Here is a 115,343-nt window from a genome sequence, read left to right on the forward strand (position 1 = left end):
TGCTTAGTAATTATTAAAATTACGAATTCAGCGAATAATAATATAAAATTAAAAGTGTCTTCAAAAACTATAAAACAGGAAGTAGTTTTTAAACTGAACTAACTTTTAAAGTTAAAATAAATATATAAAAAGGTAATAAAGAACTTGTTTTTAAGTTTTTTGTTACTTTTTTTTTGTTGAAATTTAAAATGGTTTATAGTTTTTAAGTTTGTTAATCACTGTGGGTTAGTTGATTATACTTATGAAGACATTTTATTTACTCTTTAATACAAGTTAATGCTGTTAAATTTCAAATTTTATACTATAAATTAAAAATAACATAAGCTTAACTGTAAAAAAATGATAAAGTATAAATCAATATCTAAACTTTTAATTATAACAATACTAATAGTAACCGGATTTTTATTTGCTAGTAATTCAAAAATATTAAAAGCAGAACCAGTTTATTTTAGTGTAACAATTTCTGATGATGCTACTCCAGCAGTGGTTGCTAGAATATTAGAGGCTAAAGAAAAGCCGATTTCTGAAATAAGTTTTGAAAAAGGAACTTATCATTTTTATCCAGATAAGGGTTATGAGAAATTCTGTTATATCTCTAATCATGGAGATTTAATGGTAAAAACACCATTTCCAATTTTTGATTTTAAAAACTTAACAATAAACGGTAATGGTTCTACCTTTATTTTTCATGGAGTTATAATTCCTTTTTTAATCGATAACAGTTCAAATATTACAGTTAAAAATGTTTCAATAGATTGGAATGAGGCATTTCATAGTGAAGGGCTTATTGTGGCAAATAATGAAAAAAATAAAACTTTTGATATGCAAATATCAGATGAGTATCCTTACGATATAAGAAATGGTGAAATATTTTTTATAAAAGAATACTACGAACATAGTTTAGGGCAATCTATTTTATATGATCCTGAAAGAAAAGCTATTGCTTTTGAAACAGAAAAGTATACCAATATATCAACAAAATCAAAAACTTCTATTACTAATAATATAGATAAAATTAAGTATAAATATGGAGTTGATACTAAAGATTTAGCAATAAGAAATGTTGGGTGGGAAAATAGAGCCAAAGTAGAGCAATTAAAACCAGGACTTGTCCGTGTGTATGGACATAAAAAAGAACTACCTCCAGTTGGAATGATTTTAACTATGAAGGGCAGTCAAGGTTATAATCGCGTTTCTCCTGCTTTTAGAATAACGCAAACTAGTGGATTTAATGCACTTAATGTAAATGTTCACCATGCTGGAGGTATGGGGATTATTGCAGAAAATTCTTCAGATTTAATATTAGATAATTTTAATGTAACCCCTTCTAAAGGGCGTATGGTTTCTACAACTGCTGATGCAACACACTTTGTAGGTTGTAGAGGAAAAGTAGTATTAAAAAACTGTACATTTCAAAATCAATTAGATGATGCTTCAAATGTACATGGTACTTATCAAATAGTTGTAGATATTATAGATGAATATAGTATTGGTGTTAGAATGGGACACCATCAACAACAAGGATTTGTAGTAGGGCAACCTAATGATAATTTAGGTTTTGTACGTTTAAGTGATTCTTTCGATCCTTATGATAAAGCAACAATTAAAAATATACAATACTTAAATGGAAGGTATCAAATAATTACATTTAATGAAAAAGTTCCTTCAAATTTAAAAACTGGAGATTTAGTAGAAAATTTAGATGCTTACCCAGAATTTACTGTAGATAATTGTAATATAAGTAATAATAGAGCCAGAGGCTTATTAATTTCTACACCAAAAAAAACGGTAATTAAGAATAATTATTTTAGTACTGAAATGGAAGCTATTTTAATTCCAGTTGAAAGTAGCAGTTGGTATGAATCTGGAAGTGTTAAAGATTTAGTGATTGAAAATAATACTTTTCAAGATTGTCAGCATAGTGGTTTTAATAGAGGTGTTATTCGATTTGATACCGATGATGATAATCAAAATATAGCATTTAAAAATATTGAAATTACCAATAATAAATTCAATCAATTCGATAATCTAGTTTTACAAATAATAAATACCGATGGTTTATTATTTAAAGGAAATACAATTACAAATTCAGGTAGTTTTTCAATGTTATACCCAGAAAATCCAGCAATTAAAATAGAACATTCAAAAAATATAAAATTTCAAAAGAATAAGTATAAAGGAAAAGCAAATATAATATTAGAAGCTGATGAAAACTTACAGAGCTTAAAATTTAGATAAAATACAGAATTATTATATAAAAATTTAATCAAATTAAACTCAATTTAATACAAACCAAACCAAAGTTAATCAAATGAAAAACAAAAGATTATTTATTTCAAACAAAGTAAGAGGTAGTATACTTTCTGCTGTATTTGTGTTTTTGTTTACCATAAGTTTACAAGCGCAAGAAATTACAGTTCAAGGGGTTGTTACTGCTGTTGAAGACGGATTTCCTATACCAGGTGTTACAGTACTTGTTAAAGATACAAATACAGGAACTACTACAAATTTTGATGGAGAATATTCCATTGTAGCAAAAAAAGGAGATATTTTAGTATTTAGTTTTGTTGGAATGACTCCTAAATCTATTAAAGTAGAAAAAAGTCAACTTAATATCTCAATGGCTACAGATACTCAAAGTTTAGAAGAGGTTGTTGTAATAGGATATGGTACTGTTTCTAAAAAGGAATTAACAGGAGCAGTTTCTCAAGTTAAAGCAGAAAATATTGAAGAATTTGTAGCTTCAGACGTTGCATCAATGTTACAAGGTCAAGTTGCTGGTGTTAATATTACTAGTGCCTCGGGTGAACCTGGATCAGAATCAAGCATTCAAATTAGAGGTATTACTTCTTTAGGAGGCTCAAACACTCCTTTGTTTGTTGTTGACGGTATTCCACAACAAGGAGATCCAGGCTTAAGTGCTAACGAAATTGAAACTATTGATGTGTTAAAAGACGCCGCTTCTGCAGCAGTTTATGGAACAAGAGGTGCAGCGGGGGTTATTTTAATAACAACTAAAAAAGGAAAAGTAGGAAAAACAAATGTTAGTATTGATGCAAATTATGGGGTGCAACATTTAGGAGAAGATGTTCCTTTAATGAATACTAATGATAGAGTATATTTTGAAAATATGAGATATGCCTATACAGATTGGAATTATGAACCAGGACCAAGTAAAAATCCAGAATGGTTAAATAATGATAATAAATTTAGCGATTATGTATTGGTAGATAATGCAAGTACACAGCAATACTCTTTAAATGTTTCAGGAGGTACAGGAGATTTTTCATACAATGCTGTAGGTGGATTTTTTAATCAAGAAGGTGTATTGTTAAATTCAGGATATAAAAGATATAATGGACGTGCGACAACTTCATACAATGTAGATAAATGGAAAATTACTTCAAGTATTGCGTTTACTATACAAGATACTGAAAGAGCCAGTAATGGTTTAATTGTAAATGCACAACGTTATCCATCATATTACCCAGAAGTTGACCCTGATGCAAGTGAAGTTTTTACTGATGGTACAGGAGGTGTTACTACACCGTTAAATATACTAGTAAATAGTTTAAAGAGAAAAGATAATAGTAAAAGTGATCGTTTAAATACAAGTTTAAGTGTTACAAGAAAGTTAATGGACCAATTAAAACTTACATCAAACGTAGGAGGATCCACTACTAATTATTTAAGAAATATTTTTGTACCTCCTTATACTGTTACTAATGTTTTAGAGGGAACAAGTGAAGTAGATCCAACAAAAAGTTATGTACAAGCAACTACATCTAGAGCAACAACTTTTTCTTTTGATGTAGGGTTAGATTATAAAGAATCTTTTGGAGATCATACTGTAGGTGCTGTATTAAATGGTTCTGTTTATGAGAACAGTTATGAAACTTTTACAGCTTATAAACAAGGTGTAACAAATGAAAATGTAGAAGTGTTAAATGGGGCTACAATTAATCCTGATGCTTACTCAGGATTTAATTATAATACTAAAATATTAAGTTTTTTAGGAAGAATTCAATATGATTATAAAGGGAAGTATTTATTTTCTGGTGTTATTCGTAAAGATGGTTCTTCTAAATTTGGTGAAGCAAATCGTTGGGGTACATTTCCTTCAGTTTCTTTAGGTTGGAATGTTTCTGATGAAAACTTTTGGGAATCAATTAAGCCAATTGTAAATAATTTTAAAATTAGAGCTAGTTATGGTACTGTAGGAAATGAAAGTTTCCCTGCTTACGAATATTCAAGTAGTATTGAACAAGGAAGTGATTATATTTTTGATGAGTCTGATAACTATGTAAATTATGGCTCTTCTATAAAATCCTATGCTAATAGAGATGTTAAATGGGAAACTTCTGTTCAACAAAACCTTGGTTTTGACTTTTCTTTTCTTAAAAATAGTATAACGTTAACAGCAGATTATTATATAACCAATAAAGATGATATGTTGTTTCAAGTTGAATTACCTGGTTCTGCAGGAGCTTATTATGATCCAAGTATTACATTAAATGTTGGTGATATGAAAAATACAGGTTTAGAAATAGCTGCAGGATATCAAAAATCTTTTGGTAAACATAAGTTACAAGCAAATGCTGTTTTTGCAATGAATGATAACGAAATTACAAGTATGGAAGGTGATAGAAATTTAATCTATAACTCAAATTCTACATTAATTTCCGGAGATACTAATTCAATGGTTACAGTTTTAGCTGAAGGATATGAAGCAGGTGCTTTTTGGTTATATGAAACAGATGGAGTAATTCAAACCCAAGAGCAATTAGATGCATATAGAAAATATCCTTCAAAAATAAATGCAGATTTTGGAGATTTAATATATGTAGATCATAATGATGATGGAGATATAACTGTAGAAGATAGACATTATATGGGAAGTGGACAATCTGATTTTGAAATTGGATTTAATTTTAAATGGATTTATAATAATTTCGACTTTACAATGAATTGGTATGGTTCAAGTGGAGCAGAAATTATGAATGGAACAAAAGCTGCAACCTATACATACGCAACCCACGGAGATTTAGTAAATATGTGGACTCCAGAAAATCCAACATCAAATATTCCATTATGGACAGGAGATTCTAAAAGTGGGCTACCTAATTTAGTTGCTACTACAGACTATTGGCTAGAAGATGGTGATTATATAAGATTGAAATTAGTTTCTATAGGGTATACAATTCCAAAAAAGAAATTAGAAAAATTAAATATTTCAAATTTTAGAATTTTTGTTTTGGCTCAAAATGCATTAACATTTACTAAATATGAGGGATATGATCCTGAAGTAGGAGGGGCTAACGTAGCTAGAAATGGAATGGATGTTTCAAGATATCCTTTAGCTTCATTATATAGTTTAGGTATTAAATTTAATTTTTAATAATAAAAATATTCACATGAAAAAACATATAATATATTTTATAAGTATAATTGCATTAACATTCTCAGTGCAATCTTGTTCAGATTATCTAGAAGAAGATAATCCAAATAATATATCAGCAGATATTTACTGGTCAAATTTAGAAGAAACAGATGCTAATTTAACCTCAGTATATGGAGCTATGTTAAATCACTTTATTTTATTCTATAATGTTGAATCTTGGAGAAGTGATATAGCATATCCAAAATTTAGAACAAGTCCTTTAGGTACAGGACAACCTTGGTATTATAAAACATTTAGTAATACAAATAAAGAAGTTAGTCAAAGATGGGATGCTATGTACCAAGTTATTTTTAGAGCAAATCAAGTAATTGAAGGGCTAAATAATATGGATGAAGAGTATAAGAGTGATGCTAGATGGACAGAACAAATGGGGCAAGCCCGATTTTTTAGAGGTTTAGTTCATTTTTACTTGCATTCAAGTTATAATGAAGGTAAAATTGTAATTAGAGAATCTGTACCTGGAAATGCTGAGGAATTTTCAAAGCCAGTATCTTCATCTGAAGAAGTAATTGCTTTTTTTAGAGAAGATTTACAATATGCATATGAAAATTTACCAGCTCAGTTTGAGCAAAAATCAAGAGTTACAGCGGGTACAGCAGCAACTATTTTAGGAAAAAGTTACCTATACACTGAAGAATATGAAAAAGCAAAAGAATATTTAAGTGATGTTATAAATAATGGAGCTTATGGTTATAGATTGTTAGAAGGAGATGAAGTTAACTTGTTATTTACGTCAGCTGGAGATTATAATGATGAATCTATTTTTGAATTAAATTATTCAGCTGTACAGCAAACAGAAGAAACACAATGGGACGAAGAAAGTTTCTTTACAAGATGGGCTAGATATACCGCACCAACTGGAATTATACAAGGTGCAAGTGAATTTGTTCCAGCAGCTTGGCTTACATATGAATATTCAACGGAACCTTTAGATTCTCAAGACAATCGTAATTATGTAGATGATGGGGCAGGGGGGCTTAAATTAAGAGATATTCCATTAAGAGGAGCGAAAATGATAGCTGTTGTAAACGATAATCAATCTGAATACTACAAATATGCTGCGGCTAATCAGGTGGTAGGGTTTACAAATACAATATTTTCGAATTTTAAAAAATTCACAAATCATGACATTGTAACAAAAGAACCTGAAGTAGGCGATTCACCATGGAAATCAGGAAAAAATGTTGTTGTTAATCGCTTAGCAGATGTTTATTTAATGTATGCAGAATGTTTAATTAAAACAGGAGATATTGACGGAGCTTTAAAATATATTAATAAAATTCGTCAACGTTGGGGGTTAGTATTACTAGGTGAAGATGATGGATCGGGACATGATTTTAATGGTGTAACTTATACAGAAGAAACTTTAATGGAACAACTAATGTTTGTTGAACGTCCATTAGAACTAGCTTGTGAAGGTTTTGATACTAGAACAATAGATTTAAGAAGATGGGGAGTTACAAAACAACGTTTTGAAGATTTAGCAGCTTTAGATTTTAATTTAATTGATTATTCTTATACAACTGAAGAAGGAACTACAGCTAAACGGGCTGCAAGTTTACTTCAATTAGGTTTAAGTGAAGATCCTTCTAATAATAAAATAACAATTAAAGAATATGTGCAGGCTGCGGCCAATTATAATGAAGGTTTACACGGATATTTACCTCTTCCTTTAACTGAAGTATTAAATAATTCAAACGTAAATTAACTAATTTAAAATCAATAAAATGAAAAAAATATTAATCATATCACTATTATTTTTAACCTTAGGCTTTACTATAGGTTGCGAAGATGATTATGAAGCACCTTTCGGAGATTATTCAAGTTTTTCTTGGTATACTGGTGATGGAGTAGCAGCAAATTTTGATCTTACAGAGAAACAAATAAACATAGATAATTATATTGCTTTTTATGATGTTTCACAAAATGCAATAAGTCATAAATGGACAATTCCTGCTTCTTGTAATTTTTTAAATAAAGAGATTACAGATAAAGATTCAATTTATACACCTTTTATAATTCCGGGAACTGAATCAGCTGAAGATTTAGCAAATGTGCTTTTTGTTGAGCCTGGTATTCAAGAAGTAGTTCTTACAAATGTTTTTAAAGATTCTGTAGCAAATTCTTCAAAACTTTCAGATGGTTCTTGGGAAGTTGAACAAAAATTTACCATAGATGTTTTTGATAATCCAAATCCTGCTTGTGAAGTTTTTAAATATGATTATACAGACCCATTAAATCCAACATTGGTAAAGGTGTTAACATTAACGCAAGATCAAAACCCTTCAGAAGAAGAAATTGATACTTGGCAAACTGTATCTATTGAAGCAGGTCAAGATTTGGTTTATGTAGATAAATCAACACAAGGAAGACCAACAGGAAGAAAATGGTATCTTGAAGGAGCAAAGCCAGAAACAAGTGGAGGAGATACTACAATTGTAAAATATAATAAGTTAGGAGAATTTACAAGTTATATGGAATCTATTAGAGCTGGTGAAGAAGTTCCTAAAAAGACAATATCAAAAATAATTCCTTTAAAAATTGAAGTATTACCATCTACAGCACCGTTTGTAAGAACAGGTAAAGTTAGTATTGCAGATAATGTAATTTCTTTTAGCGTTACTGGAGAAGTAGCTGCTTTGGTACAACAAGAAGATTTTTTTACAGTACATGTAACTAATGAAATAGCTGGTTTTGACCAAAATATAGCTGTAAGCTCAGCTAAAATAAATTCACAAGATGCTACTATTATAGAATTAACATTAGCAGAACCAGTTTATAATACAGATACTATAAGACTTGCTTATTCTGGAGGAAATATAGTTTCAGTAGATTCTAGAGTGTTAGATGACTTTGAACCAACTATAGTTACTATGGACTTAGGAAGTAATGTGTTAGTAGAATCGTGGGCTGGATTTGAAAATGCTTCTTCTTCAGGAAATACAACTAGAAAAGCCGATTGTGATGGTTATTGGGTTGGTGCTGCTAATGATAATTTAGGATTGCCATTTTATAGAACCACCGATAAATTTTATGCAGGTGAAGCATCTATGAAATATGAAAGCGCAGACGGAGTGGTAACTGTAGCGTTACAAGGATCAGATTTTTCTAAACCTAATGGAATAGAAGCAGGTACTTACAGAGTATCTTATATGGTTTACCTTGAGCCAGGTAATACTATGAAAACATTCACTAACATTATTCAAAAACCTAGTCAAGAAATAGTTTGGGATATTGAAAATTTACCTCGTGGTGAATGGGTTGAAATTAGTCAAGATATTACAACAACAGCTATTGCTTCAGGAGTAAGATTCGATTTAAAAATTGTAACATCTAATAATTCTGATGCTGTAGGATTACAAAAAATGTATTTTGATAATTTAAGTTGGATTAAATTAATTCCTAGGTCATAAAATACTATAAATGTCTGTTGAAAACATTTTTTTTCAACAGACATTTGTATATAATTTAATAATTTGAGAGATAAAAAAATGAAAATCAATTTTTTAAGAAAAATCAGTAGCTTATTAGTTCTTATTGTAACAATTTTAAGTTTGGTTTCTTGTAAAGAAAAGGCAAAAGAGATTGAAACTGCAACAACGCAGGCAAAACCTAATATTGTTATTATTTATTTAGATGATTTAGGTTATGGAGATTTAAGTTCTTTTGGGGCAACAGAAATTCAAACACCTAATATAGATGCTTTAGCTAATGAAGGTGTTAAATTTACAAATGGATATGCAACTTCAGCAACTTGTACACCAAGTAGGTATGGATTGCTAACAGGCGTGTATCCTTGGAGAAACAAAGATGCTAAAATATTACCAGGAACGGCGCCTTTATTAATTAGTACAGAACAACAAACATTACCAAAAATGTTAAAAAAACAAGGATATCAAACGGCAGTTGTTGGTAAATGGCATTTAGGATTGGGTACAGGTGTTGTAAATTGGAATAATAGAGTGTCTCCAGGACCAAATGAAGTTGGTTTTGACAGTGCTTATATTATGGCTGCAACACAAGATCGTGTTCCAACAGTATATATTGATAATGGAAATGTTGTTGGGTTAGATAAAGAAGATCCTATTCAAGTAGATTATAAAAATAATTTTGAAGGTGAACCTACAGCAATTACAAATCCAGAAATGCTTAAAATGAAGTGGCACCATGGTCATAATAATAGTATTGTAAATGGAATACCAAGAATAGGATTTATGAAAGGTGGAGAAGCAGCAAAATGGAGTGATATTGATATGGCCGATCATTTTTTAGAAAAAGCACAAGAATATGTAAAAACACATAAAGACAAACCTTTCTTTTTATATTATGCAATGCAGCAACCTCATGTGCCTAGAACGCCAAACCCAAGATTTGTTGGTAAATCTGGAATGGGACCACGTGGAGATGTTATTTTAGAAGCAGATTGGTGTATTGGAGAATTTATGAAAACCTTAGAAGATGAAGGCTTGTTAGAGAATACATTAGTTGTGTTTTCAAGTGATAATGGTCCTGTTTTAAATGATGGTTATTTTGATGATGCCGTTGAAAAATTAGGAAATCACGATCCTAAAGGTGGTTTTAGAGGTGGTAAATACAGTATTTTTGAAGCCGGAACAAGAGTCCCTTTAATAACATATTGGAAAGGAAAAATAGAACCAACAGTTTCTGATGCAATTGTCTGTCAGATGGATTTATTAGCTTCTTTAGCAACTTTAACAGGTACTACTGAAGCGTCTACAGATAGTAAAGATTTATTAAAAACCTTTTTAGGAAAAACAGATAAAGGAAGAGATAATTTAATAATTGAAGCAACAGGGAAAACAGCTTTAAGAAGTGGAGATTGGGTTTATATACCAGGTTATAAAGGTAAAAATTATAGAGAAAAAGTAGGTATAGAGGTAGGTAACTTTCCTTATGAACAATTATACAATGTAAAAGAAGATAAAGGTCAGCAAAATAATTTAGCGGAATCTAATCCTGAAAAACTTTCAGAACTAAAAAATATTTTTGAAAAGTTAAGAGGAAAAGATTATAAAATAGGAGTTAAAGAAGTTCAGTTTAGATAGTTTCAGAGCTATCTATAATTAATGTTTTATTAAGAGCAATTTTAAAGGCATTTAACAGCTCTAGTAGCCTTTAAATGCCTTTTTTAATAGATTAATTTAAAAGTACCAATTATATAAAATATGAAGAATAAAATAATATTACTTGCTGTACTTGTTTCTACAATAGGAGTTTCTTATTCGCAAGTAAAAGAAAAAATGAATGTTTTAGGTCAAAATAAATACCCAAATATTATTTATATTTTGGCTGATGATATGGGAATTGGAGATTTAGGAGTTTATGGACAAACAAAGATTCAGACTCCAAATATAGACCAAATGGCTTTTAAAGGAATGAAGTTTACGCAACATTACAGTGGCGCAGCTGTATGTGCTCCTTCTCGATCAACGTTAATGACAGGGCAACACACAGGTCATACACCAATTAGAGGGAATAAAGAGGCTTCCAATGGTCAAGAAGGACAAGTGCCATTGCCTAAAGATGCACTTACATTGGCAGAGATTTTAAAAGATAAAGGTTATACTACCGGAATGTTTGGAAAATGGGGGCTTGGTTTTGGAGAAGGTGATCCAAATAATCAAGGTTTTGATGAGTTCTACGGTTATAATTGTCAAAAATTAGCACATAGGTATTATCCACCATATTTAAACCATAATCAAAAAAGAGATTCATTAAAAGGCAATGACGGTATAAATACAATTGTTTATTCACAAGATAAAATACAAGAATATACGCTTAAGTTTTTAGATGAAAATAAAAATAAACCATTTTTTGCCTACGTTCCTTTAGCGTTACCACATACAGAATTAATTTCACCAAAAGACTCAATTTTTGCGATGTATGATGGTAAATTTGAAGAAATACCTTATACCGAAGACAATAAATATACTTCTGATTATGGCCCAAATATGGTATGGTACGAGTATAGTTCTGTTGAAAAGCCAAGAGCTACATATGCTACTATGGTTTCACGAATAGATGCTTATGTTGGTCAAATTATTAATAAAGTACATGAATTAGGTATTGCAGACAATACAATAATAATGTTTGCAAGTGATAATGGACCAACACAAGAAGGTGGCGTAAACCCTGATTTTTTTAATAGTACCTTTGGATTTAGAGGTTATAAGAGAGATTTGTATGAAGGTGGAATAAGAGCTCCTTTTATTGTTGTTTGGCCTAATAATATAAAAGAAGGAAGTGTTACAAATCATGTATCTGCATTTTGGGATATTGTTCCAACTATAACAGAAATTGTTGGTGCTGAAGTACCTGAAAATATTGATGGAATTTCATTAGTACCAACATTATTAAATAAAAATAATCAAAAAGAGCACGATTATTTATATTGGGAATTTAATATTAGACAAGGTAGAAAAGCTGTTAGAATGGGACCATGGAAAGGTGTGTGGTACAATATAAATAATAAAAATAAACAAGGAGAATTAGAGTTGTATAATTTATTAAATGATGAAGCTGAAACTACAAACGTAGCAGCAAAATATCCAGAAATTACAGCTAAAATAAAGCAGATAATGATTAAAGAGAGTGAAGCTTCAAAATTGTTTCCATTTGAATAATAATTTTTTTTAATTGAATTATTCCATAAATACATTTTAAATATAAATTAAAATAGCATAGAAATAATAGAATATTTATTTCATAAAAGTTGTTAAATATTAAAGAGCTGATTTATTTCAGCTCTTTTTGTGTTTATAAATTGATTTTTAGTTTGTTAAGGCTTCTGATTTTGTTTTAAACTCGCTTTCTAATTACTAGGTTTTTCTAACTAAAATAAGTTTTAAGCAAACTAATTTTAAGGTAATTATTCTTCATTTTTACACTTCTATAGCTCTCGTGTTTCATTTTTAATAGTGTAATAAGCTATGTCTTCGTAAGGATAAAATAAGGTGAATAAAGGGTAAATTTAAACAATACGAAACCATGAATTTAAGCGTATTTTGTATGTATAAATAAATTCAAAACTTTAATATTTAACTATTTAAACTCATAAAATGGAATATAAATTTAGTCATATAGGAATACCAACTACAGAAGATATGAAATGGGATGGTTTTTGTGAACCTGGAAAATTTCATTATACAGACTTTAATAAAGATGAGTTTAATGTTGAATTTGTAAAGTTTGATAAAGATAGCTTGGTGTCTGAAATGGTAAAAACAATGCCGCATGTTTCTTATCTAGTAGATAATATTGAAAATGCAATTTTGGGGAGAAAAGTTTTAGGGGAAATTTTTTCACCAGCCGAAGGAGTTCGGGTGGTCTATATTAATAATAATGGATCTCCTATAGAATTTTTGGAAATAAAAGAATAATTCAAATTAGAAAAAATAGATAATTATGTATCCAATAAATCAACAGGCTATGTCACCTGAAATTATTAAAAAAATTGATGAAGCTGGTATTATAGCGGTTCTTATCATTGATGATTTAAAACATGTAGTTCCAGTTTCTAGAGCACTTTTAGCAGGAGGAGTTGATACAATAGAATTAACACTTCGTACGCCTGTAGCATTAGATGCTGCACGATTAATAAAAAAAGAAGTGTCAGAAATTTGTTTGGGCTTTGGAACTGTTTTAACAAAAGACCAAGTTAGTGCAGTTGTAGATGCAGGAGCAGATTTTGCTGTTTCTCCAGGTTGTAATCCTAAAATTATTGCAGAAGCTAGAAAACAAGGATTGTCTTTTGCTCCAGGAATTATGACTCCAACAGATATTGAGATGGCATTAGAGGAAGGCTGTAGAGTTTTAAAATATTTTCCTGCAGAATCTTCAGGAGGTATGGAACACTTAAAAAATATGGTAGCTCCTTATCAATATTTGAATCCAACTTTTATACCATTAGGAGGGTGTAACTTAGAAAATGCAAGCAGTTATTTAGAATCACCTTTAATTACTGCAATTGGAGGGTCTTGGGTGGCAAAACGTCCGTTAATTCAATCTGAGAATTGGGCAGAAATAACAAAAAATGCCAAACAAATAAGAACCTTAATTAAAAGTATCAAATCACAAAAATAACGTTAATAAGCACTTTAAATTTTAGTTTTTAAACCTAACAAAAAAGTACTTATTACGAATCAATAAAAAAGAATTAACGATATGAATACAATTGTAACATTTGGAGAAATAATGGGGCGCATAGCTGCTCCTGATAATTTACGATTAAGACAAACACGTCAGTTTGATATGACTTATGCAGGTGCAGAAGCAAGTGTAGCTGCATCAATTTGTAATTTTGGAGGAAATGCACGTTATGTTACAGCTTTGCCAAAACATGCCTTAGCTGAAGCAACTATCGATGCTGTTCGTTCTGTGGGTGTAGATACACAATATGTTTTACGAACAGATAAAGGTCGTTTAGGATTATATTTTCTAGAAACAGGAGCTAATCAAAGACCAAGTAATGTAATTTATGACCGTGCAGATTCTGCAATTGCAATTACACCAGCTGAAGCATATGATTGGGAAAATATTTTTAAAGGAGCAAGTTGGTTGCATTTAAGTGGGATTACACCTGCATTATCTAAAAATGCAGCTGAAGCAACTTTATATGCGGCAAAAAAAGCAAAAGAAACAGGAGCCTCGGTTTCAATAGATTTAAATTTTAGAGGAAAATTATGGGATTGGGACAGCTCTAAATTTGCTCGTGAATTAGCTCAAGAAACAATGCGCAAAATCTTACCATTTATTGATGTTGTTATTGGAAATGAGGAAGATTGCTATGATGTTTTAGGAATTAGAGCTGGAAATACAGATGTACATGCTGGAAAATTAGATACTTCTCGTTATCCAGATGTAGCTCGTCAAGTTGTTGAACAATTTCCAAATGTAAAAAAAGTAGCGATTACATTACGTGAAAGTTATTCAGCTTCACATAATAATTGGGGAGCAATGTTATATGATGCAGCTACAGATAAACCTTTTTTTGCACCACTAGATTTAAATAATAACTATCAACCGTATGAAATTAAAAATATTGTTGACCGTGTGGGAGGTGGAGATTCATTTGCAGGTGGTTTGGTTTTTGCGTTAACAACAGCAGAATTGTCAGATCCTCAAGTTGCTGTAAAATATGCAGTAGCAGCCTCTTGTTTAAAACACTCTATAAAAGGAGATTTTAATTATTCTACACGTTCAGAAGTAGAATCTTTAATGCAAGGTTCTGGATCTGGTAGAGTTGTTAGGTAGTCATAAAAATATTAGGTTGTAATATTGTTTGAAATTGAAGTTTATAAGTATTTACTGATTATTCTAAATAGGATAACCAGTAATAGTTTAACTACCAAAATACATAAATTATGTTGAAAATATAATATGCCTATTATTTGATAAACAAAAGATGTTAAATTAATAACTATAAAAACTTTTAGGGTTAAGTGAAAGTAAGAAGTTGAAATATTTAAAAAGAAGAATGAAAAAAAATGAATTTGGTTTTGTTGTAATTGGAATCTTACTCTTAGTGTTTTTTTTAAGTTGTAAAAGCACTATTAATACAGCAATAGACGACAAAAATATTGAGCTATTACCTTTGTCAGATCAATCCAATAAAGGAAATTGGGTTTTAAACACAGATGTTAGTGATGAATTTGAAGATGCTGTTATAGACGAAGATAAATGGTATATCGTAGGAAAGTTTGAAAATGGGAAACCTGTTTATAAAGATCCAGATTATCCTAATAAAAAAGTTTGGAAAGGTCGTGCCCCTTCTCAATTTTCAGGTAGAAATTATAGATTAGAAGATGGGAAGTTAATTTTAGAAACACGTTGGGAACCCGATTTTCCTTTTAGTGATGATAACAAGCAAACCTGGGGACCTGATAATAAAATTGAAAAATATGAAAATATAACCACAGCTTGTTTTATTGGGAGAAGAAATTTTAAATACGGTTATATGGAGATTAAAAGTAAAGCTGCTGATGCAGAAATTACTAGTGCTTTTTGGGCAACAGGTAGCCAAACCGAACTAGATATTTTTGAACAGTTTGGAGATCACCGTCAAAAAGGAAAAGAATGGAAAGATCGTGAGCTTTGGTGGTCAATTCATGATTGGAGTAGAGAGGGAAAAGGTAAAACAGTTTATACAGAACGTTTAGATTATGGATTTAGAGTAGCAGATGATTTTCACGTATATGGAATTGAGTGGGATGAGGATGGATTAAAATTATATGTTGATGGTAAGTATAAAACAGGAGCTACAAAAGAACAAGTAAATGCTTATGCTAAAGATAAAGGATTGCCTAATGGCTGGGTTTTAGACGGGCCAATTCATATTTGGTTAGATCAGGAAACATTTCCATGGCATGGTGTTCCAGATTCTAAAGAAGATTTAGAATTAAATAGCCCTGAAGGAGAAAAAGACGATGGTGTTGTAGATTTTGAGATTGAATATGTTAGGGTATGGCAAAAAAAAAGTAATTTATAGATATAATAATAATAATAATAATTTAAAATTTAAGTGAGATGAAAAAAGTAATATTATTAATAATTTTATTAGTAACAGTTAGTACTACATTTGGTCAAAAAATAAAAACACAACAAAAAAAAATAAATCATTTTGTAGAAACAGCAACAAAAGAGTATGATTTAAATAAAGATCAAGTAAAAGAATTAGTAGAATTTAGAACTGAAATGGTTCAAAGTTATTTAGATCTTAATAAGGCTGTAAAAGAAGGATTGTCAAAAGAAAATAAAAAAATTAAAAGCCAAGAAATTAGTAAAACTTTTAATACAAAGTTTATTAAGTTAGTTGGAAAATCTTATAAAGAAATAGCACCTTTTTTAGCTAAAATGCGCGAAGAGTTAAAAAATATATAAGTCACATAGAAAGTCTTTAATTCTAAAATAGCACTAAAGACTTTCTTCTTCAAAAAGATAACCTATAATTATGTTTCGTATCAATACTTTTAAATTATTAATGTGTTGTATTGCTTTTGTATTAAGTGCTTGTAGAACAACAAAAAAGAAATCATCAGTTACAGTATCAGAAATAAAACCTAATATATTATTTATTTTATGCGATGATTTAGGCTATGCTGATGTTGGCTTTAATGGATCTCCAGATATTAAAACTCCAAATTTAGATGCGTTAGCTAATAAAGGAACTATTTTTAAATCTGCTTATGTAACACATCCTTTTTGTGGACCAAGTAGAGCAAGTATAATGACTGGTCGTTATCCGCATACAATAGGATCTCAGTTTAATTTACCTCCAAATAGTGAAATTATTGGAGAAGGAATAGATGTAAACGAAACATTTATAAGTTCTACTTTGCAAAATGCTGGATACTATACAGGAGCATTAGGAAAGTGGCATTTGGGGGCTGTTGAAAAATACCACCCAAACAATAGAGGATTCGATGATTTTTATGGATTTTTAGGAGGAGGTCATAATTATTTTCCTGAACAATTTATGAAAGCTTATGAAATTAGAAAAAAAGCAGGAAACAAACATATTTTCGAATATTTATTGCCATTAGAACATAACGGAGAAGAAGTTGTAGAAACAGAATACGTTACAGATGCTCTGTCTAGAGAGGCTGTTCGTTTTGTTAATGATGCAGCTAAAACCAAAAAACCATTCTTTTTATATTTATCATATAATGCACCTCATACACCTTTAGAAGCTAAAAAAGAAGATTTAAAGTTGTTTGAATCTATTAAAGATGAAAAAAGAAGAACTTATGCAGCAATGGTTTATGCAGTTGATAGAGGAGTTAAAAAAGTGGTTGAAGCATTAAAAGAAACGAAACAATTAGAGAATACCTTAATTATATTTTTAAGCGATAATGGAGGTAGATTAGATCAAGGAGCAAATAATTATCCTTTAAAAGAAGGAAAAGGAAGTACTTATGAAGGTGGGTATAGAGTACCTATGTTTTTCTATTGGCCAAAACATATTGCCGCCGGAAAATATTATAGCCACCCAGTTTCTTCATTAGATTTTTATCCTACATTATCTTATTTAGCAAACGCAACTATTTCAAAAGATAAAATATTAGATGGTAAAAATATTTGGAAAAACATTCAAGAAAATAGCAATGCTAGAGTAGGAGAACCAATTTTTGCAATGAGACATCAAAAAGGATTTACTGACGCCGCTATAAGAATTGGTGAGTGGAAAGCTCTAAAAATTCACAGACAACATTGGAAATTGTTCAATATTGAAAATGATATTTCTGAAACCATTGATCTAAGTTTGAAGCATCCAGAAATTTTAACAAAATTAGTAAAGCAAAGTAAAGATTGGAGTACAACTCATACAAAACCTTTATGGTTTCATAGTGAAAAAACAGGTAAAGATTGGGAATCATTGAATATGCCAGATTTTGATACTCTTTTTCAAATTGAAAAATAAAGAGATTGCTTAATTTGGTATTTTAGTAAGGTCTATAAATTATTTTTTATACAAAGTTTCAATGTGACATATGTTATTACAAATCAAAAATATATTTATTATATTTGTAATAGATGAAATTAGTAGTTAAAAATTCAGAAAAACCTATAAATAAGAAACTATTTATCGAAAACAGGGAAGTTCCTTGTTTAGATGCATCATGGCATTACCATCTAGAATATGAATTGTTGTATATTTCACAAAGTAGCGGAATTCGTTTTGTAGGTGATAGCGTTTCCCCTTTTTTACCTGGTGATTTAGTTTTAGTAGGTCCTTATTTACCACATTTATGGAGAAATGATATTTCATATTATAAAGATAATGAAGAGTATTTTGTAAAAACTATAGTTACTAAGTTTAGTAAAGATTTTATTGGAGAAAACACTTTTGAAAGCGTAGAGTTTAAGGAAATCAATAAAATGCTAGACGATTCTAAATATGGCGTTGCTTTTGGTGAAAAAACTAGTGAAAAAATGCATGAAGATATCATGAATATAGCTAATCTTAAACCAGTAGAGCAAAGTATAAAATTATTAGAAATTCTTCATAGACTCTCTATAGTTAAAGATAAGAAACTACTTTCTTCTTCAGATATGAGGCAATTTACTTCAGAAAATTCACAAAGAATAGACAATGTTTTAAAATTTATATCTGACAATTATGTTAGTTATATTAGTTTAAACGATGTGGCTGAAGTTGCTTGTATGACCACAAACTCTTTTTGTCGTTTTTTTAAAAGAATGACCAATAAATCCTTCACTCAATTTTTAAATGAAGTTAGAATAAGAAACGCTTCTAGATTACTTATTCAAGGAGATTTACCTGTTTCTGAAGTTTGTTATATTGTAGGATATAACTCTATTACAAACTTTAATAAACAATTTAAACAAATTATGGGGTGTACACCTAATAATTATAGAAAAACTATTTAATTATACCATTTTTTAATGAGGTAAAATAATGTAGTTAGAAGGTAAATTTAACCATTTCTTAACAAAAATATTCCACGTACTTTGTATAAGTAACCAAAGGAAATCATTAATTATATTTTGATTTTAATACTTTTATTGCTTTTTGTTTTTTTAAATGAATTGTGGTTAAAATATTATATATCAGTATGTAAGGTTGAATTTTGTTATTGATAATTTATTATATATAAATTAAATCAAACTTATAATAGTAAAATTAAACTTAACTTATTTTATGAAAAAACTAAAAAATTTTAAATCAAAAGCAAATTGCCAAAACTCGGGTAGTTTAGTTTTAAAATTGAATTTTAACAGGGTGCTTACTTTAGCATTTTTATTTTCAATGAGTTTTTTTCAAGGTATAGCTGCGAAATCGATTTCGTATAGTAGCTTTGAAAATAAAGAACCAATAATCTTAAATCAACAAATTGAGATTTCTGGTGTGGTTTCTGATAAAGACGGACCATTACCAGGTGTAAATGTTTTAGTTAAAGGTACTTCAAACGGAGCCTTAACAGATTTTGATGGGAATTATTCAATTTCAGTAGATAATAATGCTGTTCTTGTGTTTTCTTACATAGGGTATAAAACTAAAGAGGTTTTAGTTGATGGAGAAACAACAATAAATGTGATGCTAGAAGCTAATACAGAAAATCTTGATGAAGTTGTAGTATTAGGATATTCAACTAGAAAAAAAGGAGATGTTACAGGTTCTGTAAGTACTGTAAAAGCTGGAGATATTGAAAAATCGGGTAGTAAAGATTTAGTAAAATCATTGGCAGGTAAGGTTTCAGGTTTAATCATTTCAGATAGAGGAGGTACACCAGGTTCGGGTGAAACAACATTATTAATAAGAGGAAAATCTACTTTGGGTAATAACTCTCCATTAATATTAATTGATGGAATTGTAGCGTCTTCTTTTTCTCATTTGTCACCTCAAGATATTGAAAGTTTAACAGTTTTAAAAGATGGAGCTGCTGCAATTTATGGAGCAAGAGCTGCAAATGGTGTTATTTTAGTAACAACAAAAAGAGGTAAAAATGGGAAAACTAAAATAAATTTATCTACTTCTTATACTATTTCTTCATTTTCAGCCGAACCAAGTTTAATGTCTTCGGAACAATTTGCAATTTATAATAATGAAATAGAAGAAAGGTTTGGTAGAAATGCTACATATACTCAAGAAGATATTGTTAAATATGCTAATGGTTCAGATCCTATTAATTACCCTAATACAAATTGGGCAGACGAAACTTTTTCTAAAACATCACCAGAATCAAGAACATCATTATCACTTTCTGGAGGAAATGAAAATGTAAATTACTTTGTTAGTGGAGATATGATTCGTCAAAAAGGAATGTATAAATCAGGCGACTTAAAATTTGATCAAAATCAAATAAGATCGAACTTAGATATTAAAATTATAGATGATCTTAAATTAGGTGTTGATTTATCTGGAAGATTTGGTGAAACTGTAGAGCCAGGTATTGGTACAAGCTATATTTATAAAAATATTTATAATAATTTTCCTACTGAAGTTGCTGTATATCCAAATGGTTTAGTTGCTTGGGGAGGAGAAAACGGAGCAAACCCAGTTATTATGTCTAGTAATGAAACAGGTTTTGAAAAGCAAGTAGATAATGATTTACGTGGTAAAATATCAGTCGACTATGATTTAAATAAACTTGCTGAAGGTTTAAAATTTAAAGGGTTTGCAGGTATGAGAAGAATGAATTATGATCAAAAATATTGGTACAGTCCTTGGACGGTTTATTCTTATCTAGAAGGTGCCGATGAATATGTAGCTCAACCAGGATTTTCACAAGATGGGAATGAAAATATATTACGCGAAAGTTTTTGGAAATACAACGAATTAATGTTGAATGCAACTGTTTATTATTCTAAAACAATAAACGATAAACATAATTTTAGTGGGTTTGTTGGATATGAACAAACTACTTCAGATCAACGTAATTTTTGGGTAGAAAAGAAAGGTTTCCCAGATTCTGAACACTCTGAGTTATTTGCAGGAGATACAGATGGTCAAACTTCTGATGGAACATCTTATGAATGGGCTCGTGTTAATTATTTTGGGTCATTTTCTTACGATTATATGAAAAAATATTACGTAGACATTACATTACGTCACGATGGCTCTAGTAATTTTGGTCCAGGAAATAGATTTGGAACTTTCCCAGGAATTGCATTGTCTTGGTCAATAGATAAAGAATCTTTTATGGAAGATGTTTCTTGGGTAAATTCATTAAAACTAAGAACATCTTGGGCTAAAATGGGTAACGACCGTATTTCTGGATTTCAGTACTTAACCCAATATAATTATGCCGGTAATGTAGGCGCACTACCTAACTATTATAATTTTGGTGGAGAATATTATAATGGATATTCTAGTATTGGAGTTGCAGCTGCAAATCCAGATATTACTTGGGAGGCTGCAGATATGAAAAATATTGGTTTAAACTTCACATTATTAGATAGTAGATTGACAGGAGATTTCAATTATTTTTATCAAAAAAGAGAAGATATTTTAATAACAAGAAATGCATCAATACCAGATTATACAGGGTTAACATTACCTCAAGAAAATATAGGTAAAGTAGATAATTATGGTTGGGAATTTGAATTGGGATGGAATGATACTATTGAAGATTTAGGTTATAATATTGGTTTTAATTTTACTCAAGCCAAAAATGAAGTAGTTTATATGGATGAGGCTGAAAATGTAATAGATGCAATGAAGCAAGAAGGACATCCAATGGATTCTTATTTAATATATCCAACAAATGGACTTTTTCAAAACCAAGCACAAGTAGATGCTGAACCTGCAAAATTAGCAGGTACAGTTCCAGGAGAACCATATTATATTGATACAAATGAAAATGGTAGAATAGACGCAGGAGATAGAATACGTTCTTACTCTTCAAACGTACCTGAGGTACAATATGGTATACACGGAGGTTTAAATTATAAAAATTGGAATTTTAGTTTCTTATTTCAAGGGCAAGCAAAAGCTAAAATGCAAGTGTTTTTTGAAGGAAATGGAGCGTTGCCAGATTTCTTATATGATCAACGTTGGACTCCTGAAAATACTGAAGCAAGATATCCAAGAGCCTATGCAAATGGAGATTCATATAGTACTAGTTTAAATGGACCAGAAAATTTCCAAGGCGCAGATTTATGGTTACGCGATGCTTCATACCTTAGGTTAAAAGAGGTTGAATTAGGATATGCTTTACCTAAAGATATAACAAGGTTTGCTGATGTTAAAGTTTATGTAAGAGGTTACAATGTGTTAACTATGTTTTCAGATATATATGATTTAGGCTTAGATCCTGAAGCAGAGGGTTATAACAGCTTTAGACAAAGTAGATACCCTTCCTTAAAATCATTTACGTTTGGTTTAAATTTTAATTTTTAATTTAAAAATAGAAAATTTATTAAATGTTAATTAATAAGAAAATTATAAAGAGATAAAGAGATGAAATATATAAAAATAAAATTTGCGATTGCACTGCTAACTGTTTTTACAATAGTGAGTTGTAGTGATGATATTTTAAATACAGAAGCAAGTGATTCTTTTACAGAAGATGCAATTTATAGCGATGTAAACCAAGCAAAACTTGTGGTGGTTACTGCTTATAACACTACAGATAGTTGGTCTATAAATCGCTCTCAATGGTGGACACAAAGAATAGGGATAGAAGGAGCTTCTTGGGAAGCTAAATTTAACTTTAAAGACTTAGATAATCCATATAAAATGAGAGGTGGATGGTCTCCAAGTAATGCTGGATTGGCATTTAATAATAGATGGGCAACTTCTTGGGATTATGTGAAGCTAATAAATGAATTTTTAGAAAAAATAGAAGGTAGTGAAGCAATGGAGGAAGCTCCAGAAGAAGTAGCACAATTAAAAGCTGAAATGACATTCTTAAGAGCTTTTACCTATTTTAATTTAGTTAAATATTATGGAGGTGTTCCAATTATTAAAAAATCATTTGGATTGGATGATGAATTTAATTTATCTAGAGATAGTTTTGAAGATTGTGTAGATTTTATAGTGAATGATTTGGATGAAGCTGCTGCTATTTTACCAATGGAAGCTTCAGAGTTTGGTAGAGCAACTAAATTAGCGGCATTAGCGGTTAAATCTAGAGTTTTACTGTATGCTGCAAGTGATTTACATGACCCGAGTACTGTGCCAAACGGACCTCTTTATGATTATGCAAGATCAACAAAATGGCAAGATGCAGCTGATGCTGCAAAGGCAGTAATAGATTTAGTTGGAGATCGTGATTTAATTCCTGTTGCAAATGCGACAGAATATCAAAATTTATTTTTACACCAAAATCAAGATATTTTATTCGCACGTTCATATGGAAGCCTGTATGCTGAAATGGCAAACGATATTAATACATTACCAGATCAGGCACAATCACCTAATGGTTATACTGGCTGGGGCTTAAGTTCACCTTCACATAATTTTGCTTTAGAATTTAATATGAAAGACGGTACTAGAACCAATAATGAAGAATTTGATCCATTAAGCATAAATGAAGGAAGAGAAATGAGATACTATGCAAATCTATTATTTCAAGGAGCTTATTTTAGAGGACGTAACGTAGATTATGCTTTGGCAGATAACCCAAGTGATACAACTCCAGATGGATTAGATTCACCTAAAGGGTTAGGAAACCAATTACACTCTTCTAAAACAGGATATAATATAAGAAAGTTTCAAGATGAAAGCTTATCTACTTTAACAACTTTTTCTGTAGACCGTCCATATATAATGTACAGATTGGCTGAAATTTATTTAAATTATGCTGAAGCTATGTTTTATATAAATGAAAATATTGCTAGAGATTATGTTAATAAAGTGTCAAATAGAGCATTACAGCCAAATATAGATGCTAGTGGGGCAGATTTATTAGAAGCTATTAAAAGAGAAAGAAGAGTAGAACTTTGCTTTGAAGGACATAACTTTTTTGATGAAAGAAGATGGATGAATCAAGACCATATAGGTGGTTATGATATTAGAGGATTAAAATGGACAAAAGCTGTTGATGGTACCTTAAATTATGAAGAGTATACCGTTGTAAATAGACCTTGGTTTGATTATAGGTATTATTTACCTATTCCACAAACAGAGATAGATAAAGACGCTTCATTAGAGCAAAATTATGGATATTAATAGTATGTTTGGGGTGTATTAAATACCTAGTATTTATACTTAAAAGATACCGAGAGTTTTTTCGGTATCTTTTTTTATTATGTTATAAATTTCACATTATTATAAAAGGTAAAATTAGGTTAACAAAGGGTAAAATTTATCAATATAAAACGATGAATTTCTAATTACTTTGTATATATATGCTTTTTATATTCGTTTATTTTTGAATGAAAAATGATAGACAAAAGCATAAAAAACATGGAAGGAAGATTAGTAGTAATACTTAAATAAGGTAAAGAAACCTAACTAAAATAGTTTAAGGATGAGTTCATATAAGAAAAATGCATTTACTTACGCAACAATTGTAGCAGTTGGAGGTTTTATTTTTGGCCTAGATGCTGCTTTAATTTCAGGAACTGTAAATTTTATTACAGAAGAATTTTCACTAAATCCATTACAATTAGGTTTTGTAGTAGGGGCTCCAAGTATTGGTGTTTTATTAGCGTTGTTTTTTGCGGGGAGTGCTTGTAATTACCTAGGTAGAAAAAAAACATTGCAAATAATAGCTGCACTATATTTAGTTTCAGCGGTCTCTTCGGCATTAGCACCAAGCTATTGGGCACTTGTAGCAGCTAGATTTTTAGGAGGGTTAGCTTTTAGTTCTATATCTGTAGCTTCTATGTATATAGGTGAAATTGCACCACCAAAATGGAGGGGTAAGTTGGTTTCTATGACACAAATAAATATTGTATTAGGGTTGTCTGCAGCTTACTTTATCAACTATTTAATTATTCAATTTACCAATTCAGATGTATCTTGGGTAGATAATTTAGGTTTAAGAGAAAACACCTGGAGATGGATGTTAGGTTCTGAAATTTTGCCAGCTCTTATATGGCTTACTTTACTTTACTTTATACCTAGAAGCCCGTCATGGTTAATGTTTAATGGAAAAACAGAGGAAGCTAAAAATACACTTAGAAAAATTATTCCTGAAGATGAAGTGACTCTTAATATACAAGAAATGCAAAATAGTATGGATATTAGTGAGCAAGATCATTCAATAGTTTCACAATTAAAGCAGATATTTAGTAAACCAATGCGTGTTACTTTCATAATTGCAACTACAATTGCAATTGCCCAACAATCTACAGGGATAAATGCAATTCTATTTTATGCGCCAACTGTTTTTGAACAAATAGGAGGTGGGTCAGATGCAGCGTTTATGCAATCTATTTGGATAGGTTTAACAAGTGTTGTTTTTACAATTTTAGGATTGTTATTAGTAGATAAATTGGGGCGAAGACCTTTAATTATTTGGGGTATGGTTTGGATAATTTTAAGTTTAGGACTATGTTTTTATGGATTTAATTCAGCACGCTATACAATTAATAATAATGCTATTGTTGAATTAAATGAAATTAATAACCCAGAAAGACTTAATGCAATTGTAGGTGTAGAATATGATAGTGATATTTCATTTAAAAAAGCATTAGAAGAAACATTAGGTGAAGTAGATGCTCGTAATCACGAAAGTGTTTTAATACAAAAAGCAGCTAAAATTAATGCTATTTTAATATTAATAGGTATCCTAAGTTTTATTGCAGCATTTCATTTTTCAGTAGGGCCTGTTATGTGGGTATTGTTTTCAGAAATATTCCCTATATCTATTCGTGGTATTGCCATTCCATTTTTTACTTTATTAACAAGTATTGTAAGTTCAATGGTACAAGTCTTTTTTCCAAAACAACTAGCAACATTTGGAATAAGTAATACATTGCTTTTTTATGCAATAACCGTTGCCATAGGATTGGTAATTTTATATAAATATTTAATAGAAACCAAAGGATTAACCATTGAAGAAATTCAACTAAAACTACAAAATAAATAATTATGAATTATTACAAAATTTATAGTTTCACACTATTATTAGGAGTTTTCTTATTTATAAGTTGTGGACCAGAAAAACATGATAATAAAACTACTAAAGATACCATTACAGAATCTTTATATTACCCATTTTCAGATTCTGAAAATAAAGGAGGATGGGTATTAAATGAAGAAATTTCAGACGAATTTGAGGGAGCATCAATAGATACAACAAAATGGTTTGTTGAAGGTCTAAATGGTGATTATTACATTTGGAAAGGCCGTGCACCGTCTCAATTTGTTTCACATAATGTAAGAGTTGAAGATGGTAAATTAAAACTTAGAACAAACTGGGAACCAGATTATGATTTTTTTGAAGAAAGTTATACCGACGGAAATATGGGAACTTCTAAATATGGTGAATATAAAGGAGAACCAATGCCAATTACTACCGCTGCTGTAGTTTCTAAAAAACGCTTTTTAAATGGTTATATGGAAGTGAAATCTAAAGTTGGAAATGCAGCTATTACAGGTGCTTTTTGGGCTATAGGATACGAGCAAGAATTAGATGTATATGAGTTAATGGGAAATCCAAAAAATAAAAAAGGTAATATTAGAGAAGATTCTTATTTAGCAACTGCTCATGATTGGAGTCCACCTGCTGAAAGACCAACAAATGTGTTTCAACATACAGAGGATTTACCGTTTAGAACTGCAGATGAATTTCATGTATATGGTGCCGAATGGGGTGAAGATTTCTTAAAACTATTTATTGATGGAAAATTAGTACATCATTTTACTCAAGATGATGTTGGCCTAGATTGGGTGCTAAATAATCCAATGGAAATTTGGTTAGATTCTGAAATTTTCTTTTGGTTAGGTCTTCCTCATAAAGAAGAATTACCAGTAGATTTTGAAATAGAATATATGAGAGTTTGGCAAAAACCTTCAGATAATTTATTGGCAAAAGATCGTGCTTTTTATGGTTTTGAAGGCCCAATACTATTTGAAGAAAACCCAAGACCGTTAACTATGGTTCCAGAAGATTCTAAACCAAACGACTATCAGAAATTTTGGTTGATAGATGATGTTTCTAAAAAATATTTTTCTATTGTTGAAGGTCAATATGCAAGTGGTGTAGAAAGTCTTCAATTTGCAGGATATGGTAAAAATGAAAATTTTGAAGTTGAAAAAGCAGCTGTTTTAACTCCAGAAGGAGCAATTAATATTCCGGCAGGCGAATACACATTCTCTATGAAAGTATGGCTAGATCAAGGTAGAATTGCTGATAAAATTTATGTTTCTTTTGAAAATCCTAAGTTAGAAATTGAATTTAAAGATTTATCAAAATTAGAACGTCGTCAATGGATTACATTAGAATCAACTATTTCAAAAACTGAAGCTTCAGCTAAAAACGATCAACTTAAAATTGAAATTAGAAAAGAAGATTTACCTAAAGATAAAGCTCCTAAACTCTTTATTGATGACATTGCAATTAAAAAAACTATAAAATAAATGAAGTTGAATAAAATATTAAATATTTTTCAATTTAAACTTAATTTAGGTTTACAAACAAGTAGAGAATAAGCTATTTTAATATTTTTTAAACAACGTTTAGATTTTAAAAAAGAATATCAATGAGTATAAATATAAACAACCATAACAACGCAATAACTAACAATTCAGAAAGTCCTTTTGCAAAATTAAAAAGTATAAACTTTGGTGATTGTAAATGGAATTCAGGATTTTGGGCTGAAAAAGTGAAAAATGCAGAAGATAAAATGCTTCCTTATATGGGAGATTTATTATGTGGAGATATAGGTCACGCTTTAAATAATTTTAAAATTGCAGCAGGTGAAAAAGTAGGAGAACATAAAGGTTTTTATTGGCACGATGGAGACTTTTATAAGTTTATGGAAGCTAAAATGTACATTTATGGACTTACTAAAAATGAGTCTTTACTAAAAGAATTAGATGAATATATTGCTGTAATTGGACGCGCTCAAGAGGACGATGGCTACATTCATACACATATTCAAATTACTGAAGGTGCTGATAGATTTGAAAATAGAAAATATCACGAAATGTATAATTTTGGGCATTTATTTATTGCAGCTTCTATACATTATAGAATTACTAAGCAACGTAATTTTTTAGATATAGCAATAAAACAAGCAGATTTATTGTATACTTATTTTATGCCAGACACCAAACATTATCAACGTTTTGGTTTTAACCAAACTCAAATTATGGGATTGGTAGAGTTGTTTAGAACAACAAAAGATGAGAAATATTTAAAACTTGCCGAAAAATTTATCAATAGAAGAGGAACTTATGAAATTAAACATGACGATACAACTATTGGTTATCCTATTGGAGATATGGTTCAAGAAAGAACTCCTTTAAGAGAATCTAGAGAAGCTGTTGGTCATGCTGTTTTGGCCTTATATTACTATGCAGGAGCAGCTGACGTATATGCTGAAACCGGAGAAAAAGCATTAATTGAAGCGTTAGATGCTTTATGGGAAAATATTACAGGTAAAAAAATGTATGTAACTGGTGCTGTTGGCCAGGCACATTATGGAGCTTCTACTAGTTTAGATATGATTGAAGAAGGATTTATTGATGCGTATATGATGCCGAATATGACTGCCTATAACGAAACCTGTGCTAACTTATGTAATGCCATGTTTAGTAGTAGAATGATGGCTATTAAAGATGAGTCGAGATATGCAGATATTATTGAATTAGTATTGTATAATAGTGGTTTATCAGGTATTAGTATAGAAGGAAAAGACTATTTCTACTCCAATCCTTTAAGAATGGTAAATAATTCTAGAGATTATAATTCTCATGCAGATGTAACTGAAAGTCCAGTAAGACAACCTTATTTAGAGTGTTTTTGTTGTCCACCAAATTTAGTACGTACTATTTGTAAAACTTCAGGATGGGCGTATAACTTATCAGAAAACGGTGTAGCGGTAGTATTATTTGGAGGAAATAATTTAGATACAACTATGTTAGATGGTTCACCTTTAAAACTTTCTCAAGATACAGATTATCCTTGGAAAGGGATAGTGAAAATTACTGTTGATGAATGTAAGAATTCAGCTTTTGAAATTAAAATTCGTATCCCTAAATGGGCCGTTGGAAGTACCTTAAAAGTAAATGGTAAAGATGTAGGTATTGCAGTTAATCCAGGTAGTTTTGCAGTAATAAATAGAGTTTGGAAAGCTGGAGATGTTATTCTGTTAGATATGCCAATGGAAGTAACTTTAGTTGAAGGTCATAACCGAATAGAAGAAGTTAGAAATCAAATTGCTGTTAAAAGAGGTCCAATTGTATATTGTATCGAAACTCCTGACTTGCCTAAAGATACATCTATTTTAGATGTTTATTTTAATGGTTCTTCGCAATTAAAAGCAACTCATGAAAACAACTTTTTAGGAGGTGTAACAGTTGTAGAAACAGAACTTTTATTAAGGGCTAGTAAAACAGAAGATATGTACCAAACCGTTACAAAACCGAGCTTTACAGCGTTTAAAACACAGTTAATTCCTTATTTTGTATGGAGCAATAGAGGACAAGCTGAAATGACGGTATTTATGCCTGTTATTTGGCTATAAGTATTAATTAAAAATAAGCATAAAAAAAACTGAAGCATATACTTCGGTTTTTTTATGCTTAAAATTTTATGGTTTCAAGGTAAAATAATGTTAACTGTGGGTAAATATTATTAATAGAATTTAAATATAAAATTGTTTTTTTGTTTAAGCACTTTTGTGTAAATCTAAACTATTTATAAAAAACTTAATAATGAAAAAATTCTTTATACTCTTTTTTAATGTATTATTTATTATCACTTCATTTGGTCAAACTAATGGTATTATTAACAATGCTAATAGTTCTCATGTGAAATTTAAAAGTATTGATATGGGCGACTGCCAATGGACAGATGGTTTTTGGGCAGATAAATTTAAAGTAGCAGAAGAAGTAATGATTCCTTATATGGGAGAGTTACTAACCGGAGATATAGGCCATGCTTTAAACAATTTTAAAATTGCAGCTGGTCTTAAAGAAGGTGAACATAAAGGAATGAAATTGCACGATGGAGATTTCTATAAATGGATGGAGGCTTCAATGTATATTTATGCTCAAAATAAAGATAAAAAAATATTAGCTGATTTAGACCGATATATTGAAATAATTGGTAGAGCGCAAGCTCCTGATGGTTATTTACAAACACAGGTTCAAACCACTGATTTAAAGCGTTACGGAAATAGACAGTACCACGAAATGTATAATAGTGGACATTTATATACAAGTGCTTGTATTCATAATCGTATAACTGGAAAAACTAATTTCCTTGATATTGCAATTAAAAGTGCAGATAACTTATACGATACATTTATGCCTCAACCAGACCATTTAAAAAGATTTGGGTTTAATCAAACTCAAATTATGGGATTGGTAGAATTATACAGAACTACAAAAAATAAAAAATATTTAGAGTTGGCAGAATTATTTATCAATATGAGAGGTAAATCTAAAGTTATACCTGATGCTACTGCAAGTTTTAAGTTTATTGGAGATATGGTTCAAGAACGCACACCATTAAGAGAGGAACAAACAGCCGAAGGTCATGCCGTTTTAGCATTGTATTTTTATGCAGGAGCAGCAGATGTTTATGCTGAAACCGGAGAACAAGCATTAATTGATGCTTTAGACAGACTTTGGAGTAATGTTGTTGATAAAAAAATGTATGTAACTGGTGCGGTAGGACAAACTCATCATGGAGCATCTTCAAATGTAGATATGATTCATGAAGGTTTTATTAACGAATATATGATGCCAAATTTAACAGCATATAATGAAACGTGTGCAAATATTTGTAATTCTATGTTTAGTTATAGAATGTTAGGTGTTCATGGGGAAGCTAAATATGCAGATATAATGGAATTAGTACTTTTTAATAGTGCTTTATCTGGAATTAGTATTGAAGGTAAAGATTATTTTTATGCAAATCCTCTACGTGTACATCACGATGGATATGATCCAGGAAATGATACTGAATTTGATGTTCGTCAGCCTTACATTCCTTGTTTTTGTTGTCCTCCAAACTTAGTGCGTACCATTGCAAAAGTTTCTGGTTGGGCTTATAGTTTAACAAATAATGGTGTAGCAGTAAATTTATACGGTGGAAATAAATTAGAAACAAAACAACTAGATGGATCTAAGATTCAATTGAAACAAGAAACTCAATACCCATGGAATGGAAATGTAAATATTACAATTGAAAAATGTAAAAGAGAAGCTTTTGATATATTAATAAGAATACCTGAATGGGCAAAAGGTTCTACTTTATTAGTAAATGGAAAAGATATAGAATCTGAAGTAATAGCTGGTACTTATGTCACTATTAATAGAAAGTGGAAAAAAAATGACATAATTAATTTAAAAATGCCAATGGATGTTAAATTGTTAGAGGGAAATCCTTTAATAGAAGAGGTTAGAAATCAAGCTGCAGTAAAAAGAGGTCCAGTTGTATATTGTGTTGAATCTCCAGATTTACCAAAAAATACAGATATATTGGATGTATATTTACCTCTAAAATCAAATTTAACAGCAACGTATAGACCAAATTTTTTAGGAGGTGTTTCTACCATTACTGGAGATTTTAAATTACGTCACGTAAATGGTGAAGGGATGTACAGAGAAATAGCAAAACCAACTTGGGAAACTCAAAAAGTTCAGTTAGTGCCTTATTTTGCTTGGGCAAATAGGGGAGAAAGTGAAATGACTGTTTGGTTACCAATTCTTTGGGAAGAATAAACAAAATTTAAACTAATTGAATTTTTTTAAAATAAAATGAAAATACTATGTTAACAATAAGATGTTTGCATAGTGTTTTTATTTGTATAACATAAATTATATTAATTATGAATTTAACTCAAAAAATAAAAACTTTTTTTGCTGTAGTGTTATTAACTTCAGGCTTAATTACAGCTCAATCTGAACAACCAAACATTTTATTCATTTTATGTGACGATTTAGGGTATGCAGATGTTGGTTTTAATGGATCTAAAGATATTATTACTCCACATATGGATGAATTAGCGGCAAACGGAATGATTTTTACTTCAGCATATGCAGCACATTCTTTTTGCGGACCTAGCCGTGCTTCAATTTTAACTGGTCGTTATTCTCAAGAAATAGGAACACCTTTTAATCTTCACAGTAATTCTAGTATGAATGATGATGATAATATGGGGATTCCAACGGAAGAAACATTTATGTCAAATATATTACAAGATGCTGGTTATTATACCAGTGCTTTAGGGAAGTGGCATTTAGGAAGTGCGCCAAAATATCATCCTAATAATAGAGGTTTTGATAATTATTATGGATTTCTTGGTGGAGGTCATAATTATTTCCCTGAAAGATATCAGAAAGAATATCAAAAGCAGTTAAAAGCTGGAAACAAAGAAATTAGAGACTATATTCTTCCATTGGAACATAACCAAAAAGAAGTTAAAGAGACTGAATATATTACAGATGCCTTATCTAGAGAAGCAATAAAAGATATTAAAAAGGCGGCAGATAAAAAAGATCCTTTCTTTATTTATTTAGCCTATAATGCACCACATGTTCCTTTAGAGGCTAAAGATGAAGATCTTAAAGTCTTTGCTAATATTAAAAATAAAGATAGAAGAACTTATGCAGCTATGGTATACGCTGTTGATAGAGGTGTTGGAGAGATTGTAAAAACATTAAAAGAAACAAATCAATATAATAATACATTAATTGTTTTTATGAGTGATAATGGAGGGAATTTTGATCACGGAGCCAATAATTACCCTTTAAAAGGAACAAAAGGAGATGCCTGGGAAGGTGGTTATAGAGTTCCAATGTTTTTTCATTATCCAAATAAATTACCAAAAGGTAAAAAATTCGATTATCCAGTATCTGCTTTAGATTTATATCCTACGTTTGTAAATTTAGGAAAAGGTGAAATTCCTAAAAATAAATTATTATCAGGTAAAGACATAATGGAATCTTTAATTAATAATTCAGAACCACATAAAAACAATATGATTTATTGTTTAAGATATCGTCATGGCTTTAGCGATGTTGGTGCAAGGCTAGGTGATTGGAAAATTACAAGAGTTGGTAACGAGCCTTGGAGGTTAACAAATATAACACAAGATATTGGAGAGAAAAAAAATATGGGAGGTAGATACCCAGATCGACTTAAAAAAATGGTAGAAGAAACACAAAAATGGACAGAAGGCTTTGTACAACCTTTATGGTATTATTCAGCTAAAGATGAAGAATTATGGAAAGATGGAAGAATGCCACAGTATAATGAAACCTTCGAAGTTTCTAAATTAATAGATTTACCTACTAAGCATTAATATTTAGTTTTAAAAATAGATAACTAAGTCTTCAAGCGTATTTAGTTTTATAAGTTTTGCAGATGAGCAAGTAGGTAAGGTTATGACCGCTTTGAAAAATAGTAAATTTAATGATAATACTATTGTTATTTTAGTTAGTGATCACGGTTATAATCAAGGTGAAAAAGAATTTATTTACAAAAATAATTTATGGGAAGAAACTACACGAATTCCTATGCTGGTTCGCTCCCCAAAATTCAAAAAATATGCAGGGCAAAAAGTGGAGCATCCAGTTTCGTTAATAGATGTGTATCCAACAATTGCAGACCTGTGTAATATTGAAAAAAGTAATCTTAAAAATAACAACGGTGCATTGTTAAGTGGCTTTAGTATGAAACCTTTTCTAGAAAATCCTAAAAATGGAAATGGGATGGTCCAGATGTAGCTTTAACTGTTGTAAGAGGTAATTTTAATAGCAACAAAGCAAATGAACAAAGCTATGCTGTACGTTCAAAAAACTATAGATACAAACGCTATGTAAATGGAAAAGAAGAATTGTATAACCATACTAATGACCCTTACGAGTGGACAAATTTAGCCTACAAGCCTAAATTTAAAAAGGTGAAGAAAAAGCTTAAAAAGCAATTAGACAATCTATTAAAAGAAATCAACTAAATAGTATTAAAATAAAGCTTTGAGATTTTTTTGTAAGAGGGACTAATGGAACTATTGAGCAAGTTTGATTCCTATTACGGGATATGCATTTGATATAAATTCAGATTTAGAAAAAAACAACGGCTATTAAATTGAAGTTGAAAGAAACTTATGGAGCAAAATATTTCAGAATAACTTTTATACTTACACACTTTGTGAGATACTGCTAATTAAATCCTGAGTTTTATTTTATTAATTTAACCGTGTAACTAATGTTTATAAAGGTTATTTATAACTTTTATTAAACTTTTCTAATAATTCTTTTACAAGTGTTGGATTTTGATTTGCAATATTAATAGTTTCATTTGGATCATTTTTATGATCGTAAAGCTCTACATATAAAGGCGCGTTGTTTGGGCGTCTTCTATCTTTCCAAATAACAAAACGATAATCATCTGTTCTCATTGCATATCCCATTACAAATTGCTCAAAAGTTTTTCTATTCCATTTTTCGCCCATCTGTAACTTAATTTTAGTTTCAATTTTTTCAATTAAAGGCATAAAAAAAGTAGTTCTAAACGGAGCTGTAAAAGGTCTTGCAGCCCATTCTCGTAATGCAGGTGTTGGAAATACACTAAATGCTGGTTTTTTAGATTTTGATTTAGGCTTTTTTAGTATGGAAACTAAACTTTCACCTTCTAAATGATTAGGTTTATTTAATTCAGCTAAATCACATAAAGTTGGGTATAAATCTATTAATTCTACAGTTGCATTTGCTTTTTGCCCTTTAGTTTTATCTGTTATTCCAGGTGCTGAAATAATAAATGGAACACGAGTTGCAATTTCATAATTTGTAGCTTTTCCCCAATAACCCATTTCGCCAAGATTAAATCCGTGGTCTGACCATAAAACAATAATAGTATTTTCATAGGTTCCAGAGTCTTTTAAAGCTTGAATCATTTTTCCAACTTGCGCATCAATATAACTTATACAAGCATAATATCCGTGACGTAATTGACGTTGTAATTCTGGACTAAAATTACCTTTTTTAGGCATGTCTGCTGAAACACGTAATTCTAATGATTCTGATAATCCCATAGTAGCACCATCTTTAGGAGGGTTTACTTGTGTTGCAATTGGAATTTTTGCTTCATCATACATATCCCAATATTTTTTTGGAGCTATCCAATCTAAATGAGGTTTTTTAAAGCCTAAAGCTAGAAACCAAGGCTTGTCGTTATTTTTAACCATATCATTTAATGTTTCTATTGCAGAAAGTGTATTATAACCGTCGTCATAAGTTTCGTCTGGAACATCAGCAGATTCTAAAGCAGGCCCTTTGTTTAGCCAGTTTTCACGAATTAGTTTTTCACCATATTTAGCTTCTAAAGCTACTTTGTTTTTTAAATACATTAATTGACTTTCAGCAAGGGCATAACCACCTTCTATATTTGGTACATTTGAGTCTTTTTTTGCTTTAATTGGTTTTCTACTCCATGACATTTCATCATCAGTAAATACGCCGTGAAATACTTTTCCAAGATATACTGTTTCATATCCGTTTTCTTTAAAATGTTGAGGTAGGGTTACAATACTAGGACGATTGTCTCTAAAATCTTGAAATAAATCAATAACATTTATAGTCTCTGGGTAAGATCCTGTCATTATACTAGCACGTGATGGACCGCAAATAGCTTGTTGAACATAAGCATGATTAAATTGAACCCCAACGTTTGCTAAGGTATCTATATTAGGAGATTTTACGATTTCTGAACCATAAGTACCAAGTTCAGCACGTAAATCATCAATAGCAATAAACAATACATTTGGCTGTTTCTTTTTTTGGGCGAAGCCTGTAAAGGAAATAATTACAGAAAATAGAATAAGAAAAAATAGTTGTTTGGCTTTCATTGTAAAATTTTTTGTGTTTAAAACATGGTTTAATTTAATTATCAAATTAGCAAAAAAAATAGTTGAAATACTTCTTAAATATTACCTTGTACTATAGGTATTTTACCCAAAAATTTTTTTTTATAGCATGGTAATGGTTGTTGTAATATATAGTAATTTAATGTGAAATAGATTCTTAAGTAGAAAAGAGTAGAGGTGGATTTGTAAAAAACTCTTGTTCTAATTCTTTAATTAATAGAAGTTAAAAGAGAGGAGTTATCTTTTTTAGTTTGTTTTACAAGCCTTTTGATATTTTTATTGTACTTAATTTTAAGTGTATTGTTTTTTAGGGCGGAACAAATTATTGCAAAAAAAGGATAACCAAACTTGGTTATCCTTTTTTTAATGGACTGTTTATTGTTTTAAAATAGTAATATGTTAAAACATAACTGTTTAATTATAAACCTCTATTTCGGTAACATTAATAGCATATTTGGATGCGTTGTTTATAGTTAAAGTACCATTTCCAGTAGTTTTGTCTGCAATAACAGCATAGCTTATAGTATTATCTCCAGATATTTTATTTACTGAAAATTCAATATTACTATCTGTAGATGAATTTACAAAATTAGAAGAGCTATAATTATTTAATACAACATCGGTAGCATATTCAATAATTAAAGGTTTTTCTTTATATACGTTTATTTTTACTACATCTAATCCCGTAATGTTTGTAATAGAATAGACATTTGTAATTTCAATATCTGGTGCTAACCATTCTTCTTCTTCACAACTAGTTATTGCTAGAATAATGGTTAAAATTCCAAAATATTTTATTATTTTTTTCATAATTTATATTGTTTTTTATGTCTCCGTTGTTGTAAAACAACGGAGTTTGTTATTTTATATTTATGATCTAACTTCAACTTCAACAAATGAAAAATTATCAAAATACATTGTTTGTTGACCTGTTGAAGAATTTGGGTTTGAAGGTGGATTTATTACAAGTGTTACTTTCTTTTTTGAATTGATTTCAGATAAAGTGACAATATGCTCAATTTTAACCCATTGTCCTCTAGGTAAGCCATCTAGGTTCCATGCTTCAGGAGCTAATTCTGGAACTTCTCCACCCCAGGTCCAAAATTTTTCCATAGTATTTCCTGCTTCTAAATAAACCATAAAAGAAATTTTATATGTACCAGCTGGTATCATATCAATGGTACCCAATCCAAATGTATGTAATTGGTAGGTCTTAGTAATTCCATCAACATTAAATTTCATACTTGCATTTCCTTCATATGCTTTTTCTGTAGTTCTAGACCAAATAGGGGTATCTGCAGAGCCATTTAAAGGAGCTCCTACCCAGAAGGCACCATTAGGCCCTGAAAAAGCTCTTGCTAAATCTCCGTCAAGTCCAATTTCGTAACCAGACCAACTATTAGATTTTAAGATGTTGCCACCAATATACATTTGTACATTTGTAGCAGGGAAACTGGCTAACTGTCGGGTGTCTGTTGATTCAATTTCACCACCGTTATAGGCAACAGTAACTACATCAGAATTATAAATTTTTTCAGATAAAGTTAAATCTATATAGGTTGCATCTGTAGTATTAACACTAGCTTTTAAAACAGGTATTGTTTGGTCAAAACCAGCAGCAGTGTTTTTCACATGAACCACAAATTTATCTTCTTGATCTGTAAATGGAACAATTTCACCCGTAACTTGGAAAGAAATTTTTTCATTAGCATCTTCTTTAATCGCACCGTTTATTTTAAATGGTTGAGATGAAGGAATTACATTTATTTTTAATGGAATAGTTTTTTCTACAGAAGCAGTTGGGTAAGGTGTAGCTCTAAGCGCTTTAAAAACTCCTGCATTATATGTTCCAAGTTTAAAAAATTTAACAGTAACAGTGTCTAAATTAGAACTAGCAGGAATACCGCTAGGTATTGCCCAATTTCTACCATTAGCACGTCCTGTTGTTGTTTGGTCTATAAATGTTAATGTTGCACCCGCTTCTACTTCAACTGTTGGCCAAGATGCTTCATTTTTAATAGAAGTTAATTGGTCTTCAGTAATTGATAATACTTCAACATTATTTTGTAATATTTTAAAAGCAGGTTTTAAATTAGCAAATACATCAAATGTAAATGTAGTATCAATAACCCAAAAATTTCCTTCTTTTTTTGAATTTAAAGTTCCAGCACTAGATTTATAGCTTACTGGCTCTGGAAATTTATTTAACAAGCGGACTTTATTTACACCACTTTTTCTGAAAATTACATGTGCTTTTACGTCGGTTGTAGTTAAGCCAGCTTCTGAGTTTATAAATAAAGGTAAGGAATCACCTTTTTTAAAGCCTTCATTTAAAAATGCATTTCCATCTTCAATAATCCATTGGTGACTTGATGCGCCTACCGATAAATCGAAAAAAGACATAAAACTATCTTCTTCAATATTAAATGGGTTTTGGGTGAATTTTTGTAAACTAATAATCCAAGATACATCAGATAGTTCATCTACAGGTGTATAATCCACATACTCCTCTTCTTCACAACTTACTAAAATTAGTAAGCTAATAAAAAATGATATTATTCTTATATTTTTCATAAAATAAATATTAGTTATTAATATTAGGGTTTGAATTAATTTCAGTTTGAGGTATAGGGTATGTACTATGTTGACTTTCTATGTAGTTTAAAGCAGGAATATCGAACTCATAATCAACAACTTTAAATTCACCAGTACTAGGTGCTGTACGAACTAAAGATGGAAAATTATATTTCCATTTTGTTGCTCCTGTTTCATCGATATACTTATAGTTTTCAGCGTAATAAACCTCATTTGATAATTCAGTTAATCTTTGTTTGAAACCGTAGTTGTCAGATTTTTCCCAACGTTTAAAATCTAAAAATCGAGTCATATGACCTTCGATAGAAGTTTCTAGAGGTTTTTCAATTTTCATTAAACGCTGCATTAGTTCTTCTGCAGAATATGATTCTTCATCATAAGTATAAGATAAATTACCATTACTTTCTCCAAGTAAAACTAAGCCCCATCTTTTACGGATTTCATTTATTAATTTAATAGCTTCGTCTACATCTCCTGTTTTAATTTTACATTCGGCTTGCATTAACATAACTGTTGATAATCTTAACAATGTTACATTTTTACTAGACCAAGACGTTCCTAATGGTAATTCTGACTCTGATTCAACAATATCATGATTTGTAAAATGTTTCCAATATCCAAATCCCCATGCTGTTGCGTGAAATTTACCACCTTTAACATCAGTTACAGGAGCACCATAATATAAAGTTTGATAGTCCTCTACTATTGCTATCATTGCAGAAGCTCTTAAAGGAACATTGCGTTGTGTTAGGCCAGTTGTAGCATGTACAAAGTAATTTCTAGAATCTAAAGGGTCCATAGGTTCGTTTTTATAAGCTATTACGGCCCATGATGGAGCAAATACAGCACCTTTAACACTATTAGAGGTTAATTGGTTTAACCAGTTTGTACCAGAAGAACCATCCCAGGGAGATAATGATGTATCTATATTATCTGAAGTATAGTTTATTTCTAAAATAGATTCTTTATTAAATTCACCAGCCGTTGTAAATAACTTATCCATATCGTACTCAAGAGCATATCCATGATTGTTTATTACATCATCAAAATATTCCATTGCTTTTACGTAGTTTAATTCATTTAAATAGCTATCTCCTAAAATTGTTGCGGCAGCACCTGAGGTAACTCTACTTTTATCTCCACTCGGATATTCACCATTTTTGTATAAATTTTTATAAGCAAATTCTAAATCTTCTCTAATAAATTTAAGCACATCTTCTGCTGGAGATAAAGGTTTCGAAAAATCATCATTGGTTAATGGAACGGCTTCTCTAATTATGATATTACCATTGTTAAAAGAGGTATATAAATAATAATGAAATAAACCTCTTAAAAAACGAGCTTGCCCCATTTGTGAAGTCCATTCCTCAGTTTCAACTGTACCTTCTAAATCTTCAAGCGCTCCAATAACTTGGTTTGCTCTAAAAATTCCTTGATATAATGCTTGCCATTTATCAGATAATGATGTAGAGCTTACGTTATACGTTTGATTATAAAATTCTTCTGTTTTATTAGGTACTGGTCTTCCATAACCAGGGTATCCCATATCAGCTCTTAAGGCTTCTAAATTTATATTAAGAATAGAAAGATTATTAAGTACTTTATAGGTTGCATTTAAACCAGCACCAGTTTCATCTAAATTTCTCCAATAATTGTCTTTTGCAATTTCATTGGGATTGATTTCCTCTAAAAAATCATTCGTATCACAGGAAGTTAAAAGGCTTACTGAAATTATTAATAGTAAATATTTAAAATTTATATTTTTCATAATTATAATGTCTTAAAAATTAAAATTTAACCCAATCAAATATTGTGCAGATGTTGGTCCAGTACCTTTGTCTAGTCCTCTTGCAGCAATACCTCCTCCAACTTCTGGATTGTATCCAGAATATTTTGTAATTGTTAATGGGTTTTGAGCACTTAGGTATACTCTAATTCTGTTTACACCAAGTTTATTTATAGTTTTTTTAGGAAGACTGTATCCTAAAGAAATTTGTTTTAAACGTAAATATGATCCATCTTCTAACCATAAATCGCTATACCCAATAAAATTATTATGTGTTCTCATATCTTCTCGATATGCTGGGATAGAAGTTACAGGGTTGGCCTCTGACCATTGATAAATTTGATCTTTATGTCTGCCAAAACCAAAAGCCCAAGCGTTAAACCCATTCATTATTTCTTGGCCTAATGCAGCATACCAGTTCATAGAGAAATCAAAATTTTTGTAGTTTGCATTAAAAGTATAACCTATTTCATATTCAGGTAAACCACTTCCGCTATACACTCTATCATTATCATCTAAAATACCATCATTATTGTTATCATTAAACATAGTATCACCCATACGAGCTCCACTATCTATTTTTTGATATTCGGCTAGTTTTTCTTCTGTATCAACAATACCATTTGTTGTCCACAAGTAAAATGCTCCTGCTTCTCGTCCTACGGCTAAAGCCGTTACTCTTGATTGGGTTGGAGCTCTATTTACTAGCCCAAAATCATTAGTAAATAAAAATTCAGTATCTCCATTAATTTTAGTAATTTCATTAGTGTTTGTTGAGAAATTAGCACTCATGTTCCAATTTACTTTACCGGTATGGCCTTTATATTGAGCAGATATTTCAGCACCAGTATTGGTCATATTACCAACATTTAATGTTACAGAGGCATTGTTTCCTCCACCTGCTGATAGTGGTAAAAACACCGGGAATAACATATCTTTCTTTTTAGCATAATAGTATTCAGCAGTAATGGTTAATTTATTTTTTAAGAAACCTAAATCTATACCAATGTTTGAAGTAGTAGTAGTTTCCCATTTTAAAAGTTCATTTGCGTAAGAAGTTTGTGATGCTCCTAAATTTAAGGTTTCATTAGTTCCATCATAACCTACATAATTTAGGTTTTGTTCAATTCCAGGTGAAAATTCGTACGAACCAATTCTGTCATTACCTACTGAACCATGAGAAAGTCTTAGTTTAAAATTATTAGCAGTCCCTTTAAGTGATTCCCAAAAACCTTCATCAGATATATTCCAAGCTAGAGAAACAGAAGGGAAAACACCCCATTGATTGTCTGAAGGGAATTTAGAGGAACCATCTCTACGAACACTTGAGCTAAATAAATATTTCCCTTTATAGTCGTATTGAAGTCTTCCAATAGTACCAATTCTTGTGTCGGTATAGTCAAAACCAGAGCTTACAGTTTGTTCACCAGTTGCTCTATCTAGCACTCTTCCGTCAGGGTCAGTAGCACCGGTTCTTTCTGCGCTAAATTGTTCATTTTTATATTTTTCAATTGTAGCAAATGCTGTAAGTGTAAGTTTATGGTTATTTAATTGTTTTTGAAACGTAAGACCAGCATCTGAGCTTAATGATGTTCTATAGCCACTGCTTCTTCTAATATAGCTTGTGTTTGGATTAGTTTGAAGTTTACCTTCAGTACTGTAAATTGCTTGGTAGGGTCTATACTCACTTCCATAAGTGTTTTGAGTAGTAAGCCCTGTGTTTGAAGCAATGCTTAAGTTTTTAGAAATTTTATAGTTAATTCTAAAAGAAGCATTTGTTCTAACAGCTTTTACATTTTGTTCTGTTCTTAAACTCTCTAAAACCCATCCTAACCTATTTACATCATCACCAGAACCTCCGTCTAAAGTTGAAAAATTACTAGGGTCTAAACCATTTTGAGTTGGATTGTATACAATAGCTTGTGAAAGCAAAAAGTTTTGAGGAATTTCTCTGTTGTCAATAGATAAACCAACACTTGTTTGAATTCTTAATTTATTTTTAGTGTAAACTGTATTTGCACGTGTGTTAAAACGTTCATATGAAGAATTTAATTGTAAGCCATCTTGTTGAAAAAATCCAACAGAAACATTGTAAGTGATGTCTTTTGTACCTCCTGATATGTTTGTATTATAGTTTTGAACGGGTGCATTATTGCTTGGAAAAATTAAACTATTTAAATCTGTTTCATTTTGAAATGAATAAGGATTTTTTACAATTTCTAAACTTGAAGCTGATTCTTCATCAAAAAATCCACCAACATTACGTTTTACAACCAAATCAAAATAGGTTTGTTCTACAGAGTTCATTAATGGAATTGCTGCATTTCTATGCTGAATAGCATAACTTACATTTGTTCTAACCAGTAAAGATCCCTCTTTACCTTGCTTTGTTGTTATTAAAATAACTCCAGTTGCACCACGTGACCCATAAATAGCTGTTGAGGCAGCATCTTTTAAAATATCAATAGTTTCAATGTCTGAAGGAGGAATTCTTGGATCACTTTCTTGAATAATACCATCTACTACATATAGAGGGGTGTTATCTCCTAATGTAGTAATACCTCTAATTAAAATTTCTGCCGATCCACCAGGCGTAGACGAGCTAATGATGTTTACTCCAGCTGCTTGACCTTGTAATGCAGTTGCTAAATCTGATGTAGATATTTTTTCTAATGCTTCAGATTGTACTTGAGCTACAGCTCCAGTTAATTCTTTTTTAGAAACAGTACCATATCCTATTACAACAACTTCTGTTAAACTTTCAATATTTGAAGTTAATACAACATTTAGTTGTTTTCCGGTTACTTTAATAGTTCTGCTTTCCATTCCAAGAAAACTAAATATTAATTCAGCTCCTTTTTTTGCTTTTATTGAATATTCTCCATCAAAATTAGTTGAGGTTCCAATTGTAGTTCCTTTTACTAAAACTGTAGCTCCTGGTATTGGTAAACCATCATCCGAACTTGTTACAATTCCTTGCACAGTTATATTTTGTGCATGTGAATTAAAATTGCAGAAAAATACAAATAAGGATAATAGCATATATCTGGCTATTACTTTTTTGGATACTAATATTTTTGTTATTTTCATCTGATTAATTTTAATTTGTTTGATTAAGATTTTGTTTTTTTAAAATCATATAATTATATGTTTTTATGAGTTATAGATTGTTAACAAAGAAAACGATTTTGAGATCTATTAAATTTCTATAAATTATCTCTTACTTATTCTATTTTACCCTTAACATATTCTATTTTAATTAAGGGTAGTTGTTTGAAAAGGTGAATGATAAATTGTTAAATAAGGAAGTAACTTAATGGTAAGTTTTATAAGAATTAGATAAAAAAACCAGTTTAATATGAAATTTATTTGGGCTTTAGGCGTATGGTTTTAAAATTAAAACTGCCTTAAAAGTGATGAAATTTTTTATTTTAAACCAATTAACTTTTTTAGGTTATTTAAACGTATTCCGCAATTTTTTTTTAAAACTGGAATTTGTTAATCTTAGATTTAAGAAATGTATGAAGTCATTTCTAAGAGAATCTAATGTTAATTGTATTTGGTGTAAATTTTACTTTTAAGGCAGTTAATAAAGCGTTAATTCATTATGTGTTTTGGTCTAGCTTTGTATTTATCCATTCTATCAATATCAAAATTTTCGAACTCTCTTTTTAATAACCATCGTGGGCGTTCTAGAGTAGATTCCCATTCAAAAAGTTCTTTAAAAAGTTGTCTTACTATTTTTGGATAACTAGCAGCTAAATCTGTTTGTTCTTTTATATCATTAGGAATATAATAAAGTTCTGCTGGTCTATCTGGAAAACGTATTAATTTCCAATCTCCTTTTCTAATACAGGCCCTTGTGTCTTTTTTCCAAAATAACGCTTCATGAGGTTTAGAATTAATTTGATTGTTAATATATGGAAGTAAATTAACACCATCAATATCTTTTATAGATTTAGGATCTCCACCAGCAGCAGCATAAAATGTAGGTAGTAAGTCAAGTGTGCTAATTGGAGAATTATAAGTTGTACTTGGTTTTAATTTTCCAGGCCATTTCATTATAAAAGGTACTCGAATACCACCTTCTAAATGATTCGATTTTGTTCCGCTTAAAGGTAAATTACTTGATGCATTTTTGTCGGTTGGTCCACCATTATCGTTTGTATAGACCACAAGTGTGTTGTCATCAATACCTAGTTCTTTTAATTTGTCTAATATTTTTCCAGAAGCTCTATCAAGAGCTAAGGTCATAGCAGCTACAACTTTTCGTTTACCCTCTAAGTTAGGAAATTTAGCTAAATCTTCAGGAGTTGCATCCATTGGGGTATGTACAGCATTAAAAGATACAAAAGCAAAAAAAGGTTGTTCATTTTTGGCATTTTTTTCTATAAATTTTAAAGCTTCATCGGCTAAAACATCAGTCAAATATTTTTCAGGTTCCACAAAGTTTCGAAACCCTCTTTCCATTAAATCTAATTTACTTGCAGGTTCTTTTGAATAAGCAAAATAACTTCTGGCTCCGCCTCTAAAACCATAAAACTCATCAAAACCTCTTTTGGTAGGGTGGAAGCGATCTGCACCTCCTAAATGCCATTTACCATAAAAAGCAGTTGCGTAACCTTGCTCTTTTAAATATTCTGCTAATAATGTTTCTTCAATAGGGACCCCCATTTCATCACCATCAGCACCAGAAACAGCACTCATGTAGCCCGGAACATTATTTTCTTCAAACCCAAACCTTTGTTGATATTTTCCGGTCATTAATCCTGCTCTAGATGGTCCGCAAGTGGGATCTGTAACGTAAGCCTGATTAAATAAAACTCCTTCTTGAGCTAATTTGTTTAAATTTGGAGTGATCATTGTTTTACTTCCTTGAAATCCAAAATCTGCATAACCTGCATCATCTGAAAACAACATAACAATATTAGGTTTTTTTTGTGCATTTGTAAGTTGAATAGTTAATATAACAAGTGCAGATAATAAAATAGTTTTTAAATGTTTCATAATATTAAGATTATTGAAAAGACAAATTCTAGTTATAGTATTAAGTGTTATTATTCAATATTTTTATACTAAGAATACCCCATTACTACAACTGCAACAATAATTACAAATACACCAAATAACATTGTGTAAAAAGGTTTTTTAGCACCTTCCCATTCTTTATTTAAATAAGACCAAATGTTTCCAACAATTAGAGAAAGGCCTAGCATAATTGGCCAAGCAATTACATCTCCTAGGCTACCCATAAGTGTTGCTCCTTGTCCGTAAATACCTAAAGCGCCAAACCAAAGTATACCAGCAATAATAGACCACATATAGGCTTTACCTGAATTAGGAGTGGTAAATGAACTCCATGTGTTGTTTTTAAATAATAAGAATACAGCATAACCAGCATTAATAGCAAACCCTCCCCAAAGTACTACTACCCAAATAGCTAGACTACTATTACGGGAAATTGCTCCGGCATTTTGAGCTAAATCTCCTATAGCACTTCCTGCGGTGAACCCAATAGCTAAAAAAGCGGATAAGAAACCACTTATAATAGCTATAATTAATCCTAGTTTTAAATTTACTTTTTCACCAGTAGTTTTGGTAATACTTTTAATTTTATCTTTTTTAACACCTGCATAAGCTGTAATAGCAACACCAATTAACATAATAGTAACACCGCCTAAAATATAAGGTAGTGCAGGTGCCATTTTTTGATATTCAACATCGGTGGCAGTAAATAAAGGAATTAAACCTCCTGCAGCTGCACAAACACCCATTACAATTCCATACGTTAAAGAAATACCAATATAGGGAACACTTTTTCCAAACATAATTCCACCAATTCCCCATAATGCACCAAAAGCCATTGCTTTTAATATGTCTTCAGTAGGTGCGCTAGTAACAACATTATATAAATCTGGGGTTACAAAATAAGCCCATAAAGTAGGAATTAATATCATTGCAAAAATTGAATGCACTAACCACCAAGCTTCCCATTTTAAAGGATTCATAAATTTCATTCCAAGGCCAAATGATCCTTGAAAAATACTTGCAAAAATTACTAATAAAAAAGGGAGAAACATAGATTCCATAGTATATTATGTTTTAGTTGTATTTTTAAATTTTAAACTTAAAATATATTGAATACTTAGAGTGTTAAGTATTCAATATATATTTATAACTAGTTAGAGAGCAGTTGAAATTCGTTTTTTTACTAAATAATCATCTAAGGCTAAGTGCGAGCAATCATGACCAATTCCACTATTTTTAAAACCGCCATGCGGTAGATAAATAGCATATTTAACACCATTAATTTGAATTTCACCAAATTCTAATTCTTCAGTAAAACGCTCTATTCTTTTATGGTTATTTGTAAAAATGTAAGATGCTAATCCAAATTCGGTATCATTAGCTAATTCTAGTACTTCATCATCAGTTTCGAAACTCATAATTGCTGCAACTGGACCAAAAGTTTCTTTTCTGAAAAGATCCATATCTGGAGTTATATTTGAAACGATAGTAGGTTCAATCCAGTTTCCTTTTTCAGGAAATCCTTCAGGGATTTTTCCACCATATTCTAATTTAGCTCCTTTACTTACAGCATCTTCAACCAAATTAAACATTCTATCTCTGTCTGATCGAGTAACAACTGGCCCCATAAAGACCTCTGGATTTTCTTTAGTTCCGAAGCCTAATTTTAATTCAGAAGCTCTTTTTACATAAGCTTTCATAAATTTTTCATAGATATTTTTATGAACAAAAATTCTATTTGCAGCTACACAAACTTGGCCAGAATTACCAAATTTTAATCCAATAGCTAAATCTAACGCTGTATCAAAATCAGCATCTTCAAAGATTATAAATGGAGCATTTCCGCCCAATTCCATTCCTAATTTTTTTATAGAAGTAACACTGTCTGCTATAACTTTTTGACCAGTTGCAGTAGAACCAATCATTGTTAAAACAGCTGGAATTTTACTAGTTGTCATAGGTATAGCAACTTCTTTGCTAGAGCCTGCAACAATATTTACAACTCCTGCAGGGAAATTAATGCTGTTTAATATTTCTCCAATCATATAAGTTGATAAAGGAGATAGCATTGAAGGTTTTATAATTATTGAACATCCGGCAGCTAGGGCAGGGCCTAATTTAAAGCCTACATTTAGTAAAGGAAAATTCCAAGCTAAATATGCTACAGCAACACCAGCAGGTTTAGAAATCATTTTATGAGTATGTGTGTTCTCATAATCTGGTATTTGTTCTTCTCTCATATTTTTCATTGCTGCAGGGTACCATTCTAAAGCATTAACTACAGCTTCAATGTCTTCATAAGCACCAGCGTAGGTTTTACCCATTTCATGAACCATTGCAGTTCTTAATTCATGTTCTTTTTCTAAAATGGCAGAACGGAGTTTAGTCATCCATGCAGTTCTTTCTGTAAGTGAAAGTTTAGACCAATATTTAAAACCTTTTTGAGCAGAAATTAAAGCTTTTTCTGCATCAGCTTTACTTGCTTTAGCTACTTGTGCTATTACTTCACCAGTGGCTGGGCATATTACATCTGCTTTTTCTCCACTAACAGCATCAACTAATTGTCCGTCAATATATAATTTTTTATAACCAAAATTTTGAGTTTTCATATCTGTATGTTTTAAATAATTGAACTTTCTGCTAAATTTTTTGTAATTGAAAATTTATGTAAAATCTTTTCGTCAATATCAATTCCTAGACCAGGTCTATTAGGTACATCGATTAGGCCATTTTTCATTTCAATTTTAGGGAAGGTTAATTTATCTCTTAATCCATTTTCTGTTTGATCGTATTCCATTAAAAATTCTGGTTGATTCATTCTTCCTGGAATTGATTCTAAATTAGAAATAAAATGTAAAGCTACATGAATTCCTATTGAAGTTCCCCAAGTATGAGGAATTATATCAATTCCGTTTGCGCTAGCAATTGCAGAGATTCGTTTAGCTTCAGTTAAACCACCGCTAGCACAAATATCTGGTTGAATTATATCTACAGCCTTATTTTTAATTAATTGTTGAAAACCAAATCTCAAATATTCGCATTCTCCTCCTGAAATAGGGATGGTTGTTTTACTTCTTAATTCTTTAGATTGTTCATAAAATTCAGGAGAAATAGGCTCTTCAAACCAACCGATATCATATTTTTCAATTTTTCTAGATAGTTCTATTGCTTCTCTTAATGTATAAGCGTGGTTAGAATCTACCATTAGGCTAATATCTGGGCCTATTGCTTCACGAATACTTTTTACTATTTCTATATCTTGCTTTATTCCTAATCCAACTTTCATTTTCATAGCTTTAAAGCCTTGTTTTACGTATGATTTAGCTTCTTCAACTAGACCTTCTGCAGGATTTTCATAGTTTGTAAAGTAAAGTCCAGTAGCATAAGGTCTAATTTTAGATCTATGAGACCCTCCTAATAATGTTGAAATAGGTAAGCCTAAAATTTTACCTTTTAAATCCCAAATAGCAATATCGATAGCACTTAAAGAGGCAACTAAAATTCCACGTCTGGCATAATCTAAAGTTTTACGATACATATGATTCCAGATTACTTCATTTTCTAAAGGATTTTTTCCAATTACATGCGGTGCAATTATTTTAATACCTTCTTCTAAAATAGTTGCAGGCCCATATCCTTCTCCCCATCCATATGTTCCATCGGAAGCAGTAACCTTTACAACACAGATGCATCTTTCAGAATATTCCCATTGTGAAAAGAAAAAACTTTTAGATAGTTTATCTTTTAGAACAAAGGTTTCAATTTTAATGATTTTCATATTTTGATATTTTTTTGTTGACGCTAAAGCAGAAAACTGTATTTTATTTATTTGGATAAAATTATAGATTGTTGTAATTCCTATAATCCCCATAATTATCTTAAACAAATCAAATATTACCTTTATTATGTGCAGAAATATATAGTTGGTTTTATATATGTGTGTATTATTTTTGAATATTTAGTAAATTTTTATTCCTATTTTACATAAAATTTATAACAATAATAAACTTTAAAATTAAGTTTAATTCATTCTGTTAATATTTTAAAAGTAGTTTTTTTATTTAATTATTTTTGTTAATTTACTATTTTTAAAGGTATTTAAGGGTGTGATTTTTTATTATAGTAAAAGGTAGAATACTTAATAAGTTAGTTTTTAAAGTATATATATGTTAGGTTTGAAAATATACTTTAAGTATTATAGGAAGGATTGACTTAAAAAAAAAGCCCTATAATTAATAAATTATAAGGCTTTCGCGGAGAAAGAGGAACGGGAACTATGATTTTAATGTATTGATAATCAGGCTGTAATATCTTTATTTATATTGATTACGCACCGAATTACACACCGAATTGTTAATGTGTTGATTGATAGATTTTTAAGGCGTATTTTAGGTTGATTTTAATTTTTTTGAGTGAAAATTGGTTGATTTTAACTTTGTGTTAATAAAAAAATATTTGTTTTTAAAATTTAACATATAATTAATAATCTCCGGGGGTTCGAATCTTTTTTTTTAGGTTCGGGAGTAAACATTAAGAAGTTGTTCAACTTGAAAAAAGTTTAACTTATGGAAGATGTAATAACTCTTGATAGATGAATATTTATAGTTTACTAATGAAAATTAACTAAGGGAAAGCTAAAAAAGAAACTTGTAGTTCACCAATCTTTTTGTAACCCAATGGATTCATATGGATAGGGTCATAATAGTATAAACCATTATTGTATATATTAAAACCACCTAAAGTGAACTGATCAAGAAATTGTATCCCATGTAATTCACAAATCATTTTTTGCATTTCAACGTATTTAATCATTCCCTGTTTGTAAAATGGATCATAAGCACCTCTATCATTAAAAGCTTTGCTAGATGTAAAAAAGTATATCGTAGCTTTTGGGTTTATATCATATATTTTATTAATACAATAGTTAATTCCTCCAGCTTGAGTTATTCTTTTATTTTCATCATAGCCATCAAGATCTGTGTAATCAGTGTAGTTTCCGATGTCTCTTTTATTAGTATAATCATTTGTTGATGCCCAAAGAATATAAATATCAAATACACCTGCTTCATCAACTTGTTGCTGCATAGATTTTCCTTGTAAAGAAGAAAATCCTTCACCTGGTACTCCATAATTAGTAATAGTCATTCCTAAGTGTTTTTTCCATAGTATTTTTGCACTATCGCTCGCTGGTATAACTGAAACAGAACCTCCAAAAACGGCTACAGATTTACCGTAGTTTAAAGATTTTTTAAATGTTATTGAATCTACTTCAATTTGTGAAAAAGCATTTGAGGTTAAAAAAAACAAGAAAATGAAATAATTTAAACTTCTTTTCATAAAAATTGTATTTTAAATTAAAAAAAATAAAGATATTTATAACTGACCGATTAATTAGTTTTAATGATAACAGTTAAAGCAGAAAAAAAACAAGAAATTTTAAATTATATAATTCTCCCATCTAAAAGATTAATAATACGAGATCCATACGTAGCATTTTTTTCTGAATGGGTAACTTGAATAATAGTGACACCTTCATTATTTAATTGCTTAAAGAGTTCCATAATTTCTTCACCTTGTTTTGAATTTAGATTACCAGTAGGCTCATCAGCTAAAATAAGTTTAGGTTTTGTTATTAAAGCTCTTGCAATTCCGACCAATTGTTGTTGCCCACCACTAAGTTGCGTAGGGAAGAGATCTTTTTTACCTACAATATTAAAACGATCTAACATATCTGCTACTAGTGCTTTTCTTTCTGAAGCACTAATTTTTTTATATAAAAGTGGCATCTCTAAATTTTCATAAACCGTTAATTCGTCAATTAAATGATATGCTTGAAATACAAAACCAATGTATTGTTTATAAATATTAGCTCGGTGTTTTTCTTTTAATTTGTGAATAGGTTCATCTAAAAAATTATAAGCACCTTCATTAAAATTATCGAGCATTCCAATAATATTTAATAAAGTTGATTTTCCTGAACCTGACGGCCCCATTACAGAGATAAATTCTCCTTCTTTAACTTCTAGGTCAATGTCTTTTAACAAAAAGATACGTTGACCTCCAGAGTTTACCCATTTAAAAATGTTGTTAAGTTGTAATATCATTATAATTTATTTTTTTAGAAATTAAAATTATTCGTTTCTTAATGCTTTCACAGGATTATTATTTGCAGCTTTAAAACTCTGCAAGCTCACTGTTATTATGGCTATTTTAAAGGCAATAATTCCAGATAATGCAAAAATCCACCAATCGATAGAAGTTTTATAAGCGAAATTTTCCAGCCATTTATTCATAACAAACCAAGAAGTTGGAACTGCAATAATAAATGCCAATGCAACCCATTTTATAAAATCTTTGTTTAAGAGTATTAAAATATCTTTTATTGTTGCTCCATTTACTTTTCTAATACCTATTTCTTTTACTCGAGTGCGTGCAGTAAAAAAGGTTAATCCTAACAGTCCAATTACAGCTATTAATATTGCAATAAAACTGAAAAAACTAATAATTTTCTGTTGTGCAATAAACGATTTGTAGTTCGAAACCAATAAATCGTCTAGAAAAGAAACTTCAAATGGTGTTTCAGGAAATCTTTCCTTCCAAAGTTTGTCAATTTCAGTTATTAAATTTTGAATGTCAGATGATTGAAATCTAATATTAACCGTAGTATACCCCCATCCATCCCAATTAGGGTTTGACATAATAAGCATTGGTTGTACGGCATTTTCTAAAGATGCAAAATTGAAATCTTGCACAACACCTATTACTTCTAGATCTCCATCTCTATGTATAAATTTGTTTAATGGATTGTCCCAACCAGATTTTTTCGCTAATTGTTCATTTATTAAAATAGCATTTTTGTCGAAATTGCTATTCATTTTAAAATTTCTTCCTGAAAGTAATTCAATATTAAAACACTCCAAAAAGTCGGCATCGGTATATAAGGCATTTAACATAGAGATTTCTTCTTCGTCGCCAATTCTATAACCATTTCCGGTGATTCCATTACCAATTTTTTGGCTAGATAAACTTACTGATTGAATTTCTGCAAGTTGTTGTAAATCTTGTTTAAATGGTAACAATTCGTTGTTAAGAAATTCACCATCAGCTTGCAGTGTAATTATATTTTCAGAATCAAACCCGAGTTCAGAATTCAGTAAAAAGCTGTTTTGACGTGCAACAATTAAAACTGCAATTAATAACATAATAACAATTGTAAATTGAAATGAAATTAAAAAATTTCCTGTTGCTTTTTTAGGATTATTAACTATTAAAGAGTCTTTTAAAGGTTCAGTACCTTTCGTAAATTTAAATTGTTGTGTTGAAAAGTAAGTGACTAAAAATGATAACAAAAGAATTGTTAGAAATAGAAATATACCAATTGACAATGTATTATTCTTGACAAACTATACTATAGATATTATTCCATCAGATTTTAGAGATTTTTTTGTTAACAGTTCAGAATCAATTCAACAAGAAATTGTATCCTCATTATTGTCTTTATCTTTACAAGAGAGTAAAGTGAAAGATGTTGGACATATTAGAGCTTTAAGTGTCAACATTGTAAAGACAAACATGTTCGAGCCAATGACAAACTCAAAGGTGTTCAACGTTATTTTTGTAATGGTTGTAAGAAGAATTTTAACGAAACTACAGGGGGGGTATAATATAAAAAAGAAGGAGAGGTTAAATCGTTATCTATATTGCTTGTTATCAGGTTGTAGTATTAGAAAAAGTGCAAAAGAAACAGAAATATCTATTCAAATATCTTTTGATTGGCATTATAAACTTCTCACTTCATTTTCTAGTGAATCTGTAGACGAATTTCAAGGGATTGTAGAGAGTGATGATTTATTTTTTGTTTATTCATAAAAAGGAAATCTCCATTTGGATAGAAAACCAAAAAAGCGAGGTGAAAAGGCAAGTAAAGCAGGCATAAGTGAAGGGAAAGTTGTTGTAGTAGCAACTTGCGACAGAGTTGGAAACAAAGATTTTAAAGTAGTTACAATAGGTCTTATTAGTAAACAAGATTTAGACAATATACTTAAAGGTAAACTAGATAAGGCAGATGTAATTTGTAGTTACAGTCATAGAAGCTATGGTGCATTTGCAAAAGACAATACAATTATCCACAAAAAATTCAACACATCAAAAGGGTAACGAACTGTGGATAAAGTATATCACGTGCAAAATGTGAATAAATATGGATATGAGATTGAGAAGATTTATGGATTCTTTTAATGGTGTAGCTACAAAAAATTCAAAATTATTTGAATTGGTTCTTGGTACTTGAAAAGATAAAGAACTCAACCAGTAAGATGGCAGCAGTAACAGCCATCGCTTTTGCTTCAAATAACGTATGGCTTGAGTATAAACAACTATTGTTCAAAATGTTAATTTGAACTTAGCTTTTTTAATTGAGTTAAGTTTTTAAACTCCTTACCTTATAATGTAGATATGATATATGTTTTATTGTGTTAATAATTATACTATAATTTTAAGATTGGATAATAACAGCATAATATCAGGATTGTACAAGATAGTTTATTGAAATGTAATTACTTAATTTGTATTACTGTTGTTAATAAAATAGATAATTTAATTATAGCTTTTATAAGATGCAGTGACTATATAGTAAGATTATTAATGATTTGATTGAGTTTGGTTAATATTCTTTAACAAAATATATTTTGTTAAAGAATATTTTATTCTAAATTTAGTTTGCAGGATAGTGCAGGATGTAATGAACTTTAATTAATTTTAATTTTATAATCAATTATATTTAAACATAAATACACATACATAATCTATTATTTATATGCGAAAATTCAATTTTTTATTAGGAATTTTATTGTCTCTAACTTGTTATAAACAGGTGTTATCTCAAGAGAAAGGAGGAGATAAAAACAAACCAAATATTATTTTTATTTTAACTGATGATCAACGCTTTGATGCAATTGGTTATGCCGGAAATAAATATGTAGAAACTCCAGAGATGGATGCTTTGGCAAAGGGTGGATCTTATTTTCATAACGCTATAGTAACCACACCAATTTGTTCAGCAAGTAGATCATCTATTTGGACAGGTTTACATGAGCGTACGCATAACTATGATTTTCAAACAGGAAATTTAAGAACTGAGTATATGAACAATGCGTACCCGTTGTTACTTAGAAATAATGGATATTATACTGGGTTTTACGGGAAATTTGGAGCTAAATACGATGATTTAGATAAGCAATTTGACGATTATGAATCATATGATAGAAATAACAGGTACAAAGACAAAAGAGGGTATTATTATAAAACAATTGATAAAGATACGGTACATTTAACACGATATACTGGACAAAAAGCCTTAGATTTTATTGAGAATTCATCTAAAGAAAAACCATTCCTTTTATCATTAAGTTTTAGTGCACCACACGCACATGACGGAGCTGTTGAACAATATTTTTGGCAAGGTACCACAGATAAATTATTAACAGAAGCGACAATTCCGGGGCCGAAATTAGCCGAGGATAAGTATTTTGAAGCACAACCTCAAATAGTTAAAGACGGATTTAGTAGGTTGCGTTGGACTTGGCGTTATGATACTCCTGAAAAATACCAACATAGTATGAAAGGGTATTATAGAATGATTTCTGGAGTTGATTTAGAAATTGCTAAAATACGTGAGAAATTAAAAGAAAAAGGTTTGGATAAAAATACCGTAATCATTGTAATGGGTGATAACGGATATTTTCAAGGAGAACGTCAATTAGCTGGTAAATGGCTAATGTATGACAACTCTATTCGTGTACCGCTAATTATTTACGATCCAAGAGTAAACAATCATAAAGATGTAGATGAAATGGCGTTGAATATAGATGTTACTTCGACCATTGCTGATATTGCAGGGATAGACGTACCCGATGAATGGCAAGGTAAAAGTTTAATGCCAATAGTTAAGGGTGAGAAAAAATCAATAGAAAGAGATACCATTCTTATAGAACATCTTTGGGATTTTAGTGAAATTCCACCAAGTGAAGGTGTAAGAACTAAAGAATGGAAATATTTTAGATATGTAAACGATAAAACTATTGAAGAACTTTATAATTTAGAAAAAGATCCTAATGAAACAAAAAATTTAATAGGAAGTAAAAGGTATAAAAAAGTTGCGGATAATTTACGTTTAAAATTAGATGAACTTATTAAGAAAAATAGCGATAAATATAGAAATCCACCTACAAATTTAACAGTTGAATTAATTAGAGAACCAGAAACTGATGTTGAGATTTTTGATTTAAAACCTGAATTTGGTTGGAATGTGCCAATTGAATCTAATTTTCAAGGAGCATACCAGATATTAGTAGCTTCAACAAAAGAAATTATTAACGCTAATAATGGAGACGTTTGGGATAGTAAACGTGTAAGTTCAAGTAAATCAACTGATGTTGAATACCAAGGGGAACCATTGGAAGTCGGAAAAACATACTATTGGAAAGTTAGAATTTGGGATGAAGCTAATAGATTAGTTGACTATTCTGAACCTCAAAAATTCACTACAGGGAAAAGTGATAGCTATATTATTTCTACAGAAAATAAATTTATAGAAAATAAAATTAAACCTGTAAATTTTGAAAAAAGAGGTGATTTCTATTTCATCGATTTTGGAAAAGCCGCTTTTGCAACTTTAAATTTTACTTACAATGCTAAAACACCACATACAATTACTGTTCGAGTTGGTGAAATGTTAGATGATAATGGCAATGTAAATAGAGTTGTACCAAAGAAAAGTAATATTCGTTACCAAGAGTTAAAGGTAGATGTAAAACCAGGTAAAACAGAATACCAAATAAAGGTGCAAACCGACGAGAGAAATACAAGACCAAATAAAGCAATTCCTTTACCAGATGGTTTTCCACCATTAGTTCCATACAGATATGCAGAAATTGAAGGCTTTCAAGGAGAGTTAAAAGCTGAAGATTTTACACAATTAGCTTTTAATACCTATTGGGATGAAGATGCAAGTAGTTTTACAAGTAATAATGATATTTTAAATCAGGTTTGGGATTTGTCAAAATACTCTATAAAAGCAACAACTTTTAATGGATTATATGTTGATGGAGATAGAGAGCGTATTCCTTATGAAGCAGATGCGTACTTAAATCAATTAAGTCATTATACTACTGATAGAGAATATGCAATGGCAAGACGTACCATTGAGTATTTTATGCAACACCCAACTTGGCCAACAGAATGGCAGCAACACGTACCTTTATTAATCTATGCAGATTATATGTATACAGGTAACACCGAATTAATTGAGCGTTATTATGAGGCATTAAAACATAAATCTTTATTTGAATTATCTAATGAAGATGGTTTAATTACGTCTACTAAGGTTGATAAGGAATTTATGAGGAAGTTAGGTTTCCCTGATGGATACAAAAAACCATTAACAGACATAGTAGATTGGCCTTCAAAGAATTTTGCAGGTAGTAAAACTAAAGGAGAGCGTGATGGATTTGTATTTAAGCCTTACAGTACAGTAATCAATGCCTTTTTTTATGAAAATATGAAAATTATGGCTGAGTTTGCTAAATTATTAGGGAAAACGCAAGAAGCATTAGATTTTGAATATAGAGCTGCAAAAGCTAAAAAAGCAGTGAATGAACAAATGTTTAATAAAGAAAAAGGTGTTTATGTAGATGGAATTGGTACAGACCACGCATCTTTACACGCAAATATGATGCCTTTAGCTTTTGGGTTGGTTCCTCAAGAACATTATCAATCTGTATTAGATTACGTAAAATCTAGAGGTATGGCTTGTAGTGTTTACGGAGCACAATTTTTAATGGATGGCTTATACAATGCAGGTGAAGAAGATTATGCCCTTGAATTATTAGCTAGTAAAGCAAAAAGAAGTTGGTACAATATGATTCGTGTAGGATCTACAATTACATTAGAAGCTTGGGATTATGAATATAAAGTAAACTTAGATTGGAATCACGCTTGGGGTGCGGCACCAGCAAATGTTATTCCTAGAGGGTTATGGGGAATTAAACCAAAAACACCTGGGTTTGGTATAGCAACTATTAAACCTCAAATGAGTAAATTAAGATCAAGTTCAATTAAAGTACCAACCGTAAGAGGTACTATTAAAGCAACTTATAAGTACAATGGCGCTAGACTTCAAACATATGAAATTGAGATACCTGCAAATATGGTAGCTGAATTTTCTTTAAATGATATAGAAGGAAAAGATTTTATTCACAATGGTGAAAAAGTACCATCAGCTTTTGATGTAGTACGTTTAGCACCAGGAAAACATACTATTCAGCTTAAAATTAACTCGTTTTAATTAACCGATCAAAACATGAATACACGTTTATTTGTATTAATATTAATAACAATTAGCTTTTATTCATGTTTTGATGATAAGAAGGCTGTAATTGACGGTGAATTAAAAAAGTGGCATAGAATTACATTAGAGTTTCAAGGACCAGAAACAAGTGAACTTGCCGAAGATAATCCATTTTTAAATTATCGCTTAGATGTAACTTTTAAAAATAATGGAAAGCAATATGTAATTCCTGGTTTTTATGCAGCTGACGGTAATGCAGCTGAAACTAGCAGCGTAGCCGGAAATAGTTGGAAAGTGCGTTTTACACCCGATGCTAATGGAGAATGGACTTACAATGTTTCTTTTAAAAAAGGAGCAAATATTGCAGTAGCTGACGATTCTAGTGATGGAGCGAGTGCAGGGTTTATGGACGGACAAACTGGGGAATTTACCATTGTAAATTCTAACAAAAAAGGAATTGATAATAGAGCAAAAGGCCGTTTGCAATATGTTGGAGAATCTTATTTAAAGTTTGCTGAAAGTCAAAAATACTTTATAAAACTTGGAGTTGATGCCCCAGAAAATTTATTAGCTTATAATGATTTTGATGTTTCAACAAACGCCTTAGGTTTTCAGAAGAAATGGGAACCTCATGCCAAAGATTTTGATGAAAATGCAAAACCATATTTATGGAAAGAAACCAAAGGAAAGAACCTGTTAGGTGCCATTAATTACTTAGCTAAAGAAGAACTAAATGTATTTTCATTTTTAACATTTAATGTGGATGGTGATGATAGAAATATATTTCCTCATCTATTAAAAGTTCCTATTCCGGAATACGAAGTATATTCTAGTAAAAAGAAGAACAAAGAAGCTTGGGAAACCATGTTTCATAAAACAAGGTTTGATGTTTCTAAATTGGCACAATGGGAGCGAATTTTTGAATATGCTGAAACCAAAGGTATGTTCCTTCATTTTAAAACTCATGAAACAGAAACCGATCACTTAATGGATAAAGGTGTTTTTGGTGTTGAAGGTAAATTATATTACAGAGAATTGATTGCTAGGTTTGGACATCACTTAGCTATGAACTGGAACCTAGGTGAAGAAAACAATCAACCTATTTCAGAAGTGATAAAAGTTGCGGAATATGTTTCTAACATAGATGCCTATAACAGCCACTTGGTAATTCATACGTTTCCAAACAAAGATCATAGATATGTTGAACTAATAGGTGATCAATCCTTATTAACCGGTGCTTCTTTGCAATTAAGTCATCCTGATTTTAACGATGTTCATCCGAGAGTATTAAAGTGGCGAAACAAATCTAATGCAACAGGAAAAAAGTGGGCATTAGCTGTTGATGAACCCGGAAAAGCCAACGTTGCTTTACTTCCTGATGACGAAGACCCTGAACATAATTATGCTCGCTCCAGAGCTTTGTGGGGTACCTTAATGGCCGGAGGTTTTGGAGTAGAATGGTATTTTGGGTATGCAAGTCCAAATTCAGATTTAACCTGTCAAGATTTTAGAAGTAGAGACCTGTTTTGGGATCAAAATAAACACGCATTAAATTTTTTCAATAACCATATTCCATTTTGGGAAATGGGACCAAGCGATAACCTAACTGTAGATGAAGTCTCTTATTGTATGGCTAAAAAAGATGAAGTTTATGTGGTTTATACTGAATCTAATGCCGATAAAATTAAACTAGATGTTGGAACTTCAGGAAATAGTTTTCAAGTGAAATGGTTCGACCCTAGAAACGGTGGAGATTTACAAAATGGTTCAGTAGCTATAGTGAAAGCGAATGGAATTGTTGAACTAGGAACACCACCTTCAGAGTACGAAAAAGACTGGGTTGTTTTAGTGACTAAAAAGTAATAATTATTTGGATGAAGAAGCTTCTTAAAATTATTGTTTGTAACCTAATTTTTGGAAATATAATTTTCGCATTCGCACAAAATAAAGAGCGGCCTTTTATTTGGGTACAAGAAAAAGACAGCAATGAAATTCTTCGTAAAATTGAGAATGAATTTTGGGCACAAGATTTTTATAAGGAGTTTAAGGAGCGCTTAGATAACAATATTGTTTTATATAAAAAATCACCAAATGAATTTCTAAAGAAAATTCCATTTGAGTGGTCGAAGCAAATTAAGGGGAAAACACCACCGCTAAAAACATTCAATAACTCTACCGATGCAAATAATTTGGATAGGTATAATCAGTATAAGTATTTACAAATAGGTGTAGATTGTGGAGTCTTATATTTTTTAACCAAAGATGAAACATATGCACAATGTGCTGTCGCTATTTTACACGCATTTATTGAAGGATTATTACAAATTGAACCATCTAAAAACAAAGGAAATGGTGGTTGGTTATATCCAACGGATCATTTAAGAGAAGCGCGTGTTATTGGGGCTCAAATCCCAATTATTTATGATTTTATAACGCCTTATATTAAAAAGAATAACAAAACCTACGATATTGGAAAAAATGGATTTACCAATTTTTCCATTGAAAATGCTCAAAAAGTTTTTTTAACCTATGCAGAATTAGCAGTGGAACATGGGCATACAGGTTCTAATTGGTCGGTGTTAGAATCTTTTAGTTTGGTTCAAAACGCATTGGCTTTAGAAGATTCAGCATTGAGAAAAAAATATTTAGATTATTATTTAGTAGCAGGAACGGATAAGCAAGATGCTTTGCCAGAAATTGCTGAAAATTATAAAAATGAAGGAGATGTATATCCAGAAACTTCGCAATATTCAAATGGAGTAGCTGCTTATACAACTCGAATGTTGATTATTCTCAATAAGTATGATTCCAATTTAAAATTAGGGCAAAAGTATTATAGAATCCCTTTTTCGTTAGATAGGTGGAATAGTGTTCGGTATCCAAATGGTGAAATAATTCGTTTTGGAGATGGGCACAGAGCGTTTAATGTGCCTTATAGTTCTTACGATATGGCTTACCAATTAGGAAAGCAAGATGATGTAATTAAATTGACGGATAAATTTGGCCCATTGGTTACTGAAAGTATTAAAGAAGGTTTGTATGATAGATCGAAAGTAGGCCAGCGGTCAGGCTCAATTAAAGTGTATGATACACCCACTAAATTATTGTGGCTCCAAAAAACAAAAGACTACTCTTTTGAGAATAATAGTTTGCCAAGAACCGATCAGTTTACTCACGCAGGTGTTTTTTTACAACGTAATTTAAGTTCAACTAAAAAGGAAGAAGACGGATTAATGTGTTTTGTAGGTGGTGCGCATATGGTACATGGTCATGCAGGAGGAATGGATATGGAGCTATATGGCTTAGGTGAAGTGTTAGGAGTAGATCACGGTCGCGGAAAGTATAGAACAGATTTACATGAAAATTATTCAAGATTGTTTGCCGCTCATAATTCTGTGATTGTAAATGGGGCAAGCCAAGGAGAAGGAGGTTGGGTGAGTTTAGGAATGAATTCAACAGAATTGATAATGATGGAGCCAAAGCCATTAGAAGAAGCTATTTCACCAAATTATTCTTTTACAAGAACTAGTTTTTTAGACGATAAAGGCGATAAAGCTGAAGCAACGCAAGAACGAACCATGGCCCTAATAAGAACTTCACCAACTACAGGGTATTATGTTGATGTTTTTCGTTCAAAATCTGAATTACCAAATGAATATCACGATTACCTGTATCATAATATTGGAGATGAATTGCAGTTTTTAAATGAAGATTTAAAACTGAAATCTGATGAAAATCGATTTATGGCGAATGCAAATGCTGAATACCGCTATAATAGGAAGTATAGAAATCCAGGTTGGCATTTTTTTACAGATGTACAATCTTCTAATACTTATGAATCGGATGTGAAGTTAACATTTAATATCAATGAGCTCAATAATAAAAAAGGATATATGAATCTTTTTGTTATGGGAAATAAAAACAGAGAATACACTAAAGTTTTAGCTCCCAAAACTTTTGAGGCACCTGAACCGTATAATGAATTGCCGACACCTACATTAGTTATCCGTCAAAAAGGAGAAGCTTGGACCAATCCATTCGCTGTAATTTACGAACCAACTTTTGATAAAGATGCTATAAATGGAATTCAATTTGTAGAAAAACTTGAAAATAATGGTGTTTTTAAAGGTTTTAAGGTGGTTAGTAAAATAAACAAAAATGAGATTATCCAATATATTATCAATCAATCACCAAATGATCTATATGAAAATAAGCAATTAGAGATTTATTTTAAAGGGTCTTTTGCCGTTTTAACTTTCGAAAATAATAAATTACAGAACCTATATATAGGAGAAGGGAGATCTTTAAAAAGTAATCAAGTAGAACTGCAATCAACAGATTCAAAGTCGATAGAAGTTTATATTGATTTTTCAATAGAAAATTCAAAAGTGAACGCTACTGAGAATACAAAAATAACGATCATAAAACACTAGTTAATCTATACTAGAAATAATAAAAATTCCACCTAAAAGTAATTTGTAAGCTTCATCATATTTTATTTTAAGTATACCATATAGTACAGGATAACCTTAATATGATCTTGTTTTATATTTATCAAATATTTTTCAAAATTCGTAATGAACAATAAAATAGATGTTTGAATGATAAAAAAAACAATAAATAAAATGATCAAATACATTACTACCTATTTGTTATTGGTATTAATACTGGTGTTTTCAAGTTGTGAAACTACAACTAAAATTTCCTACAAAGGAGAAGAGTTACCAACAGGAAACAGAACCAAGTATAATTTCAATCCAGATTGGAAATTTATAAAAGAAAACCCTGAAGCAGCCGAGGTTGTTAACTACAATGATGAATCTTGGGATACAGTAAGTTGTCCACATACATTTAATGATGTTGATACTTTTGATGATTTAAGTCTTGGGCATCATAATGGAGAAAAAAATCAATGGAGAGGAACTGTTTGGTATCGTAAACATTTTAAATTACCAGCTGAAGATGCAGGTAAAAAAATATTTATCGAATTTGAATCTGTACGTCAAATAGCTGATGTTTATATCAATGGAAAACATATTGGGCAAAATCAAACAGGGTTTATTCCATTTGGTTTTGATTTAACTTCTTATATTAAATTTGGAGAAGACAATGTAATAGCTGTAAAAGTTAATAACGATCGTAATAGTGATGACTTTAGAGATAACGATCCTCTTGTTTGGAATCACGAACATTGGCATCCAACACATGGTGGAATTTATAGAAATGTATATTTGCATACGATGGATCCTTTACATATTACGTTGCCATTATATGATAATTTAAAAACAGTTGGAACGTATGTGTATGCTGAAAATATCACTGCCGAAAATGCGGATGTTTTTGTAACTGCTGAAGTTAAAAATGAATATGATTCAGAAAAAACAATAAATTTTGAATCTCAAATAATTGATAATGAAGGACAAGTAGTAGGTGTTTCAAATAACAAAAAAACAATTGCTGCAGGTGAACAAATTACTTTTTCTACAACAATAAGTTTGGAAAACCCAAACCGTTGGTACACGCGTAAGCCATATATGTACAAGGTATTATCAATATTAAAGGAAGGAGATAAAATAATTGATTCGTATGAAACACCACTAGGTATTCGTAGTTTCGATTTTAATAAAGATACCGGATTTTGGAATAATGGTGAATATGCTAAATTACATGGTTGGGGACAAAAACCAACCAATGGTTGGGCTGGTCTTGGAGCTGCTTTGCCAAATTGGTTACACGAATTTACATTTAAATTAATGGATGAAGCAGGTGGGAATTTTATTCGCTGGGGACATTGTGCTGGTTCTCCTTCAGAAATTGCTATGGGAGATAAATACGGATTTGTAACCTTAATGCCTGGTGTAAGCGGTGAATCGCAAGATGAAGGTGAAACTTGGGATATTCGTATCGCAGCTTTCCGTGATATGATTGTTTATTATAGAAATCATCCATCTATCTTTATATGGGAAGGAGGAAACTGGGCCGAAACAGCCGCTCATTATGAAGAAATTCTAGATATTATTAATACCTATGATCCTAATGGAAAAAGATTGATGGGTAATAGAAGAGCTGACGTAAAAATGGATTCTGAAGCGTATGTTTCAATTGAAGTTGGTACTGAAGGTTGGGAGCGTGAATATGCGCATTTACCACTAATTGAAAGTGAGTACTGTAGAGATGAAGCACCGCGTCGTATTTGGGACAAGTTTTCTCCTGATGATAATTTTTATAACAATCCAAACCTTAGTAAAAATACGTATAAGTTTGGTTCTGAAAAGTATGCTGTAAGACAAGCAGATCATTGGTGGAATAAAATGGGAAAAAAAGCATACCATAGTGGAGGTGCTAATTGGATTTTTACTGACGGAACTCACGGAGGACGTGGACAAACAGAAGTAACTAGAGCTAGTGGAGAAGTAGATGCAGTTCGACTTCCAAAGGAAGCTTTCTATGCATTAAAAGCAATGTGGAGACCAGAGCCTCAAGTTCATGTAATTGGACATTGGAATTATGCTGAAGGAACAACAAAAGACATGTTTGTGATTTCGAACTGCTCCGAAGTTAAATTATATATAAATGACCAGTTAATAGGAACAAACAATACTCCTAAAGATGGATATGTATTCAAATTCTCTGATGTAGCATGGCAGGAAGGAGCTATAAAAGTAGAAGGATATATTGAAGATAAACTGCGTACTTCTCAAACTAAAACAACAGCAGGTAAACCAGCAGCTATAAAATTGACTTCAATTACAGGAGCAAATGGATGGCGTGCTGATGGATCAGATATCGCATTAATTGATGTTGAAGTTGTAGATGCAAAAGGACAAAGATGTCCGTTAGAAAAAGGGCGTGTTGATTTTACAATTTCAGGTCAAGGAACTTGGAGAGGTGGTTATAATAGCGGAAAAGTAAACAGCACCAATAATTTGTATTTAGACCTAGAAAGTGGTATTAATAGAGTAGCAGTGCGTTCACAACGAACACCAGGTAAAGTTACTGTTACTGCTTCAAAAGATGGTTTTGAAATAGCGAGTATTGATATTACATCACAATTAGTTAATATTAAAAATGGGTTAACAACAGAATTTCCACAGGTGTTTAATAATGGTGAAATAGCAGAAGAACCAATGCCTGCGTATACTCCAGCAATGGAGCCATATGTGCCTAGTGAACAATATAAGAGTAAGCTATTTACTAATTTTAGTTATACCGGAGATTCAAAAGCAATGTTAAGAACCACCTTAATGTGGGGTAAAAAAGCACACACAGATTTAGAATATAATTATACTCATATTCCAAGGTATTTGGTAGATGCAGAGTATATTAGAACTCCAAATTCAGATAAAGGATATTGGGCGCGTGATTTACTGCAATTTATTGCAGGTGAAGCTATGGTGATTTATGTAGGGCATGATGATGCTGTAAAAAGGCCAGAATTTTTATTAAGCGACTATGTGGACACAGGAGATGATTTTAAAATTGATGATCGTACAATTTCTTTATTTAAAAGAACAGCTAAAAAAGGTGAAAGTATTATTATGGCTGGTAATAGTGACGGAGATGTTCCAGAAGATTGTCATATGTATGTAGTAATGGGGAAAAAACTTTAGAGATTTATTTAAATGAGTAAGAATAGCATTAATTGGGGTATTATCGGCTGTGGCGATGTTGCAGAAGTTAAAAGTGGACCAGCATTTCAAAATGTTGAGAATTCCTTTCTAAATGCTGTAATGCGCAGAAATGAAGAGAAACTTAAAGATTTTGCGAAAAGACATCATGTAGAAAAATGGACAACAGATGCCTTAGAATTAATAAATGATAAAAGTACAAATGCTATTTATATTGCTACTCCACCATCTTCGCATTTGCCGTATGCACAGCAGGTTATTGAAGCAGAAAAAAACATCTATTTAGAAAAACCGATGGTGCTAAACAGTAATGAAGCCAAAATACTTTCAAATGCTGTTGTAAATGGAAAAAGTAAAGTAACTATAGCACATTATCGTAGATTTTTACCCGTGTTTATTAAGGTGAAAGAACTGTTAGAAGCAGATGTTATTGGGACTGTTTTAAATGCTGAAATTACAATTTGTCAATCAAAAAATGCAAACTTAATAGCTAAAACTGATGAAAATTGGAGATTAAATTCTGAAATTTCTGGTGGTGGATATTTTCATGATATAGCTCCTCATCAAATAGACTTAATGTGTTATTATTTTGGGGAAGTTGAAACAATTAAAGGAGTTGATGTAGAAAAAAATAAATCAATAGTAGATGTTGTAAAAGGCTCAGTTCTATTTAAAAATGGAGTTCAATTTAAAGGACGTTGGGATTTTAATGCTTTTGAAGATCGGGATAATTGCACTATTTATGGTGAAAAAGGAGATATTTCGTTTTCTTTTTACGGAGAAAAAATTATTGTAACAGTAGAAGGGAAACAAAAAGAATATCTGTTTGAAAACCCCAAACATGTGCAACAACCAATGATTGAACAAACCGTAGGCTACTTTTTGGGGAATAATGCAAATCCTTGTTCTGTTCAAGAAGCAGTAGTTGTTACTAAAATTATGGATGTTTTTTGTGGAGTAAAAAAAACGATAAACAAATTAGAAAGATAAAAGAAAACAAATGATAAAAGCTGATTTTTTAAATATTATATTTTTTTTATTTGTAGGTGTATTTTGTAGCGCTCAAAACCCAATTGTACCAAATAAGGGATTGAATGACCCTCATATTCATATTTTTAATGATACGGCTTATGTGTATGCATCTCATGATAGATCTGCTGAAGATAAAGCATTTATTATGGAAGATTGGTGGATTTGGTCTTCACCAGATTTGGTAAACTGGACTAAGCGTAGTGTTTTAAACCCAAAAGATACCTATATAGGAGAAGGTTTTCAAGGGTGTTGGGCAACGGATGTTGGGGAAAAGGATGGCAAATACTATTGGTATTTTTCAGAAAAAAATCAACAATCAGGAGTTGTAATGGGAGATTCTCCTGTAGGACCTTGGACAGATCCTTTAGGAAAACCATTGTTGGCTTCTGATTTAACACCAACTGATGAGTATGACATGTCTATTTTTGAAGATAATGGAGAACACTACATAATTTTTGGAGTATGGGATTACTATATTGCAAAGTTGAATGATGATATGATTAGTCTTGCTGAAAAACCAAAAAAGTTAATTATAAACAATCCAAGAGGACCTTATAATTCTGACGGTAAGAATTTAGAAAAACCAACTGATGACAAACCATTTGTACACAAATACAACGGTAACTATTATTTGTCTTGGGGGTGTTTTTACGCCATGTCTGAAAATTTATACGGACCTTACGATTATAAAGATACCGTAATAAAAAAAGAAAGTTTTGCTGAAGGATACGATGCGTCGACTTGGCCTAACGGATTTTTACAAGGGCGTCACGGCTCTTTTTTTCAATGGCATAACCAATGGTATTATGCCTATTGTGATATGAGTCAAACCGGTAATCGTTATTTTAGAGATGCTTTTATTAGTTACATACATTATAAAGAAAATGGAGAAATAGCAACTATTAGAGTCGATGGTGTAGGAGTTGGAAATTACAACGCAAATCAGCCTAAAATTGAGGCCGAAGATTATTTTAAAGCAGATGGATTTGTGAAAAAAGAAGTTTACGGAGGATTTGTTGTAGAAACCTCTTTAAACAAAAGTTATTTAAATTACCCAAACATAAATGGTATTAATAAATACACCAAAATTAAATTAAAAGTTTTAACACCAAAAGGAGGATTGTTTTCTTTTAAAATTCGTATTAAAAGTATACAGGGTAAAATAATTGGGAATAAAAAAATAAAATTTAAACCCAAAAATAGTATTGAAGATGTTCTTATTGATTTAAGTGGATTAAAACAGAAAGAAAACATATATATATCAATAGAACAACAAGAGCAGAATAACTTACAAATAGAATCATTTTCATTTGTAAAATAATAGATAATTAAAATAAATTAAATTAAATATAAAACAATAATGAAGAAAGTACTTTTAATAACCTTATTAGCATTTAGTATTCTTTTTCAGTCCTGCACTGAAAATTCATCAAAAAATAATGATTATAAAGATGCGTCTTTGTCAATAGATGAGCGTGTTGAAGCTTTATTACCTTTAATGTCATTAGAAGAAAAAGTGGCACAAATGCGAATTTTTCACGCAAATATTGGTGTTAAACCAGATGAAAATGGCAAATTACAATTATCAGACAAAGTTGTTGAAAAATTAAAAATTGGAATAGCGGGAATTAAAAATCCTGGAGAATATATTGATGCTGTAGCAGCAGCAAAGTTAAATAATGAACTTCAAAAATTTATTATTGAAAATAACAGATGGGGTATTCCAGCTTTATTTGTAACAGAATCATACAATGGTGTTGATGCTGAAGGATGTACCAAGTTTGGTCGCCCAATGACTTCAGCAGCATCATTTAACCCTGAATTGGTTAGAAGACAATGGGATGTTGTAGGTAGAGAAGCAAGATTACGAGGTATGCACATGTGTCATTCACCTGAAGCTGATTTGGTTAGAGACCCACGTTTTGGACGTATGAGTGAAGCTTTTGGAGAAGACACTTATTTAACAACACAAATGGTTAAAAATGCAATAATAGGAGTACAAGGAGACTATGAAGGATTAGGAAATGGAACTCATATTGGAGCAGTTGCAAAACATTTTGCAGGTTACGGTCAAGTATTAGGTGGTTCTAACTTTGCCGCTATAGAAATTTCAGAAAGAACTTTAATTGATGAAATTTACCCACCATTTGAAGCAGCTGTAAAAGAGGCTAAAACATTAGGAATTATGGCATCACATGGAGATTTGAACGGTGTTGCAAGTCATGGAAATCCAGAGCTACTTACAGGAGTACTTCGTGACGATTGGGGATTTGAAGGTTATGTGGTTTCAGATTCAAATGACATTGCCCGCTTGTATTATTTTATGAAAGTTGCTGAATCTCCTGAAGCTGCTGCACAAATGGGCTTAGAAGCAGGAATTGATATTGATTTATATGCCGAAGATTCGTATGCTTACTTACCAGAAATGGTAAAGAAAAATCCAGAATTAGAAAAATTAATCGATAGATCTGTTAGACGCGTATTACGCACAAAATTTATTTTAGGATTATTTGATAATCCTTATATTGATATTGAGGCAGTGAAGAAAGGAAATAGAGCCGCATCTTCTCTAGAATTAGCAAAAGAGTCTGATTTAGAGTCTGTGATTTTATTGAAAAATGAAAATGAAGCCTTGCCTTTAAATAAAAACAAATCACTTAAAGTAGCACTTTTAGGACCGTTGGTAAAAGAAAATACCAAAGAAATGTTTGAATCTGTTACGGGTAATAATATCCAATATATTGCAGAGAGAGGTTTTGCTTTAACCAATGAAAAGGGAGGGGCTCCAAAATTATTAGATAGAGACCCAAAGGCAATTGCAAAATTAGTGAATACTGCCAAAAAAGCTGATGTGGTTGTATTGTTTTTAGGAGGAGATAAATTTACTTCAAAAGAAGCGTATTTTAGTAATAGTACTTTAGGAGACAGAGCAACAATTGACCCAGTTGGACCACAAGATGAATTGGTTGAAAAAATTACAGCTTTAGGTAAAAAGGTAATTGTTGTTTTAAAACATAGAAGAACATTATCAATTAACACAATTGCCGAAAAAGCTGATGCTATTTTAGATACTTGGGACTTAAGTGAGTTTGGAGATGAATCTACTGCAAGAATTATATTTGGAGAGGTATCACCATCAGGAAAATCTCCTGTTACAATACCAAGATCAATAGGGCAAATTCCGTTTCACTATAGTATGAAAGAAATAAATTATAAGAAGGAATATTTGTTTTTAGAAAAAGGACCTTTGTATCCGTTCGGTCACGGGTTAAGTTATGCCTCTTTTGAGTATTCTGATGTAAAATTATCTAGTAACGAAATTACTCCTAATAGCGAAATTGAAGTAAGCGTTTCAGTAAAAAATACAGGAAAAGTAACAGCAAAAGAAGTTGTTCAAATGTATATTAAAGATGAAATAGGATCTGTTACACGACCAGATAAAGAATTAAAAGCATTTGACAAAATTGAATTAAATCCAGGTGAATCTAAAACAGTAACATTTAAAATTACACCAAAAATGTTAGAATTTACGGGACTAAAAATGGAAAAAGTTTTAGAAGCAGGTGATTACAAGGTAATGATAGGAACTTCTTCGGAAACCTATAAAGAAGCAAAGTTTAAATTAAAAAATTAAAAAATCAAAAAAATGAAAAAATCAATATTTACACTTTTAGTCGTTTTTACACTATTTAGCTGTTCCAGTTCTCAAAATGTATTAGCTCAGGTATCTTTAGATAAATCTGAAATTGAAGCATCTATGATTAAGGCTTTAGAATGGCAAGAGGCACATCCAATTTTTGCTATATCACCAACAGATTGGACAGCAGGTGCTTATTATATAGGAGTAGCAAGAGCTCATAAGGCGACGAAAGATATGATATACATGGCAGCCTTAAAAAACCAAGGTTATTGGAACAATTGGCAAACCTATAAGCGATTACATCATGCAGATGATGTAGCTATTTCATATAGTTATTTATATATCGATATGACTGGCGGAAGAAAGAATTTTGTGGACTTAGAACCTACTAAAAAGTTCTTGGATGCACATTTATATGAAGATGATGTATGGAAACAGGGAACCAGAAAAAATGAAATGGGCCAAACTATTTTATGGTGGTGGTGTGATGCTTTATTTATGGCGCCTCCAGTTCTTAACTTATACGCAAAGCAAACAAATCAGCCTAAATATTTAGATGAAATGCATAAGTTTTATATGCAAACTTACAATCAATTGTATGATAAAGAAGAGCGTTTGTTTGCACGTGATATGCGTTTTGTTTGGAAAGGTACAGACAAAGATAAAAAAGAGCCTAATGGGGAAAAAATATTTTGGTCTAGAGGAAATGGATGGGTGCTTGGTGGTTTAGCATTAATCTTAGACGATATGCCTAAAGATTATGAACACAGAGCTTTTTATGTAGATCTTTACAAAGAAATGTCTGCTAGAATATTAGAATTACAACCTGAAAGCGGTTTATGGCATACAAGTTTATTATGTCCAGAAACATATGAACACGGTGAAGTGAGTGGAAGTGGATTTTACACATTTGCACTTGCGTGGGGTATAAACAACGGATTGTTAGATAAAGCTACCTATTTACCTGCAGTGAAAAAAGCTTGGAAAGCTTTAGCTGAATGCCAACATGAAGACGGAAGAGTTGGTTGGGTTCAAAATATTGGTGCATCTCCTGAGCCTGCTTCAGCAAATAGCTGGCAAAACTTTGGAACCGGAGCATACTTAATGGCAGGTAGTGAAGTTTTAAAATTAAAATAAAACACAATTTTAAATACATCTAAATCTCTAGGAATGTATTTACTTCCTAGAGATTTTTGTTTTAACAAATTATTTTATAATTCAATACGCATATCAACAAAAGCTGTCGTAGGAGTTAAATATTTTCGATAGTATTTTTATGAAGTATGAATAGTAAATCAATATGAGAATTAAAAACTTTTTGTTAGTAATCACTTTTTTTAGTGTTGCCTTTTGTCCAGTAAAAAGTCAAGAAAAACCAAATGTTCTTTGGATTACTTGTGAGGACATTAGTCCTTATTTGGGATGTTACGGTTTTGAGCAAGCACAAACTCCAAATTTAGATAAATTGGCAGAGCAGGGTATTTGTTATACTCATGCCTTTGCAAATGCACCAGTTTGTGGTGTTGCACGTACAACGTTGCTTAATGGTATGTATGCACCAACTACAGGTACGCATAATTTTAGAACAAACACACAATTACCAGAAAGTGTACCTGCCTATCCTAAAATTTTAAAAGAAGCTGGTTATTACTGTACTAATAATTATAAAAAAGATTACAATTCTAGTTATCAAACTGATAAAAGCTTATGGAATGAGTCTAGTAAAAAAGCTCATTATAAAAACAGAAAAGAGGGAGAGCCTTTCTTTTCAGTTTTTAATATTACTACAACCCATGAAAGTCAATTAGCCGTAGATAAAATAAAAGACTATGTTGCAAATGGTGATATTCCTAAAACACCTAGAATTAACCCTTTGGATGTTAAATTACCTCCGTATCATCCTGATGTTCCTGAAATAAGAGAAGATTGGGCACGGTTTCATGACTTGATTACTTTAATGGATAAAAAAGTTGGACAGTTTTTACAGGAATTAAAGGATAATAATTTAGAAGATAATACTATTGTGTTTTTTTATTCCGATCATGGGGGAATGTTATCACGTTCTAAACGTTACCTATATAATGTAGGAACACAAGTGCCTTTTATAGTATATGTTCCAGAAAAATGGAGGCACTTAATAGCTTATGAACCTGGAAGTACCGAAGATGGTTTTGTTAGTTTTGTAGACTTTCCTAAAACGTTGCTATCTTTAGTTAATTGCAAAGTACCTGCTAAAATGCAAGGTAAAGTATTTTTAGGAAAAGATAAGGAGGCAAAACCTGAGTATGTACATTTTTATAGAGATCGAATGTCTGAACGTTACGATTTTAATAGAGCGGTAACTGATGGAGAATATTATTTTATTCAAAATTTTGTACCTCATAGACCAAGAGGACGTTCTACTCGCTATGGTTATAAAGTACAGCAGAATTGGAGAGCTAATGAAAGAAGCTTTGAAACAGGTAATTCAAATGCAGTACAATCTCAATTTTATCAACCAAAACAAACGGTAGAATTATTCAATACAAAAATAGATCCTTGGCATATTACAAATATTGCTGAAGAGAAAGAAAGTGCTAAAAATTTAGCTGAATTATCTCAAGAATTAGATAGATGGATGATAGAAATTAGAGATATTGGATTAATTCCAGAGCCTATGTTTCATGATTTAGTAGGTGAAGGTAAAAAGTATGCTACCATATATGAGTATGCGCAAAGTAATGATTATGAAATTGAAAGAATTTTACCAATTGCTAAATTTGCTGCTCAAGGAAAAATTGAACATAAAAAAGATTTTTTAACCTTCATTAAAGATTCAAATCCTATTGTTAGGTATTGGGGAGCTTACGGACTTTTTAGAATAGCTCAAGTTGATAAGGCTATTCAGAAAGAATTAATTCTATTGATAGAAAGTGATATAATTCCAGTAAATAGACTTATTGCTGCACAAGCGCTTGCAATGTCTGGAGCAAAGCAAAAGGCTTTTAACTATTTATACAAAGAAACTAAAAACGCACGAGATGGTTATGTGTTTTTATTTGGTTTAAACGCGTTACAATATTCACATACCGATGAATATTTAAAAAAACAAGATTGGTTAGATTTTCAAAAGCAAACTTTTGAAACGGATGATGCTATAGATAAATATGGAAAAGAGTATAGCAAACGTATTATTACAGATGCTTTAGCTTTATGGCCAAACAGGCGAACTGTTGATTAATTAGGTGAATATAAAAAGAGTTAGCGGGTATATAAATGAACATTTATAAGTATCCAGATATAACAAATAAAATTATGAAGAATCTAATAACTCTTATGTTGGTTTTAATTCTTTTTGGTTGCGCCCAAAAAGAAAAAATTCAATTGACAATCACTATTTTTTAATAGGAACGTTGAGAGATTATATGGGCTGAGAAAAATATGAAAGAGTAGAAGAAAGGGTTGATAAATACTTTCAATCAGAAAAAAAACTTTGTTTAGTAATTGATTCGATGTTTAAAAATTCCTATCCTGATTTGGAGTTTAGTTCATCCGAACATGAAATTTCAAAGAAAGATGAATTTGAATTACACTCTAAAAAATTAGCAAAAAAAAATAGCATCCTTTTACACATTCAAATATTCTGGGCGTGGAAGAGCTAAAGCATATATAGATTTTGATGCCTTAAATATGGACTCTTTAATTAAAGCAGGTAATTTTCATGAAAAATACTTTGATACAATTTTTGAAGGCAATCTAAAACTAAATGTATTTGAGACTGAAAAACAAAAGCTATCTTTTATAACTGGTGCGTATGTTAGATATGGCGGGCACATCGATTCATTATATCACTTAAGGGTTTTTAATTCTTCTAGTAAAGTTAGAGTTTTAGATGAGTTACTAAAAGACGTAGGTTGTACTAATGTAGTATATGATATTAAGAAAACTATTCCAATGGGGCATACTGTTAGCTTCATCTCAACAGTCCCATTAATTAACTATTTTGAAAAATATAAAAAATTGAAATGATTTATTCATAGAATTGTTTCTTAAGGGAAAAAGTTATTTTTTTATAAAAATGATTGCGTTTCAATGACAGTACAGGATAGCTATAACTACATGATTTTATAATATTGATTATTGTAAAAACTTAATAATATTTAAATGAAAAAAAGCATACTCCTTTTATTTTTATGTGTGGTTTACTTAGGTAATGCACAGAATGTGAGACATATTGAAACTATTAATGATAATTGGAACTTCTACAAAGGAAGTTTAGAACAACCTTTTTCAAATGAAACTACAATAGAATGGGAAAAAGTTACGATACCACATTCTTGGAATACAGAAGATATTTTAGATGATGAAGAAGGTTATTACCGTGGAGATGGTTGGTATACAAAAACGCTAGAAATTCCTGAAGTTTATGAAAATCAACAGGTATTTTTGTTATTTGAAGGGGCTAATCAAGTTACATCATTATTTGTAAACGAAAAAGCAGTCGGCGAAGACCATATTGGAGGCTATACTACTTTTGCACGTGATATTACACATGCTATTAAAGCAGGAAGTAATAAAATTTCAGTGAAAGTAAACAATGCACATAACGATGAAATTGTTCCGCAAGCTGCTGATTTCTCTTTTTACGGAGGTATTTATCGCGATATTCAATTAATTATAACAAAACCAGTTCATTTTGAAGTGGCAAATGTAGGTGCTAATGCTATTTTTATAAACACTCCTGAAGTTTCAGAAACAGAAGCAAGTGTATCGGTAAAATCGAAATTAGTTAGACCAATAAAAGGTGCATATTATGTAAAGCAATCTTTGTTTGATGCAAATAATAATTTGGTGAAAGAATTAAAAACAAAATCTAAATTTAATAAAGAAGTTGTTAGTAATTTTTCTATTGAAAATCCAAAATTATGGTCTCCCGAAAATCCTTATTTATACAAATTGGTTTCAGAAGTTGTAAATAGTGACAAAGAAGTTTTAGATCGTATTGAAACCCCTGTAGGACTTAGATGGTTTAGATTTGACGCCAAAGAAGGTTTTTTTATCAACGGAAAACAAACTAAATTAATAGGAACCTGTAGACACCAGGATTTTTATGGAAAAGCAAATGCAGTAAGTGATGAGGTTCATAGAAATGATATGAAATTGTTAAAAGAAATGGGTTCTAACTTTTTGCGTATTGCACATTACCCGCAAGATCCAGCCATTTTAGAAATGTGTAATAAATTAGGTTTTGTTGCAACCTTAGAAATTCCTTTTGTAGACAAGGCGGCAGCAAACGAAGCTGGTAAGCAAAATACAATTAAAATGTTAAAAGAAGCCATTCGTTATAATTACAATAATCCTGCAATTGTTGCTTGGAATTTGGGTAATGAAACCACAATGAAAGCACCTAAAGATCAAGGGGAAGGTTATATTGAGCATTTTGTGGCAACACATAAAGTATTGGCTGAAACCATAAAAGAAGAAGATGAAACTCGTTATTCATATTCAGTTTTCTTTAGAGAACCAAAATATCAAGATGATTTAGGGATTCGTTTTACAGAAATTGTAGGCTACAATAAATATTATGGTTGGTATGTTGAAGAATTAGAAGATATTGATAAAAATTTGAAAAGTTTAGTAAGTCGTTCATTGGAATTAGATCCAGACAAACCATTTATTTTAAGTGAATATGGTGGAGGAGCAGATCCAAGAATTAGATCTTACAATCCAACACGATTTGATTTTAGTGTAGAATATCAATTTTTACTACATAAAACATATATGAAAACCATTTTAGATATGCCTGAAATTGTTGGGGCAAATGTTTGGAACTATGCCGATTTTCAGGTAGAGCATCGTAAAGATGCTGTACCACATATTAATAATAAAGGGTTGGTTTCAACAACAAGAAAGAAAAAAGACGCTTATTATTTATACCAAGCTTTATTGAAAAAAAAACCTTTTTTAGCTATTGCTTCTAAGGGTTGGACTAAAAGAGCTGGTATTGCTGATAATGACGAAGCTTTGGTTGCTACTCAACCAATTACAGTCGTAGGTAACGCAAATGATGTAGAGTTATTTATTAATGGAAAGTCTTTAGGTAAAAAAGAATTCGATTTTTCTATAGCTACTTTTAATGTGCCTTTAAAACACGGAAATAATTTAATTGAAGTAATTTCTAAAAAAGATGGTAACACAATTAAAGATTTTGCGAATATAGAATTTGCTCTTCAGCCTAAAAATCTAAAAAGCGTAACAAATCCATTTAAAGAAATTGCTGTTAATGTTGGTTCAACATGTTATTTTATTGAATCTCATAACGTCGATTATTTATGGATGCCAGATCAAGCGTATAAAAAAGGTAGTTTTGGTTATGTTGGTGGAGATTTATTAAGACACCCAAGTAAAAGAAGAAATACAATTGGTACAGATGTTAGTGTAAAAGGAACCGAAAATGATCCTATTTATCAAACGCAAATGATAGGAATAGAACAATATAAATTTGACGTACCAAATGGAACTTACGAATTGTCGCTGCTTTTGGCTGAATTAAAAACAAAAGAAACCAACATAATGAATGTTTTTGTTAATGGAGAAAAAGTTTGGGAAAATTTAAATTTAAAAGAAATCTATGGAAATGATAGAGGTGTAGCAAAACGCTTTTTAATTACTGTTGAAAATGGTAAAGGAATTTCAGTAGATTTTAAATCTGTTGAAGGGCAAACTAGGTTAAGTGGTATAAAATTAAGAAAAGTGAATTAATTATAGAATTTACTTTTAAACTAAATAACTAAACAAAAAGGTGAATCTGCAGATTCACCTTTTTGTTTTTTAAAGAGATTCTCTGTCAATAAAATTAAAAGGTACTTGCACTTTTTTACAATCATTATTTACAATCATGTTAGCTGCTGTTTGTCCTATAATTTTAAAATCTGTAGAAATTACAGTAATACCTAAAAGTTCTTTTAACGGAGTATCATTGTATGAAATAATTCCAATGTCTTCACCAAGTTTAAATTCCTGTTCTCTTGTTTGTTTTACAAGATTTACTAGATCAGCTTCTTCAATTGTAATAAACAAATCTCCATTTTTTAAAACCATATCATCATAAATTTCATTTAGTATTTCGAAATCTAAATCATGTTCAATGCAAAATTTTTTAAAGCCATGTAAAATTCTTCTAGGGTAAGGATAAATAGCTTTATCATGGTAAACGAGCATAATTTTTTTATACTTCTTAATTTTTGATAAGGCTTGTTTTAGAGCGTTATAAATATCATTTTCAAAATCTTGAAAAATTTCAATAAAACTACCATCTATCTTTTTTGCAAACTTAGTATTATCTAAAATAATTAATTTATTTCTGGGTATTTTCTTAACTTTATTTATAATATTTAGTGTATAACTAATGTGTTTTTGGTTGTCATCTTTAAAATGAGGCATAATAATAAAATAATCAAATGCCGATTTATATTTCTCTAATAAATTTAAAAATAAGTTTTCATCACAATGGTAAATATGTAATTCAGTATGTGAGTTTGGCCCAATATTTTGTATAAAACTATTGTAGGTTTTTTGTTTGTAAGTGCTTAATTTATTAACCAAAAATAAGATATTAACTTTTGAAATTAATTTAGTTTTGGAAATATAAAAACCTTTACCACGAATAGAGGTAATAATGTTTCGTTCCTTAAGAATACTATAAGCTTTTTCAACAGTGTCTCTAGATAAATAAAATTCTTCACTAAACATGTTTATAGATGGAATCTTTTGATCCATAATAAAATTGCCTAAAGAAATATTATAAATAATAGAATCAATTATTTGCTGGTATTTAGGAACTCTAGAGTTCTCGTCAATTTTTATAAACTTTGTTAATTCCATAAATTATTTTTTCTACAGATTAATTAATTTCCTTTACAAATTTATAAAGATTTATATAGTATGCATAATATATAATAATTATTTTATTGGTTTTAAATTAGGGTATAAAACCCTGCAATTTTATTGCAGTACTTTAGTAATGTAAAAAAAAATATCTTTACAATATGACAAATTATGAACGAAAAGGCTCTCACACAGTTAGTAGGTTAAGTTGCCATATTGTTTGGTCTACAAAATACCGTTATAAGGTTTTGAAAGGTGACATAAAAGTAAGGTGTAGAGAGTTATTAATTCAGATTTGTGATGCAGAAGAAGTTGAGATATTAAAAGGAGTAGTTAGTTCAGAGCATATTCATATGCACATTGAATATGCTCCAAAACAAAGTATAAGTTTTTTAGTAAACAAATGAAAGGTAGAATATCCCGTAAATTACAATAAGAGTTTAAGTCTATAAGAAAATCTTATTGGGGTAAACATTTTTGGGCAACAGGCTATGGGGCTTGGAGTACAAGGAATATAATTAATGAAATGCTTAATGAGTATTTAGAGCATCATCGTAAACCAAATTCAGATAATTCTAATTTTATATTAGATTAGTTTAGGGACTTTAAGTCCCTAGTATAAAAAAAACTCTGCACTTGAGAGCAGAGAGATTTAGTTAGTGTGTAATATGTCTTATGAAAAACAAAATATTCAAGAATTAGTTATGTGCCTTTTTTACTTATAATGCCTAACAAGTATAGTCTATATTAAAATATTTAGAATTTATCATTTAAGTAAGTAATTTAAAATTAATTAAGATATATTTATTTTTTATATCTTAATAAAAAAGACTGCGAAGCAAGGTTTTAAGTATTTGTAAATAAAGGTGTTGAGTCTTGTTTGAATTTGTGTTTTTATTCGTTAACACTTAATAAGTGTTTTTACCACATAGTACAGGATACAAAAGTTTTAAAAGAGGTTTACTTTTGAGGTACTAATTAACTAACAAAAAACAAAATAATGAAGAGTTTTAAGTATGTGGATTATTTGTGGGAAGATAAAAAGGCATTTCAGTTTAAGGATAATCAAGTTGATTTATTTCTGTATAGATCAAATATTTTAGGGGCAGATTTAAGAATCACAAATTATGGAGGCGGAAATACCAGTTGTAAAACTATAGAAAAAGATCCACTTACAAATGAAGAAGTTGAAGTTATGTGGGTAAAAGGTTCAGGTGGAGATATTGGAACTTTAACTCGATCTGGAATTGCAGGTTTATATACAAAACGTTTAAGAAATTTAAAAAAAGTTTATGGTGGATTAGACGATGAAGATAGGATGGTTGGCCTTTTTAACCATTGTATTTATGATTTAGATAGTAAAGCGCCATCAATAGATACACCACTGCATGGGTTACTACCTTTTGCGCATATAGATCATTTACATCCAGATGCATTAATTGCGGTTGCTGCGGCTGAAGATAGTGAAAAAGTAACCAAAGAAATTTGGGGAGATACAATGGGGTGGCTACCTTGGCAACGACCAGGTTTTGATTTAGGTTTACAATTAGAAAAATGTTTGGCAAACAATCCCGGAATTCGAGGTATTGTATTAGGGAGCCACGGTTTATTTACCTGGGGAGATACTTCTTATGAATGTTATGTAAATAGTTTAGAGGTTGTTGAAAAGGCGTCTGAATATATAGAGCAAAAAATAAAAGAAAAAGGAAGTGTTTTTGGTGGTCAAAAAATTGAAAGTTTACCTAAAAAAGATCGTTTAGAAAAGGCGGCTCAAATTATGCCTTTATTAAGAGGTTTGTGTTCTTCTGAAAATAGAATGATTGGGCATTTTTCAGATACTGATGTTGTAATGGAGTTTATTAATAGTAATGATTTAGAAAGATTAGCTCCAATGGGAACTTCTTGTCCAGATCATTTCTTAAGAACTAAAATTCAGCCTTTAGTATTAAATTTAGATAAAAATGAAGACTTATTAGATGTTGATGCAATTTTAAAAAAGTTAGAACCAGTATTTAAATCTTACAGACAAGAATATGTAGATTATTATAATACTTGTAAAAAAGAAAATAGCCCTGCTGTTCGTGATGCAAACCCGGTAATAATTATTTATCCTGGAATAGGAATGTTTAGTTTTGCAAAAAACAAACAAACTGCACGTGTAGCTAGCGAATTTTATATTAATGCAATAAACGTAATGCGTGGAGCTGAAGCAATTACTTCATATACTTCCTTACCAAGACAAGAAGCATTTGATATTGAATATTGGTTGTTGGAGGAAGCAAAGTTACAACGTATGCCAAAAGAACAGCCATTATCGCGGAAAGTAGCCTTGGTAACAGGTGCAGGAGGTGGAATTGGAAAAGCAATTGCAGATAAATTAGTAGCAGAAGGCGCTAATGTTGTTTTAACCGATGTAAATGAGCAAAGCTTAATAGAAGCAAATGCAACTTATAAAAGAGATGTTGCTACCTATGCGGTTTGTGATGTTACAAATACAGATTCTATTGCTAGTGCTTATAAAAAAGCAATTTTGGAATTTGGAGGAGTAGATATTATTGTGCATAGTGCAGGATTGGCTATTTCAAAAGCCTTAGAAGATACAACTTATAAAGACTGGAATATCTTACAAAACATTTTGGTAAAAGGTCAATTTGATTTAGCAAAACAAGCTACCAAAATTATGCGTAAGCAAGGTCTGGGAGGAGATTATATTGCAATTGCAAGTAAAAACGGATTAGTAGCAGGACCAAATAACGTTGCTTACGGAACAGCAAAAGCAGCACAACAACATATGGTTCGTTTACTTGCTGCAGAATTAGGAAAAGATCAAATTAGAGTAAATACAGTTAATCCAGATGGAGTTATTGTAGGAAGTAAAATATGGGAAGGTGCTTGGGCAGAAGGTAGAGCTAAAGCCAACGGAATTACAGTTGAAGAACTCCCTGCTTTTTATGCAAAAAGAAATTTATTAAATGAAATTATTACCCCTGAAGATATTGCGAATGGCGTATTTTCTTTAGTTGGAATACTTGATAAATCTACAGGTAACATTATTAATGTGGATGGTGGTATGGCAAATGCCTTTGTGCGATAGCATTATATGTTATAAATAATTATATCAAACATACTTAAATTAGTAAACTAGTTTACTAATTTTTTTGAAACGGATAAATTTTATAAAAATGAAAATAAGAGAAGAACAAATTCAAATTGAAAACCAAAAAGAGTTAACAACTCATATTGAAAATTTAGATTTTTTAGCTAATAAATTATCAAGAAATAATTACAATGTAAATGATATTATATCAAAGCTAACAGAGTTTCAGGTGGCTATTCCAAGTTGGGCTTTAGGTGCTGGAGGTACACGTTTTGGTCGTTTTGGATTTTATGGAGAACCTTCAAATTTAGAACAAAAAATTGAAGATGTTGGTTTAATACATTCGTTAACACAAACTGCTGGAGCTGTTTCTTTACATATTCCTTGGGATGTGCCAGAAGATTATAAAGCAATTAAAGAAATTGCAACTTCATTAGAAATTAAATTTGATGCAGTAAACTCAAATACTTTTCAGGATCAAAAAAACGCTAGAGAAAGTTATAAATACGGTTCTTTAAGTAATGTTAGTCAGGCTGTACGTGAACAAGCTATTCAGCATAATAAAGATGTTATTAATATTGGAAATAAGTTAGGTTCTAAAGCTTTAACTGTGTGGTTGGCAGATGGTTCTTGTTTTCCAGGTCAAAATAATTTTCAAACAGCTTTTCAAAATACACAAAATAGTTTAATTGATATTTACAAAGATCTTCCTGAAGATTGGAAAATGTTAATTGAATACAAGCCTTACGAACCAAACTTTTACAGTACTGTAATTCAAGATTGGGGTACTTCTTTAATGTTAGCAAATGGTTGTGGAGATAAAGCTTATACACTTGTAGATTTAGGACACCATTTACCAAATAGTAATATTGAACAAATTGTTTCAATTTTAAGTTTAAAAGGTAAATTAGGTGGATTTCACTTTAATGATAGTAAGTATGGTGATGATGATTTAACAGCAGGAAGTATTAAACCTTATGCACTGTTCTTAATTTTTAATGAATTAGTATATGGAATGAAAAACAACCCACAAAATCCAGATTTAGCTTGGATGATAGATGCAAGTCATAATGTGAAAGATCCATTAGAAGATTTAATTCAATCTTTAGAAGCTATTCAAGAGTCATATGCAAAAGCATTGTTAGTTGATCAAGATGCTTTAAAATCTGCTCAATTAGATAATGATGTTGTTAAATGTCAAGAAATTTTGCAAGGTGCGTTTAGAACAGATGTTAGACCATTGTTAGAAAAAGCACGTTTAAATGCAGGTGGTGCTTTAAGTCCAATTAAAGCATATAGAAATATAGATGTAAGAAATCAATTAATAGGAGAAAGAGGGAAAAACACTGTAGCTACAGGACTATAAGCTATTTACAATGAAGAAAAAAGTAACCGCAGTTTTTGATATTGGTAAAACCAATAAAAAGTTCTTTTTATTCGACAAGAACTTTAAAGAAGTTCATAAAGAATATATTTCTTTTGATGAAATTAAAGATGAAGACGGGTATCCAACTGAAAATCTTCCAGTCTTAAAAAAATGGTTAAAAGAAGTATTTGACCGTGTTTTAGATACTAAAAAATTCAAAGTAAAAGCTATTAACTTTTCAACATATGGAGCTAGTTTAGTTCATATTGATAAATATGGTAAACCATTAACACCGTTATACAATTACCTTAAATCATTGAATCAAGAAATAATTGATGATTTTTTTAACAAGTATGGTCCTAAAGAAGAATTTTTAAAAACTACTGGATGTTCAGATTTAAGTATGTTAAACTCTGGATTGCAATTGTATTGGTTGAAATATACTAAACCTGAAGTTTATAAAAAAATTAAATATTCATTGCATCTTCCACAATACTTGAGTTATGTTTTTACAGGAATTCCTTTAAGTGAGTATACTAGTATAGGATGTCATACTGCTCTATGGGATTATGGAAAAAAAGATTATCACAGTTGGGTATATGAAGAAGGTATTGATAAAAAACTGGCACCTATAGTTTCTACAGAAACAAGTATTAATATGAATTACAATGGAAATCGTATTAAAATAGGTGTTGGTATTCACGATAGTTCAGCAGCATTACTTCCATATGTAAGAAGTATAAAGAAAAAGTTTGCGTTAATTTCAACAGGAACTTGGAGTATAGTTTTTAATCCATTTACTGAAAATCCTATTTCAACAGATTCAAATGATAAGGATGCTATTAATTATATGCGAATTAATGGGAAGCCTGTAAAAGCATCGCGTTTGTTTTTAGGAAATGAATATAAAATTCAAGTTGAAAAGCTTAGAAAGAAGTATAGTGTAAGTGAAGATTACCATCGTTCTATAAAATTTAACAGTGATATTTTTAAAGATCTTATTAAAGATTTTAAATATAGCTATAAATGGGAAAGTATTGAAAATGAAGATATGGCTGAAACAACTGCTATTTCTTTTGAAACTCATGAGCGTGCTTATCATCAATTAATGATTGAGTTGGTATTGTTGCAAATTAAAAGTGTCAAAAAAGCTATTGGAAATGATCTTATAACTAGACTTTATTTAGATGGTGGCTTTAGTGATAATGATGTTTATACAAAGTTATTATCTCATTATTTTAGAGATAAAAAATTGAGAACAACTAAAGCTTCTTTAGGTTCAGCATTGGGAGCAGCTATATCAATTTCTGATACCAAATTAAATTCAAAATTTTTAAGAGAGAATTATGCTTTAAAAAAGCATGTGCCATTTATTATTAGTGGATGAAATATTTTTAAAACAACACATAATTATTAACATTGAAATATTATTTTCAAACTATTTAACTATTTAAAATGTCTAAAAACATTAAATTAATTCACCCAAGAGATCAAATCACTGAAATTATTAGTCGAATTTATAAAAGAGGAATGACTACTACTTCAGGTGGTAATATATCTATTATTGATGATAAAGGTGATATTTGGGTAACGCCATCAGCTATTGATAAAGGATCTTTAAGAGCATCAGATATTGTTTGTGTAAAAAAAGATGGTAGCATTATTGGAAAGCATAAACCATCATCAGAATTTCCATTTCATAAAGCTATTTATGATGAAAGACCAGATATAAGATCCGTAATTCATGCACATCCACCGGCTTTAGTGTCATTTAGTATTGTGCGTCAAATACCTAATACAAATATTATATCTCAGGCAAAGCATATTTGTGGTCCAATTGGATATGCAAATTATGAACTTCCTGGAAGTGAAATGTTAGGTGAGGTTATTGCTGAAGAATTTAAAAAAGGATATAAAGCAATTATTATGGAAAATCATGGAACCGTATTAGGCGGTAGTGATTTAACAGATGCTTTTGAACGATTTGAGGCACTAGAGTTTTGTGCAAAGACAATTATATACGGTTCTCAAATAGGAACTCCAAATTATTTAACAGATGCTCAGATTGATGCTTTTGAGGCACAAGTACCAGCTAATATTCCTGTGATGGAGGAAACGGAAACGCCTTCAGATGAAGTTGAAAAAAGATTGGAGATTTGTAATATAGTGAATAGATCTTGTGAGCAAGGGTTAATGATTAGTACCTATGGAACTGTTTCTATGAGATGGAAAGACAATGATTTTTTAATTACACCAACTGATGTGAACCGTTGGGATTTAGACATAGATGATATTGTCCAAATTAAAAACGGAAAACGAGAAGCAGGTAAAACACCAAGTAGATCTACTTGGATTCATCAAGAAATATATAAGAATAATCCGGAGGTAAATTCTATTATAATGACTCAATCTCCTTATTTAATGGCTTTTGGGGTTACAGGAACGCATATAAATGTTCGAACTATTCCAGAAAGCTGGATATTTTTACAAGATATACCTGCAGTAAAATATGGAGAGCACTTTAAAGGTGAAGTAAATTCTAATATTGTTGAGAATTGTACCACAGCATTAATTGTTGAAAATGATTCAGTAATCGTTACTGGAGATAAACTATTGCAAACATTTGATTATTTAGAAGTTGCAGAATTTAGCGCAAAATCTATTGTAATGGGAACATCATTAGGTGAAATGGTTCCAATAAATGATGATCAAGTTGAAGATTTAAGAAAGAAATTTTTAACGTAAACGAATAATAAACCAATTACCATGAAAAATTATAAACAATACATTAATGGTGAGTTTGTAAACTCTAAAGCTACATCTGTTATAGAAATTGTAAACCCTTGTACAGAAGAAATTATAAGTACAATTTCATCAGGAACAATTGAAGATGCTAACAATGCCCTAGAAGCCGCTCAAGCTGCTCAACCAAAATGGGAGGCCTTGCCAGCTATTCAAAGGGCTTCATTTTTACATAAAATGGCTACAATTATTAGAGAGAATAGAGTCTTTTTAGCCGAAACATTGTCAAAAGAACAAGCTAAAGTTATTGGTTTAGCGCAAGTTGAAATTGATGTAACTGCTGATTATTTTGATTATAATGCTGGTTGGGCAAGAAGAATTGAAGGAGAAATTATTCAAAGTGATAGAGAACAGGAGCATATTTATTTACACAAAGTTCCAATTGGAGTAGCTGTAGGTATTTGCCCGTGGAACTTCCCATTTTTTGTAATGGCTCGTAAAGTTGCGGCATCATTAATTACCGGAAATACATGTGTTATTAAGCCAAGTTCTGAAGCACCAAATACAATAATGGAATTTGCTGAAATGATACAAAATATAGGCATGGCACCCGGAGTGTTAAATTTTGTATGTGGAGCAGGAAGAACTGTAGGTAATGCTCTTTCAAAAAGCCCTATTACAGGAATTATTAGTTTAACGGGTAGTGTTTCTGCTGGGCAAAAAATTATTGAGGCTGCTGCAGAAAATATTACAAAAGTATCACTTGAATTAGGAGGTAAAGCACCTGCAATTGTGTGTGCAGATGCTAATTTAGAGTTGGCAGTAAACTCAGTGGTTTCATCAAAAGTGATTTTTAGCGGTCAAGTTTGTAACTGTGCAGAAAGAGTATATGTAGAAGATAGCATTTACGACCAATTTGTTGATATGCTTACTAAAAAAATGAGTGAAGTTACTATTGAGGATGCCTTAACTGGAACAAATGCAGATATGAGTAGTTTGGTTTCAAAAGATCAAATAAATAAAATTACGGATATGGTTGAGTTTGCTAAAAAAGAAGGTGCCGAAGTTATTCTGGGAGGAAAACGTCCAGAAAAATTTGATCGTGGTTATTTTTACGAACCTACAATTTTAACTAATTGTAATCAACAAATGGAAATAATACAAGAAGAAGTATTTGGACCTGTATTACCTGTAATGAAATTTGGAACTTTGGAGGAAGCAATTGCACTATCTAACGACTGTCAATACGGATTAACATCCTCTATATTTTCTGAAAATTTTAATAAAATTATGCGTGCCACTAATGGTCTGAATTTTGGAGAAACTTATGTTAACAGAGAGCATTTTGAAGCAATTCAAGGCTTCCACGCAGGTTGGAAAAAATCTGGAGTTGGTGGTGCTGATGGTAAACACGGAATGGAAGAATACTTGCATACGAAAGTAGTGTATGCAAAATACTATTAGTAGTTAAAAAGTATATTGAAAAAGAAAGAAGTTTTAAGTTTAAATCTCAGAAGGTGTTCCTTCTGAGATTTTTTGATTTAATTGGGGTGTTTTAAAAAGATAAAAGGCAAAATTATTACCATATAGTGCAGGATAGAATCCATTAATTTCTGGTTTATTTTTGATTAAATATTCATTTGCACTTATTAAATAGTGTTAAGATGTCAATAATTAAGTGAAATTTTATATGAAAATCAAAACTTCAACTAGGCAAAAATATTTTTTGTTATCCTTTTTTTTAGGTTTATTAACTCTTGGCTTACATTCTCAAATTAAACCTTTTGAATTAAAATGTGAATATCTTACAAACCCAGAAGGTGTTGATATGCAATCACCTCGATTTTTTTGGAAAATAGCAAGTAAGGAGAGTGGTCAATATCAAATAGCATATCAATTGTTAGTAGCAACTTCTAAAGAAAATTTGGTGCAGAATATAGGTGATGCTTTCGATTCAAAAAAAGTAAAGGCTTCAACTACTACACAAATAGAATATAAAGGAATAAAATTACAATCAGCTTCACAGTATTATTGGAAGGTAAAGGTTTGGGGTAAAAATAAGCAAGTTTCAGAATGGAGTGAGACTGCAACATTTTCTACAGGTTTATTTCAGGTTGAAGATTGGAAAGGAGCAGAGTGGATTGCTTGGCGAAATCAAAGGGAATGGACAGAAGAATGGTGGCGAAAAAATGAAGTGGAATCTCAGGCACTACAATTTCAGTTACCTAGTTATTTTGGAGCGAGTATGAGTTTGTGGGAACGTTATCATTTTCATCATGACAGTCCTTATGATCCAGCGCCTTTATTACGTAAAGATTTCAAAGTAACAAAAAAAGTGAAAAGTGCCAAAGCATTTATTAGTGGTATTGGTTATTATGAATTGTATATAAATGGTAAAAAAATTGGCAATCAAGTTTTAGACCCAGGATGGACAGATTACAGAAAAACAATTTTATATACTACGCATGATATTACCAATGTAATTAAAGAAGGTGAAAATCTTGCAGGAGTAATGCTGGGGCGTGGTTTTTACGGACAATTAGCTTATGATCATTGGGGGTTTTATAAAAAAGGCGGTTATGTAGGTCAACCAAAATTAATGTGCCGTATTAAAATTGAATATGAAGACGGAACAACAAAAGATGTAATTAGCGATTTAAGTTGGAAAATAACTGGCGGACCAATTATTTATGATGGACCTCATATGGGAGAAATTTATGACGCTACAAAAGAAATTAAAGATTGGAATTTAGCAGAATTTGATGCTGCTTCTTGGGAAAATGTACAACCAGCACCACACCCTGGTGGCACGTTGATCTCTCAATTATGCCAACCAATACGAGTTACAAAAACATTTCACCCAGTAGCAACTGCAAATAAAGGTAATTACGGACAATGGTTTGATGCAGGGACTAATATGTCGGGTTGGGTAAGAGTACGCTTAAAAAACGCTAAAAGAGGACAGAAAATTAACATCTATTTTGGGGAGCATAAAGATCCAACTTCATCAGGGCAACCAGGGAGGTTGCAGCAAATGGCATACATTGCAAAAGGCGAAGGTGTAGAATATGCTGAGTGTCGTTTTTCATATAAAGGGTTCCGATATTTTCAAATAAAAGGATTGGAAAGAATAAAATTGTCATTGGAAGATGTTGAAGTAAAATATGTGCATTCTGATGTGCCTAGAGTAGGGCATTTTGAATCTTCAAATGAAACTATAAATGCTGTAGATAATATTTGCAGGAAGTCTTTCATATTTAATTTACACAGTATTTTAACTGATTGTCCGAATAGAGAAAAGAATGGATGGTTAGGCGATGTGGTTACGGGTTTAGAATATGGTATGGCTAATTACGATGTGGCAGCAGTTACTACCAAATTTACGCGTGATATTTGGGATACACAAAATACGCTTGGTGCTATGGCGGCAATTGCTCCTGCAAATGATTACCGTACAGGTAAATCAACCTTATGGTCATCGGCAGGGGTGCATGTTCCTTGGTATATGTATTCTTATTATGGAGATACAAGATTGTTTGAGCAATATTGGGATAAAATGATGTTATGGGTAAATTACTCTTGGAAAAATAACAATTTATCGGAAAAGGACGGCATGTTTAAAGAGGCTTATAATGATTGGGTACCGCCTTATGATGCTACTTACAATGAAAGAGGGAAGCCAGGAGGAAATGAAGTAATTGCATCTATGAATTTTTATTTGGTGTTAAAACGGTTGGCACATATAGCTGGCAAGTTAGATAAAAAAGAAGATCAAAAAAGATTAGAGCAACAAGTAAAACGTATTCATGCAGGTATTCAAAAATATGCTTTTGATGAGGATAAGGTTGAGTATGCTGGTTTAAAACCATTTAGTGAATTTTTACCTGTAGTCAATATTTTAGCATTGAATTATGGAATTGTTCCTGATAAATATCATGATCAACTTGAAAAAAAGGTGGTTGATAATATAATTAAAGATAAAAAATATCATTTATGGGGAGGTGTATTTACAGTGCACTCAGCCTATGAATATTTACCTAAAAATGGCTATGCAGAACTAATGCATAAAGTAGTTGTAAATGAAGAATGGCCATCTTTTGGTTGGATGATAAAAGAAGGTGCTACAACCTTACCTGAGGGCTATAAGTTTGAGGCTTCGGATATTCATCATTTTATGGGTGCTGTAGATAATTTCTTTTATCGCTATATGGCAGGAATTAATATAGATACTGAAAACCCAGGATTTCAAAAAATAGTATTGACACCTAATTTTATTGAAGAAATGGATTTTGCAAAGGCAAGTTACAATTCAATTCATGGAGAAATAAAAGCGGGATGGAAAAAAATAGCAACTGGTACTTATGAGTATTCAGGAACTATTCCTGCAAATTGTGAGGCCAAAATAGTGTTGCCAAATAAAATAATGCATATAAAATCTGGAGATTTTATATTTAAAGTGAATTTATAAAAAAGGTTTGATAAAAAAATAATCTAAATATAAGGGTTAGTTAAAAACAGGAATGATAAAAATGATAAAAAAGGTACTTCTTATTTCGTTATTGATAGGCTTTTCAACAAGTGTACATACTCAAATTTTTATGCAAGATTTTTGCGCTTCAAACACCGTTTCAGACTATGTGAGTGCTACTCCTAATGTAGGACAGTTTAACAAAATTTCTTCCAGCAGTGCTAACCTAGCAACTAGTATTAATAATGGCGCATTAAGTTTTAAAAGAACTGGAGCGGCTAGTATGTATGCCTACCGTAATTTTACATTTTCAACAAACCCTACATTTGTTCAATTAAAATTAGATTTTGAAGGAAGTAATTTTCAAACAGGTACGCAAAACCCAGTATTTAGTGTATATATTGGAAACGGGTTTTCAAGTGCGTCTTTTGGAAGCAATTCTACGTATGCGAGTAGATTTGGTATAATTGCTGGAGCCAATGCTAACGAATTTAAAGTTGGTACTGTTGATAATATTGGTGGAGCGCCTAGTTCAGCAGTATTTACAGGAAAACAAACAATTACCTTTGTGGTAAATAATTCAGGTGAAGATAAAAGTTATACAGCTCCTAATGGTAGTATTGAAACCGTTGCAAATGGTACAATGAATTTGTGGGTTGGTGGTTCTAGGGAAATCAATGATTTTTCATTAAAAAACACAGATGCTAAAGGTGATATTTCAGGATTTAAAATTCAAGCAACATCAGCTTCTGGATTGGGAACGTTTGATTTTGATAATATAGAAATGAAGGATTTGGAGAATGAAGTTGTAACTCCTCCAACAATTAATTTACCAGATACACCTGTAGATTATTTAACGTTAAAGCATCCATTTATTTGGGCTTCTTACCCAGAAAGACAACATATAATTGATAACATTCATCAATACGGTTGGGCTAGTTCGCTATACAATCAATTAAAGGCTCGTGTTGATTATAATAAAAATACACATAGTGTAAATCCTGAAGTTATATTAAATACAATTCCTGCAATTCCAGGTGTATTTGATGATAGAGCTAATCATACCGAAATAGTTGGCTCAATGACGGAAGCTGCAATTTTATACTATTTAACAAACGATGCTTCTTATGCACAATATGCTGCGGATATTTTAGGTCATTATATGAAATATTTAGCGGTGCAACCAGTGCAAAAATACCAAGAAGGGACAGATGGTTTAATGTTTGATGATGGATGGTTAGAGTCTAGAACGTTGTTTCCAAGAATAGCTTTAACCTATGATTTTTTATATAATTACATAAATAACAATGCGAATACTGTTTATGATTTAGCAACAAATGCTAGAAAACAATTTGATGACAACGAAGCACAAACTACGGTAACCAATTTAGCGGATATTGTATTTATGAGTATTCGAGCTAAAAAAAGTAACCACTCAGTTTTAGCAGGTAATGGTGCGTTATTTAATCTTTTAATGATTGCTGATGACACTAAAAGAGAACAATATTTTGAGCGTTTTTACAATAATACTTCTGAAAGTTTTGATGCCTATACTTGGTCGCTGAACAATTTTACAGAAAACGGAGTATGGCCAGAAACATTTAGTTATTCAAAAGGATCTCACGAATTAGTGATTCAGTCATTGAATGTAATTGACCGTTACAAGCCAAGTTTAGATATTGTAAATAACAATCTTTCAATTTTAGATGGTTTTATTGGCTATGCCAATTGGTTTTTTCCTTCAAATGAATTAATGCATTTTGGAGATTCAGGAATAGATGGTGATATGAATAAAGGATACCGTTGGATCTTAAAAATAGCATCAAGAAAAAATTTATCAAACTATGAGCAATTAGCCAAGCAAAACTTAAAATTCTATTACGATCAAAGTGGAGGCTATGTACCACAGATAGAAGATGAAAGATTGGAGTTTAATAGTCCGTTACAATTGTTATGGGGAGAAAATATAGCGTCTTCACAAGAAGCTGTTGCTCCTAAAATTGAAGACACCTACAACCTTAAACATGCAGGGATTGTTGTACAAAGAAATTTAAATACACCTGATATTGAAAATGATGGGTTGATGTATTATTCAGGTGGTGCTGCCTATGTACACACACATTCAACAGGGATTGATTTAAATTTGTATGGGAAAGGGCAAGTAACAGGGACAGAGAGTGGAAGTGGACAGTATGGAACAGATGAGCACGAAAATTATAGAGTACGTCATGCTTCACACAACACAGTTATAGCCAATGGATCAGGAAAACGAGGAGGTAGTAATTGGCTTACGAAAGTTGCGACTGTAGATCTTGTAGCAAGTGAACCAAAATCTTTAGGTACTGCAATTGCAAATGATTTTTCTTTTTCAACACAATTTATTGATGATTCTTTTAATGATTGTTTGCAACAACGTACCAATAGCATTATCCGTACAAGTGCTACAACCGGTTATTATTGTGACATTTTAAGATCAAAAGGGAAAACGAAAAACGATTACCATGATTATATATATCATAATATTGGTGATGCCGTATCTTTAAAATTTAATGATAATTCTAATGTTTCATTAAGTGCTTCAACCAAATATTCAGCAGAGATAGCAGATAATGTCACTGGATGGACATTTTTTGAAAATGTAAATTCTTCAAGTGAGACTAATAAAGGTATTAAAGCTTCTTTTGCGTTGAACGAAGTTAACAAATATATGAATGTTGTAATTCCAGGAGGTGTAAATAGAGAATATGCAACTGCACTTTCACCTTATACAAAAGGAGCAATTAAAGGGTACGATGAAAAGAAAACACCTGTTATTACGATGCGTAAATATGGTGAAGCTTGGGATGAACCTTTTATAGCAATTTATGAGCCTTCAAATAGTCAAGAAAGCACTATTAAATCAACTACAACTATTATTGAAAATGATAAGGTTGTTGGTGTAAAGGTTGTTTCAGAAGTAAATGGAGCAAAAATTACAGATTTTATACTTTCAAATGATGAAGACGAAACTATTTTAAATCTTGAAAATTTTAAAATAAACTTTACGGGTAGATTTGGAATTGTACGTTTAAAAGTAAAAGATGGTAAAACAGCTGTTTCTTTATACCTTGGAGAAGGACAAGAGCTTACTTTTGATGGTGAAACGTTGAATGCAGATAGTGAAGGAAAAGGTTTCATTGAATACACACTTGAATATGAATATGGATTTGAATTGAGTTCAAATAACTTTTTAATTGAAACGATTAGCGAAACGTGTGCAGGAAAAAATAATGGCAGTTTTACAATTGAAGCTGTAGAAAAAAGAAATTATATAGCTACTATAAATGGTAGCAATTATAATTTTACAGATATTGTTACAATTGATAATTTAAGCCCGGGAACATATGATTTATGTATTACAATTGAAGGTGAAACTTTTGAGCAATGCTACCAAGTTATTATTGCTGCTGGTTTTAGTTTAAGTGGTAAAATAAAAGTTGATAATAAAACAGCTTCAATTTCTATTTTAGAAGGTACAGCACCATATATCGTATTTAAAAATGGAAAAACTGTTTTAGAAACCTATCAACCAAATTTTTCTATTGAAATTAAACATGGTGACAAATTGCAAGTTATGAGTAAATTAGCTTGTCAAGAAACATTATCAAAACAAATAGACTTATTAGAAGGTTTATATCCCTATCCAAACCCTTCAAATGGTTTGTTTGAAATGTACATACCAACAAACTTAAAAACAATTAGTATTGAAATATATAATGTACAATCTCAATCAATTTCATCGAAATCGTACTTGGTAAATAATGGTAAGGTTCACTTAGATATCAGCAATAAACCAAAGGGAATGTATTTTGTAAAAGTAAATTTAGATAAGCCTTTATTTGTTAAGGTTGTAAAAAATTAATATAAATCTGAATAATAAAACCAATGCGAAATTATCTGCTTTTAATACTTTTAGTAACTATAATTCAATGTAAATCTCCTAATAAAGAAAATGTAATTCAAGAAAACAAATACAATCCTAGTTTTAAGGAGTTAAGTGAGAGTTTTAAATCACCAACTATGGATTACCACCCAGAAACTTGGTTTCACTTTAATGGAAACAATATTACTAAAGAAGGAATCACGCTAGATTTAGAAGCCATAAAATATGCTGGAATTCAAGGAATACACCTTTTCAGTAAAAATGGTCGCCCTTATCCGGGCATTGAACAAATAAAAGTGTTGTCATCCGAATGGGAAGATATGGTGCGCCATGCAGCTGATGAATGTAAACGTTTAGGTTTAAAATTTACTATGCAAAATTGCCCTGGTTGGTCTATGACTGGTGGACCTTGGGTACCTGTTGAAGAAGCACAAAGAGAAATTGTAGAAACAATCTATAGAATTGAAGGAGGTCGTAAAGTTGAAAAACAATTATCGCTCAACCCAGAGTGTCTTACAGAGGATTTTAATTATAAAGAAGTACAAGTTTTAGCTTTTCCAACACCAGAAGGTGACGATTTAGAATTTTTCAATCCTTTATACATTGAAACAAATAATAGTCTAGTTCCTTGGAAAGATATTTTCAATCCAAATTCAAAAATTATAGTTACTCGAAAAACTAGTCGATTAGATAAACCTTTAAAGGAATACAGAAAGCAAGGAATTTCAAAAGTAAAAAGCAAAAACACTTGGGTTAAAACAAGATTTAGCAACCCAGTAACATTGCGTACTATAACCTTTCCACAATCACGTCATATGATTTTGGATACACAGTACCCTAGAGTACGGGTATCTATTAAAGTTGAGGCGTTAGTTGGTAGTAAATTAGTTGAAATAACCACTATAAATTTACCTGATGCAAATTGGAATGATAGAAGAAAACTTTTAACGTTGGCTATTCCTGAAACTACTTCAAGTGAATTTATGTTTACATTTATGGGTAAACATGCAATTGCTCCTGAGTTTATTCGCTTAAGTTCTAAACCAAAGCTTCATAATCATGAAGCAAAAGCAGCAAAAGTACTAAGACGTCTCGAAAAAGATGTAGTATATAATTATGCTGAAAATACAATTATAAAATCAAGTAATATTATCAATCTTACCGATAAAATGACTTCTGACGGCAAACTAACCTGGGAAGCTCCAGAAGGTAATTGGACAGTAGTTCGTTTTGGTCATATAAACATGCGCCTTACTAATAAGCCAGCAATGCCTGAATCTACAGGGTGGGAATCAAGTAAATTGGATAAAGTAGCTATTGAAAACCATTTGCGAAACGGAATGATAGGACAAATGATTAAAGATGGAGGTCCTATAGGAGATGGTAAATTACAAGGTTTGTTAATAGATAGCTGGGAAAGTCACGTGCCAACTTGGACCATTAATTCTGAAGATATGTTTACGGAATTTGAAAGTAGAAGAGGTTACAGTATGAAAAACTATTTGCCTGCTACAATGGGTTATATTGTTGAAAGTCCGGAAGAAACTACCAAGTTTTTACGCGATTTACGCCAAACTATGGATGATGTTTATATTGAAAATTTCTTTAAGCATTTTGCAACAGTAGCTCATGAAATGGGAGCAGATGTTTATACAGAAGGTGCCGGAGGAGAAGTACTACCAATTGATCCAATGCGCTATTATGGGGTTAGTGATATTCCAATGACAGAGTTTTGGTATCCAAAAGCACCATCTAATCAAAATACATATGCCAAACCAATCTACAATGCAGCATCTGCTACACATTTGTATAACAAACCGAAGTTGGCAGCAGAAGCTTGTACACAATTAGGTGTGAAATGGAATGAGCATCCTTTTGATGTTAAATATCTAATTGATTATAATTTTACAAAAGGAGTAAATCATTTAGTGTTTCATACGTTTTCTCATACACCGCAAAAAGAAGTGTACCCAGGTTCAAGTTTTGGAGGAAGTATTGGGTTTCCATTTGTAAGACAGCAAACTTGGTGGAAACATATGCCTGATTGGATAGACTATTTAACGCGTAACCAGTTTATGTTACAGCAAGGAGAATATGTTGCAGATGTACTTTGGTATTATGGTGATCAGTTTGAACGTCCACCTTTTGATTTAGATTATTTTCCTAAAGGGTACCGTTTTGATTATTTAAATGCGGAAATATTACAAGAAAAATTATCCATAAAAAATGGAAAAATTAATGTGAAAGATGCAGGTAATTATCGAATCATTTTATTGCGAGATTCAAAAGAGATGGTACTTTCTACAGCTGAAAAAATAAAAGAATTAGTGCTGAAAGGTGCAGTAATTTTGGGCGATAAACCAATGGATTCTCCAAGTTTAATGGATGATGAAAATGATTTAAATAAACTTAAATCTATTTCTGATGAATTATGGGGAACTTCAAAAAGTGGTGTAAAACAAGTTGGAAAAGGAAAAGTATATTGGGGGCAAACAATTGATGAAGTATTGAAAGCTGAAAGCATAGAACCAGATGTTATTGTGCCAGATAAATTACCAATAACTTGGATTCACAGAAAAACAAGCGATGCTGATATTTATTTTGTGAGTTCAACTAGTGATACATTTTTAGATGTTTCATTAAGTTTTAGAGTTGAAAATGCGTATCCTCAATTGTGGGATGCTTTTACAGGAAAACAACAAAACGCACTAGTTTGGTCTAAGGAAAATGATAGAGTGAATGTTGCATTAGCTTTTGATCCAAGTGGAAGTGCAATTGTAGTTTTACCAAAGGGAGACAAAGAACCTTATTCTAGATCAGTAAATTTAGATGGAGAAACAATATTAAATAGTCAATTAGGTTGGTTTAAAATTTATCATTTTAATAGCGAAAAAACGACACTTTCTTTTGAAGATAAGACGTTGGAGGCATCTCAGTCTGGAGTTTATACATTTGCAAAAAGAGATGGAACTACCCAAGAGCAAAAGATTGAAGTAAAAGAAACTTCGCTTCAAAACAATTGGAAAGCTTCTTTTGAAAAAGGTTGGGATACACCTGAATCAGTTCCTATTCAGCAGCTAAAATCACTAAGCGATTTTGAAAATGAAGCTATAAAACATTATTCAGGAACTGTAACCTATACCAAAAGTATTGCTATTGAAAATGATGTGGAAAATGCAAGTCTTGATTTAGGAAAAGTAGCAAATATTGCAGAAGTATGGTGTAATGGTGAAAAAATTGGAATACGTTGGGCTCCACCATATACCTTTGATATAGGTCAAAATCTTTTAAAAGGTGAAAATAAACTAGAAATAAAAGTAACGAATACATGGAGAAATCAATTGATTTTTGACCATACACGCCCAAAAAATCAAAAAAAAACTTGGACTACAAGTGGACCTAAAAAAGAAGAAAAGGAATTAGAAAATTCAGGATTGATAGGGCCAGTAGTTTTAAAAACCATTTTATAATAGCATAAAAAATGAAAAGACGCAATTTTATACAACTATCAACTTTAACAGGGATTGGGTTAACATTACCATTAACAGGGCTCTTAAATACTTGTGGAAATCATCCAGAACATTCCCTAGAATTCAAAAATTTAACGTCGAACCTTTTGAAAGATTGGTGTGACGGAATGATAAATGTACAAATTAATAATCCAGCTAATTTAGAAGAGCATGGAGCATTGGATTGTCCATCTTGTTCACATATTCATGGGCGTTGTATGGACGCGGTTTATCCGTTTTTATATATGGCCGATAAAACTGGTGATAAGAAATATACAGAAGCTGCTATTTTAGTAATGAATTGGGCAGAAAACAATGTGTCACAAGAAAATGGAGCTTGGACTGTTATTCCAAATCCGAAATCTTGGAAAGGAATTACTGTTTTTGGAGCCATTGCTTTGGCAGAAGCTTTGCATTATCACGGGCATGTGTTGGATGAAGAAACTCGTACAGCTTGGACAATACGATTAGAAAAAGCAGGACAATATATTTACGATACATTTACAATAGACTTTACCAATATTAATTATCCAGGGACCGCTATCTATGGGTTAAATTTAATAGGGAATGTTGTAAATAATGATGCATTTATTGCAAAAAGTAAAACATTGGCAGAAGGCGTGAAAGTCTATTTCACAGAAAACGAAGGTTTGTTATTCGGAGAGTGTAAAAAGAGCTCATCTAAACTTAGTAAAAAAGGTTTGCATGGCGTTGATTTAGGTTACAATGTTGAAGAAACGTTGAACAGTTTAGTGATGTACTCCTTAAAGGAAAAAGACGAAGAGTTATTACAACTTGTAACAAAATCGTTAAATAGTCATTTAGAATTTATGTTGCCAGATGGAGCTTGGGACAATAGTTGGGGAACACGTCAATACAAATGGAGTTATTGGGGAAGTAGAACTTGTGACGGTAGCCAACCAGCATTTGGAATGATGGCGCATATAAATCCTGCATTTGGAACAGCAGCTGTAAAAAACACAGAATTATTGCAGCGTTGTACAGCAGACGGATTGTTGTATGGAGGACCAGGTTTTATTGCTCATGGTATTCCAGCCTGTGTACACCATACTTTTGCACATGCTAAACCATTGGCCGCTATGTTAGACCATTGGGAGCATTTGCCAGAAATTAATAAAAATACAGCATTGCCTAGAACTGTAGCCGATGGTGTTAAATATTTTAGGGATTTAGATGTTTCACTGTTTGCACGTGGGGATTGGAGAGGAACTGTAAGTGCTTATGATGCAGAGTATCATTATAAAGAAGATTTTAGACAAGCTACTGGTGGTGCTTTAGGTGTTTTGTATAACAATAAAGTAGGTTTGTTATGCGCTGCGAGTATGGCAGTTTATCAATTGGTAGAAAAGAACAATCAACAACCACAACCCGGAGAAGATATTGCTTTAACTCCAAGAATTGAAACCTATAAAAATGATGAGTGGTATACTAATTTATTCGATTTAACTTCAACGATTAATTCAAAAGATGCTAATGGTAAAATAGAATTAGTGTCAAATGTGAACCTTAAAAATGAAGCGCGTGAAATTGTTCTAGAAACAGCTTCAGCATTTTACATTAGTTATAAATGTACTGTTGAAGAAATGCAAATTTGTGTAATAACAGATCAACCAATTATTGAAAAAACAGCATTTGTATTGCCAATTGTTTCACCAAAAGGAGAAGTTGTAACGTTAGTTAGTGAAAATGAAATTACTATTCAGAAACCTAAAGGTCTTGTAACTGTAACAGCCAATGTACCATTAAAAATAAAAGAAATTTCAGGAACTAGAACTTTTAATATGGTGCCTGGAGCTGAAGCAATACCTATTGAAGCTTTTTTTAATGATAGTCAAGAAGTAATTATAAAAATAAGAGTTAGTTAGGTAAATAGTTTAAAAATAACTCTAATCAAACTATAAGCTATTATAGGGTATGTTAAAAACAAGATTATTTTTTTAAATTCTTATATTAATAACAATAAGTCTAAGTCAAAGTAAATCAAATATACTTTTACGGTAAACCTTTGATTCAGCTATTAGGAATATAGATGATTTTTTTATAGGTGGGGCAAAAATTATAGGAGAAAAAAATAATAAAGCTGCTTTTTTTGGTGGTGTTGATGACATTATTGCTATAAAAGCACCTTACCTTAATAGTGATAATGACTTTTCTATAAGTATTTGGGTAGCTCCTTCAAGATATAAAATAGCTTTATCTTGGGTGTCAAAATAGAATAATGGTAAATCCAAATCAATATTTAGGTTTGGATTTGGCTGCCAGCAAATAAAAAATTGGGTTTCACGTTTTATGACAATTTTTGGCAAGATGAGAATGTTGAAAGCCCGCTACCACTTTATCAATGGACTCACATGGTCATGCTTCCGCGCGATATGCTAAAGTTTGGAATTCTATATAAAGACAAAGGAATGTTTTCGGGTAAAAGAGTTTTAAGTGAAGAATGGGTAAGAAAAGCGACCCGTAAAGAAGTTACAGATTTTAAATACAATTATTATTGGTGGAGGTTTAATTTAAAAATTGAGGGACAAAATATATATAGTTATAGAGCTAGTGGTTTTGTAGGTCAAAATATTGTTATTGTACCTAAGCTTGATTTAGTGGTGGTTACAATTAACAGTCCATCAGGAGGTGGAATATTACCTAATACAATAATAGAAAAATTTATAACTCCTGCATTTTTAAATTAAAATGAATAAACTTAGTTTTTATATCAAAAAAGGATATTTTTATAGTGCTTGTTTTTTTGGTTAAGAATGAAAAACTATAGTTCATAGGCTATTTTCACTAAGTTTTCTATATTGCTTTGGAGTCATTCCTGTTTTTTGTTTAAACAGTCTATTAAAATAATAATTTGATTCAAAACCAAGTTCGTAGGCGATTTCTTTTTGAGATTTATTGGTGTTTAGTAGTAGTTCTTTAGATTTTTCAATCTTAAGTAAGAGATAGTATTGTAAAGGAGGTACGCCTGTTTGCTTTTTGAAATCAAATCTGAATTTTGAATAACTGACTCCTAATTCTGATGCAATCTTTATCAAATCAACTGATGAATTAATGTTTTCGTACATGTGATGTTTAGCGCGCGAAACCATTGAGTTTAGGTTTTCAATATTATACCCAGCATTTTTTAGATTATAAAGTTCAGCCATAAGTTGCAAACAGATACCCGAAGCCAAACGTTGAAACCCAAAAGATTCTTCATCGAATAATTTGAAGAGAGTATTAAAATAACTTATAATATCGATGTTATTGCATTTTGGAATTATTGGTGATGTAGGATTAAAAAAGCCATTTGTCAGAAATTGTATTGCAAATTCTCCTGAAAATCCTACCCATTGCTCTGTCCATCCTTTTTTTTTAAGTGGTTTATAGCGGTGCCATACATTTGGAAATAGTAGAAAAGCATCACCTTGCGAAATTTTTATTTCTCCTGTTTCTTTGCTTTCAAAAAGGCCCTCACCACTAGTAATTAAAACTATTTGAAATTCATCTAATACACGCCCTTTCTCCCAAGTAAAGACATAGTTATCTAAATGGTCTTTAGAAGGGTAATCTTTATTCTTTTCAATAGTATTTCTTCCTAGGTTATTTACATAGAATCCCCATTTTTTGTCTTGTTCAAAGACCATAAGATATTTTTGATACTTATTTCTCATGTCATTTTGTGTAACTAATATGTCAAATTGTGAATTGATTTAAGGAATTTTATAATCGAATTTTATGACTGTTTTAAATTTGTGTTTTTTATGTAAAACACTTAATAATAAGTATTTTGTTGCTGATAAAAATAATAAAATAAAAACAGGATAGGACAGAATAGTTTAATAAAATAATCAAATTAAATTTATAAAAATAATGTATCATTTTAGTAATAATATTTAAAATATGATAAACGTCTTTAGAATATTTAAAACCTTATCTATAGTTTTTATAGTGGTAATTTTAAGTTGCGATTCTAAATCTGAAGTAGAACTAATAGATTTGAAATGCGAATACCGTACAAATCCATTAGGAATAGATAATACTACTCCAAGATTTAGTTGGAAATTGATTGCCAAAAACCAAATACGAGGGCAAAAACAAACCGCTTTTCAAATTTTAGTAGCGAGTAGCTTAGAAAATTTAAATGATGATAATGGTGATGCTTGGGATTCTGGGAAAGTAGTAACCGATAAGTCTGTAAACAACAAATATCAAGGTAAAGCTTTAGAATCTTCAAAACAGTATTTCTGGAAAGTAAAAGTTTGGGATAAAGATGGTAAAGCTTCCAATTGGAGTGATTATGGAAAATATTCAATGGGATTACTAAAACAATCTGATTGGAAAGGTGATTGGATTCTTAAAAGTGATCAGAGAAAGACAGATCATAACTGGTACAGAAAAAACTTTACACTTTCTGATGAAGCATTTTCAGCATTTGTACATGTCGGTTCTTTTGGGTATCACGAGTTGTATGTGAATGGTGAAAAAGTAACGGAGAATGTGATGAATCCGGTGTCTTCTTATATGAAAAAAAGAATCCCTTATTTAACCTATGATATTACCGATAAATTAAAAGAAGGCGATAATGTCATTGCTATTTGGCACGCCGCAGGTTGGGCAAGATGGAAACGTATTAGAGAATACAGAAACGTGCCGTTTGTATTTAAAGCACAAGCCGAAATTATAGCTGGAGGAGAGCACATCACCTTAAAAACAGATTCCACTTGGAAAACCAAAAAAAGTCATTCTGAATATTATGGAGATTGGGACATCTTGCGTTTTGGTGGTGAAACAATTGATGATAGCAAACGAGAAGATGATTGGAATACTGCAAGATATGATGATAGTAATTGGATGAATGCGAGTGTTTACAATCACGAAGTTTTAAATGCTGAAATTCCCGAAGGAAACAACATTAGTTTTGCTTTAAATAGTAATAAAAATAGAAAAACACGTGCATTGTATAGTCCTATTAAAGCTGAACTAAGTGCTCAAATGGTAGAGCCTCAAGTGAAATTTAAGGAGATAAATGCCATTGCTATTGATAAAATGGATAATGGTACTTATCGTATTGATATGGGTGAAAACTACACAGGTTTTTTTGAAATGGATTTGTATAAAGGTGTTGAAGGTGATTCTATTTTGTTTGAAATTAGTGATCAAACTGGTGAAACTTCTACTTGGAAACAAAAAAGTAAATATATTTTTGGGAAATCTGGAAAAGGAAAATTTGCGAACCGATTTAATGTTGCAGGTGGGAGATGGATTACCGTTTATGGTTTAAAATATGAACCCAAAATAGCCGATGTAAAAGGATATGTGGTGACTAATAACCGTAAGCAAATTAGTAAATTTGAATCGTCTAATGAGCAACTCAATCAAATTTATCAAGTCAATTTAAATACCTACTTAGCCAATACTATGGATGGTATTTTGGTAGATTGTCCGCACCGAGAACGGCGTGGTTGGGGAGAAGTTACCGTAGCAGCTATGTATGGTGATGCCCTACCAAATTTTGAAAGTGGTGCCTATATGGACCAGTATCTTCAATATACGAGAGACGCACAATTTCCTGATGGAAGAACTCGTGCTGTATTGAATGAAGAAGATCGTCCGTTTTTAATGTGGAAAGCAAACAACCCATTAACAGTATGGGAAACTTACCGAATGTTAGGTGATAAAAAAGTGCTGGAAGACAATTACGAGTCAATGCAAAAATGGATGACTTGGATTTTTGAAAATTCAAATTATGAAATAGGAGGAGCTATAAAGGCTGGAACACAAGGCTTGAGAGAATTCCCAGGATTAGGAGATTGGTGTACACCACGTGGTAATTTTTGGACAAGTAGTAATTCTCCGGAAGCGGTTCATTTTAACAACTGTTTGTATGCGTTTATGTTAGATAATGCTATGCAAATAGCAGAAGCTTTAGGTAAAACAGAAGATGTAATAACCTATAAAGATCGATTAAAAGTACAACGAGAAGCAACCCATAAATTGTCTTACAATCCAGAAACGGGTAAATACGTAAATGGCTATCAAGTAGATCAAGCATTTGCATTAGTATCTGGAGTTACACCAGCATCAGAAAAAGAAAAAGTTGAAGCAAATTTAGCAGATAATGTATTGTATAAATTTCCGTATTACGATACGGGGAGTTCTGGGCAAGCTTTGTATACACGTTATTTTACAGAATCTGGTGAGCGTATGGATTTGGTTTACGAGTTGTTACAAGATAAACATCACCCAAGCTATGGATACTTTTTAGAGCAAGGTAAAACAGTATGGCCAGAACGTTGGTCCGCTATTGGTAATAGTCAAATACATACCTGCTACACAGGAATTGGAGGGTATTTTATCAAAGGTTTTGGAGGAATCCGTCCAAATCCAGAACAATTAGGGATGCAATATATAATTATTAAACCTGTACCTGTGGGTAATTTAACTTTTGCAAATACCGAATATGAATCTATGTACGGAAATGTTATTGTTAACTGGGAAAAAGAAGCAAAAGGTGCAACATTTCATATTAAAGTGCCCGTAAACACAACTGCAAAAGTGTATCTGCCAGCAACAAATAAAAATGGTATTCAAGAAAATGGGGTTTTAGCTGAAAATGCTGAGAACATTCAATTTATAGGAACAGAAAAAAATAAAGCTGTAGGAAATTATGTTATTTATAATGTGTCATCTGGTATTTACGATTTTAAAGTTAATGAATTGCCTGTGACTCAATTTCCAAAACCATTAGACAACTTTGAGAATTTAGCAAAATTAGGAAGAATGAATGCTTCCTCTATGTTTATTCAAAATGAAAAATTACCAGTTTTTGAAGCCTTTAGGGTAAATGACGGCAACGAAGAAACACGTTGGTTAGCTACAGAAACTAAAAATCAGTATTTGGAAGTAGAATGGGTAAAACCGCAAACGTTTAATCAAGTTATTGTTGATGAATATGAGAATAATATCACATCATATAAATTGCAATACTGGGATAATGGAACTTGGAATGATTTTGCAAAAGGAACAACTTGTGGTGCAAATAAGATGCATCAATTTGATGCTGTTCAATCTTCAAAATTTAGAGTTTTTATTTTGGATGCAAAACAAGCACCTTCAATAAAAGAATTTAAAATTTTTAATAATTAGTAATGAAAAACAAAGAAGAAATAAACAGGAGAATTAGAAAATGAGGCGTTTTATTATCCCTCTTTATCCTTTTAACAATTTCAGTTGATAAAATTATTTATATTTTAAACATCCTTAAATGATGATGTAAATGATTTTTATCAATTAAAAAATACGTTTTTAAATAAAATAAACATGTACATACTTACTCGTAATAAATTAGCAACCGTTGTATTGGCAATACTATTTTTGGTTTCGTGTTCTTCAATTCATAATAATAATAATAATAATAATAATAATAATAATAATAATAATGCACCCCAGGATTTGGCTGTGAGTGAGCAATTTAAAAATCCAATAGGGTTTTACGATGCTACTCCTTCTTTTTCTTGGAAACTACCACAAAATAAAAATATCAAAAAGCAAACAGCTTATTCCATTATAGTGGCTTCTAAACCTGAACTATTGCCAAATAATGCCGATTTATGGGAAAGTGGAAAAGTGGAAAGTGATCAAACTTTATTTGTAAAATACAAGGGAAAAAAACTGTTCTCGAGACAAAAAGTGTATTGGCAGCTAAAGTTTTGGGATCAAGATAAAAATGCTTCTGTTTGGAGTGAGGTAGCCAATTTTGAGTTAGGGTTGCTTAATAACTCCGATTGGCAAGCCAAATGGATTAGTTTGCCAAAAGTTGATAAAGAGAAGTCACCCAAAACGAACAAAACAACGTATAAAGTTCAATACTTGCGAAAGGATTTTACGATAGGTTCTAAAATAGAATCTGCTAGATTGTACATTACGGCTAAGGGACTTTTTGAAGCTGAAATAAATGGTGAAAAAGTTGGCGATGACGTAATGGCTCCAGGCTGGACTCCATACAATAAGCGCATTGAAACTTTAACATACGATGTAGCAGACCTTTTGAAAGAAGGAGCTAATGCCATTGGGATTGCTTTGGCAGAGGGCTGGTATGCTGGCCGACTCATGCTTAGAGGTTACCCAAAGGTTTTGCCCAAAGTAATGTGTCAGCTTGAGGTGAAATATTTAAATGGAGATGTTCAGACTTTTATTACTGATGAAAGTTGGACAGCCACCCAAGATGGGCCAATTGTTTCTGCTGGAATTTATGATGGTGAACAATATGATGCGCGAAAAGAACAAAAAGTTTGGTCATTAAAATCATTTGATGATACAAGATGGCAAAAGGTTTTCGCTGAAAATATAGACACAAATGTAAGATTGACACCTAAGAGACACAATACAGTTAAATCTGTTGAGGAATTAGCGCCGGTTAGTATTACTGAAATTGATAAAGGTGTCGTAATTTTTGATATGGGGCAAAATATGGTGGGAGTACCTCGCATTATGGTACCAATGCATAAAGATGGAACCTTAAAAATACGTTTTGCTGAAATGCTTCAACAAGATGGGCGTATCTATACTGAAAATTACAGAGGAGCAGTTTCAACCGATTATTATACAGCTAAAGAAGATGGACAAATTGCGTATCAACCAACATTTACGTTTCATGGTTTTAGATATGTGGAGTTGAGTGGTTTTGATACAACTGCTATTCCAGATAAATCTTGGGTGACAGGTATTGTTCAACATTCGGATTATGGTTTGAATGTGGAGTTTAGCTCGTCACACGAAAAACTCAATCAACTACAAAGTAATATTATTTGGGGGCTAAGAGGTAATACACTCGATATACCAACAGATTGTCCTCAACGCGATGAAAGAGCAGGCTGGACAGGCGATGCTCAAGTAATTGCACCCACCTCGTTTTTTTTAGGGGATGTTCATTCTTTTTGGACGAGTTGGTTGGAAAGTGTACGGGACGATCAAGATGAAGATGGTGCAGTTCCTGTAATGGTTCCTTCTTTAGGAGGTAAACTTAGAGCTGGTGCTGGTTGGAGTGATGTGATAACTATTGTTCCTTGGGAAACCTATCTGCGTACTGGTGATGTAGGTGTTTTAGAGGAAAACTATTCAAGTATGAAAAAATGGGTAGGATTTTATCAGTCAAATGCCAATAATCACATTGTCAACATGTTTACTCATGGTGATTGGTTGCAACCCTATTCAACGCATGAAAGGGATCAGCGGTTTGGTGTAACCTCAAATAAGTTAATTGTAACTGCCTATTATGCACGATCTGTTTACTTAACTTCTCTAGCAGCAAGCGTGTTGGGATTTGAATCTGAAGCCAAAGAATATGAGCTTTTATTTGATGCTATTTGTGATGTGTTTCAAGAACGTTTTTTTGATCCTCAAGGGAGAGTTATTGAAGGGCCTGAAACTCAAACAGCTTATTTATTGCCCTTAGCATTTGATTTGTTAGATCAGGAATTAGCGCAAAAAGCGATACCTCATTTATTGGAACAAATAAAATTAACGGATAATCATTTACGTACAGGTTTTTTAGGTACACCTTTATTGCCTCTAGTACTTGATAAAATTGGTGAGACCGACTTGATGTATGAAATCTTGTTTAAAGAAACCTATCCATCCTGGTTCTATTCCATTAATCAAGGAGCAACTACCATGTGGGAACGTTGGGATAGTTATACTATTAAAGATGGTTTTAATAAAGGGGGTATGAATTCTTTTAATCACTATGCATACGGTGCTATTGGGTGTTGGATGTACGAACGTATTGCAGGTGTTAAACCCATTATGGTAGGCTACAAAGAAATAGAAATTGCTCCTATTCCAGGTGGTCCCTTAACGTCTGCAGCAGCAACCTATAATTCACCTTATGGTAAAATAAGTTCAAGTTGGAAATTAGTAGACAAACAATTTCATTTAGATGTAACAGTACCTCCAAACACTACAGCTCAAGTTTTGGTGCCAGGGAATACTCAGGAAGGTGTCAAAGTAAATGGAGAAGAATATGTAGAGAGTTCTGATATAAAACTCATGAGCAAAACGAAAGAAGCTTTTGTTTTTAAGGTAAACCCTGGGGCATTTTCATTTAAAACTAATTATTAAACATAAATTATTTATTACTATAATATAGATTACAATTATGAAAAAAAATCTAATAATTTTATTATTGATTTTAAATTTTTCATTTGCATTTTCTAATGATTGGAACGATGCCCAATGGATATGGCAACAAGAAGATGGCCATCAAATACTTGGATGAGTTTTAGAAAAACAGTGACATTAGATGTATTGTTCTCATGGACGCAAGATTTATTGAAACAATCTAAAATAGCTTCTGACGTGGTAATAAGAAGTCCAAGTGAAAAAGTATATCAGATACATCAATATACTCAAGATAAAGATATTTACTTCTTTACAAATATACATAGGTTTGAAGCTACAAGTTTTGAAGCGAAATTCCCTGTTGAAAATAAATATCCTTGGGTTTGGAATCCTGAAACGGGAGTGAGAACACCTTTCCATTACACAACGAATGCTGGAGAGTTAAGTATCTCTTTAGACCCATTACAATCGCTTTTATTAATCTTTGAAGACGAAAAACCAAAAGAAAAAATTGCAGAGGTTAATACAAAAATTAAAGAATCAAAGCTATTAAACGGGACTTGGACAGTTATTGGAAGGCGAGTAGATAATACTACATTTACTTGGAAAATGGATAGCCTTACAGATTTTAGCAAATCGACCGATAGCACCCAAAGTACATTTGGGGGTGAAATTATTTACAAAATAACAATAAATAATGATGATGATTTTACACATATAGATTTAGGCGATGTTAATGAAGGAATAACCGAACTTTATGTCAACGGTAAAAATATAGGAAAACGTTGGTATGGGAAAGCAGTTTATCCAATATCAGGGTATCTTACGAAAGGAGAAAATAATCTAGAGATTCATTATACTTCTGTGTTGGCTAATTATTGTAAATCGTTAAAAAATAATCCAATGTCTCATCAGTGGACAAAAAGATATAATGATAAAGTTTCTACGGGACTTGAAGGCCCAGTAAGATTATTAAGGTATTAATAAAAACAAAAATAAAATGAAAGTAGGATTATTTGGTATCGGTTTAGATACCTATTGGCCTCAGTTTGAAGGCTTGTTAGAACGATTAGAAGGTTATCAAAACCAGATAGCAAATAAAATGAATGAATTTGGAGCTGAAGTTGTAAATGTAGGATTGGTAGATTCACCTGAAAAAGCTGCGAAAACAGCCGATAGGTTAAAAAAGGAGGATGTAGATTTGGTGTTTTTATACGTTTCAACGTATGCATTATCTTCTACCGTTTTACCTGTAGCACAAAAACTAAAATGCCCTGTTATTATTTTAAATATTCAACCTGTAGCAGCCATAGATTATGAGCGTTTCAATAAACTAGGCGATCGTGGTAAAATGACAGGAGAATGGTTGGCGCACTGTCAGGCTTGTTCTGTTCCCGAATTGGCAAATGTATTTAACCGTACAGGTATCGATTATGAGTTTGTTACAGGGTATTTAGGTGAGCAAGCTGTTTGGGATGAAATGCAAGATTGGATAGACGCTGCAAACGTAGCATCGGTAATGAATAACAATCGTTTGGGTGTTTTAGGTCATTATTATGGCGGTATGTTAGATGTATATTCAGATCTTACAAAACAATCTGGAGCCTTTGGAACCCATATTGAAATTGTTGAAATGTGCGAAGTTAAAAAATACAGAGATGAAGTTACAGAAGCCGAAGTAGCCGAAAAAATAAAAGAATTTCATGCTACATTTGAAGTTTTAGAGGTTTGTGAAGAAGAAGAAATTATTCGTGCAGCAAAAACATCTATTGCGTTAGATAAAATGGTGAAGAATCATAATTTAGGTTCTTTAGCATATTATTATGAAGGGGAAGCAGGTAATGAATATGAAAACATTGTAACTTCTGTAATTGCTGGAAATACGTTGCTAACAGGTAAAAACGTACCTGTATCAGGAGAATATGAAGTGAAAAATGCCCAGGCCATGAAAATTATGGATGCCTTTGGGGTTGGAGGTTCATTCTCTGAATTTTATGCAATGGACTTTAATGATGATATTGTAATGTTAGGACATGATGGTCCTGCTCATTTTGCCATTGCTCAAGGAAATGTACAACTAGTGCCGTTACCTGTTTATCATGGAAAACCAGGAAAAGGACTTTCAATACAAATGACCGTAAAGCACGGACCTGTAACCTTACTTTCAGTAGTTGAGGGTAAAGATGAAGTGTTTTTATTAGTTGCTGAAGGTGAATCTGTTGAAGGGCCTATTCTTCAAATAGGAAATACAAACAGCCGTTATCGTTTTTCAATTGGAGCAAGAGCATTTATGAATCAATGGTCTAAACAAGGACCTTCACATCATTGCGCTATTGGAGTTGGGCATATTGCCAATAAAATTGAAAAACTAGGTAACTTATTAAATTTAAAAGTGGTGAAGGTTTGCTAATTAATTTTTTTAACTCACAAGCTTATAACAGGATAGTACAGGGTAAACAAAATGTTATCTTCAAGTAAATTTGAAGATAACATTTTGTTTTAATTTTTAATCTAAAAATTACTATTCTTAATACCTAAGAGTACCCTTTTATTCTCTAAGGTTATAAGAAGCAAGAATAAATACGACTACTATGTCAATAGAAGTCTATATCCATTTATAGTTAAATAGATTTTAAACTGTAATATTAATGATATAATGAAAATGAAACTAATCAATATTTTTAAGGGAATTATAGGTTTCTTTTTTATCGCAATATTTTTGATGTCATGTAATACAGGTTCTAAATTTTCTTCTAAAGAGTTTGAAAACCTGAAAGAAGGATTTAGTACCCCAGCAGACACAAATACTGTTTGGTGTTATTGGTATTGGATAAATGACGATATTTCGAAAGACGGCATTACCAAGGATTTGGAAGCTATGAAAAAAGCTGGTATTGGCGGAGCACTTATTGGTAATATTAATCCAGCACACAAAGATGGGAAAGTGCCAATGCTAAGTGAAGATTGGTGGTCGCACATGGTTCATGCAGTTGTTGAAGGGAAACGGATAGGTGTAGATATTGGTATTTTTAATTGCCCAGGCTGGAGCCAGTCTGGGGGTCCATGGGTAGATTATACAAAAGCGATGCGTTACCTAACGTATAGCGAAACAAAAGTTGAAGGAAATCAATTACTAAAACTTCAGTTAATTCAACCCAAGGAGGAGTTTCAAGACACACATACATTGGCTTTTAAATCATTGGAGGCTGAAAAGAAGAATATAATCAACATTCCAACAGAAATCACATCGAGCGTTAAAACAATAAATACCAATTTATTGAAAGATGGAATTTTAGAGTCAGCAGGTTCATTTAGTACAAAAGAAAATAAAGAACTTGTTTTAAGTTTTAAGGTAAAAGAAAGTATCAATGCGCGTCAAATTTCGATAGGTGCTAGTGAAGAATTTCAATGTGATATTCAATTGTTTTCAAAACAAAATGGAAAGGATACACTGATAAAAAGTTTTGTATTTGATAGAAGAAAAAATGCAGTAAACGTAGGCCCTATAACTAATGGACCTTTGTATATAAGTTTACCTAATAGTACGTCAAATGAGTTTAAGCTAGTTTGTACAAATTTTGTGAGTCGTAAAAAAGTGGCAGGTTTTTCAGAAATAGGAATTTCAGAAGCTCCGATTTTGGATCGTTACATTGAGAAACAGTTAGGTAAAATGCACGCAACACCAAAGCCAAAATGGGACACCTATACTTGGACTAAACAAGAAGAAGAACCTATAAAAGAGCTGTGTGTTGAGGCAGAAGAAATAATTGATATCAGTAGTTATTTAAATGTTAATGGACTACTTACTTGGGATGCACCTGAAGGTGATTGGACTATTATGCGAATTGGTATGACTCCAACAGGAACAAAAAATTCGCCATCAGCACCGCAAGGTCAAGGTTATGAGATTGATAAAATGAATAGTGAATTAGCGAAGTTTCATTTTGATAATTTTGTGGGTGAATTTTTAAAACGTATTCCTGAAGAGAGTAAATCGGCTTTTAAATATGTAATTGCTGATAGTTATGAAATGGGTTCTCAGAATTGGACGGATGATTATGAACTTAAATTTAAGGCGAAATATGGGTATGATCCTATAAAATATTTACCAGTACTATCAGGTAGAATAGTTGAAAATGTAGAGAAATCGGAACGTTTCTTGTGGGATTTACGTCGTTCAATTGCTGATGATGTAGCCTATGAATACGTAGGAGGTTTAAGAGAAGCAAGTCATGAGCATAATTTAAAAACGTGGTTAGAAAATTATGGGCATTGGGGGTTTCCGGGTGAATTTATGATGTATGGCGGTCAATCAGATTTAATTGCAGGTGAATTTTGGAACGAAGGAACGCTTGGTAATATTGAATGTAAGGCTTCTTCTTCCACATCTCATACTTATGGCAAACCTATAACTTCTGCTGAAGCATTTACTTCAAGTCGTAAATCATTTTTACGCCATCCTGCAATGTTAAAAAAACGTGGAGATTGGAGTTTAACCGAAGGAATCAATCATTTTGTATTGCATTTGTACATTCAACAACCAGATGATAGCAGAAAGCCAGGGATAAATGCTTGGTTTGGAACAGAATTTAACAGACATAATACCTGGTTCTCACAAGCCAGTAATTATTTCGATTATTTACGCCGTTGTCAGTATTTGTTACAGCAAGGGAAATACGTGGCCGATGTGTGTTATTTTATTGGGGAAGATGCACCAATAATGACAGGTGGTCGTAATCCTGAGATACCAAAAGGATATTCTTATGATTATATCAATGCGGAAGTGATTTTGAATCGTTTGTCTGTAAAAGATGGTCGTTTTGTGTTGCCTGATGGTATGTCGTACAAAGTAATGGTTTTACCACCTTTTACAATAATGAGACCAGAAGTGCTTGCGAAAATTGAAGAATTGGTGAAGCAAGGAGGTGTTATATTAGGATATAAGCCAGAAAATTCACCAAGTCTTCAAAACTACCCACAATGTGATGTTGAGGTGAAAGAATTGGCAAATAAACTTTGGTCTGGAGTTTATAAAGATGGAAAAATGAAGAATTTGTATGCAGCTGGTTTTGTATTTGACGGGTATCAATTAAATGAAGTTTTTTCTACCCTTAACGTAAAAAAAGATGTGGATGTACCAGATGAAGCACCAATTTTATGGACACACCGAACATTGCCAGGGATGGATATTTATTTTATTACGAACCAAAGTAATGAACAAATAGAAGTTAGCCCAATATTTAGAGTGAATAAGCATTTAAAACCTCAATTATGGGATGCCGTAAGTGGTGAAATACGTGCTTTAAATGATTTTGAAGTTTCAGGAAAAGGAATAACTGTGCCACTTAAATTGAAAGCTGCTCAAAGTTGGTTTGTGGTATTTACAAACGCTTCAGATGTTTCAAAAGGGTATCAAACTAATTTTCCAGAACCTTCTTTACTTCAAAGTATTGATGCGCCATTTATGGTCGATTTCAAAAATAAAGAAATTGGTCCCAAGGAGCCTTTGCTATTTGAGCAACTTAGTGATTGGGTAAGTTCAGAAGATGATTCGATTAAATATTATTCAGGTTCGGCAACGTATACCACAAATTTCAACTTAAATGAACTTTCTAAAGATCAAGAAATATATTTGAATCTTGGAAGCGTTAGTGTTATGGCTAAAGTCAAAATCAATGGAAAAGAAATGGGTGGTGTTTGGATGGCTCCTTACCGATTAAATATTACTGATGCAATTAAGGTAGGAGATAATAAATTACAGATAGAAGTAGTTAATTTATGGCGAAACCAATTGATTAAAAATAAAAAGTTACCATTAGAAAAACGGTATACTTGGTTGGAAACCGATGATATAAAGAAAAATGAAAAACCACATGCTTCAGGTCTTTTAGGACCAGTTACAATTGAAAATTTGAAATAACAATAAAGAAAATATGGAGCCACATAATAAATATTTGAATTAAATTGAAAATAAGAAAAATGAAAAACTGTTAGTTATTGTAATCGCATTGGTATTCGTGTCATGAAATTTAAAAAAAGAAGTGAAACAACCTAACGTAGTATTTATTTTGACGAATCAATGGAGGGGACAAGATTTAGGCTTTGAAGGGAATGAACAAGTTCAAACACCATCGTTTGATCAATTAGCAAAAGAATCTGATGTTTTTTTACCAATGCCATTTCTAATATTCTTGTTTGTGATTCAGCGAGAGTTTCATTAATGACAGGTAAATATCCATTAAGTCACGGAGTTTTTTATAATGATAAACCAATGCTTACTGAAGAAAATTGTTTAGCAGAGGTATTAAGAAAATGGTTATGAAACAGCTTATATTGGGAAATGGCATATTAATGAACATGCACTAGGTGTAAGTAATTGTGTTGAGCTTAGCTTTCCTGTACCAAAAGAAAGTCGACAGGGTTTTGATTATTGGAAGGTAAAAGAGTGTACCCATAAGATTGGTATGTTTTGATGAGAAAGATGAAAAACATAAATAGGAAGGTTATGATGTTATTGCTCAAACAAAGGATGCTATAATGTATATGCAAACAAATAAAGAAAACCATTGTGTTGTTCTTATCGTATGGTCCTCCGCAACCATCGTATAATTCAGCTCCAGAAAAATTAGAACTATATAAAAGGATATAAACATTAAATTACGACCTAATGTTCCAGAAGCAAAAAAAGCGGTAGCTAAAGAAGCTATTCATGGTTATTATGTACATATATCTGTCTTAGATGATTGTATGGGTGAGTTACAGGCTGAAATTAAAAATTAGGTTTAGACGAGAACATCATTTTTATATTTACATTGGATCACGGAGATATGTTGTATTTTCATGCACAAACAAAAAAAAACCTTGGGAAGAATCTATTTTTGTTTCTTTTATGGTAAAGTACCCTTCAAAATTTGAAGGAGGAACTGAATTAACAAAAGTATTTTTATATCCAGATATTATGCCAACATTACTAGGAATGAGTAACCTGCCAATTTGAACAACTGTACAAGGTGTTGATTATAGTGGGCAGTTATTAGGTGCAGGAAATTTAGATATTGATGGAGCTTTAATCATTTGTCCTGTTCCTTTTTACCAATGGAATTACAAAAAAGGAGGTCGCGAATATAGAGGGATTAGAACTGAACAATACACCTATGTTAAAGATTTAAACAGTTCATGGTTACTTCATAATAGTAAAATGCTCCTTTTCAATTAGATAATTTAGTTAACAAAGATGAGTTTAAAAGCTTACAAGAGGACCTAGAGCAGAAACTACAAAAAAATGTTAGATAAGTGAGAAGATAAATTTTTACCAGGAGAAAAATATATGGAAGCTTAGGGGTATCATTGGGGTGGAGTTGATAAATAGAAAAAAATAGTAAAGAAAATTTAGATATAAACAAAATATCAAAATTTATTCAAAAAGTATTTTACCCTGTTTTTATTTTATCTGTTATACAAGGAAATGTTTTCTTGTGCTAGATAAACTTGATAGCCTATATTTTGGAGCTGGCGAGTTTTTATCTTCAAAATTATAATTTTAGTGCTTGTCTTTTTTCTTTTTGGTAATTTGAATTCCAGTTTTTTTAAATATACTAATAGAATTAGATTTAATGTTGTAAAAACGGATTATGAAATTTCAAAATATCTTATACAGTCGGAGTTATAAAAATGAACAAAATGTTGGCACCAAATAAAAATATTAATTTAAGAGTTGTAAGAAAAAAATAATAAAAATGACGCTGAAATAAATATACATTTAAGTTACTTTTGTGACGAGAAATTGAGAGTAAATAGTATTTCATTTAAAGATAGAAACTAGAAGATAATTGATAGAGGTTTGGAAATTAAAATTCAGAATAAAAGTTTAATTGAATTAAAAGAGTTTTAAAACATTTTGTAGGTATATAAAAAATTGCTGTATTTAGACTTAGTCAGTAGACAGTTGGATATTTACAAAACAATATTACATATTTTTTTAAAAAAATACAGTAAAACATGACAGTGCAGGATAATAGAAACAAATAGATAATATAAGTTAGCAAATAAATATAAAAATAATTTAAAATCATTTTATGCAAGCATTATTAGGAGTATTATTTCATTCAATAGGAGGTGTGGCATCAGGTAGTTTTTATATGCCATATAATAAAGTAAAAGGTTGGGCATGGGAAACCTTTTGGATGGTTGGAGGTATCATGTCATGGCTTATTTTACCACCGCTAGCAGCTTGGTTAACAATACCAGATTTCACAACT

The 115,343-nt window shown here is 31.3% G+C and carries 66 protein-coding genes and 2 pseudogenes (2 of these 68 cut by a window edge); 54 read left to right on the forward strand and 14 right to left on the reverse strand.

The genetic code is table 11. The features are described from left to right. The 23 genes and pseudogenes from MKD41_RS00900 to MKD41_RS16420 form a co-directional block, all read left to right on the forward strand. Nucleotides 1-102 carry the 3' end of a glycoside hydrolase family 2 TIM barrel-domain containing protein gene (locus tag MKD41_RS00900; protein ID WP_240243567.1) on the forward strand. The gene continues 2,331 nt to the left of window position 1, outside the view, so the window shows 102 of its 2,433 coding nt (coding positions 2,332-2,433); the start codon falls outside the window, past its left edge; the stop codon is at nt 100-102. A gap of 237 nt (nt 103-339) precedes the next feature. Beyond that, nucleotides 340-2,238, forward strand: coding sequence for a right-handed parallel beta-helix repeat-containing protein (locus tag MKD41_RS00905; RefSeq protein WP_240243568.1), 1,899 nt, complete (start codon nt 340-342; stop codon nt 2,236-2,238). A gap of 73 nt (nt 2,239-2,311) precedes the next feature. Then, entirely contained in the window at nt 2,312-5,398 is a 3,087-nt protein-coding gene (locus MKD41_RS00910) for a SusC/RagA family TonB-linked outer membrane protein (protein ID WP_240243569.1), read from the forward strand. Nucleotides 5,399-5,414: 16 nt separating this feature from the next. Continuing rightward, nucleotides 5,415-7,169: a RagB/SusD family nutrient uptake outer membrane protein gene (locus MKD41_RS00915; RefSeq protein WP_240243570.1), complete on the forward strand. Its 1,755-nt coding sequence runs from the start codon at nt 5,415-5,417 to the stop codon at nt 7,167-7,169. Between the two features lie 19 nt (nt 7,170-7,188). Further along, entirely contained in the window at nt 7,189-8,874 is a 1,686-nt protein-coding gene (locus MKD41_RS00920) for a SwmB domain-containing protein (protein WP_240243571.1), read from the forward strand. A 78-nt stretch (nt 8,875-8,952) separates the two neighbouring features. Next, nucleotides 8,953-10,527 (forward strand): sulfatase family protein, encoded by a 1,575-nt coding sequence (locus tag MKD41_RS00925; RefSeq protein WP_240243572.1) that lies wholly within the window; start codon nt 8,953-8,955, stop codon nt 10,525-10,527. Between the two features lie 120 nt (nt 10,528-10,647). Next, nucleotides 10,648-12,105 (forward strand): arylsulfatase, encoded by a 1,458-nt coding sequence (locus MKD41_RS00930; protein WP_240243573.1) that lies wholly within the window; start codon nt 10,648-10,650, stop codon nt 12,103-12,105. Nucleotides 12,106-12,540: 435 nt separating this feature from the next. Beyond that, nucleotides 12,541-12,861 (forward strand): hypothetical protein, encoded by a 321-nt coding sequence (locus MKD41_RS00935; RefSeq protein ID WP_240243574.1) that lies wholly within the window; start codon nt 12,541-12,543, stop codon nt 12,859-12,861. A 25-nt stretch (nt 12,862-12,886) separates the two neighbouring features. Beyond that, nucleotides 12,887-13,564 carry a bifunctional 4-hydroxy-2-oxoglutarate aldolase/2-dehydro-3-deoxy-phosphogluconate aldolase gene (locus MKD41_RS00940; protein ID WP_240243575.1) on the forward strand — a complete coding sequence of 226 codons (678 nt, stop codon included), beginning with the start codon at nt 12,887-12,889 and terminating at the stop codon, nt 13,562-13,564. Between the two features lie 81 nt (nt 13,565-13,645). Further along, nucleotides 13,646-14,734: a sugar kinase gene (locus MKD41_RS00945; RefSeq protein ID WP_240243576.1), complete on the forward strand. Its 1,089-nt coding sequence runs from the start codon at nt 13,646-13,648 to the stop codon at nt 14,732-14,734. A 223-nt stretch (nt 14,735-14,957) separates the two neighbouring features. After that, nucleotides 14,958-15,968, forward strand: a complete 1,011-nt coding sequence (locus tag MKD41_RS00950) for a family 16 glycosylhydrolase (RefSeq protein WP_240243577.1) — start codon at nt 14,958-14,960, stop codon at nt 15,966-15,968. A 38-nt stretch (nt 15,969-16,006) separates the two neighbouring features. Next, complete coding sequence (locus MKD41_RS00955; protein WP_240243578.1) at nt 16,007-16,360, forward strand: hypothetical protein; 354 nt, start codon at nt 16,007-16,009, stop codon at nt 16,358-16,360. A 70-nt stretch (nt 16,361-16,430) separates the two neighbouring features. Then, complete coding sequence (locus MKD41_RS00960; protein WP_240243579.1) at nt 16,431-17,900, forward strand: sulfatase-like hydrolase/transferase; 1,470 nt, start codon at nt 16,431-16,433, stop codon at nt 17,898-17,900. Nucleotides 17,901-18,013: 113 nt separating this feature from the next. After that, nucleotides 18,014-18,871, forward strand: coding sequence for an AraC family transcriptional regulator (locus MKD41_RS00965; RefSeq protein ID WP_240243580.1), 858 nt, complete (start codon nt 18,014-18,016; stop codon nt 18,869-18,871). 271 nt (nt 18,872-19,142) lie between these two features. Continuing rightward, on the forward strand, nt 19,143-22,343 hold the full coding sequence (locus tag MKD41_RS00970) for a SusC/RagA family TonB-linked outer membrane protein (protein WP_240243581.1): 3,201 nt from the start codon (nt 19,143-19,145) through the stop codon (nt 22,341-22,343). A 60-nt stretch (nt 22,344-22,403) separates the two neighbouring features. After that, entirely contained in the window at nt 22,404-24,116 is a 1,713-nt protein-coding gene (locus MKD41_RS00975) for a RagB/SusD family nutrient uptake outer membrane protein (RefSeq protein ID WP_240243582.1), read from the forward strand. A 301-nt stretch (nt 24,117-24,417) separates the two neighbouring features. Continuing rightward, complete coding sequence (locus MKD41_RS00980; protein WP_240243583.1) at nt 24,418-25,983, forward strand: MFS transporter; 1,566 nt, start codon at nt 24,418-24,420, stop codon at nt 25,981-25,983. A gap of 2 nt (nt 25,984-25,985) precedes the next feature. Then, on the forward strand, nt 25,986-27,476 hold the full coding sequence (locus MKD41_RS00985; RefSeq protein ID WP_240243584.1) for a family 16 glycosylhydrolase: 1,491 nt from the start codon (nt 25,986-25,988) through the stop codon (nt 27,474-27,476). A gap of 122 nt (nt 27,477-27,598) precedes the next feature. Further along, entirely contained in the window at nt 27,599-29,587 is a 1,989-nt protein-coding gene (locus tag MKD41_RS00990) for a glycoside hydrolase family 127 protein (protein WP_240243585.1), read from the forward strand. Between the two features lie 190 nt (nt 29,588-29,777). After that, nucleotides 29,778-31,793 (forward strand): glycoside hydrolase family 127 protein, encoded by a 2,016-nt coding sequence (locus tag MKD41_RS00995; RefSeq protein WP_240243586.1) that lies wholly within the window; start codon nt 29,778-29,780, stop codon nt 31,791-31,793. Between the two features lie 107 nt (nt 31,794-31,900). After that, entirely contained in the window at nt 31,901-33,376 is a 1,476-nt protein-coding gene (locus MKD41_RS01000; RefSeq protein ID WP_240243587.1) for a sulfatase-like hydrolase/transferase, read from the forward strand. 19 nt (nt 33,377-33,395) lie between these two features. Beyond that, nucleotides 33,396-33,800, forward strand: coding sequence for a sulfatase-like hydrolase/transferase (locus MKD41_RS01005; protein ID WP_256451675.1), 405 nt, complete (start codon nt 33,396-33,398; stop codon nt 33,798-33,800). Nucleotides 33,801-33,835: 35 nt separating this feature from the next. Further along, nucleotides 33,836-34,030, forward strand: a pseudogene (locus MKD41_RS16420) (sulfatase/phosphatase domain-containing protein); the annotation flags it as partial. 264 nt (nt 34,031-34,294) lie between these two features. On the opposite strand, the gene MKD41_RS01010 reads toward MKD41_RS16420, so the two are convergent. The 12 genes from MKD41_RS01010 to MKD41_RS01065 form a co-directional block, all read right to left on the reverse strand. After that, the gene (locus MKD41_RS01010) at nt 34,295-35,920 is read right to left on the reverse strand and encodes a sulfatase (protein ID WP_240243589.1); all 1,626 of its coding nucleotides are present in this window, start codon (nt 35,918-35,920) and stop codon (nt 34,295-34,297) included. Nucleotides 35,921-36,352: 432 nt separating this feature from the next. Next, a complete protein-coding gene (locus MKD41_RS01015; RefSeq protein WP_240243590.1) occupies nt 36,353-36,748 on the reverse strand; it encodes a hypothetical protein in 396 nt (131 codons plus the stop codon). Between the two features lie 60 nt (nt 36,749-36,808). Beyond that, on the reverse strand, nt 36,809-38,512 hold the full coding sequence (locus MKD41_RS01020) for a hypothetical protein (protein WP_240243591.1): 1,704 nt from the start codon (nt 38,510-38,512) through the stop codon (nt 36,809-36,811). A gap of 10 nt (nt 38,513-38,522) precedes the next feature. Continuing rightward, nucleotides 38,523-40,301, reverse strand: coding sequence for a RagB/SusD family nutrient uptake outer membrane protein (locus MKD41_RS01025; protein ID WP_240243592.1), 1,779 nt, complete (start codon nt 40,299-40,301; stop codon nt 38,523-38,525). 12 nt (nt 40,302-40,313) lie between these two features. Beyond that, nucleotides 40,314-43,409 carry a SusC/RagA family TonB-linked outer membrane protein gene (locus MKD41_RS01030; RefSeq protein ID WP_240243593.1) on the reverse strand — a complete coding sequence of 1,032 codons (3,096 nt, stop codon included), beginning with the start codon at nt 43,407-43,409 and terminating at the stop codon, nt 40,314-40,316. Between the two features lie 507 nt (nt 43,410-43,916). Further along, nucleotides 43,917-45,326 carry a sulfatase gene (locus MKD41_RS01035; RefSeq protein WP_240243594.1) on the reverse strand — a complete coding sequence of 470 codons (1,410 nt, stop codon included), beginning with the start codon at nt 45,324-45,326 and terminating at the stop codon, nt 43,917-43,919. Between the two features lie 68 nt (nt 45,327-45,394). Next, complete coding sequence (locus MKD41_RS01040) at nt 45,395-46,408, reverse strand: L-rhamnose/proton symporter RhaT (protein WP_240243595.1); 1,014 nt, start codon at nt 46,406-46,408, stop codon at nt 45,395-45,397. Nucleotides 46,409-46,501: 93 nt separating this feature from the next. Continuing rightward, nucleotides 46,502-47,956, reverse strand: a complete 1,455-nt coding sequence (locus MKD41_RS01045; protein ID WP_240243596.1) for an NAD-dependent succinate-semialdehyde dehydrogenase — start codon at nt 47,954-47,956, stop codon at nt 46,502-46,504. Nucleotides 47,957-47,967: 11 nt separating this feature from the next. Next, a complete protein-coding gene (locus MKD41_RS01050; RefSeq protein ID WP_240243597.1) occupies nt 47,968-49,125 on the reverse strand; it encodes a mandelate racemase/muconate lactonizing enzyme family protein in 1,158 nt (385 codons plus the stop codon). An 845-nt stretch (nt 49,126-49,970) separates the two neighbouring features. Then, nucleotides 49,971-50,684: an SGNH/GDSL hydrolase family protein gene (locus tag MKD41_RS01055; protein ID WP_240243598.1), complete on the reverse strand. Its 714-nt coding sequence runs from the start codon at nt 50,682-50,684 to the stop codon at nt 49,971-49,973. A 104-nt stretch (nt 50,685-50,788) separates the two neighbouring features. Continuing rightward, nucleotides 50,789-51,451: an ABC transporter ATP-binding protein gene (locus MKD41_RS01060; protein ID WP_240243599.1), complete on the reverse strand. Its 663-nt coding sequence runs from the start codon at nt 51,449-51,451 to the stop codon at nt 50,789-50,791. Between the two features lie 27 nt (nt 51,452-51,478). Then, on the reverse strand, nt 51,479-52,696 hold the full coding sequence (locus MKD41_RS01065; protein WP_240243600.1) for an ABC transporter permease: 1,218 nt from the start codon (nt 52,694-52,696) through the stop codon (nt 51,479-51,481). Nucleotides 52,697-52,742: 46 nt separating this feature from the next. Between MKD41_RS01065 and MKD41_RS01070 the strand changes: the two genes are divergently transcribed. The 13 genes from MKD41_RS01070 to MKD41_RS01130 all read left to right on the forward strand — a co-directional run bounded on the left by MKD41_RS01070 (nt 52,743) and on the right by MKD41_RS01130 (nt 76,734). Then, entirely contained in the window at nt 52,743-53,216 is a 474-nt protein-coding gene (locus MKD41_RS01070; protein WP_240243601.1) for a hypothetical protein, read from the forward strand. 15 nt (nt 53,217-53,231) lie between these two features. Continuing rightward, the gene (locus MKD41_RS01075; RefSeq protein ID WP_240243602.1) at nt 53,232-53,504 is read left to right on the forward strand and encodes a hypothetical protein; all 273 of its coding nucleotides are present in this window, start codon (nt 53,232-53,234) and stop codon (nt 53,502-53,504) included. Nucleotides 53,505-54,162: 658 nt separating this feature from the next. Continuing rightward, complete coding sequence (locus MKD41_RS01080; RefSeq protein ID WP_240243603.1) at nt 54,163-57,690, forward strand: family 78 glycoside hydrolase catalytic domain; 3,528 nt, start codon at nt 54,163-54,165, stop codon at nt 57,688-57,690. Between the two features lie 15 nt (nt 57,691-57,705). Then, nucleotides 57,706-59,556 (forward strand): DUF5060 domain-containing protein, encoded by a 1,851-nt coding sequence (locus tag MKD41_RS01085; RefSeq protein WP_240243604.1) that lies wholly within the window; start codon nt 57,706-57,708, stop codon nt 59,554-59,556. A gap of 11 nt (nt 59,557-59,567) precedes the next feature. Further along, entirely contained in the window at nt 59,568-62,126 is a 2,559-nt protein-coding gene (locus tag MKD41_RS01090; protein WP_240243605.1) for a heparinase II/III domain-containing protein, read from the forward strand. 192 nt (nt 62,127-62,318) lie between these two features. Continuing rightward, entirely contained in the window at nt 62,319-65,303 is a 2,985-nt protein-coding gene (locus MKD41_RS01095) for a glycoside hydrolase family 2 protein (RefSeq protein ID WP_240243606.1), read from the forward strand. Between the two features lie 12 nt (nt 65,304-65,315). After that, entirely contained in the window at nt 65,316-66,311 is a 996-nt protein-coding gene (locus tag MKD41_RS01100; protein WP_240243607.1) for a Gfo/Idh/MocA family protein, read from the forward strand. 10 nt (nt 66,312-66,321) lie between these two features. Next, entirely contained in the window at nt 66,322-67,674 is a 1,353-nt protein-coding gene (locus MKD41_RS01105) for a family 43 glycosylhydrolase (RefSeq protein ID WP_240243608.1), read from the forward strand. 39 nt (nt 67,675-67,713) lie between these two features. After that, nucleotides 67,714-69,987, forward strand: coding sequence for a glycoside hydrolase family 3 N-terminal domain-containing protein (locus MKD41_RS01110; RefSeq protein WP_240243609.1), 2,274 nt, complete (start codon nt 67,714-67,716; stop codon nt 69,985-69,987). 12 nt (nt 69,988-69,999) lie between these two features. Continuing rightward, nucleotides 70,000-71,130 (forward strand): glycoside hydrolase family 88/105 protein, encoded by a 1,131-nt coding sequence (locus MKD41_RS01115; RefSeq protein WP_240243610.1) that lies wholly within the window; start codon nt 70,000-70,002, stop codon nt 71,128-71,130. Nucleotides 71,131-71,293: 163 nt separating this feature from the next. Then, nucleotides 71,294-73,213, forward strand: coding sequence for a sulfatase family protein (locus MKD41_RS01120; protein ID WP_240243611.1), 1,920 nt, complete (start codon nt 71,294-71,296; stop codon nt 73,211-73,213). Between the two features lie 449 nt (nt 73,214-73,662). Then, entirely contained in the window at nt 73,663-74,001 is a 339-nt protein-coding gene (locus MKD41_RS01125) for a hypothetical protein (RefSeq protein ID WP_240243612.1), read from the forward strand. Nucleotides 74,002-74,136: 135 nt separating this feature from the next. Further along, on the forward strand, nt 74,137-76,734 hold the full coding sequence (locus MKD41_RS01130) for a glycoside hydrolase family 2 TIM barrel-domain containing protein (RefSeq protein WP_240243613.1): 2,598 nt from the start codon (nt 74,137-74,139) through the stop codon (nt 76,732-76,734). Nucleotides 76,735-76,803: 69 nt separating this feature from the next. Here MKD41_RS01130 and MKD41_RS01135 read toward each other — a convergent pair whose 3' ends face one another. Then, nucleotides 76,804-77,856, reverse strand: a complete 1,053-nt coding sequence (locus tag MKD41_RS01135; protein WP_240243614.1) for a GntR family transcriptional regulator — start codon at nt 77,854-77,856, stop codon at nt 76,804-76,806. A 164-nt stretch (nt 77,857-78,020) separates the two neighbouring features. Here MKD41_RS01135 and tnpA point away from each other — a divergent pair. The 11 genes and pseudogenes from tnpA (at nt 78,021) to MKD41_RS01190 (ending at nt 99,671) form a co-directional block, all read left to right on the forward strand. Further along, nucleotides 78,021-78,454: pseudogene (tnpA, locus tag MKD41_RS01140) on the forward strand (IS200/IS605 family transposase). A gap of 405 nt (nt 78,455-78,859) precedes the next feature. Beyond that, nucleotides 78,860-80,953, forward strand: a complete 2,094-nt coding sequence (locus MKD41_RS01145) for a bifunctional aldolase/short-chain dehydrogenase (protein ID WP_240243615.1) — start codon at nt 78,860-78,862, stop codon at nt 80,951-80,953. Between the two features lie 88 nt (nt 80,954-81,041). Then, complete coding sequence (locus MKD41_RS01150; RefSeq protein ID WP_240243616.1) at nt 81,042-82,322, forward strand: sugar isomerase; 1,281 nt, start codon at nt 81,042-81,044, stop codon at nt 82,320-82,322. A gap of 10 nt (nt 82,323-82,332) precedes the next feature. Then, on the forward strand, nt 82,333-83,709 hold the full coding sequence (locus MKD41_RS01155) for an FGGY-family carbohydrate kinase (RefSeq protein ID WP_240243617.1): 1,377 nt from the start codon (nt 82,333-82,335) through the stop codon (nt 83,707-83,709). A gap of 68 nt (nt 83,710-83,777) precedes the next feature. Beyond that, nucleotides 83,778-85,067: a class II aldolase/adducin family protein gene (locus MKD41_RS01160; protein ID WP_240243618.1), complete on the forward strand. Its 1,290-nt coding sequence runs from the start codon at nt 83,778-83,780 to the stop codon at nt 85,065-85,067. Between the two features lie 21 nt (nt 85,068-85,088). After that, nucleotides 85,089-86,528 (forward strand): aldehyde dehydrogenase, encoded by a 1,440-nt coding sequence (gene aldA / locus MKD41_RS01165; protein ID WP_240243619.1) that lies wholly within the window; start codon nt 85,089-85,091, stop codon nt 86,526-86,528. A gap of 226 nt (nt 86,529-86,754) precedes the next feature. Continuing rightward, a complete protein-coding gene (locus MKD41_RS01170; protein ID WP_240243620.1) occupies nt 86,755-89,532 on the forward strand; it encodes a family 78 glycoside hydrolase catalytic domain in 2,778 nt (925 codons plus the stop codon). A gap of 61 nt (nt 89,533-89,593) precedes the next feature. Further along, entirely contained in the window at nt 89,594-93,433 is a 3,840-nt protein-coding gene (locus tag MKD41_RS01175) for a T9SS type A sorting domain-containing protein (protein ID WP_240243621.1), read from the forward strand. Between the two features lie 23 nt (nt 93,434-93,456). After that, the gene (locus tag MKD41_RS01180) at nt 93,457-96,924 is read left to right on the forward strand and encodes a glycosyl hydrolase (protein ID WP_240243622.1); all 3,468 of its coding nucleotides are present in this window, start codon (nt 93,457-93,459) and stop codon (nt 96,922-96,924) included. Between the two features lie 11 nt (nt 96,925-96,935). After that, a complete protein-coding gene (locus tag MKD41_RS01185) occupies nt 96,936-98,849 on the forward strand; it encodes a hypothetical protein (protein ID WP_240243623.1) in 1,914 nt (637 codons plus the stop codon). A 408-nt stretch (nt 98,850-99,257) separates the two neighbouring features. Further along, the gene (locus MKD41_RS01190) at nt 99,258-99,671 is read left to right on the forward strand and encodes a hypothetical protein (protein ID WP_240243624.1); all 414 of its coding nucleotides are present in this window, start codon (nt 99,258-99,260) and stop codon (nt 99,669-99,671) included. An 81-nt stretch (nt 99,672-99,752) separates the two neighbouring features. Here the strand turns inward: MKD41_RS01190 and MKD41_RS01195 are convergent, their stop codons facing one another. Beyond that, nucleotides 99,753-100,610: an AraC family transcriptional regulator gene (locus tag MKD41_RS01195; RefSeq protein ID WP_240243625.1), complete on the reverse strand. Its 858-nt coding sequence runs from the start codon at nt 100,608-100,610 to the stop codon at nt 99,753-99,755. Between the two features lie 256 nt (nt 100,611-100,866). Between MKD41_RS01195 and MKD41_RS01200 the strand changes: the two genes are divergently transcribed. From MKD41_RS01200 to rhaT, 7 genes are all read left to right on the forward strand, one after another. After that, nucleotides 100,867-104,112, forward strand: a complete 3,246-nt coding sequence (locus MKD41_RS01200; protein ID WP_240243626.1) for a family 78 glycoside hydrolase catalytic domain — start codon at nt 100,867-100,869, stop codon at nt 104,110-104,112. Between the two features lie 174 nt (nt 104,113-104,286). Continuing rightward, nucleotides 104,287-107,085 carry a glycoside hydrolase family 78 protein gene (locus MKD41_RS01205; protein WP_240243627.1) on the forward strand — a complete coding sequence of 933 codons (2,799 nt, stop codon included), beginning with the start codon at nt 104,287-104,289 and terminating at the stop codon, nt 107,083-107,085. A gap of 120 nt (nt 107,086-107,205) precedes the next feature. After that, nucleotides 107,206-108,069: a glycosyl hydrolase gene (locus MKD41_RS01210; protein ID WP_240243628.1), complete on the forward strand. Its 864-nt coding sequence runs from the start codon at nt 107,206-107,208 to the stop codon at nt 108,067-108,069. 16 nt (nt 108,070-108,085) lie between these two features. Further along, nucleotides 108,086-109,495, forward strand: coding sequence for an L-fucose/L-arabinose isomerase family protein (locus MKD41_RS01215; RefSeq protein ID WP_240243629.1), 1,410 nt, complete (start codon nt 108,086-108,088; stop codon nt 109,493-109,495). 312 nt (nt 109,496-109,807) lie between these two features. Beyond that, nucleotides 109,808-113,005: a glycosyl hydrolase gene (locus MKD41_RS01220; protein WP_240243630.1), complete on the forward strand. Its 3,198-nt coding sequence runs from the start codon at nt 109,808-109,810 to the stop codon at nt 113,003-113,005. Between the two features lie 148 nt (nt 113,006-113,153). Next, a complete protein-coding gene (locus MKD41_RS01225) occupies nt 113,154-113,306 on the forward strand; it encodes a hypothetical protein (RefSeq protein WP_240243631.1) in 153 nt (50 codons plus the stop codon). A gap of 1,854 nt (nt 113,307-115,160) precedes the next feature. Further along, on the forward strand, nt 115,161-115,343 hold the 5' end (the start) of the coding sequence (gene rhaT / locus MKD41_RS01230; protein WP_240243632.1) for an L-rhamnose/proton symporter RhaT. The gene runs 870 nt beyond the window's last position; the window shows 183 of its 1,053 coding nt (coding positions 1-183); its start codon is at nt 115,161-115,163; the stop codon falls past the right edge of the window.

This window comes from Lutibacter sp. A64, assembly GCF_022429565.1.
GTDB lineage: Bacteria > Bacteroidota > Bacteroidia > Flavobacteriales > Flavobacteriaceae > Lutibacter.

What these genes read in the sequence shown, in the direction of transcription:
- MKD41_RS00935 (WP_240243574.1), top strand. Translation starts at nt 12,541, where the DNA reads ATGGAATATAAATTTAGTCATATAGGAATACCAACTACAGAAGATATG.
- MKD41_RS01170 (WP_240243620.1), top strand. Translation starts at nt 86,755, where the DNA reads ATGAAAATCAAAACTTCAACTAGGCAAAAATATTTTTTGTTATCCTTT.
- MKD41_RS00910 (WP_240243569.1), top strand. Translation starts at nt 2,312, where the DNA reads ATGAAAAACAAAAGATTATTTATTTCAAACAAAGTAAGAGGTAGTATA.
- MKD41_RS00940 (WP_240243575.1), top strand. Translation starts at nt 12,887, where the DNA reads ATGTATCCAATAAATCAACAGGCTATGTCACCTGAAATTATTAAAAAA.
- MKD41_RS00965 (WP_240243580.1), top strand. Translation starts at nt 18,014, where the DNA reads ATGAAATTAGTAGTTAAAAATTCAGAAAAACCTATAAATAAGAAACTA.
- MKD41_RS01215 (WP_240243629.1), top strand. Translation starts at nt 108,086, where the DNA reads ATGAAAGTAGGATTATTTGGTATCGGTTTAGATACCTATTGGCCTCAG.
- MKD41_RS01025 (WP_240243592.1), bottom strand. Translation starts at nt 40,301, where the DNA reads ATGAAAAATATAAATTTTAAATATTTACTATTAATAATTTCAGTAAGC.
- MKD41_RS01090 (WP_240243605.1), top strand. Translation starts at nt 59,568, where the DNA reads ATGAAGAAGCTTCTTAAAATTATTGTTTGTAACCTAATTTTTGGAAAT.
- MKD41_RS01045 (WP_240243596.1), bottom strand. Translation starts at nt 47,956, where the DNA reads ATGAAAACTCAAAATTTTGGTTATAAAAAATTATATATTGACGGACAA.
- MKD41_RS00960 (WP_240243579.1), top strand. Translation starts at nt 16,431, where the DNA reads ATGTTTCGTATCAATACTTTTAAATTATTAATGTGTTGTATTGCTTTT.
- MKD41_RS00975 (WP_240243582.1), top strand. Translation starts at nt 22,404, where the DNA reads ATGAAATATATAAAAATAAAATTTGCGATTGCACTGCTAACTGTTTTT.
- MKD41_RS01060 (WP_240243599.1), bottom strand. Translation starts at nt 51,451, where the DNA reads ATGATATTACAACTTAACAACATTTTTAAATGGGTAAACTCTGGAGGT.
- MKD41_RS01105 (WP_240243608.1), top strand. Translation starts at nt 66,322, where the DNA reads ATGATAAAAGCTGATTTTTTAAATATTATATTTTTTTTATTTGTAGGT.
- MKD41_RS01130 (WP_240243613.1), top strand. Translation starts at nt 74,137, where the DNA reads ATGAAAAAAAGCATACTCCTTTTATTTTTATGTGTGGTTTACTTAGGT.
- MKD41_RS01125 (WP_240243612.1), top strand. Translation starts at nt 73,663, where the DNA reads ATGGACTCTTTAATTAAAGCAGGTAATTTTCATGAAAAATACTTTGAT.
- MKD41_RS01205 (WP_240243627.1), top strand. Translation starts at nt 104,287, where the DNA reads ATGTACATACTTACTCGTAATAAATTAGCAACCGTTGTATTGGCAATA.
- MKD41_RS01185 (WP_240243623.1), top strand. Translation starts at nt 96,936, where the DNA reads ATGAAAAGACGCAATTTTATACAACTATCAACTTTAACAGGGATTGGG.
- aldA (WP_240243619.1), top strand. Translation starts at nt 85,089, where the DNA reads ATGAAAAATTATAAACAATACATTAATGGTGAGTTTGTAAACTCTAAA.
- MKD41_RS01095 (WP_240243606.1), top strand. Translation starts at nt 62,319, where the DNA reads ATGATCAAATACATTACTACCTATTTGTTATTGGTATTAATACTGGTG.
- MKD41_RS00985 (WP_240243584.1), top strand. Translation starts at nt 25,986, where the DNA reads ATGAATTATTACAAAATTTATAGTTTCACACTATTATTAGGAGTTTTC.
- MKD41_RS00995 (WP_240243586.1), top strand. Translation starts at nt 29,778, where the DNA reads ATGAAAAAATTCTTTATACTCTTTTTTAATGTATTATTTATTATCACT.
- MKD41_RS01150 (WP_240243616.1), top strand. Translation starts at nt 81,042, where the DNA reads ATGAAAATAAGAGAAGAACAAATTCAAATTGAAAACCAAAAAGAGTTA.
- MKD41_RS01220 (WP_240243630.1), top strand. Translation starts at nt 109,808, where the DNA reads ATGTCATGTAATACAGGTTCTAAATTTTCTTCTAAAGAGTTTGAAAAC.
- MKD41_RS00945 (WP_240243576.1), top strand. Translation starts at nt 13,646, where the DNA reads ATGAATACAATTGTAACATTTGGAGAAATAATGGGGCGCATAGCTGCT.
- MKD41_RS01115 (WP_240243610.1), top strand. Translation starts at nt 70,000, where the DNA reads ATGAAAAAATCAATATTTACACTTTTAGTCGTTTTTACACTATTTAGC.
- MKD41_RS01085 (WP_240243604.1), top strand. Translation starts at nt 57,706, where the DNA reads ATGAATACACGTTTATTTGTATTAATATTAATAACAATTAGCTTTTAT.
- MKD41_RS01195 (WP_240243625.1), bottom strand. Translation starts at nt 100,610, where the DNA reads ATGGTCTTTGAACAAGACAAAAAATGGGGATTCTATGTAAATAACCTA.
- MKD41_RS00930 (WP_240243573.1), top strand. Translation starts at nt 10,648, where the DNA reads ATGAAGAATAAAATAATATTACTTGCTGTACTTGTTTCTACAATAGGA.
- MKD41_RS01160 (WP_240243618.1), top strand. Translation starts at nt 83,778, where the DNA reads ATGTCTAAAAACATTAAATTAATTCACCCAAGAGATCAAATCACTGAA.
- MKD41_RS01120 (WP_240243611.1), top strand. Translation starts at nt 71,294, where the DNA reads ATGAGAATTAAAAACTTTTTGTTAGTAATCACTTTTTTTAGTGTTGCC.
- MKD41_RS00950 (WP_240243577.1), top strand. Translation starts at nt 14,958, where the DNA reads ATGAAAAAAAATGAATTTGGTTTTGTTGTAATTGGAATCTTACTCTTA.
- MKD41_RS01110 (WP_240243609.1), top strand. Translation starts at nt 67,714, where the DNA reads ATGAAGAAAGTACTTTTAATAACCTTATTAGCATTTAGTATTCTTTTT.
- MKD41_RS01040 (WP_240243595.1), bottom strand. Translation starts at nt 46,408, where the DNA reads ATGGAATCTATGTTTCTCCCTTTTTTATTAGTAATTTTTGCAAGTATT.
- MKD41_RS01100 (WP_240243607.1), top strand. Translation starts at nt 65,316, where the DNA reads ATGAGTAAGAATAGCATTAATTGGGGTATTATCGGCTGTGGCGATGTT.
- MKD41_RS00980 (WP_240243583.1), top strand. Translation starts at nt 24,418, where the DNA reads ATGAGTTCATATAAGAAAAATGCATTTACTTACGCAACAATTGTAGCA.
- MKD41_RS01035 (WP_240243594.1), bottom strand. Translation starts at nt 45,326, where the DNA reads ATGAAACATTTAAAAACTATTTTATTATCTGCACTTGTTATATTAACT.
- MKD41_RS01050 (WP_240243597.1), bottom strand. Translation starts at nt 49,125, where the DNA reads ATGAAAATCATTAAAATTGAAACCTTTGTTCTAAAAGATAAACTATCT.
- MKD41_RS01180 (WP_240243622.1), top strand. Translation starts at nt 93,457, where the DNA reads ATGCGAAATTATCTGCTTTTAATACTTTTAGTAACTATAATTCAATGT.
- MKD41_RS01200 (WP_240243626.1), top strand. Translation starts at nt 100,867, where the DNA reads ATGATAAACGTCTTTAGAATATTTAAAACCTTATCTATAGTTTTTATA.
- MKD41_RS00970 (WP_240243581.1), top strand. Translation starts at nt 19,143, where the DNA reads ATGAAAAAACTAAAAAATTTTAAATCAAAAGCAAATTGCCAAAACTCG.
- MKD41_RS01015 (WP_240243590.1), bottom strand. Translation starts at nt 36,748, where the DNA reads ATGAAAAAAATAATAAAATATTTTGGAATTTTAACCATTATTCTAGCA.
- MKD41_RS00990 (WP_240243585.1), top strand. Translation starts at nt 27,599, where the DNA reads ATGAGTATAAATATAAACAACCATAACAACGCAATAACTAACAATTCA.
- MKD41_RS01135 (WP_240243614.1), bottom strand. Translation starts at nt 77,856, where the DNA reads ATGGAATTAACAAAGTTTATAAAAATTGACGAGAACTCTAGAGTTCCT.
- MKD41_RS01155 (WP_240243617.1), top strand. Translation starts at nt 82,333, where the DNA reads ATGAAGAAAAAAGTAACCGCAGTTTTTGATATTGGTAAAACCAATAAA.
- MKD41_RS01030 (WP_240243593.1), bottom strand. Translation starts at nt 43,409, where the DNA reads ATGAAAATAACAAAAATATTAGTATCCAAAAAAGTAATAGCCAGATAT.
- MKD41_RS00955 (WP_240243578.1), top strand. Translation starts at nt 16,007, where the DNA reads ATGAAAAAAGTAATATTATTAATAATTTTATTAGTAACAGTTAGTACT.
- MKD41_RS01010 (WP_240243589.1), bottom strand. Translation starts at nt 35,920, where the DNA reads ATGAAAGCCAAACAACTATTTTTTCTTATTCTATTTTCTGTAATTATT.
- MKD41_RS01020 (WP_240243591.1), bottom strand. Translation starts at nt 38,512, where the DNA reads ATGAAAAATATAAGAATAATATCATTTTTTATTAGCTTACTAATTTTA.
- MKD41_RS00925 (WP_240243572.1), top strand. Translation starts at nt 8,953, where the DNA reads ATGAAAATCAATTTTTTAAGAAAAATCAGTAGCTTATTAGTTCTTATT.
- MKD41_RS01000 (WP_240243587.1), top strand. Translation starts at nt 31,901, where the DNA reads ATGAATTTAACTCAAAAAATAAAAACTTTTTTTGCTGTAGTGTTATTA.
- MKD41_RS00905 (WP_240243568.1), top strand. Translation starts at nt 340, where the DNA reads ATGATAAAGTATAAATCAATATCTAAACTTTTAATTATAACAATACTA.
- MKD41_RS01080 (WP_240243603.1), top strand. Translation starts at nt 54,163, where the DNA reads ATGCGAAAATTCAATTTTTTATTAGGAATTTTATTGTCTCTAACTTGT.
- MKD41_RS01210 (WP_240243628.1), top strand. Translation starts at nt 107,206, where the DNA reads ATGGCAACAAGAAGATGGCCATCAAATACTTGGATGAGTTTTAGAAAA.
- MKD41_RS01055 (WP_240243598.1), bottom strand. Translation starts at nt 50,684, where the DNA reads ATGAAAAGAAGTTTAAATTATTTCATTTTCTTGTTTTTTTTAACCTCA.
- MKD41_RS01145 (WP_240243615.1), top strand. Translation starts at nt 78,860, where the DNA reads ATGAAGAGTTTTAAGTATGTGGATTATTTGTGGGAAGATAAAAAGGCA.
- MKD41_RS00915 (WP_240243570.1), top strand. Translation starts at nt 5,415, where the DNA reads ATGAAAAAACATATAATATATTTTATAAGTATAATTGCATTAACATTC.
- MKD41_RS01175 (WP_240243621.1), top strand. Translation starts at nt 89,594, where the DNA reads ATGATAAAAAAGGTACTTCTTATTTCGTTATTGATAGGCTTTTCAACA.
- MKD41_RS00920 (WP_240243571.1), top strand. Translation starts at nt 7,189, where the DNA reads ATGAAAAAAATATTAATCATATCACTATTATTTTTAACCTTAGGCTTT.